Annotated in this window: 91 protein-coding genes (1 of these 91 running past the window's edge); 51 read left to right on the top strand and 40 right to left on the bottom strand. The window is 71.5% G+C overall.

Annotated features, from left to right (window positions below):
• Positions 1-13: 13 nt before the first annotated feature.
• From J2S58_RS10565 to J2S58_RS10510, 12 genes are all read right to left on the bottom strand, one after another.
• A complete protein-coding gene (locus J2S58_RS10565) occupies positions 14-1,003 on the bottom strand; it encodes a trypsin-like serine peptidase (RefSeq protein ID WP_306828090.1) in 990 nt (329 codons plus the stop codon).
• Positions 1,004-1,006: 3 nt separating this feature from the next.
• Positions 1,007-2,692 (bottom strand): S8 family peptidase, encoded by a 1,686-nt coding sequence (locus J2S58_RS10560; RefSeq protein ID WP_306828088.1) that lies wholly within the window; start codon positions 2,690-2,692, stop codon positions 1,007-1,009.
• Positions 2,689-2,979, bottom strand: coding sequence for a hypothetical protein (locus J2S58_RS10555; RefSeq protein ID WP_306828085.1), 291 nt, complete (start codon positions 2,977-2,979; stop codon positions 2,689-2,691). The genes J2S58_RS10560 and J2S58_RS10555 overlap by 4 nt, the downstream gene beginning before the upstream one ends.
• A complete protein-coding gene (locus tag J2S58_RS10550; RefSeq protein ID WP_306828083.1) occupies positions 2,976-3,224 on the bottom strand; it encodes a hypothetical protein in 249 nt (82 codons plus the stop codon). Before J2S58_RS10550 ends, J2S58_RS10555 begins: the two co-directional genes overlap by 4 nt.
• A 9-nt stretch (positions 3,225-3,233) precedes the next feature.
• Positions 3,234-4,214, bottom strand: a complete 981-nt coding sequence (locus J2S58_RS10545) for a hypothetical protein (protein WP_306828082.1) — start codon at positions 4,212-4,214, stop codon at positions 3,234-3,236.
• Positions 4,215-4,323: 109 nt separating this feature from the next.
• Positions 4,324-8,268, bottom strand: coding sequence for a helix-turn-helix transcriptional regulator (locus J2S58_RS10540; protein WP_306828080.1), 3,945 nt, complete (start codon positions 8,266-8,268; stop codon positions 4,324-4,326).
• Between the two features lie 148 nt (positions 8,269-8,416).
• Complete coding sequence (locus J2S58_RS10535; RefSeq protein WP_306828078.1) at positions 8,417-9,763, bottom strand: hypothetical protein; 1,347 nt, start codon at positions 9,761-9,763, stop codon at positions 8,417-8,419.
• A 289-nt stretch (positions 9,764-10,052) separates the two neighbouring features.
• Positions 10,053-10,901, bottom strand: a complete 849-nt coding sequence (locus J2S58_RS10530; RefSeq protein ID WP_306828076.1) for an SDR family oxidoreductase — start codon at positions 10,899-10,901, stop codon at positions 10,053-10,055.
• Positions 10,902-10,933: 32 nt separating this feature from the next.
• The gene (locus J2S58_RS10525; protein ID WP_306828074.1) at positions 10,934-12,406 is read right to left on the bottom strand and encodes a glycosyltransferase family 39 protein; all 1,473 of its coding nucleotides are present in this window, start codon (positions 12,404-12,406) and stop codon (positions 10,934-10,936) included.
• The gene (locus J2S58_RS10520) at positions 12,399-13,121 is read right to left on the bottom strand and encodes a glycosyltransferase family 2 protein (RefSeq protein ID WP_306828072.1); all 723 of its coding nucleotides are present in this window, start codon (positions 13,119-13,121) and stop codon (positions 12,399-12,401) included. The genes J2S58_RS10525 and J2S58_RS10520 overlap by 8 nt, the downstream gene beginning before the upstream one ends.
• 43 nt (positions 13,122-13,164) lie before the next feature.
• Entirely contained in the window at positions 13,165-13,827 is a 663-nt protein-coding gene (locus J2S58_RS10515) for a class I SAM-dependent methyltransferase (RefSeq protein WP_306828070.1), read from the bottom strand.
• A gap of 185 nt (positions 13,828-14,012) precedes the next feature.
• Positions 14,013-15,512 carry an MFS transporter gene (locus J2S58_RS10510; protein ID WP_306828068.1) on the bottom strand — a complete coding sequence of 500 codons (1,500 nt, stop codon included), beginning with the start codon at positions 15,510-15,512 and terminating at the stop codon, positions 14,013-14,015.
• Positions 15,513-15,702: 190 nt separating this feature from the next.
• Between J2S58_RS10510 and J2S58_RS10505 the strand changes: the two genes are divergently transcribed.
• The 5 genes from J2S58_RS10505 to J2S58_RS10485 all read left to right on the top strand — a co-directional run bounded on the left by J2S58_RS10505 (position 15,703) and on the right by J2S58_RS10485 (position 21,901).
• Positions 15,703-17,487, top strand: a complete 1,785-nt coding sequence (locus J2S58_RS10505) for a thioester domain-containing protein (protein ID WP_306829377.1) — start codon at positions 15,703-15,705, stop codon at positions 17,485-17,487.
• Between the two features lie 164 nt (positions 17,488-17,651).
• Positions 17,652-18,569, top strand: coding sequence for a pentapeptide repeat-containing protein (locus J2S58_RS10500; RefSeq protein WP_306828066.1), 918 nt, complete (start codon positions 17,652-17,654; stop codon positions 18,567-18,569).
• Between the two features lie 59 nt (positions 18,570-18,628).
• Positions 18,629-19,078, top strand: a complete 450-nt coding sequence (locus tag J2S58_RS10495) for a helix-turn-helix transcriptional regulator (protein ID WP_306828064.1) — start codon at positions 18,629-18,631, stop codon at positions 19,076-19,078.
• A 5-nt stretch (positions 19,079-19,083) separates the two neighbouring features.
• Positions 19,084-19,494 carry a VOC family protein gene (locus J2S58_RS10490; protein WP_306828063.1) on the top strand — a complete coding sequence of 137 codons (411 nt, stop codon included), beginning with the start codon at positions 19,084-19,086 and terminating at the stop codon, positions 19,492-19,494.
• A gap of 79 nt (positions 19,495-19,573) precedes the next feature.
• Positions 19,574-21,901 (top strand): excinuclease ABC subunit UvrA, encoded by a 2,328-nt coding sequence (locus tag J2S58_RS10485; protein ID WP_344470086.1) that lies wholly within the window; start codon positions 19,574-19,576, stop codon positions 21,899-21,901.
• A gap of 35 nt (positions 21,902-21,936) precedes the next feature.
• Here J2S58_RS10485 and J2S58_RS10480 read toward each other — a convergent pair whose 3' ends face one another.
• Positions 21,937-22,422 carry a hypothetical protein gene (locus J2S58_RS10480; RefSeq protein WP_306828058.1) on the bottom strand — a complete coding sequence of 162 codons (486 nt, stop codon included), beginning with the start codon at positions 22,420-22,422 and terminating at the stop codon, positions 21,937-21,939.
• A gap of 226 nt (positions 22,423-22,648) precedes the next feature.
• Here J2S58_RS10480 and J2S58_RS10475 point away from each other — a divergent pair, with 226 nt between their 5' ends.
• Complete coding sequence (locus tag J2S58_RS10475; protein ID WP_344470084.1) at positions 22,649-23,278, top strand: response regulator transcription factor; 630 nt, start codon at positions 22,649-22,651, stop codon at positions 23,276-23,278.
• Complete coding sequence (locus J2S58_RS10470) at positions 23,275-24,531, top strand: sensor histidine kinase (protein WP_306828055.1); 1,257 nt, start codon at positions 23,275-23,277, stop codon at positions 24,529-24,531. Before J2S58_RS10475 ends, J2S58_RS10470 begins: the two co-directional genes overlap by 4 nt.
• A 15-nt stretch (positions 24,532-24,546) precedes the next feature.
• On the opposite strand, the gene J2S58_RS10465 is transcribed toward J2S58_RS10470, so the two are convergent.
• Positions 24,547-25,779 (bottom strand): alpha/beta hydrolase family protein, encoded by a 1,233-nt coding sequence (locus J2S58_RS10465; RefSeq protein ID WP_306828052.1) that lies wholly within the window; start codon positions 25,777-25,779, stop codon positions 24,547-24,549.
• Positions 25,780-25,805: 26 nt separating this feature from the next.
• Positions 25,806-26,267, bottom strand: coding sequence for a YybH family protein (locus J2S58_RS10460; RefSeq protein ID WP_306828050.1), 462 nt, complete (start codon positions 26,265-26,267; stop codon positions 25,806-25,808).
• Positions 26,268-26,540: 273 nt separating this feature from the next.
• Here J2S58_RS10460 and J2S58_RS10455 point away from each other — a divergent pair, with 273 nt between their 5' ends.
• Positions 26,541-26,726 (top strand): hypothetical protein, encoded by a 186-nt coding sequence (locus J2S58_RS10455; protein ID WP_306828049.1) that lies wholly within the window; start codon positions 26,541-26,543, stop codon positions 26,724-26,726.
• 258 nt (positions 26,727-26,984) lie between these two features.
• On the opposite strand, the gene J2S58_RS10450 is transcribed toward J2S58_RS10455, so the two are convergent.
• The gene (locus tag J2S58_RS10450; RefSeq protein ID WP_306828047.1) at positions 26,985-27,407 is read right to left on the bottom strand and encodes a hypothetical protein; all 423 of its coding nucleotides are present in this window, start codon (positions 27,405-27,407) and stop codon (positions 26,985-26,987) included.
• Positions 27,404-32,512 carry a LamG-like jellyroll fold domain-containing protein gene (locus J2S58_RS10445; RefSeq protein ID WP_306828045.1) on the bottom strand — a complete coding sequence of 1,703 codons (5,109 nt, stop codon included), beginning with the start codon at positions 32,510-32,512 and terminating at the stop codon, positions 27,404-27,406. Before J2S58_RS10445 ends, J2S58_RS10450 begins: the two co-directional genes overlap by 4 nt.
• A 280-nt stretch (positions 32,513-32,792) precedes the next feature.
• Between J2S58_RS10445 and J2S58_RS10440 the strand changes: the two genes are divergently transcribed.
• The 4 genes from J2S58_RS10440 to J2S58_RS10425 all read left to right on the top strand — a co-directional run bounded on the left by J2S58_RS10440 (position 32,793) and on the right by J2S58_RS10425 (position 38,508).
• A complete protein-coding gene (locus J2S58_RS10440; protein WP_306828043.1) occupies positions 32,793-35,633 on the top strand; it encodes an ATP-binding protein in 2,841 nt (946 codons plus the stop codon).
• Between the two features lie 100 nt (positions 35,634-35,733).
• Entirely contained in the window at positions 35,734-36,585 is an 852-nt protein-coding gene (locus J2S58_RS10435; protein ID WP_306828042.1) for a DUF2786 domain-containing protein, read from the top strand.
• Positions 36,582-37,094 carry a TIGR04338 family metallohydrolase gene (locus J2S58_RS10430; RefSeq protein WP_306828040.1) on the top strand — a complete coding sequence of 171 codons (513 nt, stop codon included), beginning with the start codon at positions 36,582-36,584 and terminating at the stop codon, positions 37,092-37,094. The genes J2S58_RS10435 and J2S58_RS10430 overlap by 4 nt, the downstream gene beginning before the upstream one ends.
• A gap of 76 nt (positions 37,095-37,170) precedes the next feature.
• Positions 37,171-38,508 carry an AAA family ATPase gene (locus J2S58_RS10425; RefSeq protein WP_306828037.1) on the top strand — a complete coding sequence of 446 codons (1,338 nt, stop codon included), beginning with the start codon at positions 37,171-37,173 and terminating at the stop codon, positions 38,506-38,508.
• Between the two features lie 25 nt (positions 38,509-38,533).
• Here the strand turns inward: J2S58_RS10425 and J2S58_RS10420 are convergent, their stop codons facing one another.
• A complete protein-coding gene (locus tag J2S58_RS10420; RefSeq protein ID WP_306828035.1) occupies positions 38,534-39,406 on the bottom strand; it encodes a hypothetical protein in 873 nt (290 codons plus the stop codon).
• A gap of 35 nt (positions 39,407-39,441) precedes the next feature.
• On the bottom strand, positions 39,442-40,338 hold the full coding sequence (locus J2S58_RS10415; protein ID WP_306828032.1) for a septum formation family protein: 897 nt from the start codon (positions 40,336-40,338) through the stop codon (positions 39,442-39,444).
• Between the two features lie 100 nt (positions 40,339-40,438).
• Here J2S58_RS10415 and J2S58_RS10410 point away from each other — a divergent pair, with 100 nt between their 5' ends.
• Positions 40,439-42,073 carry an MFS transporter gene (locus J2S58_RS10410; protein WP_306828030.1) on the top strand — a complete coding sequence of 545 codons (1,635 nt, stop codon included), beginning with the start codon at positions 40,439-40,441 and terminating at the stop codon, positions 42,071-42,073.
• On the opposite strand, the gene J2S58_RS10405 is transcribed toward J2S58_RS10410, so the two are convergent.
• Complete coding sequence (locus J2S58_RS10405) at positions 42,040-43,173, bottom strand: GTP-binding protein (protein WP_306828029.1); 1,134 nt, start codon at positions 43,171-43,173, stop codon at positions 42,040-42,042. The two genes, J2S58_RS10410 and J2S58_RS10405, sit on opposite strands and share 34 nt — an antisense overlap.
• A gap of 323 nt (positions 43,174-43,496) precedes the next feature.
• On the opposite strand from J2S58_RS10405, the gene J2S58_RS10400 reads away from it, so the two are divergent.
• The 10 genes from J2S58_RS10400 (at position 43,497) to J2S58_RS10355 (ending at position 54,680) form a co-directional block, all read left to right on the top strand.
• The gene (locus J2S58_RS10400) at positions 43,497-45,290 is read left to right on the top strand and encodes an N-acetylglutaminylglutamine amidotransferase (protein WP_306828027.1); all 1,794 of its coding nucleotides are present in this window, start codon (positions 43,497-43,499) and stop codon (positions 45,288-45,290) included.
• Between the two features lie 56 nt (positions 45,291-45,346).
• Positions 45,347-47,368 carry a S9 family peptidase gene (locus tag J2S58_RS10395; protein WP_306828025.1) on the top strand — a complete coding sequence of 674 codons (2,022 nt, stop codon included), beginning with the start codon at positions 45,347-45,349 and terminating at the stop codon, positions 47,366-47,368.
• Positions 47,365-48,531 carry a carboxylate-amine ligase gene (locus J2S58_RS10390; protein WP_306828022.1) on the top strand — a complete coding sequence of 389 codons (1,167 nt, stop codon included), beginning with the start codon at positions 47,365-47,367 and terminating at the stop codon, positions 48,529-48,531. The genes J2S58_RS10395 and J2S58_RS10390 overlap by 4 nt, the downstream gene beginning before the upstream one ends.
• Positions 48,528-50,081, top strand: coding sequence for a circularly permuted type 2 ATP-grasp protein (locus J2S58_RS10385; RefSeq protein WP_306828020.1), 1,554 nt, complete (start codon positions 48,528-48,530; stop codon positions 50,079-50,081). The genes J2S58_RS10390 and J2S58_RS10385 overlap by 4 nt, the downstream gene beginning before the upstream one ends.
• Positions 50,082-50,156: 75 nt before the next feature.
• The gene (locus J2S58_RS10380) at positions 50,157-50,858 is read left to right on the top strand and encodes a Pr6Pr family membrane protein (protein ID WP_306828018.1); all 702 of its coding nucleotides are present in this window, start codon (positions 50,157-50,159) and stop codon (positions 50,856-50,858) included.
• A 105-nt stretch (positions 50,859-50,963) separates the two neighbouring features.
• On the top strand, positions 50,964-52,361 hold the full coding sequence (locus J2S58_RS10375) for a glycosyl hydrolase family 18 protein (protein WP_306828016.1): 1,398 nt from the start codon (positions 50,964-50,966) through the stop codon (positions 52,359-52,361).
• Between the two features lie 108 nt (positions 52,362-52,469).
• Positions 52,470-52,877, top strand: coding sequence for a PPOX class F420-dependent oxidoreductase (locus J2S58_RS10370; RefSeq protein WP_306828014.1), 408 nt, complete (start codon positions 52,470-52,472; stop codon positions 52,875-52,877).
• A gap of 31 nt (positions 52,878-52,908) precedes the next feature.
• Positions 52,909-53,919 (top strand): aldo/keto reductase family protein, encoded by a 1,011-nt coding sequence (locus tag J2S58_RS10365; protein ID WP_306828012.1) that lies wholly within the window; start codon positions 52,909-52,911, stop codon positions 53,917-53,919.
• A gap of 117 nt (positions 53,920-54,036) precedes the next feature.
• Entirely contained in the window at positions 54,037-54,453 is a 417-nt protein-coding gene (locus J2S58_RS10360; RefSeq protein WP_306828010.1) for a hypothetical protein, read from the top strand.
• Positions 54,450-54,680: a helix-turn-helix transcriptional regulator gene (locus J2S58_RS10355; RefSeq protein ID WP_306828008.1), complete on the top strand. Its 231-nt coding sequence runs from the start codon at positions 54,450-54,452 to the stop codon at positions 54,678-54,680. Before J2S58_RS10360 ends, J2S58_RS10355 begins: the two co-directional genes overlap by 4 nt.
• Before the next feature lie 22 nt (positions 54,681-54,702).
• Here the strand turns inward: J2S58_RS10355 and J2S58_RS10350 are convergent, their stop codons facing one another.
• Positions 54,703-55,395 (bottom strand): aspartate/glutamate racemase family protein, encoded by a 693-nt coding sequence (locus tag J2S58_RS10350; protein ID WP_306828006.1) that lies wholly within the window; start codon positions 55,393-55,395, stop codon positions 54,703-54,705.
• A gap of 141 nt (positions 55,396-55,536) precedes the next feature.
• On the opposite strand from J2S58_RS10350, the gene J2S58_RS10345 reads away from it, so the two are divergent.
• From J2S58_RS10345 to J2S58_RS10335, 3 genes are all read left to right on the top strand, one after another.
• On the top strand, positions 55,537-55,812 hold the full coding sequence (locus J2S58_RS10345; RefSeq protein ID WP_306828004.1) for a DUF305 domain-containing protein: 276 nt from the start codon (positions 55,537-55,539) through the stop codon (positions 55,810-55,812).
• Between the two features lie 5 nt (positions 55,813-55,817).
• Positions 55,818-56,246: a DUF4142 domain-containing protein gene (locus tag J2S58_RS10340; RefSeq protein WP_306828002.1), complete on the top strand. Its 429-nt coding sequence runs from the start codon at positions 55,818-55,820 to the stop codon at positions 56,244-56,246.
• Between the two features lie 112 nt (positions 56,247-56,358).
• The gene (locus J2S58_RS10335; RefSeq protein ID WP_306828000.1) at positions 56,359-57,078 is read left to right on the top strand and encodes a class F sortase; all 720 of its coding nucleotides are present in this window, start codon (positions 56,359-56,361) and stop codon (positions 57,076-57,078) included.
• Between the two features lie 9 nt (positions 57,079-57,087).
• On the opposite strand, the gene J2S58_RS10330 is transcribed toward J2S58_RS10335, so the two are convergent.
• The gene (locus tag J2S58_RS10330; protein WP_306827998.1) at positions 57,088-57,480 is read right to left on the bottom strand and encodes a phosphomannose isomerase type II C-terminal cupin domain; all 393 of its coding nucleotides are present in this window, start codon (positions 57,478-57,480) and stop codon (positions 57,088-57,090) included.
• A gap of 256 nt (positions 57,481-57,736) precedes the next feature.
• On the opposite strand from J2S58_RS10330, the gene J2S58_RS10325 reads away from it, so the two are divergent.
• From J2S58_RS10325 to J2S58_RS10310, 4 genes are all read left to right on the top strand, one after another.
• On the top strand, positions 57,737-58,732 hold the full coding sequence (locus J2S58_RS10325) for a zinc-dependent alcohol dehydrogenase family protein (protein WP_306827996.1): 996 nt from the start codon (positions 57,737-57,739) through the stop codon (positions 58,730-58,732).
• A 46-nt stretch (positions 58,733-58,778) separates the two neighbouring features.
• Complete coding sequence (locus J2S58_RS10320) at positions 58,779-59,321, top strand: class I SAM-dependent methyltransferase (RefSeq protein WP_306827994.1); 543 nt, start codon at positions 58,779-58,781, stop codon at positions 59,319-59,321.
• A gap of 184 nt (positions 59,322-59,505) precedes the next feature.
• Positions 59,506-60,372: a DNA-3-methyladenine glycosylase family protein gene (locus J2S58_RS10315; protein ID WP_370881867.1), complete on the top strand. Its 867-nt coding sequence runs from the start codon at positions 59,506-59,508 to the stop codon at positions 60,370-60,372.
• Between the two features lie 53 nt (positions 60,373-60,425).
• Entirely contained in the window at positions 60,426-61,091 is a 666-nt protein-coding gene (locus J2S58_RS10310) for an NADPH-dependent F420 reductase (protein WP_306827990.1), read from the top strand.
• 105 nt (positions 61,092-61,196) lie between these two features.
• Here J2S58_RS10310 and J2S58_RS10305 read toward each other — a convergent pair whose 3' ends face one another.
• Positions 61,197-65,063, bottom strand: coding sequence for an OmpL47-type beta-barrel domain-containing protein (locus tag J2S58_RS10305; RefSeq protein WP_306827988.1), 3,867 nt, complete (start codon positions 65,061-65,063; stop codon positions 61,197-61,199).
• Positions 65,064-65,837: 774 nt separating this feature from the next.
• Here J2S58_RS10305 and J2S58_RS10300 point away from each other — a divergent pair.
• A complete protein-coding gene (locus J2S58_RS10300; RefSeq protein WP_306827987.1) occupies positions 65,838-69,737 on the top strand; it encodes a family 43 glycosylhydrolase in 3,900 nt (1,299 codons plus the stop codon).
• A 157-nt stretch (positions 69,738-69,894) separates the two neighbouring features.
• Here J2S58_RS10300 and J2S58_RS10295 read toward each other — a convergent pair whose 3' ends face one another.
• The 5 genes from J2S58_RS10295 to J2S58_RS10275 all read right to left on the bottom strand — a co-directional run bounded on the left by J2S58_RS10295 (position 69,895) and on the right by J2S58_RS10275 (position 75,947).
• On the bottom strand, positions 69,895-70,491 hold the full coding sequence (locus J2S58_RS10295) for a CGNR zinc finger domain-containing protein (protein WP_306827985.1): 597 nt from the start codon (positions 70,489-70,491) through the stop codon (positions 69,895-69,897).
• 175 nt (positions 70,492-70,666) lie between these two features.
• Positions 70,667-71,719 carry an ABC transporter permease subunit gene (locus J2S58_RS10290; RefSeq protein ID WP_306827983.1) on the bottom strand — a complete coding sequence of 351 codons (1,053 nt, stop codon included), beginning with the start codon at positions 71,717-71,719 and terminating at the stop codon, positions 70,667-70,669.
• Entirely contained in the window at positions 71,716-72,861 is a 1,146-nt protein-coding gene (locus J2S58_RS10285; RefSeq protein WP_306827981.1) for an ABC transporter permease, read from the bottom strand. The genes J2S58_RS10290 and J2S58_RS10285 overlap by 4 nt, the downstream gene beginning before the upstream one ends.
• Positions 72,858-74,432: a sugar ABC transporter ATP-binding protein gene (locus J2S58_RS10280; RefSeq protein ID WP_344470082.1), complete on the bottom strand. Its 1,575-nt coding sequence runs from the start codon at positions 74,430-74,432 to the stop codon at positions 72,858-72,860. The genes J2S58_RS10285 and J2S58_RS10280 overlap by 4 nt, the downstream gene beginning before the upstream one ends.
• A 396-nt stretch (positions 74,433-74,828) precedes the next feature.
• Positions 74,829-75,947: an ABC transporter substrate-binding protein gene (locus J2S58_RS10275; protein WP_306827977.1), complete on the bottom strand. Its 1,119-nt coding sequence runs from the start codon at positions 75,945-75,947 to the stop codon at positions 74,829-74,831.
• A 640-nt stretch (positions 75,948-76,587) separates the two neighbouring features.
• Between J2S58_RS10275 and J2S58_RS10270 the strand changes: the two genes are divergently transcribed.
• The 8 genes from J2S58_RS10270 to J2S58_RS10235 all read left to right on the top strand — a co-directional run bounded on the left by J2S58_RS10270 (position 76,588) and on the right by J2S58_RS10235 (position 87,074).
• A complete protein-coding gene (locus tag J2S58_RS10270) occupies positions 76,588-77,616 on the top strand; it encodes a LacI family DNA-binding transcriptional regulator (RefSeq protein WP_344469986.1) in 1,029 nt (342 codons plus the stop codon).
• A gap of 121 nt (positions 77,617-77,737) precedes the next feature.
• Positions 77,738-79,417 carry a ribulokinase gene (gene araB, locus J2S58_RS10265; protein WP_306827974.1) on the top strand — a complete coding sequence of 560 codons (1,680 nt, stop codon included), beginning with the start codon at positions 77,738-77,740 and terminating at the stop codon, positions 79,415-79,417.
• Positions 79,418-79,446: 29 nt separating this feature from the next.
• Positions 79,447-80,121 (top strand): L-ribulose-5-phosphate 4-epimerase, encoded by a 675-nt coding sequence (locus J2S58_RS10260; protein WP_370881866.1) that lies wholly within the window; start codon positions 79,447-79,449, stop codon positions 80,119-80,121.
• 99 nt (positions 80,122-80,220) lie between these two features.
• The gene (gene araA, locus J2S58_RS10255) at positions 80,221-81,729 is read left to right on the top strand and encodes an L-arabinose isomerase (RefSeq protein ID WP_306827970.1); all 1,509 of its coding nucleotides are present in this window, start codon (positions 80,221-80,223) and stop codon (positions 81,727-81,729) included.
• 186 nt (positions 81,730-81,915) lie between these two features.
• Positions 81,916-82,509 carry a 2Fe-2S iron-sulfur cluster-binding protein gene (locus J2S58_RS10250; RefSeq protein ID WP_344470080.1) on the top strand — a complete coding sequence of 198 codons (594 nt, stop codon included), beginning with the start codon at positions 81,916-81,918 and terminating at the stop codon, positions 82,507-82,509.
• Complete coding sequence (locus J2S58_RS10245; protein WP_306827966.1) at positions 82,506-83,510, top strand: FAD binding domain-containing protein; 1,005 nt, start codon at positions 82,506-82,508, stop codon at positions 83,508-83,510. The genes J2S58_RS10250 and J2S58_RS10245 overlap by 4 nt, the downstream gene beginning before the upstream one ends.
• Complete coding sequence (locus J2S58_RS10240; RefSeq protein WP_306827965.1) at positions 83,507-85,657, top strand: xanthine dehydrogenase family protein molybdopterin-binding subunit; 2,151 nt, start codon at positions 83,507-83,509, stop codon at positions 85,655-85,657. The genes J2S58_RS10245 and J2S58_RS10240 overlap by 4 nt, the downstream gene beginning before the upstream one ends.
• A 91-nt stretch (positions 85,658-85,748) precedes the next feature.
• Positions 85,749-87,074 (top strand): CapA family protein, encoded by a 1,326-nt coding sequence (locus tag J2S58_RS10235; protein WP_306827963.1) that lies wholly within the window; start codon positions 85,749-85,751, stop codon positions 87,072-87,074.
• Positions 87,075-87,126: 52 nt separating this feature from the next.
• On the opposite strand, the gene J2S58_RS10230 is transcribed toward J2S58_RS10235, so the two are convergent.
• From J2S58_RS10230 to J2S58_RS10195, 8 genes are all read right to left on the bottom strand, one after another.
• On the bottom strand, positions 87,127-88,182 hold the full coding sequence (locus J2S58_RS10230) for a glutathione S-transferase family protein (protein ID WP_306827961.1): 1,056 nt from the start codon (positions 88,180-88,182) through the stop codon (positions 87,127-87,129).
• Positions 88,183-88,249: 67 nt separating this feature from the next.
• On the bottom strand, positions 88,250-89,113 hold the full coding sequence (locus tag J2S58_RS10225; protein WP_205257994.1) for an NAD-dependent epimerase/dehydratase family protein: 864 nt from the start codon (positions 89,111-89,113) through the stop codon (positions 88,250-88,252).
• 57 nt (positions 89,114-89,170) lie between these two features.
• A complete protein-coding gene (locus J2S58_RS10220; protein ID WP_205257995.1) occupies positions 89,171-90,148 on the bottom strand; it encodes an aldo/keto reductase in 978 nt (325 codons plus the stop codon).
• Positions 90,149-90,310: 162 nt separating this feature from the next.
• Complete coding sequence (locus J2S58_RS10215; protein WP_205257996.1) at positions 90,311-91,168, bottom strand: MBL fold metallo-hydrolase; 858 nt, start codon at positions 91,166-91,168, stop codon at positions 90,311-90,313.
• Positions 91,165-92,037 (bottom strand): carbohydrate ABC transporter permease, encoded by an 873-nt coding sequence (locus tag J2S58_RS10210; protein WP_205257997.1) that lies wholly within the window; start codon positions 92,035-92,037, stop codon positions 91,165-91,167. Before J2S58_RS10210 ends, J2S58_RS10215 begins: the two co-directional genes overlap by 4 nt.
• A complete protein-coding gene (locus J2S58_RS10205) occupies positions 92,034-92,969 on the bottom strand; it encodes a carbohydrate ABC transporter permease (protein ID WP_205257998.1) in 936 nt (311 codons plus the stop codon). The genes J2S58_RS10210 and J2S58_RS10205 overlap by 4 nt, the downstream gene beginning before the upstream one ends.
• Before the next feature lie 7 nt (positions 92,970-92,976).
• A complete protein-coding gene (locus J2S58_RS10200; RefSeq protein WP_205257999.1) occupies positions 92,977-94,329 on the bottom strand; it encodes an ABC transporter substrate-binding protein in 1,353 nt (450 codons plus the stop codon).
• 454 nt (positions 94,330-94,783) lie between these two features.
• Positions 94,784-95,509, bottom strand: a complete 726-nt coding sequence (locus J2S58_RS10195) for a FadR/GntR family transcriptional regulator (protein WP_205258000.1) — start codon at positions 95,507-95,509, stop codon at positions 94,784-94,786.
• An 86-nt stretch (positions 95,510-95,595) separates the two neighbouring features.
• Between J2S58_RS10195 and J2S58_RS10190 the strand changes: the two genes are divergently transcribed.
• From J2S58_RS10190 to J2S58_RS10150, 9 genes are all read left to right on the top strand, one after another.
• Positions 95,596-96,927, top strand: coding sequence for a 2-oxo acid dehydrogenase subunit E2 (locus tag J2S58_RS10190; RefSeq protein ID WP_205258001.1), 1,332 nt, complete (start codon positions 95,596-95,598; stop codon positions 96,925-96,927).
• Complete coding sequence (locus tag J2S58_RS10185; RefSeq protein WP_205258002.1) at positions 96,924-97,943, top strand: thiamine pyrophosphate-dependent dehydrogenase E1 component subunit alpha; 1,020 nt, start codon at positions 96,924-96,926, stop codon at positions 97,941-97,943. The genes J2S58_RS10190 and J2S58_RS10185 overlap by 4 nt, the downstream gene beginning before the upstream one ends.
• Positions 97,874-98,977, top strand: a complete 1,104-nt coding sequence (locus J2S58_RS10180) for an alpha-ketoacid dehydrogenase subunit beta (protein WP_205258003.1) — start codon at positions 97,874-97,876, stop codon at positions 98,975-98,977. The genes J2S58_RS10185 and J2S58_RS10180 overlap by 70 nt, the downstream gene beginning before the upstream one ends.
• 5 nt (positions 98,978-98,982) lie before the next feature.
• Positions 98,983-99,801, top strand: coding sequence for an SDR family NAD(P)-dependent oxidoreductase (locus J2S58_RS10175; RefSeq protein WP_240189324.1), 819 nt, complete (start codon positions 98,983-98,985; stop codon positions 99,799-99,801).
• A gap of 56 nt (positions 99,802-99,857) precedes the next feature.
• On the top strand, positions 99,858-100,886 hold the full coding sequence (locus tag J2S58_RS10170; protein WP_205258005.1) for an Ldh family oxidoreductase: 1,029 nt from the start codon (positions 99,858-99,860) through the stop codon (positions 100,884-100,886).
• Positions 100,887-101,232: 346 nt separating this feature from the next.
• Complete coding sequence (locus tag J2S58_RS10165) at positions 101,233-102,399, top strand: ABC transporter substrate-binding protein (RefSeq protein ID WP_205258006.1); 1,167 nt, start codon at positions 101,233-101,235, stop codon at positions 102,397-102,399.
• A gap of 10 nt (positions 102,400-102,409) precedes the next feature.
• Positions 102,410-104,290, top strand: coding sequence for an ABC transporter permease (locus J2S58_RS10160; protein ID WP_205258007.1), 1,881 nt, complete (start codon positions 102,410-102,412; stop codon positions 104,288-104,290).
• Between the two features lie 45 nt (positions 104,291-104,335).
• The gene (locus J2S58_RS10155) at positions 104,336-105,394 is read left to right on the top strand and encodes a C-terminal binding protein (RefSeq protein ID WP_205258008.1); all 1,059 of its coding nucleotides are present in this window, start codon (positions 104,336-104,338) and stop codon (positions 105,392-105,394) included.
• Positions 105,391-106,020 (top strand): bifunctional 4-hydroxy-2-oxoglutarate aldolase/2-dehydro-3-deoxy-phosphogluconate aldolase, encoded by a 630-nt coding sequence (locus J2S58_RS10150; protein WP_205258009.1) that lies wholly within the window; start codon positions 105,391-105,393, stop codon positions 106,018-106,020. The genes J2S58_RS10155 and J2S58_RS10150 overlap by 4 nt, the downstream gene beginning before the upstream one ends.
• An 82-nt stretch (positions 106,021-106,102) precedes the next feature.
• Here J2S58_RS10150 and J2S58_RS10145 read toward each other — a convergent pair whose 3' ends face one another.
• Positions 106,103-106,810, bottom strand: coding sequence for an SDR family NAD(P)-dependent oxidoreductase (locus J2S58_RS10145; RefSeq protein ID WP_306829375.1), 708 nt, complete (start codon positions 106,808-106,810; stop codon positions 106,103-106,105).
• A 53-nt stretch (positions 106,811-106,863) separates the two neighbouring features.
• On the bottom strand, positions 106,864-107,574 hold the full coding sequence (locus tag J2S58_RS10140; protein WP_205258011.1) for a GntR family transcriptional regulator: 711 nt from the start codon (positions 107,572-107,574) through the stop codon (positions 106,864-106,866).
• Positions 107,575-107,772: 198 nt separating this feature from the next.
• On the opposite strand from J2S58_RS10140, the gene J2S58_RS10135 reads away from it, so the two are divergent.
• The 3 genes from J2S58_RS10135 (at position 107,773) to J2S58_RS10125 (ending at position 112,946) form a co-directional block, all read left to right on the top strand.
• Positions 107,773-108,426, top strand: a complete 654-nt coding sequence (locus J2S58_RS10135) for a fumarylacetoacetate hydrolase family protein (RefSeq protein WP_205258012.1) — start codon at positions 107,773-107,775, stop codon at positions 108,424-108,426.
• 39 nt (positions 108,427-108,465) lie between these two features.
• Positions 108,466-109,398, top strand: a complete 933-nt coding sequence (locus J2S58_RS10130) for a PfkB family carbohydrate kinase (RefSeq protein ID WP_205258013.1) — start codon at positions 108,466-108,468, stop codon at positions 109,396-109,398.
• Between the two features lie 263 nt (positions 109,399-109,661).
• Positions 109,662-112,946 (top strand): alpha-galactosidase, encoded by a 3,285-nt coding sequence (locus J2S58_RS10125; RefSeq protein ID WP_205258014.1) that lies wholly within the window; start codon positions 109,662-109,664, stop codon positions 112,944-112,946.
• A 103-nt stretch (positions 112,947-113,049) separates the two neighbouring features.
• On the opposite strand, the gene J2S58_RS10120 is transcribed toward J2S58_RS10125, so the two are convergent.
• On the bottom strand, positions 113,050-113,724 hold the full coding sequence (locus J2S58_RS10120) for a response regulator (protein WP_205258015.1): 675 nt from the start codon (positions 113,722-113,724) through the stop codon (positions 113,050-113,052).
• Positions 113,721-115,343 carry the 3' portion of a sensor histidine kinase gene (locus J2S58_RS10115; protein WP_205258016.1) on the bottom strand. 111 nt of this gene lie beyond the right edge of the window, so the window shows 1,623 of its 1,734 coding nt (coding positions 112-1,734); its start codon lies off the right edge, out of view; it ends in the stop codon at positions 113,721-113,723. Before J2S58_RS10115 ends, J2S58_RS10120 begins: the two co-directional genes overlap by 4 nt.

Below are 115,343 nucleotides of genomic sequence, written 5' to 3'. Positions count from 1 at the left end.
GGATGCGGGTGGGTCAGGACGGATCGAGCAGGGCGCGGACCAGACGGCGGTGGTCGGCGGGGAGGTCGCCGGCGAGCGCGCGCAGGCTGCGCAGGATGCGGCTGACCCGGGCACCCTCGTTGCCGAGGTAGTCCAGCGCGTCCTCGCCGAGTTCGGGGGTCCATCGCTGTCCGGTGCGGGCCAGCGGATGACCGTCGGTGTCGGTGCGAGGGACACCGCCGTGGTGCAGGGCGACCATCTCCCACTGGTCGTTGAACACCGGCGCCCCGGACGATCCGGCACGGGTGTCGCTCTCGTAGCGGAGCCACAGGTCGTCCTCGGCGACCATCCGGTTGTCCCGGATGCTGAAGCTCTGCCGATCGCCGCCGGGGTGATGCACGACGTTGAGATGCTCGCCGTTGACCGCCTTTCCGGTCTGCTCGACGAGGGTCAGATGGCCCCAGCGCGCCCCGGCGCGGCGGGTGCCGCGGTCGGCGACGGCGATCAGGGTCCAGTCCAGGTCCGCGTCCGTGAGGAAGAACGCGTCCGGTCGGCACGCCCGCCGGTCCGGGGCCGGTTCTCCGCCCTCCCCGTCGTAGGCGAAGCCGAACTCGACGGCCAGCTCGGCGGCCGTGTCGGTGTCAGGGCAGACGTGGTTGTTGGTGAGCACCAGGCTCGGGGTGACCAGGGCCGCCGTCCCCACCGGGCGCACCGGCTGACCCCGGCGGGCGTGCACCACCCGTCCGACCGAGCGGGCGGCGGTCAATCCGGCCACCAGGAACGGGGAGAACACCGAGTCGTCCCGGTCGACCAGGCCCTCCAGTCGCAGGCCACGATCGGCGAGTCGACCCCGGCGGCGGGCCAGGTCGGCCGGGGCGTTCGCCATGGTCAGGTCGCGGGCGGCGACGGCCCGGGCCGTGGCGGCCCGCTGCTCGGCGCTGCCGTGCCAGCGGCCCAGGATGCCCGCGGTGACCGAGGAGGCCAGGTCGGGTGCCGGACCGACGGGGGCGGCGATCGGTGCCACGGCTCAGCCCAGCCCGGCCAGGACGAGACCAGCACGGATGCGATCGAGCAGCTCGTCGACCTCGGTGCGCAGGACGGTGCCGGCGGCCGGCCGGTCCGGGCCCAGCCCCAGCGCCCGGGGCGCGTCCGGCACACCCGCTCCGGTCCGTCGTCCGTCCCCGACGTCGAGCGGGACGGCACTGCCGAGGATCAGCTCGCGGACCCGGTCGACCCGGGCCGCGTTCCGCGGCGCACCCTGCAGATCGGGGTGATGGGCCAGGACCAGGGCGGCCAGGCCCGCGACATGCGGTGCCGCCATGGAGGTCCCGTCCCAGCAGGCGTAGCCGTCGGCGGGGACCGAGGACAGCACGGCGACCCCCGGCGCGCACACGTCGACCTCCGGCCCGTGGCAGGAGAACTCGGCGGAGAACAGTCCGCCGACCACCGGGCCGCCGGACCAGGGCAGGCGGGCGTGGTACGAACTCTCGGGATACTCGCCGGTCTTGCCCATGGCCGCGACCGTGATCACGTCCGGTGAGGTGCCGGGGAACGAGACCGGGCCACCGCTGTTCCCGGCGGCCACCACGCACACGATGCCGGCGTCGCGGGCCTCCCGCAGCTTGGCCAGGGCCAGTGCGGAGCTGCCCCCGCCGCCGAGACTCATGTTGACGACGTCGATCCCGTTGTCCAGGCAGTGGTCGAGGGCGTCGAGCAGGCTGCTGAGCCGCCCCCCGGGGAAGACCCGCAGCTCGTGCAGGGTGGCGGCCGGTGCGAAGCCCCGGATGCCACCGGCCGCGTCCGCCCCGGCGATGACTCCCGAACAGTGCGAACCGTGGGCGATGAGGTCGTCCTGCCAGCCGTCCGCCGTCGGGGGAGTGACCGTGAGGTCCTGCCCGTGGGTGACGTGGAGGAGATCGGGATGGGTCAGCGCCGCGGCGCCGGAATCGACGACCGCGACGTGCACCCCGGCGCCGTCGAAGCCCGCGGGCAGCAGATCCATCCGCATCAGGCGCTGGCCCCAACCGATGCTCTGGCGGGTGGGGAAGTCGGGGAGCCGGCTGGAGAGCGGTTGGACGGTCAGCCGGTTGTCCCGGCCGGGCAGCAGATCGGGCCCGTCCAGCCACAGGTTCCAGTAGCCCGATCGCGGGTTCACGAAGACCGAGCGCACGGTGGCGTCGTTCTCCGTCGTCAGGGAGACGGTGACCGACCCGCGCTCGTCGGTCGTCCCCTGCACCGGGGAGCCGCTGCCGTACACGTAGACCGCGGCGCCCACCACGGGTTCACCGGCCGGTCCCACCACGGTGATCGACCAGCTGCTGTCCAGCCCGAACGGGCTGAGCTGCATCGGGTCGACGGTCGGCAGCGGATCCAGCACGGGGTGCAGCAGCTCGTCCTCCTCGATCATCACCTGCGGATGACGGGCCAGTTGCGCGGCCGTCTCCGCGGACATCGTGGCCACGACGATCCCCTCGTCCCCGCCGTCGCCGCCAAGCCCGGCGGCCAGCACGCCGAGTCGGGGACGCAGCGTCCGGACGACCTCCACCGCGGGATCGGCGGTCAGCACCTGCAACAGGGTCCCGGCGTCCAGCGGGGTCATGCCCAGCGGCACCAGGCCATCTCGTCGGGCGACGAGATACTGGCGAGGTCGGGAGGTCTCGGCATCCAGGGTGTGGACGGTGGGGCCCGACGCGGGGGTCAGCGGGGTGGTCATGGTCGGGCCTCTCGGGGAACCGCGGGAGCGGGGGGGACGAGGTCGTCGTCGGGTTCGACGGTGACGGCGGTGTCGGCACGCAGGGCGCGGACGGTGCGGTCGGCCATCCGGGCGACCAGTCGGCGGGGCCGGCCCGCCGGCCCGGCCACCGCGAGGAGCTCGACGGCCGGGTCGGCGGACAGATCCGGGATCAACGCGGTCAGCACGGCCGGGGCGGCACTGACGATGTACCGCCGGCGCACCCCGGCCGGGCCGTCCGGGGGAAGTCCCCCGGTGGCGCCGCTCATGGTTGTGGCAGGGACGGATCGACCTGGCAGACCGCCAGGATCTGCCGGTACACCTGCACGGCCGCGGCGCCGGCCGCAGCGCCCCGGCCGTACAGGTCGACCGCCTCGGCCAGTCCCCGCAGGGCCGGCAGCAGGGCGGGACGCCCCCCGGCATGGACGGACAGGTGGGCGAACAGCCTGCGCAGCAGTTCCCCCGTCCGGTCGACGGTCACCGGGTTGCCGTTGGCACCGATCGTAGCGGTCATGGCCGTGACTCAGGCGGACGGCGGGACGACGGTGAAGGGGACGAAGCCGCCGGCGACACCTCCGACGACCTTGCCGATCGTCTCGCCGAGGTCCCTGTCGCCGAGCAGGTCGCCGACCCACCCGCCGGCCAGCGAGCCACCCAGACCGCCGAGGATGGAGCCGAAGATGCCCGCGGGGACCAGCACCAGATCCTGATCCGGCCCCTGCACGCTCGGCTGACCGGGCACCGCGCTCTGCGGGGTGACCCCGGCGGGGATCACCGACCAGGGCAGCATCTTCAGGAACGGCGAGGCGGCGTCACCGATCTGCTGGCCCAGGCCGGCATCGCCGACGAGGCCGCCCACGCCCTTGCCGACGATGCCGGCCAGCCCGCCCAGGATGTCGCCGAGGAACCCGGCCGGCACGAACACCATGTCCTGGGCCGGTCCGGTCGGCGCCTGGCCCGGGGTCGCGTCCTGCGGGGTGACCGCGGCCGGGACGACGGAGAACGGCAGCATCTTCAGGAACGGCGCGGCGGCCTTGCCGATCTGCTCGGAGATGTCGCGACGCCCGGTGATCCCGCCGTTGCTGCAGATGACGTCGGCCAGACCGCCGAGCAGGCTGCCGAAGAGCCCCGCGGGGACGAACACCAGGTCCTCGGTGGGCCCGGTGGGCTGTCCGGGAGTGGCGGACTGCGGGGCCACGCCGGCCGGCACCACCGACCAGGGCAGCATCTTCAACACCGGGGCCACGACGTGGCCGACGGACTCACCGGCGGACCTGTTCCCGAACAGGCCGCCGATCCCGCCGCCGATGGCACCGGCGAAGCCACCCAGCAGGTCGCCGAAGAGCCCGGCCGGCATCAGCACCATCTTCTCGCCCGCATCCGGGGTGGTGGGCGCCGTGGGCCTGGCCGTGGCGGCGTCGATCTGGCCGACCAGGTCGGCGGTGCTGGACGTCAGTGCGGCCACCGAGGTCGGCTGGTACGCGGAAGTCGTTGCTGCGGTCATGATCTCACCCCTCCTCTCCGATGGCCGCGCCCCCCTTGGCCGCGTCGCTCCATCGGATGAGGTCTTCACCGTGGCCCGTGGCCCGGGCGGTGTCGTGAGTACCGGGTACTCAACTCCGGCCGCGCGCGGCGGTGACCGGTACCCGGGTGGCGGGCATCGCGGGACGGACGCCGGTCCCGGACCGTTCCGGACGGTCGACGGGCCCGGGCCGGGCGGCCGGGTCCGCGGGTCGACCGAGCGCCGCGGCCAGTTCCTGTCGACTGCCCACCCCGCACTTGGTGTAGCAGTGCTGCAGGTGGTTCTCCACCGTGCGGACGGAGAGGTGCAGTGCGGCAGCGGTTTCCGCGGCCGTGACACCGGCGATGGCCAGTGCCGCCACCTCGCTCTCCCGCGCCGTGAGTCCGCCGACGCGAGCGGTGGGCCAGCCGGTGGGTCGGACGATGCCGGTCGCGGTGAGGGTCGTGGCAACCAGATGACCGGCCCGTGCCGCGGCGGCCGTGTCACCCACGGAACGGAGCAGCGGCTCGGCGCGGGCGGCGGTGTCCCCGGCGAGCAACGTCGAACCGGACGCGGCCCAGGCCAGCGCGAGGTCGAGCAGCGCGGCGCCGTCCCGGGTGTGCAACGCCTCCACCAGGCGACGGAGCGGTGGGTCGCCCGGGTCTGCCGCTGCGGGCGGTTGGCCACCGGGGTCGGCCCGGGCCAGGACGACCGCGGCGTCGAGCGCGACGTCGGGAGCGGTGGCCGACGCGGCGACCCGCCGGGCCCGTCGGGCGGCCCCGTGCGCGTCGCCGAGCAGCAGGTCCATCTCGGCCAGACGGACGGCCGCCCGCCCACTGGACGACCGCAGGCGCCCCTCCGCCTCGGCCGCCAGTGCGCGCGCCGTCGATCCGGCCGATCGCCAGGCTGCGCACACCGCGGCCAGAGCCAGAACCTCCCCCAGCAACGGGTCGGTGGGCACGTCCATCTCGAGCAGGCAGAGCGCCTGGTGTGCAGCGGTTTCCGCGGCGTCCGGCCCACCCCGCTCCAGGTGGGCCTCGGCCAGCAGGGCCGCGCCGACCGCGGTCGCCCGGTGGCACCGTGCCGCGATGCCGGCGCCGTGCAGGCGGGTGGCGAGGTCGACGGCGGTGACGGGATGCCCCGCACGCAGGGCGGACCGCACGGCGAAGGTGTGGTCGGCGACGACCGGCGGCGCGACCGACACCATCAGGTCCCGGGCCCGCTCGGTCAGCCCGACGACAGTCGTCGCGTCGACCACGGCGGTCTGCAGCAGGCCGTCGGCCAGCAGATCGGCGAGATCGGTCGGATCGGCCAGGGCATCGGCCGCGGCCCGGGTCAGCGGCCCGTCCACTGCGGCGGCGAGCACGGCCCGGACCGTCGCAGGACGCGCATGGACCAGACAGGAGTCCGGACCGCTCAGCTCGGGCGGCAGGACGAGGTCCCCGCCACCGATCAGCCCACGGCGCAGCTGCAGCGATCCGTGGTGCAGATTGTGTTCGACGACGGCCACGAGGGGCCCCGGCCGGCCCTCGCTCAGGTCGAGCAGTCGGCGCAGGGTCAGGGGTTCGACCGGGACGCCGAACCGTCCCACGCACAGCCGTTGCACCTGCTCGCCCGTCAGCGGCGGCACCGGCACGACCTGCAGGTGGCGGAGCGCGTGGCGGGACGCGCCCAGACGCGCCGCGGTCCGGCTGCGGGCGGTGGCCAGGATCGGGATCCGGCCGGCGGCACTCGCGTCGGCGATCTCCGCGGCCTCGTCGTCGGTGAGGTCCTCGAGGCCGTCGACGCACAGCAGGGCACCGGGAGGCAGGTCCTGGACCAGCGCATGCAGCTCGGTCCACGGCTGGGATGCGCCGGCCCCCGGACCGGTGGGCCGGAGGCGACGGTTCCGCAACACGAGGCCGGAGTGCCGCCGCGACAGGAGGTCCAGCAGGACGGATGCCCCGGCACCGGGCGGCCCGCTCACGGCGATACCCGGGCATCCCGGAGGTCGGGTCGCCAGTCGCTGCTCGAGGTCGACCACCAGCCGCGAACGGGCCAGGATCGGCCACCGGTGCGGGCCAGCAGCATCCATCCAGGACGCACCTCCCCCGCATCGCTGCCGTGCCGATCCCGTGCTGTGCTCGCGCGGCTTCTGCAGGAGCGGAGGACGGGCCCGCCGGATCGATACCTGTGGGAGGCACGGATCCGCGTGGCGCCGGCTCGGGGCACGCACACCGAGGTGCCGCGCACCCACCCGGAGGCGGATGCGCGGCACCACGGGCGCCGGGGTCAGGCGATGCGCGGCCGCCGCCGCACGGTCAGCGCCAGGCCCAGCAGGATCAGCACCAGGGCGGCCGGGACGGCGCCCCCGAGGCCGAAGCCGGTGGAGGCCAGCGCCCCCTGCGCCCTGGTCGGCATCGTGCCGGCCGACGCGGCCGGGGTGTTCACCGGTGCGAGGGCGGGAGCCGGACCGGCCACTACCCGCAGGATGCCCCCGCTGAGGCCGGGACCACCGTCGCGCACGAGGACCGGCAGGGCGGGCGCGATGCGCTGGGGCGTGGCCGTCTCGACGACCGGCGTGTCGGTGGGGTCGGCCGGAGCCGGATCCGTGGACTCCGTCGGGGTGGTCGGGGTGGTCGGGGTGGTCGGGGTGGTCGGGGTGGTCGGGGTGGTCGGGGTGGTCGGGGTGGTCGGGGTGGTCGGGGTGGTCGGGGTGGTCGGGGTGGTCGGGGGTGGTCGGGGTGGTCGGGGTGGTCGGGGTGGTCGGGGTGGTGCAGGTGCCGTCGGCGTCGCCGAGCAGCCCGATGCCGATTCCGCAGACGGTCACCGGGACGTCGACGACCGGGGTGCCGGGGTTGCCGGTGCCGGTTCCGCCCGGCGTGGTGCAGGTGGTGTCGGCATCGCCGAGAACCCCGGCACCGATCCCGCAGACCGTCACCGGGACGTCGACGATCGAACCGCCGCCGTTGTCGGCGGACGCGGTGCAGCCGCCGTCGGCGTCACCGAGGACGCCCGCACCGATCCCGCAGACCGTCACCGGGACGTCGACGATCGAACCGCCGCCGTTGTCGGCGGACGCGGTGCAGCCGCCGTCGGCGTCACCGAGGACGCCCGCACCGATCCCGCAGACCGTCACCGGGACGTCGACGACCGGGTTGCTGCCGGAGGCGCCGGGTGTGGTGCCGGCGGGGCTGGTGCAGGTGCCGTCGGCGTCGCCCAGGACGCCAACGCCCACTCCGCAGACCGTGACCGGGATGTCGACGAGCGTTCCACCGCCGTTGTCGGCCGGGGCGCTGCAGGTGCCGGTGGCGTCGTCGAGCACGCCGATCCCGATGCCGCACACGGTGACCGGGACGGTCACCACTGCGGGCTCGTCGTCCGCCGCGGGGGCAGGAGCGGGTGCGGGGGCGGGGGCAGGACTGTCGTCCTGGCCACCGGTGAGGACGTCGATGTCGACATCGGTCACGGTGACCGGCACGTCGATCAGCGCCGGCGCATCAGGGGCCGGGGCCGGGGCGGGCGCCTCGTCCCGGTCGTCGGTCAGGACGTCGATGTCGAGATCGGAGACGGTGACCGGCACGTCGACGACAGCCGGAGCGGGGTCGGGGGTAGGTGCGGGAGTGGGAGCGTCGTGTCCGTCGTCGGTGAGGACGTCCACGTCCACGTCGGTGACCGTGATCGGCACGTCGACCGGGGCCGGCGGTTCCGCTGCGGGCAGCGGCTCCGGTGCCGCGGCGTCGTCCTCGCCGTCAGTGAGTACGTCGATGTCGATGTCGGACACGTCGACCGGGACGCTCAGCACCCCGGGTTCGGCGCGGTGGTCGGACGGAGCCGGCGCGCCGGCCCGGGTGTCGATCGCGGCCTCGACGGAGGCGACGAGCAGGCCGCCGTCGTGGCTCAGGACGGAGACGTCTGCGGAGACTGCGACATCGGCCGACAGGTCGATCGGGGTGTCGGTGGCCGAGGCCAGGCCGGCGCCGAGGAAGAGCAGGCCGCCGGTGAGGGCGGTGAGGTGCAGGGTGCGGGTCAGGGCGGCGCGGTGCGCGCCGAACGGGGACGAGCGGAACGGTGACATGAGGGAACTCCCGTGGAGGGTGCGGATGGGTGACACGGGGTGCCGTCCACGACACGGGGGCGTGTGGGGTGCGGCGGCCCGTCCATGACCGACCGGCGCGGACCCCGTGACGATGGGGTGGGGGCGCGGTCGGGCTCCGGGGAGTGGGTCAGTCGGGGGAGAACGAGGGGCGGTACGCGCGGGCGGTGTCGCGCCGGTGGTCGGTGTGCGCGGCCAGCGAGGTGCCGGTCGGGGCGTGCAGGTCGGCGTCGGCGGTGACGACCGGGACGGAACCCGCCGCCGATCCCCCGGACACGGCGCCGGTGGCACACCCGCCCAGGGCCGTTGCGGCGGGGCTTCCCGCGGGGGCGGGCCGGCCGGGCAGGTCGGTGGTCGCTGCGGCCACCGGAGCGGGCGCGGTCGCAGCGACCGGGGGGACGGACGCCGGAGACGGCACGGCGCTCTCGTCGAGGGATCGGGCGGCGGCACGGAGGTCGCCGGTCGACCGGGGCGCACCCAGGGACCATGCCGCGGCGGCCACGGCCCGATCGGTGCTGGGCACGATCACCGGGACGGTGGGGGCCGACACCGCGGCGGCAGCCACAGCACCACCGGCGGCGGCGGTGTCGGTGGCGGTGTCGATGACCGGAACGGTGGCATCGAGCAGGGGGGCGACAGGAGCTGTCGGCACGATGATGCCGGCAGTCGGCAGAACGGGAGCCACCACCTCAGCGACCGGATCCACCGCGGGATCCACGATCGCGGGGACGGCTCCGGTGGCCGGGACGATGACCGGAGCGATGACCTCCGCGGCGGGCTCGAGCACCGGGGTGACGACCTCGACGACCGGCTCCACGACGGGGGTGACGACCTCGACCACCGGGGCGACCGCGTCGGTGAGCGGCTGGACCACGGGCACGACCGCATCGACCACAGGAGTTGCGGCCTCGACGACCGGAACGACCGCGTCCGTCACCGGACGTACCACCGGGGCGACCGCGTCGGTCACGGACTGGACCACGGGGACGGCATCGGCGACCGGGGCGGTCACGGGGGCGGCGGTCCGGGCGACCTCACGGACCGCCGGAGCGACCTGGTCGACGACCGGTGCCACCGGTGCGGCGACCTGCTCGACCACAGGAGCCACCGGTGCGACCGCACGCTCCACGACGGGCGCGGCCTGTCGGGCGACCGGGGCCACCGCCTGGGCGACCGGGGCGGCCACCTGTTCCACCACCGGGGTCGCCTGCCGGACCACGGGAGCGACGGCCTCGGCGACGGGAACGACCGCGTCAGCGGCCACCTCGCCCAGCTCGCCCACCAGGGACGAATCGGGTGCGGCCGACACGGTCGCCGGGGGAGCGCCGGCGCTCGCCTCCGATTCGGCCAACAGCGCGCCGAGCACCAGGGCGATCAGAGTCAGCCCGGTGACCATGAGTGCCCGGGTCAGCACATGCATCCAGGGCAGGCGGTTCCCCGTGTCGGACGGGGAGGTGGCCAGACAGAACTTCGTCACGGTCCACCCCCTTTCGTCGTCGGCGGGCATCGAGCCCTGTGATCGACGGTAGGTCGGCCGGGGGGAGCTGGTCATCGCCCGTCGTGATGGGAGTCACACACACGAGGCGTGACGAAGGCGTCCGATCGGGGGCCGGCGACCCCCGAGAGAGTGAACCGAACGGGCGATCTCGCACGATTCGGGGGCTTTACTGAACCGAGGCGACGATTCGGGTCATCGACGATCGGCACAGTGACCATTCGGCTCATCCCCGTGAGATCACCGCTCGATCAGCTTCGCTGGGTTCCGCTCAGCCCCGGGGAAGGCGCAGGAGGTCCCGCAGCGAGGTGGCCGGTCGACCCAGCAGCGCAGGGACAGCGTCACTCACCGTCGCCTGTTCGCCGGCAGCGATCGCGGTGTACGTCGACACCCACCCGTCGAGCATCCAGCGCGGGGCGGCACCGGCCCGGGAGGCGTAGGCCTCGTCGATCGTCTCCGGTCGGTAGCTCACCGACCGGCCCGTCGCCTCGGTCACCACGGTGGCCACCTCGTGGAGGGTCAGCGCGTCGGGCCCGGTGAGGTCGTAGGTCCGTCCGGCATGGGCGGCGGGGTCCTGCAGGACGGTGGCGGCCACGGCGGCGATGTCGTCGCGCGCCACCACCGAGACCCGCCCGTCGCCGGCCGGCCCCCGGATCACGCCGTCCGGCCCGGCCAGGTCCGGCATGAAGTCCGCGTAGAAGTTGTCGCGCAGGAAGGTGAACGCCGGGCCCGCGTCGCGGATGTGCTGCTCGGTGCCCCAGTGGTCCCGGCCGAAGGTGAAGGTGCAGTCCGCCGCAGCCCCGACGAACGACGTGTAGACGATGTGCTCGACGCCGGCGTCGGCGGCGGCATCGACGACCTTGCGCTGCAGAGCGAGCCGGTCGGGGTCCTCCCCCGCGGAGACCAGGAACAGGACGCCGACCCCGCCGAAGGCCGCGGTCAGTCCGGTCGGGTCGGCGAAGTCGCCGTGCACGGCCACCGCTCCGGGGAGGTCCGGTACCCGGGACGGATCGCGGGCGATCATCCGCTGGGCCAGCCCGGCGGCGGCCAGCCGGCGGGCGACGGCGCCGCCCAGCTGTCCGGTCACCCCGGTGACGGCAAGGGTCGGGGTGTCGGTCATGGTGGCCTCCGGTCGGGGCAGATCGGCGCCGGTCATCGCACGCCGGGCGGCAGGTACAGGTCGTAGCCGCCCACGCTCAAGATCTCGTAGTCGGCCGCGGGCAGCAGCAGCGACGGCTCCGCGCCGGCCCCGTAGACCAGCGCCACCTCGGCCGGGTCGGCGGCCTCCACGTCGGCGGCCGGACCCAGCAGGCGGATCGGGAAGTCGGGGCGCACGACCAGGGAGCCGTCGGCGAGATAGTCCATCAGGTAGATCGCCCAGTAGTCGCCCCGCAGGAAGGTGACGCCGCGGTCCTCCAGGGCGCGGACGGCGGCGATCGGGGCGCGGTCCGGGTTCTCCGGGGCCCACCCGGCCTGCCGGACCAGGATCGGCACGCAGAACAGCAGCACCCAGGCGGTGGGGACGACCGTCACCGACCACGCGGAGCTCCCCCACCGCTGCGGCAGCACGGCCAGCCACCCGCCGAGGCCGACGAGGAGCATGGGCAGGAACGGCAGTGCGTACCGGGCGTCGTCCACGAACTCGAGCTGGCCGAAGGTGGCGAGCACCGGGAAGGCGGCGACCCCGGCGAACACCACCGGCGCCGCGGCGGAACCGCAGCGCCGGAGCAGCACGATCCAGCCGGTCACGGCGGCCACGACGATCACGCCGGCGACGACGGGGGTCACCGCCTCCCCCCACAGCCACTCACCGCGGGGCAGTCGCAGCCCGAACGCGCGGGGGAGCAGAGCGACGAAGAATCCGACCAACCGGTCCAGGTAGGTGGTGTCCCCCGAACTGCGGGCCGCGGCCGGCAGGCCGCGCTGCTGGATGTACACCAGCCACGGGCTCACCCCGACGACGGCGCCGATGGCGCCGGGCAGGGCCCAACCCAGCAGCCGTCGCCAGTGCCGCAGGGTCGGGGGGAGCAGGGCGAGCACGCACACCACCCCGAACATCGGGTGGCTCCAGACCGCGAACCCGGTGGCCAACCCGGCGAGGCCGGCGATCCAGGGGAGCCGGCTGTCGTCGTGCATCGCCCGACCGGCCAGCGCGAGCACGCCGACCATCGCGATCATGCCGGTGGGGTAGCCCATGTACGGGCGGGAGGTGACGACCAGGATCGCCCCGGAGACGCTGAGGGCGATCACGCCGACCACCGCGGCCGCGGCCGGGCCGATCAGTGGGCGGGCCGTGCGGTACAGCAGGAACGCGACCACCGCCCAGAGCAGCCCGGCCAGGAGACGCAGCGGCCAGGCGCCGCCGCCCGCGAGCAGGAACGGGATCAGCAGGTAGGACTCCGTCGTCGACCCGTAGTCGTTGCCCGCGACCATCAGGTAGAAGGTGCCGTCCATCGCCTCGCGCGCCTGCAGGCCGACGAGCGTCTCGTCGCTGTTCAGGGCGAGCAGCGAGGTGTGGGCGACCCAGATGCGGACGAGCAGGGCCAGCACGATCGGAGGGATCGCGGCCAGCAGCAGGGCCCGCCCGGTGACCTCGGCCCGCGTCCGGGTGTCGACGTCAGCCACGGAGGGCGTTGCGCCGCAGGCGCATCCGGGCGGACAGGACGGCCATCCGGACGCCGAGGGCGATGGTGCGGTGCAGGTGCCCGGTGACCGAGGACTCGCCGACCCGGGCGTGGTAGTTCACCGGCACCTGCACGATCCGGTACTGCCGGATGATCGCCAGCAGCAGCATCTCCAGGCCGAACGCCGAACCGGCGTGGGTGGCGCGCTGCACCAGGTCCGCGGCGCACGCCCGGGAGACCACCCGGAAGGTGCAGCCCACGTCGGACAGGTAGACGGTGTTGTAGGTGGCCTCGATGCCCTTGGCCAGCGCCCAGTTCCCCCACCGCAGGTGCCAGCCCATGTTGGCGCCGTCCCAGATGAACGTCTGCACGGTGCGGGATCCGACGACCAGGTCGCACTCGCCGGTGAACGGCAGCAGCTTGTCCAGGTCGGCCGGCCGGAAGGTGCCGTCCGGTTCGCAGACGCAGATCAGGTCGGCGTCGACCTCGCGCAGGCCGCGTTGGATGGCGGCGCCGTAGCCCTGCCGCGGCTCGTGGATCTCCCGGGCGGTCGTCGTCGCCACCTCGTCGGAGGTGCCGGCGGCGGCGTTGTTGTTGATCACCAGGATGTCGTCGACGTAGCCGAGCTTCTCGAAGCCCTGGATGGTCTCGGCGATGCTGTCGCGCTCGTTGTACGTCGGCAGGATCACCGCGACGCTCCGGCCGTTCCAGACCATGCCCGTCCTCTCCTGGTCGATCGGTGGTGCCGGCGTGGTGGGGTCAGCGGGCCGGGGTGGCCACGAACAGCATCTGGCCGGCCAGCGGCTTGATCGGCGACCGCAGGTACCAGGGCACCAGGAAGGACAGCGCGGACGCCTTGGACTTCATCGTCAGCGGCAGGAAGCGGGCCATCGCGACCTGGACGCGCCAGCCTTCGGACGCCAGGTAGTCGCGCAGCGACCGGTCGGTGTAGATCGCGACGTGGGTGTAGTCGTCGAAGTACCCGCCCGGGTTCAGCCGGAAGTTCGGCTGCATGAGGATGAGGTGGCCACCGGGGCGGACGACGCGCGCGGCTTCGTCGAGCAGTCGGGTCGCGTCCTCCCGCGGCAGGTGCTCGAGCAGGTTGGACGCGAACACCACGTCGAACTCGCCGGGCGCGAAGCGGGACAGATCGGTGCAGTCGCCGACGACGGCCTCGACGTGGTCGTCCGCCGCGCGGACCACGACCTCGTCCATGTCCATCGCCACGACCCGGCGGGCGGTGACCTGGTTGGCGAAGTCGCACCAGCCGGCGCCGAGTTCCAGCACCGCACCGTCGGTGGGGATCCACCGCTGGAGGTAGTCGCAGATGTGGCGCCAGGTGCCCGCCCGGTGCGGGTTGGCGGCCAGCCGGGTCTGGAAATAGCCCAGCTTCCCGGCGGCGGAGTCCGGTGCGGTCGTCATCTCGTCCCCTGTTCGTCGTGGTCCGTGCGGGCGGTCGGGGGCGGGTGGAGGCTGCGTGTCGCCCTGGAACCTACCTGGCCCGACCCGCTGGACAGCCCCGACGAGGGCGCCCGGCGGAGTCCCGGGGCGATGTCACAACAGCACCGGTGACCCCACGTCACGGTCCGTTCACGCAGGTGGGAGGGTCAGGGCGACGCCGTGCGGGACTCGACGAGGGCCGGCCCCTGGACGGGGCAGCACACGCGCTCGGCGGGTGCGTCCGGATCGGCGACGGCCGAAGGCGCGGGTCGGCCCGGCATGGCCGTCGCGGACACGACTGCGCCGACGACGAGCAGGCCGGCGGCGATGGACAGGGCGATGCCGAAACCGCGGTCGAAGGCGACGGGGTCGTCGTAGCTCTGCCCGCCGAGCCCGCCCAGGACCGGGAACGCCGCCACGGCGACGAGGCCGGCGGCTCGGGCGACCGCGTTGTTGATGCCGGACGCCACCCCGGCCTGCTCGGCCGGAGCCGCGCCCAGCACGGTGGCGGTCAGCGGGGCGACCAGCAGGGAGAGGCCCAACCCCAGGACGGCCACGGCCGGGAGCACCTCGGTCAGGTAGTGCGCGCCGGGACCGATGCGCAGCATCAGCAGGACGGCCACCGTGCACAGCGACGTCCCCGCCGTCATCGGCAGGCGCGGCCCGATCCGGGTGGCCAGCTGACCGAACCGGGCGGACAGCGCCAGCATGAGCACGGTAACCGGCAGCATCGCCGTGCCCGCGGCGAGCGGGCTGAACCCGGAGACGACCTGCAGCTGGACGGCGAGCAGGAAGAAGGCGCCACCAAAGGCCCCGTAGACCAGGAAGGTCACCACGTTCGCGGCGGTGAAGGTCCGGTTCCGGAAGACGGCGGGCGGCACCATCGGGTGGGGCAGGCGCCGCTCGACCACGACGAACGCGGCCAGGGCGCAGAGGCCGATGGCGGTGGCGGGCAGCACCAGACCGCCGGCCCCGTTCTCCGGGACGGCGATGATCGCGTAGGTCAGCCCGGCCAGGGCCAGGATGCTCAGCCCCGCGCCGAGCACGTCGATGCCCTTGGCGGCGTGCGGGTCCCGGGTCTCCGGGACGTGTCGGACCGCGAGCACCACCACCGCCACGGCCAGCGGGACGTTGATCAGGAAGATCCAGCGCCAGCCCACCGACTCCAGCAGCCAGCCGCCGAGGAACGGGCCGATGGCGGTGGCCACGCCGCCGAATCCGGACCACACGCCGATGGCGCGGGCCCGGTCGTCGGGGTGGAACGACGCCTGGATCATGGCCAGGCTGCCGGGTGTCAGCAGCGCCCCGCCGACCCCCTGCAGGGCCCGGGCCGCCACCAGCGCCTCCGGCCCGGGGGCGAGTCCGCAGAGCAGCGAGGCGACCGCGAACCAGACCACGCCGATGAGGAAGACCCGGCGGCGGCCGAACCGGTCACCCAGGGAGCCGCCGAGCAGGATGAGCGAGGCCAGGGTCAGCGTGTAGGCGGTGATCGTCCACTGCAGGGCGGCGAACCCGGTGCCGAGGTCCGCGCCGATGGCCGGCAGGGCGATGTTGACCACCGTGGCGTCGATCCCCGCGATCCCCGAGCCCATGATCGAGGCGAGCAGCACCCATCGGCCGCTGCCCGAACCGACACGCAGCCCGCCGTCCACCACCGGTCCCGACATGGGCCCACCCCCTGGCCAGAGTGTGCGCCTCGCCGGAAGCCCCTCCCGGCCCGGGAGCGTCGCACTCACCCCCGGCTCACTCGTTATCACTGACAGTGGTCGTGCGTGCATCGAGGACGCGGGGCGGGGTGGGGACATGCGACGGGTCGGTCGACGTGGGGGACGAGCTGTCCTGGTTGTTCTGGTGGCGATGCTGATCGTGCTGGGTGCGCCCACGGCGGGCGCCGTCCCCGGCGATCCGCCGACCAACCCGCCGCCCGCCGGTGCGGATGCCGAGTTGGTGCTCTCCGGCCTCGGGCCGGCGACGTCGCTCCCCGGGCGCATCGCCCCGCTGGGCAGCGGCTTCTCCCCGACCCTGGGCTACCCGTCCGCACCCGACCCGACCTGGCAGGTGCTCGACACCGAGGGCCGGCGGATCCTGGCCACGGCCGACCCGTCCGAGGACGGCGCCATCCTCGTCTACTGCATCGATCTGCGGACCGCGACGACGATCGGCTTCGGATACCGGCAGGGGAGTTGGGACGCGGCGAACGTCCCGCTGGTCGGGTACGTCGCGCGGATCCTGGAGCTGTACTACCCGAACACCGCCCTGCCCGCGGGGCTGACCGACGACCAGCGCGCCGCCGCCGTCCAGGCCGCCATCTGGTTCTTCACGGACAAGTTCGTCCTGGACCAGCGGGCCGCGCTGCGCCCCGCCGTCGCCGACATCGTGCAGGCCGTGATCGCCGCCGGCCCGGTGGTGCAGCCCGCCAGCGGCCTGGAGATCACCGCCCCCAGCGGGGACTTCCCGGCCGGATCCCTGGCCGGGCCGTTCGTCGCCACGGCCACCGCCGGGGACATCACGGTCAGCTCGACCGACGCCACGATGTACGCCGACGCGGCCGGGACGCAGGTCGTCGGCGACGGCACGACGGTGCCGACCGGGACCTCGCTGTGGTTGCGGCCGGACGACGTACTCGATCTGTCCGTCACCCTCGACGCGAGCGCGGTCGTGTCCGTCCCGAGCGGGAACGTCTACCTCTACGACGGCAACGACCCGAACGTCCCCACCGCGCAGAAGCTCATCCTGGCCAGTACCGGGTCGGTGCGCAGCACCGCCAGTGCGTCGGCCGCGTTCTTCGCCGCCGGCGTGCTCCAGGTCCGGAAGGTCATCGCCGGGCCCGCGGCCGGGGAGCAGGGCTCCGTCACCGTCGCCGTCAGCTGTGACGGCGAGGTGCTGCCGGCACTCGTCGTCCCGGCCGGATCCACCACGGGCGGCGTGCAGGTCTACACCGGTCTGCGGGGCGGCGCGGCGTGCACGGTGACCGAGCCGGTCGACGGTGCGGTGGGCGGCCTCGGGGTGGCCACCGCGCTCCCCGACCCGGTGACCGTGATCGCCGAGACCACCGTCACCGCGGAGGTCACCAACACCTACTCCGCCGTCGCCCCGCCGACCACGACCGTCACCGTGCCGACCACGGTGACGGTTCCGACCACGGTGTCGGTGCCGACCACGGTGACGGTGCCGACCACGGTGTCGGTGCCGACCACGGTGACCGTCCCGACCACGGTGACGGTGCCGACCACGGTGACCACCACGGACACCGAATCGACGACGGCGACCACCACGGTCACCGTCTCCCCGACATCGACCACGCCCACCGACCCCACGACGCCGACCGATCCGACCACGCCCACCAGCACGATGACCGTGGACCCGACATCCACCGGCACCGACCCGACGACGCCCACCGACCCCACGACGTCGCCGACCGCGTCAACTACGACGGCGACCACCGTGGTCACGGCGACAGCCACGGCCGCCGTACCGGTCACCGTCTCGCCGACCGACGGGGGCGGCATCACCCCACGACATGCGGCCGAACTCGCCGCCACGGGCGTCCACGTCCGGGCCGCCGCCGTGGCCGGGCTGTGTCTGCTGCTGACGGGCGGGGCGCTCTGCCTGGTGCTGCGCCGGCGGGGTCGGTCGACCTGAGCCACGGCGGGCAGGGCCCGACCGGTGTCGGGCCGGGCCGGGGGCCAGCCGTCACCGACGAACGACAGGGGCCCCGACGGGGCGCTGTGGTTCACCGAGCCCGCCACCGACATGCTGGGCCGCATCGTGGGCGACTGACGGCCGAACGAGAGGAGGGGGAAGAGTTGGTGCGGAACGACTGGACAACCCGCTGGGAGCAGAGCCTCCCGACGCAGGCCGCGGTCCGCGCCTGGCTGTCCGGCCACGCGCCCCGGCCCGACGGCCTCGGCACCGTGGGTGGGCGCATCGACCTCCGCGGCATCGAGTTGACCGGCGCACCGCTCACCCTCGGGAGCAATGACGATCCGACCGCAGGGATCACCTGGGAGTCTCTCGACCTGTCCTGCGCTCGCATGGATGCGCTCCGGCTCTTCGGTGCCCGAATCCACGACTGCGTGTTCGACGGCGCCGGCCTGGTCGACCTGCGGGTGTGGGGGGCGACGGTCACCGAATGCTCGTTCCGCCGGGCCGACCTCCGCCACGCCATTCTCGGCGCGGGGGAGTGGCACGGGCTGCGTTCCACCTGGACGGACATCTCGTTCGAGCGGGCGAAGATGGCCCGGGCGGTCTTCACCGGAAGCGTCCTGCGGCGATGCCGCTTCGACACCCCTGGCCGGTTCCTCCAGATGCAGGACTGCGTCGTCGACGAATGCGCGTTCATCGGGGTTCTGGACACCCTGGTCGTCGACGGGCGCGGCCACCGACATCCGTTGTCCACGAGCGCCTTCGTCGCCGACCTCGGTGGGGCGACCTTCCGCGGCACCCACGTGACCGGCTACCGGCTCGACCGAGCGACCTTGCCCGACCAGGCCGACCTCCTGGTGGTGCACCGGTACGTCGAGGTGTTCACGGCGGCAGCGGACCGGCTCGAGCTGCCCAGCGGCTCGGAGGCCGACCACCGGGCGGCACAGCTGCTGCGTCGGTTGGCGGCCGCTCCCGGTCCGGACCTCGACGCGGACATCTGCCTCGACCTGGACGGGCTGGGGGACGCCGCGCAGGCCGATGCGATCCGGCAGGCACTCCGGCCACCGCCCGCGGCCTGACCGGTGGGGCGCCCTGTCGGGGTCTGGTCAGCGTCCGCCCCGGGTGCCACCATGCAGCGGTGACCAGCAGGCCCATCCCGGAGCAGCGGCTACGGGATCTCGCGCGACTGCGGCGGGTCCGTGACCGCATCGACCGGGAGTACGCGCAGCCGCTGGACGTGGAGGCCCTGGCCCGCGGCGCCCACATGTCCGCGGGGCATCTGAGCCGGGAGTTCCGGGCCGCGTACGGGGAATCGCCCTACGGGTACCTGATGACGCGGCGGATCGAGCGGGCCATGGCGCTGCTGCGGCGGGGTGACCTGACCGTCACGGAGGTCTGCTTCGCGGTGGGGTGTCAGTCGCTCGGCACGTTCAGCACCCGGTTCACCGAACTGGTCGGCGTGCCGCCCGGGGTCTACCGCCGGCGCGAGGGGCGGGCGGCGTTCGGCATGCCGCCGTGCCTGGCCAAGCAGGTGATGCGACCGGTCAGGAATCGAGAAGTGCGGGCCGGCGCTCCGGACCTAGCCTGACCGCCATGTCCATCTTCCTGCACTCGAGCTTCCTGCCCCAGAACGATCCCGACGCCGCCGTCGCCTTCTACCGCGACACCCTCGGCCTCGAGGTGCGCAACGATGTGGAGAACGGCGGGATGCGGTGGATCACCGTGGGGCCCGCCGATCAGCCGGACGTCTCCGTGGTGCTCTACCCGCCCGAGGGGGACCCGGGCATCACCTCCGACGAACGACGCACCATCGCCGAGATGATGGCCAAGGGCACCTTCGCGCGGATGCTGCTGGCGGCCGACGATCTCGACGCCACCTTCGACCGGGTGCAGGCCACCGACGCCGAGATCGTCCAGGAGCCCACCGAGCAGTTCTGGGGCGTGCGGGACTTCGCCGTCCGCGACCCCGCGGGCAACCTGCTGCGCATCCAGGAGCGCCGTTGAGGACCGTGCGTCCAGGATCGTCGACACCAGGGAGACACCCGTGAGCACCACCCCGCAGGTTGCCGCCGACCGGCACGACATGATCCGGGTGACCGGTGCCCGGGTGAACAACCTCAAGGACGTCAGCGTCGAGATCCCCAAACGGCGGCTGACCGTGTTCACCGGGGTGTCCGGCTCGGGCAAGAGCTCGCTGGTGTTCGGCACCATCGCCGCGGAGTCGCAGCGGCTGATCAACGAGACCTACAGCACCTTCGTGCAGGGGTTCCTGCCCACGCAGGCCCGTCCCGACGTCGACGTGCTGGACGGCATCACCACGGCGATCATCGTCGACCAGGAGCGGATGGGTGCCAACCCGCGGTCCACGGTGGGCACCGCGACGGACGCGAACGCCATGCTGCGCATCCTGTTCAGCCGGCTCGGAGCGCCCCATGTCGGGTCACCGCAGGCGTTCTCGTTCAACGTCGCCTCGATCAGCGGCGCCGGCGCGGTGACCTTCGAGCGGGCCGGTCAGCAGGTCAAGGAGCGTCGGGACTTCTCCATCACCGGCGGCATGTGTCCGCGCTGCGAGGGCATGGGCAAGGTGACCGACTTCGATCTGACCGCGCTCTACGACGACACCAAGTCCCTGAACGAGGGGGCGCTGATCATCCCCGGTTACAGCATGGACGGTTGGTACGGGCGCATCTTCCGTGGCGCCGGCTTCTTCGACGCCGACAAGCCGATCGCGAAGTTCACGAAGAAGGAACTGAACGACCTGTTGTACAAGGAGCCCACCAAGATCAAGGTCGAGGGCATCAACCTGACGTACTCCGGCGTCATCCCGCAGATCCAGAAGTCCTTCCTGTCCAAGGACGTGGAATCCCTGCAGCCGCACATCCGCGCCTTCGTGGACCGCGTCATCACATTCACGGTGTGCCCGGAGTGCCACGGCACCCGGCTCAACGAGGGGGCGAGGTCGTCGAAGATCAGGGGTCTGAGCATCGCCGACGTCTGCGCGATGCAGATCAGCGACCTGGCCGCCTGGGTCCGGGAGCTGGACGACCCCTCGATGGCCCCGCTGCTCGCCTCGCTCCGCGGGACCCTCGACTCGTTCGTCGAGATCGGCCTGGGGTACCTGTCCCTGGAACGACCGTCCGGCACGCTATCCGGCGGGGAGTCCCAGCGCACCAAGATGATCCGGCATCTCGGGTCGTCCCTCACCGATGTCACCTATGTCTTCGACGAACCCACCATCGGCCTGCATCCACACGACATCGCGCGGATGAACGCCCTGCTGCTGCAGCTGCGCGACAAGGGCAACACCGTGCTGGTCGTGGAGCACAAGCCGGAGGCCATCGTCATCGGTGACCACGTCGTCGACATCGGGCCGGGTGCCGGCACCGCGGGCGGGGAGATCGTCTACCAGGGCACGGTGGAGGGGCTGCGGACCAGTGACACGCTCACCGGCCGTCACCTGGACGACCGGGCCCGGCTCAAGGACTCGGTGCGCACCTCCGCCGGCGTGCTGGAGATCCGGGGCGCGTCGGCCAACAACCTGACCGGCGTCGACGTGGACATCCCGACCGGGGTGCTGGTCGTTGTGACCGGCGTCGCCGGGTCCGGGAAGAGCTCGCTGATCCACGGATCCGTGGTCGGGCGCGAAGGTGTCGTCTCGGTCGACCAGGGCGCGATCAAGGGCTCGCGGCGCAGCAACCCGGCCACCTACACCGGTCTGCTCGAACCCATCCGCAAGGCCTTCGCCAAGGCCAACGGGGTCAAGCCCGCCCTGTTCAGCGCCAACTCCGAGGGCGCCTGCCCGAACTGCAAGGGGGCCGGCGTCATCTACAGCGACCTGGCCATCATGGCCGGGGTCGCCACCCCCTGCGAGGTGTGCGAGGGGAAGCGGTTCCTGGCCGAGGTGCTGGAGTACACCTTCGGCGGCAAGGACATCAGCCAGGTGCTGACCATGTCGGTGGCGCAGGCGGAGGAGTTCTTCGCCGCAGGAGAGGCGAAACTGCCGGCCGCACACAAGATCCTGGCCGCGCTGGCCGATGTCGGCCTGGGCTACCTCACCCTCGGCCAACCGTTGACCACTCTGTCCGGCGGCGAGCGGCAGCGGATCAAGCTGGCCACGCACATGGGGGAGAGGGGTGGGGTCTACGTCCTGGACGAACCCACCACGGGTCTGCACCTGGCCGATGTGGAGAACCTGCTGAGCCTGCTCGACCGGCTGGTCGACGCCGGTAAGTCCGTCATCGTCATCGAGCACCACCAGGCCGTGATGGCCCACGCCGACTGGATCATCGACCTGGGCCCCGGCGCCGGACACGACGGCGGCCGCATCGTCTTCCAGGGCACGCCGGCCGAGCTCGTCGCCGACGCGTCGACGCTGACCGGGCAGCATCTGGCGGACTACGTCGCGGGGTGAGCGTCCCGGGGACATGCCCCGGGACGGCCCACGGATCAGGCGGCGGCGACGGTGAACTCGTCGGTGGGGTGCCAGCCGGTACCGGCCTGCAGGGTGGTGGCGGTGAGCGCGGGATCCAGGGAGGTCGCGGTGGCACTGTTCGACCCGGCGAGCGGGACGGTGGCGTAGAAGTCCACGGTTCCGCCGTTGGGCGTCGAGTACGTGACGTCCAGCTGGGCGCCTTCCCCGGAGTCGCTGTAGTCGCTCACGGTGGTCGAGGTGTGCGCACGCAGGACCTGCGCCGGCCGGTCCTGGAGGTGTCCGTAGGGGTTGCTCACCCCGTCCAGCGTCAGGTCCGTCCCGCTGGTGTTGTCGATGATCATCGTGATCCCGGTGCTGCCGTGGGACTGGATCGGCGACACCGACAGCTGAGCGACCGGTGCGGCCGGGGTGGCCGCACTCGCCATCCCGGCGCCCAGGCCGCACAGGGCTCCGGACAGGACGAGGGCGGCGGTGATGCGGCGGGCGGTGGTGGTGATCATGGCTGGCTCCTTGGGCCTGGTGCCCGGGGCCGTTCCCCGGGGCGATGAGAAGAACTCTGCCGCCGGGTGTGCGTCCGCACCGTCGGTCGGACTGATGACGCGGGTGATGAACCCGCTGTCCTCCTTCTGTCGGACAACCCGACCCGGGCGTGAGTCGGCCGTGAGGGGGCTCGGTCACCATGGCGGGTCGGACACGGGATCGGAGGCGGCGGTGCGACAGGGGGTCATGGTCACGGTGGTCGTCGCGGACGACCATCCGATGGTGCGGGACGGGGTGGTGCGGGCTCTGCAGTCCAGTGGTCGCATCCAGGTGGTCGCCGAGGCGGGTGACGGGCGGGCGGCACTGGCCGAGATCGACCGCCACACACCTGATGTGGCGGTGCTGGACTACCGGATGGGGGAACTGGACGGCGCGGAGGTGGCCGCGGCGCTCCGCCGCGACGGGGCGCGGACCCGGGTGCTGCTGCTGTCCGCGCACACCGAGAGCGCCATCGTGTTCCACGGGTTGGAGCAGGGCGCGGCGGGGTTCCTGTCCAAGGACGCCGACCGGGGCGAGATCGTGCGGGCCGTGCTCGACTGTGCAGCCGGCCGTCCGGTGCTGCCGCCGGACCTCGCGGCCGGCCTGGTCGGGGAGATCCAGCTCCGGCGAACCGATCCCGCTCCGGTGCTCTCCGGTCGGGAACGGGAGGTGCTGGCCGGGATGGCCGCGGGGAAGTCCGTCCCGGTGCTGGCGGCGGAGCTGTTCCTCGCCCCGTCCACGGTGAAGACCCACGTGCAGCGCCTGTACGACAAGCTGGGCGTCTCCGACCGCGGTTCGGCGGTGGCCGTGGGCATGCGGCACCACCTGCTGGAGTGAGCGCGAGCGTGGTCGTGCCGGAGACGCTCGGGGTGGATCAGGGTGGATCGCTGGTGCGCGTCACGGCCGTCCTGCGCCTGCCGCTGATCGCCCTGCTGTCCCTGCTGGCCGGCCCGGTCCCGGACGCGCAGGTGGAGCGCCCCTGGTACCTGGGGACGCTGGGGGTGTACCTGCTCGCGGATCTGGGCTGGCTCGCGCTGTGCCGGAACCCGGGAAACGCCCGGTGGCTGCCGTGGGTGTCGACCGCGGTGGACGTGCTGGCCCTGGTGGCGCTCGCGGCATCGTCCGGCGGCCCGACATCCCTGGTCCAGCCGGTGTTCTTCATGCTCCCCGTGGCGGTGTCCTTCCACGCCCTGCCCTGGCTGACCTCCGCGCTGGGTGGTGCCACGGCCGTCGGCTACCTCGCCGTCTGGCTGGCCCGGCCCGGGCAGGACGGTGGCCCGAACCTGCCGCCGGTGGTCTTCCTGCACGCCGGGTTCCTGGTGTGGCTGGCCGCGGCCACGACCTGGCTGTCGGTGGTGCTGCTGCGCCGTCGGCGGGCCGTGGAGCAGTTGCTCCGGGTCCGCCGCATGCTGGTCGCCCAGACCCTGCAGCTGGAGGAGCGGGAACGCACCGACCTGGCCGAGCGGCTGCACGACGGCCCCCTGCAGGTCCTGGTGGCCGCCCGGATGCGTCTGGAGGAGGTGCGGGACGAGTCGCCGTGGTCCGGTCCGACCGGCGGTGACCCCCGCCGAGACCCACTGACCGCCGTGCTCACCCAGCTGCGGACCTGCGCCGGTCAGATCCGTTCCGTGGTCACCGTCCTGCATCCGCAGGTGCTCGGGCAGCTGGGTCTCGCGGCGGGGCTGGCCGAACTCGCCCGCGACCACACCGCGCGCACCGGTCAGCCGGTGGACACCCGGATCGACGACGTCGGGCACCCCGAGGTGCAGGCCCTGGTGTACGCCGCGGCCCGGGAACTGCTCGCCAACGTCGCCCGGCACGCCCAGGCCTCCCGGGTGTCGATGGGGCTGACCCGGGAGGTGGACGCACTCGTCCTCCGGGTCGCCGACGACGGGATCGGGTTCGACCCGCAGATCATCGACGAGCGCATCGCCGCCGGCCACATCGGCCTGGGCTCGCACATGGCCAGGGTGGCCGCGGTCGGCGGAAGCCTGCGCATCCGCCCCGATGCGACGTCCGGCACCGAGGTCACCGTGTCCGTCCCGGCGCCGGAAGGGACGTCGCCGGAGGGTCGGCCGGTGCGACCGTGAACGGGTGACCGCGGGTCATCCCGCCGGGCGAGCGGGGACGGCGGGCCCGCGATGCTCCAGCACCGTGTCGAGCCAGTCGTACACCCGACGGTGGAAGAGAGCCCGTCCGGTCATCTCGCAGTGTCCGCTCACCTGGTCGCCCGCGCCGAACCGGACGAACTCCGTCGGGCAGCGCAGGGCGGCGGCGAAGGTGCCGGCGGCGGCGCTGAGATCATCGCCCTCGGTGCACGACACGAAGGTGGGGCAGGTGATCAGCTGCCCCCGGCCCTGGAGGGTGTACTCGGCGGCCAGGGTGAAGTAGGCGAGCGGGTCGGTCAGGCCGTGCACCCACATGTTGCGGCGCAGGGCCCATCCGGCCGACGGCTTCCTGAGCACACCGGTCAGCACGGTGCGCAGGACCGACAGCGCGACGCGGTTGCCGCTGCGCACCTGGCGGGCCAGCGGTCCGGGCAGCCGGGCGATGCTGGCGTCGAACAGGTCGTAGGGGCCGCAGTCCGACACGCACGCGGCCAGGCGGTGCTCCACGGTCGCTGCACGCGGAGCGAGATAGCCGCCGAAGCTCCACCCGTGCAGCACGAGTCGGTCGCCGTCGACCTCCGGCAGGGTCAGGGCGTGGTCGACGACGGGGCCGACGACGTTCTCCCAGTCCGGCCGGAACGGCAGTCCCTGATCCAGGACGACCGAGCCCTGGCCAGGCCCGTCGAAGGCGAGCACGTTGTACCCGCGGGCCAGGGCGGCCACCGCGTTGGCGAAGTACAGCTCCTCGACGGTGCCGTCGTACCCGTCGACGAGGATGACGGTCGGCCGGGTCGCCCCGTCGTCGGCCGCGCGGAAGAAGTATCCGGGCAGAGTGGTTCCCTCGTAGGGAATCTCGAGGATGTCCGGCGGGAGGTCGAGCAGGGCTGCCCCGGCGCGGAAGCAGCGCGTCTGTTCTCCGGACGCAGTGCGGAACCGGGGGTCGACCGGAGCGCCCATGAGGAACAGACCGGCGGTGCGATGGTAGTTGGACGCACGGAACCAGGCCCCCCGTGCGCTCACCCGGTGACCGTCCGCCGCGCTCTCCGCCGCCTGCGCCTCAACCCGTTCGGCCGTGGCGCTCCACTCGGTGAACCAGCGGTCCGGATCGGCCTTGCCGATCCGACGTGCTGTGGCGAAGCACTCGCCGATCTCCGCACCGCCCTGCGCGGTGTACGCCAGGGCCCGCAGGAACTGCGCGTCGAACAGGTCGTCGGTGAAGACCACCGTCATGGCCGGCTCCCCTCTCGCTCGTCAGGTCAGGAGTGCGCCGCGTAACTCTGCTCGCGGTTGGCGTCCATGTACATCTCGGACACGATCGACCATCGCCCGTCGGTCCCGCGGTGCAGGACGCGCACCGAGAAGTTGTCCCGCATCGGCATGCGCGAGCCGTCCAGCAGGAGTTGGCCGGTGATCTGCAGATGGGCCGAGACGACGACCACGGTGCCCTCGACCACGCGCATCGAGCTCTCCGGTGGGCTGACCAGGGTGCCGGCGTCGAAGTTGCCGTCCGCGAAGAGGCCGGTCAGGTAGGCGACGATCTCCGCCCGCCCCTTCTTCACACTGCCGAAGGCGTTCACCCAGTCCGCGTCGTCGGCGTAGACCTCCTCGAGCAGGGTGGCGTCCCGCTCGGCGAAGGCCCGCTGCAGCAGGCCCAGGGTGCGGCCGATCGCGGCCTGGTCGGGCGCGGGGAGGGGGGCATCGTGAGGGGAAGCAGTCACGGGGAGCTCTCTCTGTGTCGGGGCGCGACCTTTGGGCCGGCCGGAATGAACGTGCCTGCGCAGACGCTGGAGTCCGGCAGTGCGGTCTACCGGTGCAGCCGCCGCCGACCGCGGGTCCACAGCACGGCCCCCGCCGCCAGGAGCGCGGCGCCCGTCAGCACCATCGCGAGCAGTGGGCCGGCGCCCGTCCAGGCCAGCGGCCCGCCACGGGATGGTGTGGCGGCCGCCGTGTCGTCGTGGGTGCCGCCGCCCGGTGATCGAGGTCCACGACTCGTGGCGACGGAGGGCGCCGCGGAGGCCGACCCCGCCGCGGCGGACGTCGTGCCGATGGACGGGGAGCTCGTTGCGGACGCCGTCGTGGTGGGGGGCACGGTCGTGGGACCCGTCGGATCGTCCGGGGTCGGACCGGCCGGTGTGGTGGTGCCCGACGGGTCCGGGGTCGGGGTGCTGCAGTCGTAGGGACTCACCAGCTCGAAGACGGCAGGGTCGGTCGAGTTCGGGGTGAGACTCCAGGAAGGCCTGGTCGTCTCGCCTCCGGGTGCCTGGGCCGACGCGGCCCGGCAGGGTGCGGCTGCCACGGGTGTCGGTGCGATGAGCATGGCGAGCATGGCCGTGGTGGCGGCCGCCCCGAAGGCTGCCATGCGGGGAGGGATGGGTCGGTCGTTCGCAGCGTCGCAGACGCGGGCAGTCCTGGGCGGGGTGGGCTCTGGGCGGGGGTCACGCGTCATGGAAGATCACCATCAGCATCTGTCGGGAGCCGCCGGGGTGCCCCCATCGGGCGGCGTGGGCCTTGCTGCCCGGCGGGAAGGAACACAGTCGGTCCGCCCGCCAGGTCCGTCGGGAGCGGTCGTAGGCCATCATGACGCCGTCGGTGTCGAGGGCCCAGACCTGCCCCTCCGCTGCCCTGGCCACGTCACTGGGGGTCCCGAACAGGACGTCGAGCCGGTTCAGATCAATGGTCACCTCGGTGGGAGTGGACAGGCCTGCAGCCGAGAACCCGACGGCTGCCCGGGTGTCGGTGGGCAGGACGACGGCGACGGCCAGGGCGGCGGTGACACCTGCCCCCCAGGAGAGGAACTGCCGGCGGCCGATCCGGAGGTGATCGTCCTCGGGACCGGCGGCCGCACCGTGCGCCCTCATCCCTGGTCCACGTAGTTCAGGATGGGTGGGAGCCACCCGAAGAGCACCTTGCCCAGCTGTACCACCAGGTCACCCTCGGGTCCGGCAGCATGACCCACTTCGATGGCCAGTCCCAGAGCGCTGCACAGGTTCTCGACCAGGAGGAGACCGGGAATGTTCGCACTCAGGTACCCGTTCGGCCACTGGTCCGCCCACACCGCCGACGCGATGAGGAGCAGCACTCCCCACAGGGTGTCGCGGGCGATGGCGGCCGGGACGGAGTTCGCGGTGAACACACCGTCGAAGTTCGACCCGGGAAACAGATAGACGAAGTTCACCAGGTTGGGTACCAGGCGGAACAGCCAGAACACCCAGTCCTGCGCGCTCCAACCACTCTGCCACACCGGGCTGACGACCAGGGTGAACGCCCAGAGGAAGCTGTCCAGGGCGACCGAGACCATGGTCAGCACGGTCACCGTGCCGCCGGTGTCGACGGCTTCCGTCCAGGCGAACAGGTCGATCGTGGTGCTGATGAGCCCGAGGAGATCAGCGACCACGACTGCCCCGACGTTCGCCGCCCCACCCAGCAGGTCGGGGCCGGCCTGAGTCGGATCGGTGAGCAGGGGGCTGCCGGTGAGCACGTTGACGAGGATGGTCGCCGGGACGGCCACCACCAGGGCGACCAGGTCCAGGATGCTGAGGTCGGAGCCCGTCACACTCCGGTAGAGCGGGCCGATGAAGGGGATGTCGATCGTCTGCCCCATCCAGGCGGCGAGATCACCCAGGACGGCGGCGACCATCGTGGCGAGATCCTCGGCGATGGACACCCCGATGGAGACGGCATCGTCGGCGATGATGGTCAAAATGCCCAGGATCTCGGTGAAGCCAGCTCCCAGTACTGATTTCGGGTCGGCCAGTGTGCCGCGGAGTGCGGTGGTCTGCTGCTGCAGTTGGGCAGGGAAGTTCTCGGCCTTGCCGCGCACGGCATCTCCCACCGCGGAGGTGAAGGCCTGCCACGCTCCGAGGGTGATGCTCGGATCGAAGGACCCCACGGCCGCAGCCACCGCCGGCGCGGTCGCCCCCCCGGCGTTCTCCTGAAGCTTCTGCGTCATCCATTGGCATTGGCCGGCGTTGCTTCCGCCGCCGCTGTTGTACACAACGTTGGGATCATTGGCCGAGCCCTGGAATGTCTGGACGGTGCCCGACTGCTTCTGGCCCGTCCTGGTGACGCTGGTGCCACCGGTGACCGTACTCAGGACGGAGGCGATGTCGTTGCCGGCGTTGCCGGCGTTGCCGGTGGTGCCGGTGGTGCCGGCGTTGCCGGCGAGCCAGCGGCCGAGGGTATTGACGCCGGGTGAAGCAGTCGGCGCGGTCAGGGCGTTCCGCACGACCTGGCTGATGAGTGTGTGGTTCGCGATGATGTTGCCCCAGTCGAAGAGTCGACTCAGCCACTGGACCAGTTGTCGGGCGTCGTTCACCACGGCCTTGAAGAAGCCGATGCAGGCGGTGACCGCGTCCTCCAGGCAGCCGATGGTCAACGTGTAGACCGCTTTCGCCGCATTGACGGTGGCGTACACGATGGCCTGGGCCGCGGTGGCCACGTCGTCGGCGACCGTGACGGCGACCTTCTCGACCACCCCCGCCCCCTTCACCACGTCTTGGACGAAGTCGTGCCAGAGCGACCCCAGGCCGGCGTCGGGTCTCGCCCCGGTGAAGCCCCGCGGCGGCGCGGTGTCAGCCGTTGCGCTGAACGCCGGGACGTTCCCGGACAGATCGAAGGTGAAGGAGCTCAGCGCATTCCACTGACGGGTGGGACTGGCGGTGACGTCCGGACAGTGCACCGCTCCGGGGGTTCCGACCGGGTCGGTCAGGTACCGCCCGGGGGTGGTGCTCCGCAAGCCGAGCGGAGCGGGTGCACCCACCCGGCCGATGGTGTGCTGCACCGTGTTGGCGATGGCGTCGAGGGCGGTGGTGTTGACGGTGCCGTCTGTATTGAGCAGGTATCGCGACTGGATCATGGACGACAGGTCGTACCCGGTCGCCCCGCTCAGGTACAGCGTTCCCGGGGGGTCCGCCACTTGCCCGGCGGGCGGTGTGCCCTGGACCGTCGCCAACGTGGTCAGGTGGTCGTGGTCGGGATAGACGGCGATGGCCTCCTGGGGAGCCATGAAGCTGGCCCATGCGTACAGCGGCGGGCACGACAGGTTCGGGGCGGCGGGACTGCCGGACCCGCCACCGCCGCCGCCGGGAGTGCCGTCGTCATAGGCGCTCAGGGCCAGGACCAGTGTGCCGGTGCTGTCGGTCTGCAGCCAGGTGGGCGTGCCCAGGTCGATCATGCTGCGCACACCCGACCCGCCGGTCGCATTGACGAGATAGAGGTGCGGAGGTTCGACCGGGCTTCCATCCGAACTGGGCAGTTGGGGGCTCCAGACCTTGACCGCCTGCCCGGCTCTCGGTACGCCGAACTGGTCGACCAGGCGCAGGGTCACCCGGTACGAGGTGTCCGTACCGGTGGGTGACTGTCCCTGCGTCACCGCCGTGGTGGTGTCGTAGTCCTCCACGACAAGGGTGATGTCGACCGCGAACTGGTGGACGACCGCGTTCATGTTCACCGCGTACAGGTTCTGCTCGCCGTAGAAGTAGACGACGCCGTTGGCCAGACCCTCGGCGGCCAGCACGGTGTCGGCTCCGGGGACCGGGTAGGTCAGCACGTCCAGGCCACCACCGGCGGTGTCCACGGAGACGAACGACGGGGGGACGTCGATACCGTCGCCCTGGTTGGCGAAGGTGAGGACGGCGTCGTCGGCAAGCAGATCGGTGATGATCGGCGACCCGGTGTCCACCTGCCACAGAACTGTTCCGTTGCCGCCGTCCAGGGCGTAGAGGGTGCCGTCCCCACCCCCGACGTACAGGGTGGTCCCGATCAGCACGGGGGCGGCGGTGATGTCGTCCGTCTCGAAGGAGTGGTTCCACGCGAGCGCGCCCGTCGCGGCGTCGAAGGCGCTGACGTTGCCCGACTGCCCGCACGCGTACAGCAGTCCATTGCCGGTCACCAGCGAGTGCACCTCGAACGTCACGTCCTGCAACCACGACGTGCCCGCCGGGGAGGTGCCCGGCACCCCCATCGGTTCGGCGCCGATCACACTCTGGCCGGGCCATCCTGCGGACCAGTACACGGTCGAGTCCGCGACGACGGGGTCCGCCAGCAGGATCTGGACATCCTGCGGCAGTGGGGGCACGTTGAGGCTGCCCAGCACGGTCCCCGTCGCGGACTCCACGACGACGAACCCGACCGCCTGACCGTCCCCGGTGGGTCCCGTGAGGCCGACCACGACCAGGCCCGTCGGGGCGATCGGACGAGTGCCGAAGCCCTGCCCGGGGAGAGCGGCCGGCTGGTCCCAGACAGCAGCACCGGACGTGATGTCGACGGCGTGCAACAGTGGGCCGCCGTCCGCACCCTGTGCTCCGACGTAGGCGACCCCGGCGCCCAGCCCCAGTGTCGTGATCGAAGCCGGGGCTCCGGACGGGGCGGTTCCGGGTAGCGGGTAGCTCCACAGAATCTGCTGCGACTGGATGTCCAGGCAGGACAGGGAGTTTCCGGCGGCGTCGTTCTGCGCGAACAGCAGACCCTGCGGTGTGAGGACGGGACCGGCGGGCGCGACCCCGGGAACGGGGACCGTCCACACGGTCGTCGGCAGGGGTTCCACCGGCAGGTCGGTGACCTCGATGGCGGCCCTGCCCGAGAGCACCCCGACGGAGTTGTTGACCAAGTTCTGCGCGACCATCGTCGACGGGCGGGCCGGGTCGCATCCGGCGAAGGTGCACAGGGCCAGCAGATCGGGTTCGTCACCCTGCAGCTGGACCCAGCGAAAGCTCTCGATCTCGGCCAACGACCGCGCCACTCCCCAGACCCGGGCGTCGTAGATCCAGCCGTCGAACGCCTGGTAATCGCCCAGTGCGGCGCCGATCTGGAAGTTCGGACCGGAGCCCCGTGGTGTGTACGGGGCCGGCATGGTCAGGTTCTCCGGGGTCGGCACCCCGTCCTTGTAGAGGGTGACCTGGCCCCGGTCGAAGACCGCCGCGATGTGGTGCCATTCTCCGTCGGACACCGGGGTGGTGTCGGCCGAGTTCGCCGCAGGGCCGTCCCAGTCGGTGCCGATGGTCTCGTTCCCGCCGTAGCCGACCAGCGGGGTGTCGGAGGTCCCGGGGCCGTTCACCAGCAGCAGGGTTCGGCTGGTCGCCACACCGGCGGCGGGGTCCATCCTCATCCAGCACTCCAGGGTGGCCGCGTCGGAGCTGAAGGGGGCCAGGCTGCCGGCGTCCAGGTAGTTCGCGGGATCCCCGGTGAACCGGGCGGCGCAGCGGGGCGGCGTGGGGAGGTCGGTCCACACCGGTGTCACCCCGGCCATCGGCCCGACCGACCCGTCGACCTGGTTGCGGACGGTGTCGTCGGAGCGGTCGAAAGCGGTGAGCACCAGCAGCCCCGGTTCGTCACCGGTGAGGGTGGCGTACCGGGCGGCGGCGATGTCGTCGGCGGCGCGGGCCACCGACCACACCCTGACGCCGGTCAGGTCACCGACGAAGCCGGTGGTCGCGCCCAGACCTGCCCCCAACTGCAGGGCGCCGGCGGCGGACTGGGCGGATCCCATGATCGGCACGTCACCCGCGCCCGTCCAGACTCCGTCCTTGTAGAAGGAGATCACACCCTGGTCGAACACCACGGCGATGTGGTGCCAGGCCCCGTCGGTCACGGGAGTGGCGTCCTCGGACGACCACTCCGGTGCATCCCCGCCGGGGTTCCAGAAGACGGTGAGCCGGTCGGACCCCAGCGAGATGCGCGGGCTCGCCCCGCCCGTGGGGACGCTGCCCAGCAGGATCGTCTGCGGGACGGTCTGCTCCGTCCTGATCCATGCCTCGAAGGTGGCCGCCGTCGAAGACAGCACGCCGGTGAAGGGCGAGTTCACCGTGGCGTACTGGTCTCCGACGGTGAACCGGAGGCAGTTGCCGGACGGGGCGTTCACCGGCGAGGCGGGACTGTTGCCCACTCCGGTGGTCACCGGGCTGCGCCGGGGGGCCTTTGGCAGGAAGGCGGTCGCGGACGTGCGCGGGGTCGCGGTGGTGCTCACAGGTCGGTTCTCCCCAGGGACGGTGACGGTGGCAGTGCTGGTTCGACCCAGCCGGGGTGACCGCGCGGGCGCCCCAGGACGACGGCGGTGTCCCGGCGGCCGATCGGGGCACCGCAGAAACATTCGCGGCGCCCCGGCCCCCCCGACCACCCCGACCACCCGGACGGCGGGACCGTAGACCGCCCGACTCTCGTCGGACTCACGCGGCGCCGTGGCTGTCCTCGGGCCCGCCTCGTCACCCTGGACGGGGCGGAGTCGGACGGCCACCTAGGGTGGACGGGTGCACGTCGCCGACCTCGGTCCGTTGGCAGTCAGCGACGGTGAGGTCACCCGGGCGATCCCTGGTCTGCGCACTCAGACCCTGCTGGGTCGTCTGCTGGTGGAGGCGCCGCGATGGGTGTCCGCGTCCGCCCTCATCGAGGCCGTCTGGGCGGAACGGGCCGGCACCGACCGGCGCCCCGCCCTGGACACCCTGCTGTGGCGGGTGCGCGGGCACCTCGCCGGGATGTCCGGGCAGGGGAGCCTGGTCTCCACGGATGGGCACTACCGGCTCGACCTCACCGACGACCAGGTCGATTCCGCGCGACTGCTCGCCGCGGTCCCCGAGACCGGGCGGCTGCTGGACGCAGGTCGTCCCGCGGCCGCCGCCGAACTGGCCGCGAGTGTGCTGGCGCTCTGGCGGGGGGACTTTCTCGGCTCGCTCGGGGACCAGACCTGGGCCGAGGCTCGCGGCCGGGCGTTGGACGAGGCGACCGAGCGCCTGCACCACCTGCGGTGGGCGGCCCTGCTGCAGACCGGTGACCTGGCCGCGGTGCTCGCCGAGACCGCCGACTGGACGGTGCGTCACCCGTTGTCGGAGGCGGCGTGGGCGCTGCGCATCCGCGCCCAGCTGGCGGCCGGCCGCATCCCCGACGCCCTCGCGTCCTACCGCGCGGTGCGGACGCATCTGGTCACCGAGCTGGGGACGGAGCCGGGTGAGGAACTGCGCCGGCTCCACCGGGCCGTCCTGCAGGGGGACGCTCCCCCACCCGCCACGACCGACCCGCGGCCGGAGGTGGTGGCCGTCGCCGGCCCGGAACCCGTGCTGCCGTGGACGGATCCGCTCTTCCTCGGCCGGGACGTGGAGACGGCCCGCGTGCTGGATCTGCTCGACGGACACCGCCTCGTCACCGTCGCGGGCAGCGGGGGCGCGGGGAAGACGACGCTGGCGGTCCAGGTGGCGCGCCGGTGGGCGGAGACCGCAGTGGGCGTGGTCCGTTTCGCCGACCTGTCCTTCGTCGGTCCCGGGTCGGTGCCCGACGGACCGGCGCTGGCCTCGGTGATCGTCTCCACGCTCGGGCTGTCGACGGCCGGGACCGGGCTCGATCCGCTGCTGCGGGCCGTGGAACGCCACCGGACGCTGCTGGTCCTGGACAACTGCGAGCAGGTGGCCGCGACCTGCGCGCATCTGCTGGCCGCCCTGCTCTCCCGGGCGCCCACCGTGCGGGTGCTCCTGACCAGCCGGGTGCCGCTGGAGGTCCCCGGCGAGGCGCTGTGTCGGCTGGCCCCCCTGGGGGATGCCGATGCCGCCGTGCTCCTGCGACGGCGGCTCGAGCTGGCCGGCGTCCCCCGGAAGCACGGCGACGAGGCGGCCGTCGGGGCCATCTGTGCCGCCGTGGACAACCTGCCGCTGGGCCTCGACCTCGCGGCGGCCCGGGCCCGCACGTTCGATCTCATCGAGGTGGCGCGGTCGTTGACGGTCGAGCCCGAGCGGGTGGTGCGCGCTGGTCCCGGCCCGTACCGGCACCGGTCCCTGATCTCCGCCGTGGACTGGAGCGTTCGCGGGCTGACGAGCGTGCAGCGGATCCTGCTGGGACGGCTGTCCGCGTTCGATTCGCCGTTCGATCTCCCTGCGGCCGAACAGGTCTGCACCGGGGGCGCCGTCCGGGGCGGGGACGTGGCGAATCTCCTGGCCGAGTTGGTGCGGCAGTCCCTGGTCGTCCCTGCCGGCCCCCCTGGGCCCGGCAGGTCCTGGTTCCGGTTGCTGGTCCCGGTACGGGCCGTGGCCCGGCGGGAGTTGCGGCGCTCCGGCGACCTGGCCGTCACCACGCACCGGCTGGACGCCACGCTGTCCGCCGTGCTCTCCGCCCGGCCGCGCGCGGTGGCCGACGGCGGGTGGTTGGACCGGTTCGACCTCCTGTGGCCGACGGTCCGGGCCGCGCTGCCCCGGTTGACGGATGACCGGCCGACCCGGGGTGCCCTGGCCACCGCCGTCTGCCTGCTGGGGGTGCTGCGGCACCGGTCCGCGGAGGCGCTCGCCGTCCTCGACGGGATCGTGGCGTCGCCGGCCGGGGCGGGTGACCCCGTGGTCGCGGCCGCCACGGAGGTGGTCCGCACCTACCGGGCGGACAAGTGGACGGTCGGCGGGGCGCCGGCGGCCGTGTCCGCCGCCCGCATCCTGGTCGACGCCGTTCCCGGGCCCGGACACGACCAGGCGTTCGACGCCGCCGAGATGGCGGTGCTGCTGGCCGTGGCGGCGTGGCGGTGCGATGCCTACAGCGACGCGGACCGCGTCCTGGAGGTCACCGCGCCGTTGATCACGGCGGTGGGCGATCCGGCCCTGGAACTCGCCCACCGGGGCATCGGGCATCTGAACCACCTGCCGGCCGACGACCCGGAGCTCTTCGCGACGTCCCTGGCCGGAGCACGGGCCGACCATCCCCGGGCGGTGGCGTGCGGGGCCGAGCTCGCCGCGTTCCTGGCCGAGGTCACCCGGGCGGTGGCCGCGACGATCCAGGGGCGGCCGGCGGAGGCGCTGGCCGCCACCGGTGGACAACTGGGTCATTTTCTGGCCTGGGGCAACCGCGACCTGGGTGATCAGCTCGAGCAGCGCGCGGTGCTGCTGGCCCAGACGGGGCGGTTCGCGCCGGCCGCCCGGTTCTTCGGGGCGGCCGCCGCCGAGCGTGCCCGATCCGGCCTCGGGGGCGAGAGCCTGGGTCGGTACAGTGATCTCGCCCAGGACGCCGCCCGGTCGACGCTGGGCGACGGTTTCGCGGCCGAGTGGTCAGCCGGTCGGAGCCGCGGGGCAGCCCTGTTGACCGACCCCGATCCGGCCGACTCACCGGTGGCCCCGGCCTCCTGAGCCGCGCCCGGCCCCACGTCCCCGGAGAGGTGTCGGTGCGCCGTGCCATCCTCGACAGGACGAGAAGAACCACGAGGACGAACGGCACGGGTGACGAGCAGTGAGTGACGACAGGGACCTGAGCCGGATCGCGGCCCTGCTCCGCAAGGCGGAGAGCACGGACAACGAGCACGAGGCCGAGGCGTACCTGGTCGCCGCGCAGCGCCTGGCCACGAAGGCGTCGGTGGATCTGGCCGTGGCCCGTGCGCACACCGCCGGGCGGGAGCGTCGGGCCGCACCGGTGCAGCGGGTGGTCGCCATCGGTGAGCCGGGCAAGCGGGGGCTGCGCACCTTCGTCCAGCTGTTCCTGGCCATCGGCCGGGCCAACAATCTGACCTGCGACGTGGCCCGCGACTCCACCCGGGTGCACGCCTACGGGTTCGAGTCCGATCTCGACGCGGTGGAGGCGATCTACGCCTCGCTGGTCGTGCAGATGGTCCGGGCCTGCGACGCCTTCCTGAAGTCCGGTGAGCATGCGGAGGAGACGGTCCGCCGTCGGGTCCGGGTGCCGGGATCGGGTCGGGTCAACCGCCGGACCCGCGAGCTGGAGTACGACTTCACCGTGGTGGAGCGGCCGGTGCACACCACGACGGCCCGGATCACCTTCCAGGAGGCGTTCGCGGTGCGGATCGGTACCCGGCTGCAGGAGGCCCGGGTGCAGGCCGAACAGCAGTGGCTGGACGAGGCGCCGGAGCAGGAGCGCACCGGTGCGGCGGTGGTGCTGCGGGCCCGGGAGGTCGAGCTGGCCGAGCACTACCGGGCGCACTCCACCGCCCGCGGCACCTGGGCCGGCAACCGGATCACCGTGGGCGCGGCCGAGAGGTCGCGGCGGGCGGGTGACCGGGCCGGCCGACGGGCCCGGTTGGGCGGGGAGACCGAGATCGGCGGTGCCCGGCGGGGTATCGGCGCGTGAACGCCGCCCGGGACACCCAGCGCTCCCGGGTCTACGAGGCCGAGCAGCTGGTGCGGACCATGTTCGACCGGGCGGCCGACGGCGCCCCGGCGGTGCAGATCGCCGGGTCCACGCTCACCCTGCCGGTGGAGCGTCGGTTCGCGTCCCTGGAGTCGGTGCGGACCTACCTGAGCGCCGTGCAGGCTCTCGGCTGGGTGCGGGAGACCTGGCCCCGGGCAACGGTTCCCGTGTCCGTCCGGGAGCGGGCCGGAGCGCAGCGGGCACACTACGAACGGGCCGGCGCCGTCATCGCGCTACCCACCCACCGCGGCAACCGGGCCTGGGCGCTGCGCGAACTGGTCCTGCTGCACGAGCTCGCCCACCATCTGGCCCCGGCCGACGACGAGGAGGCGCACGGACCGGCCTTCGTCGACCGCATGCTCACCCTGGTCGACGGTGTCGTCGGACCGGAGGCCGCCCTGGTCCTGCGGATCACGTACGTCGAGAACGGGGTCCGCTCCGCCCCGTGACCCGCCGGCCGGCCCCCGGGGTGCGTCGGCCGAAATCGATTGCCCGATCCGGGTCCGTCCCGCAAGATCCTCACCCGTGTCCGTTTCTTCGCTCCCCGGGTGGTCCCCCTCCGCACCCCCCGCGCCGCTGGCGCCCGTCGGCGACCTGAGTTCGGCGGAGCCGCACGTCCGGGACGCATTGACCGCCCTCGGGCGGCTGCTCGGCGCCGCCCTCGTCCCGCCCCGCCGCGTCCTCGGGACGTTCGTGTGCGAGCACCTCGGCGCGCCGGTGACCGACCTGACCGCCGTGACGGCTGCGCTGGAGGGCGTTGACGCGGCCCTGGTGCACGTCGCGGTGGGCCGCCTGCTGCAGGACGCGGACGGTGCCGTGCTGGCCGACGATCTCGGCACCGGCGCCCCGGGGTACGGGCTGGTGTCCGTCGCCGTGGACACCCAGGTCGCCGCCCCGGACGATCTGGCCGCGTACCTCCCGGCGGGGCAGGCCTTCGACTTCCCCGCGGTCGTCCTGCTGACGTGGGCGAACGGTCGACGCCTCATCTCCCTGCGGGTGCGGCGCACCGACGGCGACGCCGCCCGTGAGGCGCTGGCCGACCTGATGCGGAACGCGCGCGGCCCGGCCAACTTCTACCGCGGCCAGACGCTGCGGGCCGTCGCCGACGACAGCTCGGTCAGCCTCGAGCCGGTGCGGCCGAGCCGGGCGTCCCGGGACGAGATCATCCATGCCCGACGGGTCTGGGACGAGATCGACGTCACCGTCGGGGGTCTGACCCGCCACGGGCATCTGCTGGCCGAGGCCGGCCTGGGGTGTTCGCGCGGTGTCCTCATCGTCGGGCCGCCCGGGGTCGGCAAGACCGCGCTCTGCCGGGTGATCGCCGCCGAGCTCCCGGCCGGGACGACGATCGTCCTGGCCGACGGCACGTCGACCCCCCGCGGACTCGGACTGCTCTACGAGTCCCTCGGCCGACTCGCCCCGGCGGCCGTCGTCCTGGACGACCTGGACCTGCTCGCCGGGGATCGCCGCAGCGGGACCGGCGCACCGGCTCTCCGGGAGTTCCTCACCCACCTCGACGGTTTCGCCCCCAACCACGCGGTGGTCACCATCGCCACCACCAACGACATGAGCGCCGTCGATCCGGCGCTCGTGCGACCGGGCCGGTTCGACTCGGTCATCCAGATCGGCCTCCCCGACGGCAGGGCGCGCGCACTCATCCTCGGCCGGTTCCTGCAGCGGTTCGGGACGTTCGACCTCGACCGGATCGCGGGGGCGACCGACGGCGCCTCCGGTGCCGACCTGCGTGAGATCGTCACCCGGGCCGTCCTGGAGCACGGACCGGACCTGGACACCGCGCACGTCCTGGACGTGGTTCGCACCGGACGGTGGCAGCCGACCCTGCCCACCGGGCAGTACCTCTGACGCCGGCCGTTCCCGCCCGCAACGCTCACCGCAGCGGCAGGTCGGCGTCCCCGAGACCGAGCAGTGAGGCGGTCAGCACGGCGGCGGGATCGGTGGGGGTGGCCAGACACGCGGCGCGGGTGGGGGGTCCCACCCTTCCGGCGGCCGGGGCCTCGTCCCGCACGGCGGACACGGTGAGTCGCCCGCCCGCCGTGGGATCGGACAGCAGGGCGGCGGCCGTCGCGAAATCCCGGCAGGAGGCGTCGAGCTCGTCCGGCGACTCGACCTGCGTCCACGTCTCTGCGAGCACCTCGGTGCGGTGCGGCCGCGAACAGTCCACCCCCGTGTAGCTCGCCGGGGCATAGTCGTCGGTGCAGCGGGCGGCGGCGCTGAACACCGGGTTCCGGGGCCACCCGCCGGCCACGGTCGTGGTCCAGGGGGCTCCGGCGCCGTACGGGTCGGTGCCGATCGCGCAGGCCGTCCAGTCCTGGCCGGCGGCCGCCTGCCGTCGGGTCGGCAGCACCAGCTCGATCGTCGGTCGGAAGAACGGTTGCCAGGCCACGCCGCCCGTCGCCTCCGGCAGCCCCACGTACCGCAGGGCGGCGCCGAAGCAGTCCACGTAGGCGTCCTCGGCACCAGCGGCAGTCTCGTCGTAGACCTCGACCACCTCGCCGTACCAGGACCCCGTGCACGCGCCCGGCCCGGTGCGCAGCCGCACCCCGGGGCGCCCGCCGGAGGCGGCCGGATCGGTGGCCAACTCGGGCGGGAACGCGGTGGGGAAGCAGGCACCCACCGCCGGCGGCGGCGGGACCGGCACCGCGAACGCCTCACCGGACACCGTGGAGCGGGCCCCGGCCGAGACGGCCAGGGTGACCAGGGCGGCGACGAGCAGGATCGCTCCGCTCAGCCGCCGGTCCATCCGCCCTCCATCGTGCGGACCCTGGCCGCGCCGGCTCACCCGAGCGGGAGGTCGGCGTCTCCCCAACCCACCAGCGAGCTGGTCAGCCGGGTGTCCGGGTCGGTGGTCCGCAGGACGCAGCCGGCGATCCGGGCCGTGTAGGTGGCGGCCGGGTCGGGGTCGCCGGTGGACGAGGAGTACGTGCGGATGCGCTGCACGGAGGCGGTCGCCACCAGCCGTCCGCCGGCGGAGACGTCGGGCAGCAGGGTCACCCGGGCCGCGAACGCCCGACACGAGGCGTCCAGCTCGGCCTGGTCGGCATCCCCGGCCGGTGCGAAGCCCAGGGTCTCCACCCGGTGCGGTTCCCGGCAGTCCACGGCTCCACGGCCCTGCGCCTCGACGGCGTCGGCGCACTGCGTGAGATCCCGGAACAGGGGGTGGTCCGGCCAGGTGCCGCGGACGCTGGTGGTCCAGCCGACGATCGGTTCCCGGGCGGGTGCCCGGACCACGCAGGCCACCCAGCTCTGCCCCGCCCCGAGCTGCTGGCGGGTCGGCTCCAGCAGGGCGACGGGCACGATCACCGGGACCGCCCAGTCTCCGGTGGCCCGGTCGACGACGGCCCGGGGCAGCCCGAGGTAGTCGGTGGTGTCGGCGGTGCACCGGGTGTAGAGGTCGGCCATGCCGGCCGAGGTGGGTGCGGAGCCGTAGCGAGCGACCACCTCGCCGAACCAGCGATCGGTGCAGTCACCGACCGGCACCGAGGTGAGGGAGAGGCCGCCCTCGGCCAGGGCCTGTGCGGTGAGCGGACGCGGGAGGCACTGCCCGACCGACGGCGGCGGGGCGGGCGGGGCCGCCACCGGGCTGCCGGGAACCGTGGGCCGCAGGGCCGAGACCACCGCCACGGCCGCGAGCACGGCCACCAGGACGGCTGCCCCGACGACCCGGCGATCCATGCTCCGACGATAGGCGCGCCCGGCGCGGGCGCCGTCCGCTCACCCGCAGCAGACCGCGGACCTGCGACGGTGACCCGGCAGGCGGACCGGGGGGTAGGGGATGAGCGTGAACACGGGGGTGTCACCAGGACGCCCGTCGGAACCACCCGGGGAGCCGGCGGGCGAGCCGTCGGCGGCCCCACCCCGGCAGGGCCTGGTGCTGACGGCGCTGATCCTGGCGGCCGCGGTGGCCAACCTCAACATGGAGGTCGCGAACGTCGCGCTACCCGCGATCGGGCAGGCGTTCGACGCCAGCCAGGCCGCCCTGAACCTGGTCGCCGTGGGCTTCTCGCTCGGCCTGGCCGCCTCGGTGATCTATCTCGGCGCGGTGGGCGACCGGTACGGCCGCAAGATGATGCTGATGCTCGGCATGGCCTGCAGCATCCCGGCCGGCCTGCTCGCCGCGTTCGCCCCGTCGGTGGAGGTCCTGCTGATCGCCCGGGTCGCCGGGGGCATCGCGGCCGGCATGGCCTACCCGACGACGCTGGCCATGATCACCGCGTTGTGGCGGGGCGCGGCGCGCACCCGGGCCATCGCGCTGTGGTCGGCCCTGGGCGGGGCGCTGTCCGCGCTGGGTCCGCTGGCCTCCGGGGCGCTGCTGGAGTCCCAACCCTGGCGGACGGTGTTCCTGCTCACCATCCCCATCGCGGTCGTCACCCTGCTCCTGGTGGCCAGGCTCGTCCCGGCCAAGGTGCACGAGACCACCGAGCCGGTCGACCATCTCGGCGGGACCCTGTCCATCGTGTTCGTCGGCGCTCTGGTGCTGATGATCAACTTCCTGCCCGTGCCGGGCGGCGGAACGCTGTCCCTGGTGCTGGGCGTGATCACCCTGGTCACCGGGGCCGCCTTCGTGGTGCGGCAGCGGAGGGCGGCGGTGCCCGTCTACGACCTCGCGCTCGCCGCCCGCCGGCCCTTCTGGGTGGCCGCCGTCGCCGGGATCATCGTGTTCGGCGCGCTGATGGGCGCGGTGTACGTCGGGCAGCTGTTCCTGCAGAACGTGCTGGGCTACAGCGCGTTGCAGGCCGGGGCGGCGATCCTGCCCGCGGTGGCCCTGCTCGTCGCCGCGGCGCCGGTGTCCACCTGGCTGGTCAACCGGTACGGCTCCCGACTCCCGCTGCTGATCGGATTCGGATTCTGCCTCGCCGGATTCGCCGCGATGCTGGCCCTCTGGGACGTGGGCGTGGGCTACGGGGCGGTGTTCGCCGGCTACGGCCTGATCGGCATCGGGGTGGGCATCGCCGGCACCCCGGCCTCGCAGGCCTTGACCGACTCGGTTCCGGTGCACCGGGCCGGGATGGCGTCGGGCACCGCCGACCTGCAGCGCGACCTGGGCGGGGCCATCATGCAGTCGATCCTCGGCGCGCTCCTGGCCGCCGGGTACGCCTCGGCCGTGGGCGCCGCTCTCGCCCAGGCCCCCGCCGACGTCCGCGCGCAGGTCACCGACGACATCCGGGCCCAGCTGCAGCAGTCCTACGCCGGGGCGGTCAGCATCGCCGACCAGGCCCCGCAGTACCGCGACGCGATCGTCGCAGCCGCCCGGGAGTCGTTCCTGCAGGGGGCGCAGGCGGCCTACCTGACCGGGCTGATCGCGACCGGCCTGGGTGCGTTGATCGTCGCGGTCTTCTACCCGGGCCGGGCCCGGGAGATCGAGATGGTCGCGGGTTACGCCCGGGAGGATCGGGACGCGTCGGCCTGATCGCGCTGGGCTCCGTCCCGGACCCGGTCGCCCAACCACGGGTCCAGCCCGTCGTCCATCGGGCCCCAGGCGGCGGCCGGCAGGGCCAGCTCGGCGTCGGTCAGCAGCGCGCTCTCGAACGCCCGGGCGATGTCCGTGCGCCGACCCTGCATGCCGGTGAACTGCAGCCGGGTGGCGGCCGCCCAGGAGGCGCCGTCCTGGACGGGCAGGTCACGGATGAGCAGCTGACCACCCGCGGCGTCCCAGCCGGCGACCCGACCGGGTCGGGTGGGCAGGGCGAACGCGCCGCGGCTCCGCACGGGCGCACTGTCCAGGCTCTCGGCGATCGCGCGCCAGCGGTGCGGGTGCAGGGGGCGGGTGGAGGTCAGGGTGAGGGTCCACACGCCGTTGCTCTCCGGGCGCTCGGGCACGGTGAGCCGGCGCGGGTCGAGCCGGCGTTCGGCCAGCACCGGGTTGTGCCGGGCGGCGAACCATCCGCCCGCCGGGGTGTCGGTCAGCTCCCCGCGGGCCGACCCGGCCCCCCGCAGGTGGTCGACCAGGACCGAACCCGCCGCACCGGAACCCCGGGTCAGGACGAGATCGGCCGGCTGCAGCTGAGCGGACAGCGCATGGGCCACCGACCGGGCGTCGGCGGCGCACAGGGCGAGGCCGCGGTCGCGGACGCCGATCTCGCCCAGCAGGTCCGGCACCGCGGTGTCGAGGTCGACCGTGGAGACGACGGCGGCCAGGTGCACGTCGAGATCGGCGGCCGTGCTGCCGGGCACCAGCTGACGGGCCAACGGGGTGGCCGCGACGCCGGCCGGCAGGGTCAGCACGACGGCGCCCGGGCGGCCACCGCGCCGCGAGCCGTGCATGAGCCCGTGCAGCTGGGCGAGCACCTGCTGCTGCAGGCTGCACCCGGCGCAGCCGCCGACCATCTCGACGGTCTCGTCGGACTCCACGCCCCAGGCGGTGGAGGTGGTGAGGCGGACGGCTGTCGCGTCGCCGGTCAGCGCGGCGCGCAGGACGACCGCGTCCGGGGTGTCGGTGGCCGCGGAGAACGTGGCCACGTCCAGCAGGATCGGGTCGATGCCGGACACGACGACGACGGGAACGCTCACGGGTGGTCCTGACGTTCGGGGCGGCGACCGGCTGCGACCGCTGACGGATGGGGTGAGGTAGGTAAGCCTAACTTTCATCCGACGCCGGCGCCAGGATCGGTGACCGCCGTCTCCCGGTCCGGTTGTGCGGTGGCGGCGGGCGGGGGACGGTGGTGATCCGTGTTCCCCCGATCGGGCGGGGGAGCTCCCTGGGGAAACGTCGCGGACACACTGCGTGGTTAGCGTGGCCGGGCTCGCCCAGCGAGGATGTCGGCACCGACCGGGACGTCCGCCGGTCCGATGGTCCCGCCGGCAGGTGTTTCGCCGATCGGGAGGGGAACAGCATGTGCGGTCTGACGGGGGAGATCCGTTTCGACGGCGCGCCCGCCGACGTCGGTGCGGTCAGTGCGATGTCCTGCCGGATGGAGGCCCGCGGCCCCGACGGCGAGGGCATCTGGCAGGACGGCCGGTTCGCTCTGGGGCACCGGCGGCTGGCCATCATCGACCTGTCCGACGCGGGCGCGCAGCCCATGGTCGACTCCGCGCTGGGCCTGGCCATCGCGTTCAACGGCTGCATCTACAACTACCAGGAGCTCCGCGAGGAACTCCGCGGCCACGGCTACACGTTCTTCTCCACCTCCGACACCGAGGTCGTCGGCAAGGCCTACCACCACTGGGGCCTGGACTGCGTCCAGCACTTCTTCGGGATGTTCGCGTTCGCCATCGTGGAGCGCACCACCGGGCGGGTGATCCTGGGCCGTGACCGGCTGGGCATCAAGCCGCTGTACGTCTCCCGGAAGGGGGCCCGGCTGCGCTTCGCCTCCAGCCTGCCGGCGATCCTGGCCGCCGGGGACGTGGACACCTCCATCGACGTCACCGCCCTGCACCATTACATGAGCTTCCACGCCGTCGTCCCGCCGCCGCTGACCATCCTGGCCGGGGTGCGCAAGCTGCCGCCCGCCACCGTCCGGGTGTACGAACCGGACGGCACCAGTACCGACACCCGTTACTGGGACCCCGCGCACGCCCGCGCCGAGCGCTTCGCCGGGTTCAGCGAGAACGACTGGCAGGACGCCGTCCTGGACAGCCTGCGCACCGCGGTGAAGCGCCGGATGGTCGCCGACGTGCCGGTCGGGGTGCTGCTCTCCGGGGGCATCGACTCGTCGATCATCGTGTCGCTGCTCGCCGGCGAGGGGCAGCGCGATCTGCAGACCTTCAGCATCGGGTTCGAGGCGGTCGGCGACCGGGAGGGCGACGAGTTCTTCTACTCCGACCTCATCGCCCGGGAGTTCGGGACCGACCACCACCAGATCATGGTGCCCACGGCCGATCTGTTCACCGGCATCGACGGGATGCTCGGTGCGATGAACGAACCGATGGTCAGCCACGACTGCATCGCGTTCTACCTGCTCAGCAAGTACGTCTCGCAGCACGTCCGGGTCGTGCAGTCCGGACAGGGCGCGGACGAGATCCTGGCCGGCTACGACTGGTACCCGCCGCTCGCCGGGGTGGCCGACGACGACCCGGAGGCGGCGCTGGCCGTCTACTCGGCCCGCTTCTTCGACCGCACCCACGGCGAGATGGCCGCGATCCTGGACCCGGCGTGGATGGCCCCGACCGACGTCAGCCGGGCCCTGGCGGCCGAGTGGTTCGGCCGGCCCGGCGCGGACACCGCCCTGGACCGGGCCCTGCGGCTGGACTCCCGGATCATGCTGGTCGACGACCCGGTCAAGCGGGTCGACAACATGACGATGGCCTGGGGGCTGGAGGGACGCACCCCGTTCCTGGACCACGAGTTCGTCGAGCTGTGCGGAGCCGTCCCGCCCGCCCTCAAGCTCGCCCACGGCGGCAAGGGCGTGCTCAAGGAGGCGTCCCGCAAGGTGCTGCCCGCCGCGGTGATCGACCGGAGGAAGGGCCACTTCCCGGTCCCGGCGATCATCGATCTGCAGGGTCCCTACCTGGAGCGGGTCCGGGACGCGCTGCACGCCCCGGCGGCGAAGGACCGAGGGCTGTTCCGTCCCGAGTACGTCGACCGGCTGCTGGCCGACCCGAACCGGCTGCGGACGAATCTGGGGTCCAACCAGCTGTGGCAGATCGGCCTGCTGGAGATGTGGTTGCAGAACCACGGGATCGCATGACGCAGGCCCTGCGGTCCGGTGTCCGGCCGGCTCCGCGGACCCGTCAGGATGGCCGGGTGTCCCGCCTCCCCGAGCTCGCCGCGGCCCTGTCCGAGGCGACCACCCACGACGTCACCGCGATCGCCGCGGTCCCCGGCGGCTGGTGCCCGTCGCTGTCCCCCGACGGCACCCGGGTCGCCTACATCACCGACCGGTCCGGGACTCCCCGGATCGAGGTGGCGCCCCTGGACGGCGGAGCCGACGACTGGCGGGTGGTCTCCCCGCTGGGCCACGAGGCCATCTCGGTGGCCTGGTCGCCGGACGGCGGCCACCTGGCCTACCTGGTCTCGCCCGCCGGTTCCATCCGGGCCGAGCTGCACCTGCTGCGCCCGGACGGCACCGGTCACCGACTGCTGGCCGGCGGCGGCCCGGACGAGACCGTGTTCGCCGGCGGCTGGATCAGCCCCACCTGCTACTCCTTCTCCCTGGCCGACGGGCGTTCGCCGCACGCGGTGGTCCACCTGGTCGACATCACCACCGGGGCGGTGGCCCCGGTCCCGTCCACCGGCGGTCGAGGCTTCTTCGTGGTCACCTCGGTGAGCTGGGACGGCCGCCGGGTACTGGCCCGCCGCGGGCCCCGCGGGCACCGGCATCTCGTCCTGGCCGAGGTGGACGCCCCGGCCGATCAGGACCCGATCCGGCTGCTGGCCGCCGACTTCCCGCACATCGCCGACGATCTCGGCGAGGACGGGCGGTTCACCCCGGACGGTCGGGTGTTCCTGCGGACGAACGCCGGCCGCGACCGGATGGTGCTGGCCTCGGTGCCGCTGGACGCCGACGGGCACCCGGGCCGGCTGACGGTGCACGCCGAGCGGGACGACGCCGACCTCGAGGGTTATGCGCTGGGCGGGGACGGGCACACCGCGATCCTCGTGTGGAACGTCGGCGGGTCCTCGGAGCTGGAGGTCACCGATCTCGGCGAACCCGGTTCGGGCTGGACGGTCCCGTTGCCCGAGCAGGTGCTGCCCGGCTGGTCGTTGCAGAGCGACGGTCGCGGCATGGTGCTCGAACTGACCGGGCCGTGCTCACCCCGCAGCCTCTACCGGGTGGACCTGCCGGGCTGGGATGCCGGGTTCGCGGCGGTGTCCGGGGTGGACGGCGGCGCCGTCTACGCCGCCGGGGGGATCTCCGGGGGGTCGGGCAAGGACGGGGCCTCCGCGCCACCCGTCCACCCGCCCGCCCTGGTGACCGGCGAGGCTCCGGCCGGGCTCCGGTTCGGGTCCGCGCACCGGCTGGCCGCCATGCCGTCCACCGCCGATCTCCCCGAGCTGGTCGTCCCGACCCGTCAGCGGTACCGGGCGCCGGACGGCACGCCCCTGGAGGGCTGGCTCTACCGGCCGCGCAACGCGCACGGGCCCGAGCCGACGGTCATCTCCTTCCACGGCGGCCCGGAGAGCCAGGAACGGCCCGCGTACGGGCTGCTCATCCAGTCGATGGTGCGGTCCGGGATGACGGTGTTCGCGCCGAACGTGCGCGGGTCCTCCGGGTACGGCCGGGCGTTCATGGAGTCCGACGACAACGCCGCGCGGCCGGACTCCTTCCAGGACATCCCGGCCACGGTGGACTTCCTCGTCGACTCGGGCCTGGCCCGGCCCGGGGCGATCGGTGTCCAGGGCTGGTCCTACGGCGGGTACCTGGTGCTCACCGCGCTGTCCCGCTGGCCCGAGTTGTTCGCCGCCGGGGCGACCCACGCCGGGATGTCGGACCTGTTGTCGTTCTTCGCCGAGACGGAGCCGTGGATGGCGGCCGCCTCGGTGACCGAGTACGGGGATCCGGCCGGTCAGGCCGATCTCCTGCGCGCCCTGTCCCCCCTCACCCACCTGGACCGGGTTCGCGCTCCGGTGCTGCTGGTGCACGGCGATCAGGACACCAACGTGCCGGTCAACGAATCGATCCGCGCCCATGCGGCGCTGCGGACGGCGGGGGTCCCCACCGATCTCGTCCTGCTCCCCGGGGAGGGACACACCATCGTCGGGGCCGAGCAACGCACCGAGCTGGCCCTGGCCGTCACCCGGTGGTTCAGCCGGTGGATGTCATGACCGCCCTCGCCCCGGTCGACGCCGCACCCGGCCCGATCGCGGCACGACACAGCCGGCTCGGGGTGGAGGAGGAGTTCCACCTCGTCGATCCGGAGACCGGTGAGGTCCGCCCGGGGTCGGAGGAGGTGCTGGCCGCCCTGCCCGCGGGGGAGCGGTACAAGGCCGAGCTGATGGCCTCGGCGGTGGAGACCAACTCGGCCGTCGCGGAGACCCTGGCCGATCTGCGGGCCGACGTGGCCGCGTCCCGGGCCGAGCTGGTGGACATCGCGGACCGGTGCGGATACGGCGTCATCGCCGCCGGAGCCGCCCCGCTGACCGGCGCCGTGCCCATCCCCATCATGGACGGCAAGCGGTACTCGATCATGCAGCAGGACTACCGGATGCTCGCCGACGAGCAGCTGATCTGCGGTCTGCAGGTGCACGTCGACTGCCCGGACCGGGATCTCGGGATCCGGGCGATGAACCGGCTGCAGCCCTGGCTGCCGCTGTTGCTGGCCCTGTCGGCGAGCTCGCCGTACTGGCAGGGCCGGGACACCGGCTACGCCAGCTACCGCAGTCTGCTGTGGAGTCGCTGGCCCACCACCGGCCCGGCGCCGCAGGTGTCCGGCGCGGCCGCGTACGACGCCCTGGTCGAGCTGCTGGTGGACAGCGGCGTGGCGCACGACCCCGGGATGATCTATTTCGACAGCCGGGCCGCGATCAACTACCCGACGATCGAGATCCGCATCGCCGACTCCGTGCCGCTCGTCGACGATCTCGTCCTGGTCGCCGGGCTCGGTCGGGCCCTGGTCCGCCGGTGCATCGCCGATGTGGAACGCGGTGCGGCGGAGGAGATCCCGCCCGTGGAGGTGCTGAACGTGGCCCGCTGGCGTGCCGCCCGCTCGGGGCTGACCGGGCCCCTGCTGGACCCGCGGACGTTCCGCCCGGTGGCGCCGCAGGAGGCGATGCTGGCCCTGCTCGAGCACGTCCGGGAGTTCTCCGACGCCGAGGGCGACACCGCAGAACTGACCGAGCTGACCGCGGCCACCCTGGCCGACGGCGGCAGCGCGGCCCGGCAACGCCGGGCCGTCGCGGAGACCGGGGACGTGCGCTCGGCGGTGGCCGTGCTGCGCCGGGAGACCGCAGCGGCCGGACGCGGATCGCTGGTCGGGGACGAGCGATGAGCACGAGCGGAACGAGCGAGATGACCGGTGGGATGACGGACGAAACCGCAGGTTCCGCCCCCGGGGTGCTGGCCGGGTACGGCACCCAGCCGCTGGACGAGGCGGTGGACCCGGCGGGCGGGGTCAGGCCGGCCTACGGGTCGGTGATGGAGGTGCTCGACGGGATGGGCGCGCCCGAGGTGGAACGACGCCGGCTGCGGCTCGGCCAGGACCGGCTCGAGCAGGGCATCGTCTTCACCGCGCAGGTGAACGGCCGGCCCGAGCGTCGGCCGTTCCCGCTGGACCCGATCCCGCGCATCGTCGGCTCGGCCTCGTGGGCCCATCTGAGCAGCGGGGCGATCCAGCGGGCACGGGCACTCAACGCGTTCCTGGACGACGTCTACACCGACGCCCGGATCGTGGCCGACGGCATCGTGCCGGACGCGTTCGTCCGCCGCAGCCCCGGTTACCTCGCCGGGGCGCGGGATCTCGCCCCGGGCGGCCGGCCGCGGGCCACCGTGTGCGGGCTCGACCTGCTCACCGAGGAGTCCGGCCGGTGGGTGGTGCTGGAGGACAACCTCCGGGTGCCGTCCGGTCTGGCCTACTCCGCGGCGAACCGGCGGAGCTCTCGGGCCGCGTTGCCCGAGCTGCACGATCCGCAGCAGGTCAGCCCGCAGCCGTTGTCCGCCGACGGCGTCGGTGACGTGCTGCTGACCGCCCTGCTGGACGCGGCCCCGCCGCACTGCCCTCGCTCGACCCCGCAGGTGGCGGTGCTGTCGGAGGGGAAGGCCAACTCCGCCTGGTACGAGCACCGCCGGCTGGCCGAGGCGATGGGTGTGCCCATCGTCACCCCGGCCGACCTGGTCCCCGATGGCGACGGCGTGGCCGCGATGGTCGACGGCGAGCGGATCGGCCTGGACGTCGTCTACCGGCGGCTCGGCGAGGACGAACTGGTGGAGAACGAGGAGGCCGGATCGGGGTCGCCCAGCCAGGCCGCCGCCACCGCCACCCACTTCCCGCAGGCCGCCGAACTGCTGATCTCCGCGGCGCGGGCCGGCCGGCTGTCCATCGCGAACGCCCCGGGCAACGGCGTGGGCGACGACAAGGCCATCTACGCGTTCGTCGGCCCCATGATCCGGTACTACCTGTCCGAGGAGCCGATCCTGGCCGACGTCGGCACCTGGGTGCTGGCCGACCCCAACCAGTACGCGGCGGTGAAGGGCCGGATGGGCGATCTCGTGGTCAAACCCATCGACGGGTCGGGCGGCGCCGGGGTGATGATCGGCCCCGAGCTGACCCGCGGGCAGGTGGAGCGGCTGGAGGCGGTCGTCGCCGCCGCGCCGCACCGGTACATCGCCCAGGAGGTCATCCACTTCTCCACCCACCCGACGTTCCTGGACGGACGCCTGCAGCCCCGGCACGTCGATCTACGGGTGTTCGTGATCTCCGGGAAGGACACGGTGGTCGCCCCGGTGGGACTCTCCCGGGTGGCGCTGGCCTCGGAAGGGCTGCTGGTCAACTCCTCCCAGGGTGGCGGGTCGAAGGACACCTGGTTGATGGGCCCGGGCTGACGGCTCGGCGGGCGGCACGGTCGGCCCGACCCGGATAGGTTCGGCATCTCACCGTTCGGGTCCGGCCGGTGCCACGTGCAGGTCGTCCAGCCCCGGGGGTTCGAGATGGTCACCGTCCACGACGCACAGCCGGCCGGTGCCGATCCGACCGCCGGTCGGCGCCGGGTGACCGTCGTGGCCAAGGTGCTGTTCGCGCTCCTCGGGTTCAGTGCGCTGGTCACCGAGGTGGCCACCCTCGTGGCCCGGAACCGCTTCGTCCCGGGGGACTTCTTCAGCTACTTCACCGTCGAGTCGAACGCTCTCGCGGTGGCGAGCCTGCTCGTCAGCGGCTTCGCGCTCGCGCAGGGGCGGTCCTCCCACGGCCTGGACCTCTTCCGCGGCGCGGTCACGTTCTGCATGACGACGACGCTGCTGATCTTCATCGTGCTGCTCTCGGGATACCCCGCGTCCACGCTCACCGCAGTGCCCTGGGACAACACGGTGCTGCACTACCTCATGCCGATCGCCGTCATCGCCGACTGGCTGTTCGCGAGCCGGGTCGGTGCGATCCCGCTGCGGCGGGCCCTGCTGTGGCTGCTGCTGCCGCTGCTGTACCTGGTCTACAGCCTGATCCGGGGCCCGATCGTCGACTGGTACCCGTACCCGTTCATGGACCCGTCCGTCCGTGGCTACTCCGGCGTGGCGATCACCTCGGTCGTGCTGGCCGTCGTGCTCGCGCTCGTCGCCGTCGCCGTGGCGTTCGTGGCCAGGTGGACCCCGGTCGGCACGCGCCGATGACCAGGCACGGTCAGCCGGACTTCACCGTGATCGTTCCGCCCGGTCCGCATGCTCGGCGTTGCCCCACCCGGGGCCCTGTCGGCCACGGATGCGAGGACCCCGCCGGTGAGATCCGCAGTGATCGCGGCGACTGCCGCCCTGACCCTTCTGGTACCGGTGGCGGCGGTAGGAGCACCCGATGCCCCGCCACCCGGGTCGGCCGCCTCCGGCGTTCGTGACTCGCACCGGGTCGTCGTCTACTACCAGAAGCACTTCCAGGACGATCGGACCCGGACGGGTTACATCTCCGCGCTCCCGCTGCTCACCGAGGGCACCGGGGTGGACGTGGTGAACCTGGCCGCCATCCACATGAACGCCGACGTCCTCCACCTGAACGACGATCCGCCGTCGGACCCCATGTACGACCGGATGTGGGCGGAACTGCACACCATGCAGGCGCAGGGCATCGCCGTGGTCGGGATGATCGGTGGCGCGCAGAACGACACCTGGCCGAGTCTCCAGGCCGACTTCGCCACCCAGTACGCCCGGCTGCGCGACTTCGTCACCACCTACGGTCTGGACGGCGTCGACCTGGACATCGAACTGGACGAGGCCCAACTGCAGCAGGGACTCTCGGTCGACGTCGGGACCGTGGTCGACGTCATCGACGCCCTGCGCGCCGACTTCGGCCCCGACTTCCTCATCACGTACTCGCCGGTCGCCGACGAGTTCGTCTCGCCGGACCCGGAGGACCCCGACGCCGATCCCGACCCGGACGGCCGATACGGGGTCGACATGAACGAGCTGTACCGGCAACGGGGCGAGGAGATCGACTGGTTCAACCTGCAGGCCTATTGCGGCCACGGCGATCCCACCCCCGAGCAGTACGACGAGATCGTCCGCTACCAGCACCTCCGCGGGGCGGACATCCCGGCCCGGAAGCTGGTCATCGCCGCCATCACCGCCGAGGAGAACTGCACCACGGGCGGGTGGATCCCGATCGAGGAGCTCACCGACGGACTCCGGCAGCTCGCCGCGACCCACCCGGATCTCGGCGGGGTCGCGGGGTGGGAGTACTTCAACTCCCAGCCCGGCGGGACGGCGCGCCCCTGGGAGTGGGCCGCCCGGATGCGGGACGCGCTCGACGGTGGTCAGGCCCCGCCGACCACCGAGCCGAGCACCACGGTGCCGGGCACCACCGAGCCCGGTACCACCGAGCCGGGTACCACCGAGCCGGGCACCACGGAGCCCGGCACCACCGACTTCCCGACGACCGGGACCACGAGCTCACCGCCGAGCAGCACCCGGTCGGACATCAGCACCGTGTCACCGGCGCCCGTCGCCGCGGTGGCGCTCACCAGCACCCCGCGATCGGCGACCTCCCGGGCGGGTGCCACTGCCCAGCCCCAGCAGCTGGCGGCGACCGGGGCGGGTGTACTGCCGCTCGCCGCTGCCGGCGGAGTCGGGATCCTGGTGGGCGTCGCCGGACTGATGGCCGCTCGCCGGTCCCGTCGAGCGGGCTGACGCGGCCGGAGGACCGTCGCCGCGACGCGCGACCCGGCTGGACCACCACCCACCGTCGAGGCGCGGCGGCCGTTGACCCACCCGCCGGCCGGGGACAGGATGAGCCCCATGCCCGAGCTCCCCCTCCCCCCGGCCGTCCGCGAGATGCTCAGCAAGCCCAACCCGGCCGTCATCACCACGCTGCAGAAGAGCGGACAGCCGGTGTCGGTGGCCACCTGGTACCTGCTCGACGGCGACCGGATCGTGGTGAACATGGACGAGTCGCGGGTGCGGCTCAAGCACCTCCGGAACGATCCGCGGGTCAGCCTGACCGCGACCGATGCGGACAACTGGTACACCCACGTGAGCATCGTCGGGCACGTGGTCGACATCCGGCCGGACGAGGACCTGTCCGGCATCGACGCCCAATCCATCCACTACGGAGGCAAGCCCTACCCGACCCGCGACTCGCCCCGCTGGGACGCCTGGATCGAGATCGACCGCTGGCACGCCTGGGGTGCGTTGAAGGACGCGTGAGCAATGCCGGGAGCGGGGTTACGGTGAGGTCATGGAATTCCGCTACCTGGGCAACTCAGGGCTCAAGATCTCCGAGATCACCTACGGCAACTGGCTGACGCACGGTTCTCAGGTCGAGAACGACGTCGCCGCGCAGTGTGTGCGTGCTGCGCTGGACGTCGGTATCACCACCTTCGACACCGCCGACGTCTACGCCAACACGCAGGCCGAGACCGTGCTGGGCGACGCCCTGACCGGCGAGCGGCGCGAGTCGCTGGAGATCTTCACCAAGGTGTACTGGCCGACCGGCCCCAAGGGGCACAACGACGTCGGGCTCTCCCGCAAGCACATCATGGAGTCCGTCAACGGTTCCCTGCAGCGGCTGCGCACCGACTACGTCGACCTCTACCAGGCGCACCGGTTCGACACCGAGACCCCGCTCGAGGAGACGATGCAGGCGTTCGCCGACGTCGTGCGCCAGGGCAAGGCCCTGTACATCGGCGTCAGCGAGTGGACGGCCGAGCAGATCCGCGCCGGCGTCGCGCTGTCCAAGGAGCTCGGCTTCCAGTTGATCTCCAGCCAGCCCCAGTACTCGATGCTGTGGCGCGTCATCGAGGCCGAGGTCGTCCCCACCAGCCGCGAGCTGGGCGTCAGCCAGATCGTCTGGTCGCCCATCGCCCAGGGCGTGCTGACCGGTAAGTACAAGCCGGGTCAGGCCCCGCCGGAGGGCTCCCGCGCCACCGACACCAAGGGTGGCTCGTCGAGCATCAAGGGCTTCATGACCGACGACATCCTCACCCGCGTCCAGGGTCTCGCGCCCATCGCCGACGAGCTCGGACTCACCCAGGCGCAGCTCGCCGTGGCCTGGGTGCTGCAGAACGACAACGTCGCCGCAGCCCTGGTCGGCGCGTCCCGGCCCGAGCAGGTGCAGGAGAACGTCAAGGCCAGTGGCGTGACGATCCCGGCCGAGCTGCTCACCCGCATCGACGACGTTCTCGGTGACGGCGTGGTGACCGACCCCGGTCAGACGACCGCTCGGGCCCCGCAGACCCGCCCGGTCTGACCGACCGATCCCGCGGCCCCCGTCCGATCCGGACGGGGGCCGTCGTCGTCCGTGCCCCGCATCATTGGAGTCAAAGACCCTTGACAGACCCCGGGGGGAGTCAAGGATGGTTGACACATGACAACCGACCTTGACAGCAGTGTTCGCAGTCGCGGCGACCGGGATCGGGCGAGGGCCTACCTGCGGGAGTTCCTCCCGCCCATGCTCGCGTACGTGGTGGTCATGCCGCTGGTGACGGTGTTCGGGGGCCTGGACGGCACGTCCGGATGGCGGTTCGTCTGGGCTCTGTTGCCGGTCGTCCCGCTCCTCTGGGCGGCCGTGGCTGTCGTCCGGCACCTCCGGCGGGTCGACGAACTGCAACACCGTCTGCTCCTGGGTGGTCTGGCCTGGGGATTCGCGGCGGCGATGGGCGCTGCGGTGATCCTCGGGCTGCTCCGCTTCGCCGGCGTCGACATCGTCTTCGACACCTGGCTGGTGTTCGCCGCCGGGATGATGGGGTGGGTCGCCGCGGCGGCGGCCTCGGCCCGCGGGTGAGGAACCACCTGCGCGCCCTCCGGGAGGCCCGGGAGTGGACGCAGGCCGGGCTCGCCGATCGGTTGGGTGTCTCCCGGCAGACCGTCAACGCCCTCGAGACCGGAAAGTACGACCCGAGTCTCCCGTTGGCGTTCCGCATCGCGCGATTGTTCGACGCCCCCATCGAGAGCATCTTCGAGCCGGAGGAGGAGGCCAGGACGGATGCCGGGGTCCGCCCGGGGCGTTGACCGCGGGAAGTCGTCGGGCGGGTCATTCCCGCAGGGCCACCTCCACCGCCGCCCGCACGTGCAGGGCGGTGGTGGGGAAGACGGGGACGGGGCTGTCGGCCGCGCCGACGAGCAGTTCGATCTCGGTGCAGCCCAGCACGATCCCCTCCGCACCCCGGTCCACCAGTCGGCCGATGACCTCCCGGTAGATCTGGCGGGACTCCTCCCGCAGCACCCCGAGGCAGAGCTCGTCGTAGATGACCCGGTGCACCTCGGCCCGGTCGGCCGGCTCCGGCACCAGGACGTCCAGGTCGTGGCCGGCCAGGCGGTCGAGGAGAAACGGCTGCTCCATGGTGAAGGCCGTGCCCAGCAGCCCGATCCGCCGCAGGCCGGCGTCGAGCACGGCGCGCGCGGTGACGTCACCGATGTGCAGCAACGGAACGTCCACCGCCGCCTGCACCTGATCGGCCACGAGATGCATCGTGTTGGTGCACAGCAGGATCAGATCGGCGCCGCCGGCCTGCAGGCTGCGGGCGGCCGTGGCCAGCTCGGCCCCGGCGTCGTCCCAGCGGCCCTGCACCTGCATCTCCTCGATGACGGCGAAGTCCACCGAGTGCAGCAGACACCGCGCGGAGTGCAGACCGCCCAGGCGTTCCCGCACGAACTCGTTCGCCAATCGGTAGTACTCGGCGCTGCTCTCCCAGCTCATTCCGCCCAGCAGGCCGATCATCCGCATGTCGGGAGGGTAACCAGCGCTCATCCGGCACGGAACGGGTTGACCGACGGAGGGTCTGGGAACTGAGGGATCACGACATGTTCGGCCGGGACACCCCGTGCCGGCCCGACGATCGAAGACGAACGTCCCCCGGAGGCTCGTATGTCCTTGCTCTCTCCCGCGTCCCTTCCCACCGTCCTGCGCCGCGGCGCAGCCGTGGCCGCTCTCGCCGTCCTGGTCACCGTCGGCGGTGCGTCCGTCGCCGGCGCCGCCGCCGCGCCGAGCGATCAGGACCTCGCCTACATCACCAGCAACGGTCAGACCAACCTGGCCGAGATCACCATCGGTGCCATCGCTCTCGACCGGGGCAGCAACGCCGAGACCCTGGAGCTGGCCACCATGACGGTGGCCGACCACACCGCGGCGCTGGCCAGCTGACCACCGTGGCCGGTGACCTCGGGGTCGACCTGCCCGACGCCCCGAACGCCGAGCAGCAGGCGCAGGCGGCGACGCTGAAGTCGGTCTCGGATTCCGCCTTCGACGCGACCTACGCGCAGATCCAGGTGGCCGGTCACCAGAAGAGCGTGGCCAGCACGGAGAAGGAGATCGCCGAGGGCACCGACGCGACCGTCGTCGCCTACGCCACCGGCTACCTCCCCGTCGCGCAGCACCACCTGATGATGGCCGAGGAGGCCCTCGCCGCCGCCGGGGGTGCGCCGGCCGCCGTGCCTGCGGGCTCCGGCGGTTTGATGGGGACCGCCGACGGTTCCGGGCAGTCCCTCGCCTGGGCCGTCGGAGTCGCCGGCCTCGCGCTGGTCGGCGGAGGCGTCGTGGCGCTCCGCCGCCGGGAGCGGGCGGACACCCACGCGTGACGCTGTGACCCGGCCCGGCACCGACGGGCCGGCGGGACGACCCGCCGCGCCTCCCGGTCCCTCCGCATCCACCCGAACCGGTGGTCGGAGCCGCACCGTCCCGGTGGTCCTCGTGACCACCGGGGCGGTGTTGCTGGCTGTCTGCCTCCTGCTCCTCACCGGCCAACGGCAACTCCCCGCCGCGTTCGGGGCACTGCCCGCGGCCGCACCGGCCGGATCGTCCGCGATGACAGCGGTACCGCCGTCGACCGCGGGGTCGACGGCCGAGCGGTCCGTGGTCGGCGCCGGCCCGACCCCGGCGGCGGCCGCCCGCGTCGGCCCCCCGTCCACCGGGATCTCGCCGTCCACCGAGATCCCCGTGCCCACCGCGACGCCCGCACCGACTCCCTCACCGGCCGCACCCCTGACGGTGTCACTGCCCGGTCCCGGAGTGTCGGCTCCGGTGGTCGAGCTCCTGGCCGCGGACGGCGTCCTGCACCCACCCGAGGACCCGGCGGTCGTGGGCTGGTGGGCGGCCAGCGCGCTGGTCGGGGCGACGAGCGGAAGTACCGTCCTCGTCGGCCACGTCGACTCCGCGCAGGCCGGCCTCGGCGCGCTGGCCGGACTCTCCGAGCTGACGGCGGGCAGCCCGGTGGAGGTGACGACGGAGTCGGGGACCACCGGTTACACCGTCACGGCGCTGCTCGTCCTGGACAAGGGGGCCGGTCTGCCGGCGGACCTCTTCACCCGCACGGGGCCGCCACGCCTGGTGCTGATCACCTGTGGTGGTCCGTTCGACGAGGCCACGCTGTCCTATCGGGACAACGTCGTGGTGATCGCCGATCCCGCCTGAACCGGCTGCTCAGCGGCCGTAGTCGTCCTCGAGGCGTTCGATGTCCAGCTCGTCGAACCGGCCGAAGCAGACCTCGAGGAAGCGGCCGAGGCCCGGCCCGGGGTTGCCGACCCGGTGCGGCACGCCGACGGCGATCTCCACCAGTTCGCCGGCCTGCATCAGGCGCTCGTTCTCGCCCACCTGGACGAGCAGCGGCCCGTCCAGCACCTGCCACAGCTCGGCGCGTTCGGCGTGCCGCTGCAGGCTCACCCGCCGTCCCGGTTGCACGGTGATGCACTTGACCGTGCAGGGCCGGTTCAGCGCCAGCTGGCGGGTGTGACCCCAGGGTCGGTCGATGTCCACCACGTCCGCCGTGAGGGACGGTGAACGATCGGCCTCGCGGGTATCTGGCGTGTCGGACATGCATCGCTCCTGGTCGCAGGGCCGGGCCGGGTCGCCCGGATCGGCGTGGCGGGTGGTCGGGCATGATGGCCCCGGTCGCCGGCTGCCGGGGCGTCAGGTCGACGGCAGCCGAGCGTATCGGCGCGGTGGTGCTCCGGCCCCGCGCGCCCCACGGTCGGGACGATCCCCGGCCGTCGCCATCGTGAGGAGACATCGTGGTCCGGTCCGCACCGTTCCCGGCGTGCAGCGTGCGCCCCGCCGCCCGGGGTGGGATCCGATGAAGGCGGTCCTGTTCACCGCCCCCGAGCAGATCGAGATCGGCACGATCGACGACCCCACCCCCGGTCCCGGCCAGGTGGTGGTGGCGCCCGCCGCGGCCGGCATCTGCGGCACCGACATCCACATCCTGGAGGGCGACTACGCCCGCCAGTGGCCCACGATCCCGGGTCACGAGTTCGCCGGCGAGGTGGTCGCGGTCGGGTCGGACGCGATGGGCATCGCCGTCGGTGACCGGGTCGCGGTCGACCCGTCCCTGTACTGCGGGCTCTGCCACTACTGCCGGCGCGCCCGCGGGAACCAGTGCGAGCGTTGGGGTTCTCTCGGGGTGACGGCCCCCGGAGCGGCGGCCGAGCTGGTCGCCGCGCCCGCCGCGAACTGCGTGGTGCTGCCCGAGCACATCGCCACCCGGGACGCCCCGCTCATCGAGCCGCTGGCCTGCGCGGTCCGCGGCTACGACGTCCTGCGGCTGGCCATGGCCGACCACGTGCTCATCTACGGCGCCGGGACGATGGGCCTGATGATGCTGCAGCTGGCCAAGAAGGCCGGCGCCGCCACGGTGACGGTGGTGGACCTGAACGCCGAGCGGCTGGCGGCGGCCCGGGCGCTAGGCTGCACCGCCGCCGTCGGATCCCCCGACGAGGCGCTGCGCGCGCGGGGGTGGGACGCCGTCATCGACTGCACCGGGGTGGTCGCCGCGATCGAGGACGGCATCTCCCGCGTCGGCCGCGGCGGGACGTACCTGCAGTTCGGGGTGAGCCAGACCGACGCCGTGGCCCGGATCAACCCGTACCGGATCTTCAACCAGGAGATCACCATCGCCGGTTCGATGGCCGTGCTGCACAGCTTCGAGCGCGCGGCCGACCTGTTCGCCGAGGGGGTCATCCGCGCCGAGGACTTCATCACCCACCGCTACGCGTTGGAGGACTACGCCGAGGCCGTCCGCACCTTCCGGGCCGGCACCGGCCGCAAGGTGCAGGTACTGCTCGCAGGGTGACCCGATGGCGGGGACGACCGGGTGCAGCACGGGGGAGGATGGACCCATGACCGACCCCCGCGCCCTGGCCCAGCACGATCGGGCGTCCGCCGGCCCGCCCGTCCACCCGCTGGACCGGGCGGCCGCCGCGGTCGCCGACGGACTCGGTCTGACCTCGCAGGACGTCGTGCTGCACCTGGGCTGCGGTGAGGGTGAGCTGACCCTGGCGCTGGCCGGCACGGTCCAGGGCGTCATCGCCATGGACGCCTCCGCCGACGTGCTGGCCCGGGCCCGCGCGACCGGCGACGCGGCGGGCATCGACACCGTCACCTGGATCCGGGGCACGCACACCGACGTCCCGGTGCTCAGTCGCATGCTGGACGGCGATCCCCTCGGCGGGGTGCTGGTCAGCGGCGGCGTGCCGATGTCCGACGTGCCGCGGTTGCTCGCCGCGGTCACCGGGCTGCTGCGTCCCCGGGGTGGGGTGGCCTTCACCGGAGCCGCCGCACGCGACCCGCGCAGGTCGGCGGAACTGTTGGCCGTCAACGGGTTCGACACCGTGCCCGTACCGGACGACGTCGACGGGGTCGTGGTCGGGGTCCTGCGGTGACGTCCCGGGCCCACCCGCGGCCGTGACGTCCGCCCCGCCCCTCGGTGGTCCCGGCGACGACCGGGCCGCCGAGCACGCCGACCGTCCGGTCGACGACAGCCGCGCCCGGGTGGAGGTCCAGGACGAGGGGCCGACGCCCGTCGTCCGGTCGACGTGGTCCCCGGCCCGGCCGCCGAACCTGCTGATGACGCTCGCGCCGCTGCGGCGGGGGTCGCTCGACCCGACGTTCCGCCGCGACGAGCAGGGCATCTGGCGGACCTGCCGCACCCCGGAGGGGCCGGCGACCATCCTGCTGCGACAACGGGCGTCCGGGGCCGTGGAGACCACCGGGTGGGGACCGGGCGCGGAATGGGCGGTCGGCCAGGTCCCGGAGCTGGCCGGGGCCCAGGACGACTGGGCCGGGTTCGACTCGTCCACGCACCCGCTGCTGCGGGAGACCCGGCACCGGGCCGTCGGGCTGCGGCTGCCCCGCACCGCGCTGGTCTTCGAGGTGGTGGTGCCCTCCGTCCTGGAGCAGCGGGTGATCGGCACCGACGCCCGGCGGGGCTGGCGCTACCTGGTCACCAAGTTCGGGGATCCGGCCCCGGGTCCGGCGCCCGAGGGGATGCGGGTCATCCCCGGCCCGGAGACGTGGCGTCTCATCCCGTCCTGGGAGTGGCACGCCGGCAACATCGACCCCGGCCGGGGGCGCACGGTGCTGCGTGCCGCGCGGGTGGCCGACGGACTGGAGCGCACGGTGGCCCGCGGTTGGACCGCGGCCGAGGTGGTCACCGCTCTCCGGTCGCTGCCCGGGATCGGGGTGTGGACGGCGGCCGAGGTGGTGCAGCGTTCGCACGGCGACCCGGACACCGTCAGCGTCGGCGATTACCACCTGGCCGCCCTCGTCGGGTGGGCGTTGATCGGCAAGCCGGTCGACGACGACGGGATGCTCGAGCTGCTCGAACCCTGGCGCGGCCACCGGCAGCGGGTCGTCCGGCTCATCGAGGTCAGCGGATTCCGCAAGCCCCGGTTCGGTCCGCGGCTGGACATCCAGGACTACCGCAGCCTCTGATCCGCCGGTCACGTCCGGGAACACCCGGGGCCGGGGCGCGGTTGCCCACTGGCATGACCACACTCGGATTGATCGGCAGCGGACTCATCGGATCGGCCCTCGCGCGTCTGGCGGTGAAGGCCGGCTACGACGTCGTCGTGAGCAACTCCCGCGGCCCGGAGACCCTCGCCGACCTGGTCGCCGAGCTCGGCCCGAAGGCCAGTGCCGGCACCGCGCGGGAGGCGGCCGAACGCGCCGACCTGGCCGTGGTGACCGTCCCGCTCAAGGCCTACCGCGAGGTGCCGGTGGCCGAGCTGGCCGGCAAGGTCGTCATCGACACCAACAACTACTACCCGCAGCGTGACGGGGTCATGCCCGAGCTGGAGGACGGCTCCGTCACCTCCGCCGAGCTGCTGCAGGCCCACCTGCCCGACTCGCACGTGGTCAAGGGCTTCAACCACATCCAGTTCGACCACCTCCCCGAGCAGGGACAGCCCTCCGGCACCGATGGTCGGCGGGCCCTGGTGATCGCCGGCGACGACGCGGCGGCCAAGGCCACCGTGGCGGCGTTCATGGACGCCATCGGATACGACGCGGTCGACATCGGTCCGCTGAGCGAGAGCTGGCGCATCCAGCCCGGCACCCCCGGGTACGGCCCGCGCCTGACCCGGTCGGAGATGACCGAGGCGGTGGCCGCGGCCCAGCCCGCCACCGCGCACGCCGGCGGCTTCGTGGAGTGAGCCCCACGCCCCGCCCGCCCTCAGCCGGGCGGCGGGGCCGAGCAGACCAGGGGCCGGGGAGCTGATGCTCCCCGGCCTCTGGTCGGTGCGGGTGGATCGGCCGGATCAGCCGGTGATGCGCAGGGTGGTGCTCGCCGTGGTGCCGTCCGTCCCCGTGGTGGTGAGGACGTACGTCCCGGCCGTCGTGGCCGGCGGGATCTGGACGGTGTTGCGGGCGCCGCCGGCGGCGTCGCTCCCGACGCTGCCCAGGGCGATCTCGGCCCCGTTCAGGGTCAGCACGCTGGTCAGGCTGTCGTACCGCAGGTAGCCGGCCAGCACGAGGGTGGCGTAGCCGCCCGCGGCGACCGTCCGCGCGGTGGTCCTCACGCTGGTGACCGTGTTCGCGTTGATCACCACCGTCAGCGTCCGGATGGAGCTGAGGTTGCCGGCGGTGTCCCGGCTGCGGTAGCCCAGGAGATGGGTGCCGACGGAGTTCACCGTCACCGGCCCGCTCACCGGGGTCCAACCGCCGCCGTTGTCCTGGTACTCGAGTCCGGCGATCCCCGAACCGATGTCGGTGCCGGCGAAGGTCACCGTGATCGGGTTGCGCGGCGTCCCGGTGCCCGAGGACGGGGTGCGGGTGGCGGTCGCGGAGGGGGTGCGGCGGTCGACCCGGACGGGCGTACTGGTCTGCGAACCGGCGACGATCACGTTGCTGCGCAACAACCGGGTCTCCAGGGTGTTCGCACCGGTGGTGCTGACGGTGAACGCCCTGCTGTACGTGCTCCAGGTGGCCGCGCCGTTGAGCCGGAACTGCGCCTTGGTGCCCGCGGGGACGGTCAGGGAGACCAGGACGGTCTGGGTGTACCAGCCCGCCGCCGTGGGGGAGGCGTTGGAGGTCAGGGTGACCGTGGCCCGCTCACCGGTCCCGGCGGCCGGGACGGTGACCGCGGTGACCGCGGAGACCAGGCCGGCCCGGTCCGTGGCCCGCAGGGACACCACATGGGCCTGGTCGTCCACCGCGACCGGTGCGGTCCAGGCCGTCCAGGCCCCACCGTCGAGCTGGTACTCCACCGTCGCCACACCGGAGGTCAGGTCGGCCGCGGTGGCCGAGACCGACCGGCCCGCCAGGGATCCGGACACCGACGGTGCCGTGGCGTCCCGCTGCACGGACGTGGTGCCCACCGCCGAGACGTTGCCGGAGACGTCGGTGGCCCGATGGCTGTAGGTGGTGGTGCCCTCGGGCACGGTGATCGGGCCGGTGTAGGCGGTCCAGGGGCCGTCCCCGACGCGGTACTCGGTGCCGGCCACGCCGGAGCCGGTGTCCGTCGCCGCCAGGGTCAGCGTGGTCGCCGACCGGCGCCATCCGTTCGCCCCGTCGGCGACCGCCGGATCCAGGGTGGCGGTGACGACCGGTGCGGCGGTGTCCGCCGACCCGTCGCCCGGCGCCATCCTGATGAAGGTGACCGAGTTCGCCGGGACGGTGCGCGTGAAGGACGCCGAGATCCCGGTGATCGTGGAGGTGACCGGTCTGACCGGCAGCGCCGTGCGGCTGTTGACCGCGGCCGGATCACCGCTGATCACAGTCATCGTGGCGGTCGGGGCGACGGCGGCCCCACCCAGGTCGACCCGGGTGACGGCCGGGGTGTTCTGGGCGTTGACGACCTTGAGGATCAGGTCACCGGTGGCGTCGTCCTTCGTCAGGACCTGGGCGAAGGGTTCCGCCACCTTCTCGGTGAAGGAGCCCTGCCGGACGCCGTCCAGGAACAGGGTGACCTGGCTGCCCCGGACCTGGATGTCCACGTCGTAGGCGCGGTCGGTGACGATCGGGGTGTGCGGCCCCTCGAAGACGGTCTGCTTGCCGCCGTTGGTGGCCTTCTCGACCAGGCTCCGGGTGTTGTTGAAGCCGCCCAGGTTCCACCAGTAGTAGTTGCCGGAATCCTTGACGCCGAAGCCGACGAGGAAGCCCTCGGCGCCGGCCGTCTTGGTGGCCTTCACGCTGAGGTCGTAGTCGGTGGCGGTGATGGCGCCACCCTTGACCAGGGTGTCGTTGGCCCGCACGTCGGACTGGGTGTAGCTGCCGTCCGCTGCCGACCAGGTGCCCCGGCCCGCCAGGTTCGTCCAGCCGTCGGCGTTGCCGTCGTCGAAGTTGTCGGCGAACAGGGAGGCGCCGTCCGTACCGGTGACCGTCACGTCGTCGTACTTCGCCGTGGTCGACCAGGTGGACAGGCCCACGCTGCCGGTGATCGGTGTCGCCCGGGCGACCTTGCCGGAGGCGGTGGTCGGGACCACCCGGTCACCGACGTTGTTCATGAACAGCTTCTGGACCTCGTAGTTGGCCGAGCCCCAGGTCTCGTCGTTGTCGAACCAGATCATGTCGGGCGTCCACTGCACGTTGTCCACGTTGGCCAGCAGCGGCGCGTAGGAGGCCATCTTGACCACGTCGGCGTTGCGTTCCAGGCCGGTCATGTAGGCGGCCTCGGACAGTCCGTTGAACAGTCGGTTGTCCTGCGAGGCGTACTCGCCGATCCACACCTTCGGTCCGTTGCGGTCGTAGGTGTCGTACCGCCTGTTGTTCTGCAGGAACCATTCCGGGGAGTTGTAGTAGTGCTCGTCGACCATCTCGACGTTCTCCGCGCGGTTCTGGGCCCAGTGCTTGTCGAAGGTGCCGCCCTCGTCGTCGGGTCCGGAGTTGGAGATCAGCAGCATGTCCGGGTACTTCGCCTTGATGGCGTCGCGGAACTTCACGAAGTTGCCGATGAAGGCCTCGGGGTAGTTCTCCTCGTTCCCGATCTCCATGCGCGTGAGGCCGAACGACGCGGGGTGGCCCATGTCGGCGCGCAGCTTGCCCCAGGTGGAGGTGACGGGGCCGTTGGCGAACTCGATGAGGTCCAGGGTGTCCTGGATGTGCCGCTGGATCAGGGCCTCGCTGTTCCACTCCCCGTCCCGCAGCTGCTGGCCGCAGCCGTTGATCAGGGCGGGGACGTCGGGAACGGGCATGGCGCCGATGTCCTCGGCGAACTGGAAGTACTCGTAGTAGCCCAGGCCGTAGGTCTGGTTGTAGCCCCAGAAGTTGGCGTTCGTCGCGCGGGTCTCGACCGGGCCGACGGAGTCCTTCCACTGGTAGGACCGGGCCCGCTCGTAGTTCGAGGCGGCGTCGTAGCCCTGGTGGCTGTTGACGTTGACGATGCACCCGCCCGGGAAGCGGATGAAGCCGGGGTGCAGATCGGCGATCTTCTGGGCCAGATCCTTGCGCAGGCCGTTCTTCCGGCCCTTGAACGTGTCCTGCGGGAACAGCGAGACCTCGTCCAGCCGAAGGGTTCCCGTGCCGCCGGCCTGTACCGACAGCCGGGCCGAGTCGGTGGTCAGGGACGCGGTGAGCGTCCCGGAGTACTTCACCCAGCCGTCACCGGCCGCGGTCAGGCTCAGCGTGTCGGACACCGGTGAACCGGCGGTGGACTGCAGGCGCACGGTCAGCGGAGTGCCGGCGGCCGCCGTCGTCCGGGCGAAGACCGAGAAGTCGTACCTCCCGCCCTGCACGACCGGGACCCCGGCGTTGAAGCCGTCGTTGCGGACTCCGAAGGTCCCGCCGGTCGGGTTGGCCAGGTCGACCTTCAGGTAGGTCCGGTTGCGCTCGTTCATCCGGGCGGCGTCGTTCACCGTGTTCGTCGTACCGGCGCCGCCGCCGACGGAGACGGGCGCCCAGGCGGTCATCCCGGTGTACGAACGGTTGTCGACGGGCAGGAACTCGAAGGACCGGTTGCGGACGAGCTCGGCGTACAGGCCGCCGTCGGCGGCCCAGTTGATGTCCTCGAAGAACACTCCGTACATGGCGTCGTCGATGGTGGCGCCCTGTCCGGCCGGGTCCGCCGTGATGGTGTAGTCGGCGGCCGGGTCGTCGGCGGCTGCCGCGGTGCCCACTGTTCCGGTCAGGGATCCCGTCGTGAGGGCGGCGACGAGCAGCCCCCCGAGCAATCCACGCTTTCTCGACATTCATGTCCTCCTCGACATGGCGGGTGTGCACGGGAGCGCGGTCCACCACGGCGCACCGGCCGAGACATCGGACGGTGGAACGGAACCCGTCGTGACGGGGGCCGCTGGAGGCGGACAACTGTGTTAGCGCTCACAAGCGAAGCTAGGGGGCTGTGCGGACGATGTCAACACCCTGTGTGACGGCTGAGCTGCAGGAAGGCGTGGGTTGTCGGCCGCGGTCGACGCGACCCCGGTCCAGCGGTGGGCATCGAACCGATCACCCGGCCGAGCCTCGGAGTAGTCACGCCAGGTCACAAGCCCTTCACAGATGGCTGTGTGCACGCTAACATCGGCCCACACGAGTGCCGCGCCGAGACCCAATGCCGGGAGGCCAGCCGTATGTCGTTCCCCGTTCCGTTCCCCGTCCTGCTGCGCGATGCGCTCGGACCGTGCGCCCCTGGGGACACCACCCGGTCACCGTCACCCTGACCCCTGCCTGGTCGGCGGGCGGCTTCCGCCGGGTCCCGCTGCGGCCCCGGGCGGTCGTTCCGGTGCCGACCGGGTCAGGGACGGGACACCCGCGCAGACCCGCTGAACCCCGCGGGGCCCGTTCAGATCCGCTGTCCTGCTCGGGCTTTGGTCGTCGACGGCCGATCCGGCCGATCCGGCCGATCCGGGCGGTCCGCCGCTGTCCGCCACGACGACCGTTCCCTGCTGCCCCCCCCAGATCGGGCTCCTGCTCCGATCCCCGTCGATCCGGGCTCACCCATCCGGAGCTCGAAGAGGAGTGCGTACGTGACCTCGACCCTCCGGTCGCCGCGGCGACCGATCGCGGCGCTGGCCGTGCTGGTGACCGCCCTGGGGTTGGCCACCGTGCCGACCTCGGTAGCCGCCGCCGCCCCGCCCGCCAGTGCCCTGGTGGCCCGCTACGACTTCTCCGCCGTGTCCGGCACCACCGTTCCCGACGCCTCGGGCAACGGCCGGACCGCCACCCTGGTCGGTTCCGGGGCCACCGTGTCCGGGAAGGAGTTGACCCTCCCGGGCGGCGGGAACGGTAGCGGGGGAGCGTATGTGCAGCTGCCCACCGGTCTGTTCGACGGTCGCGACACGCTCACCGTCTCGGCCTGGTTGAAGAACGGGACCGGGTCGGGCAACTACGCCGCCCTCTTCTTCGGTACCACCGAGAACCTGCCCGCCCAGTACTGGCTGCTCAACCCGGCCGACCCGGCCGGCCGGTTCAAGTCGGTGATCACCGGCGACCTGAACGCCGCGCAGCCCTATCTGACCGAAACCGGTATCTCCCCGACCACCCCCGCGCGCGGGGTGCCCGGTCCACTCACCGATGCCGCCTGGGGGCTGTACACCACGGTCATCACCCCGACGACGATCACCGGGTACTACAACGGCAGGAAGATCGGCACGGTCAGCACGTCCCGCACGGTCAGCCAGTTCGGCAGCAACCTGGTGGGGTACATCGGCCGGTCGTCCTACCCGGACATGCTGTACCGCGGCGGTGTCCGCGACGTCTCCGTCTGGTCGACCGCGTTCACCGAGACGGACGCGGCGGCGGCCTACTACGCCGGCCTCGGCGACGACGCCGCCGTGGACGCGGCTCTGGCCGCGGACGCCGCGGGGATCACCGTGCCGACGCGGACCGCCGCCGACCTCACCCTGCCCACCGCCGGGGGCAACGGTTCGACCGTCACCTGGGCGAGTTCCGACCCGAGCCGCCTGACGGCGGACGGCCGCGTCGTGCGTGGCCAGGAGGACGTGGCGGTGACCCTGACCGCGACGCTCGAGCTGGCCGGGCGCACCGTCACCCGCGCCTTCCCGGTGACCGTGCTGGCCGACAGCCCGCAGCGCAACCTGCAGATCACCGCGGAAGGCTTCGATCTCGCCATCGCCGTGGTGACCGCGGACATCACCCTGCCCACCTCCGTGGGCGATGCTGCGGTGGCCTGGTCGTCGTCGAACCCGGCCGTGCTCGGCGCCACCGGCACGGTCACCCGCCCGGCGGCCGACACCCCGGTCACCCTCACCGCGGTGTTCTCGGCGAACGGGCTGACCGAGGCGCGCACCTACCCGGTCACCGTGCTCGCGGCGGACGCCGGTCGGTTGGCCTCGTACATCCGTCCCGGTGACACCGAGCGCACCGACGCCCTCCACCTGGCTGCGTCGACCGGTGCCGGCACGTTCACCGCGCTCAACAACGGCCGCCCCGTGCTGTTCCCCGGCCAGGGGGTGGCGAAGATGGGGGCGCCCACCGTGTTCCGCAAGCCCGACGGGTCGTTCGGCGTGGTCGCCACGGTCGACGGGTCGAACGATGTGTATGTCTACGACTCCGCCGACCTCATCACCTTCACCGGTGAGCGCCAGGTCCGCTTCAACGGCCAGGGCCTGTCCACCACCTCCCTCTCGGTGGCCTACGACAACGGGATCGCCGCGTATCGCCTGAACTTCGTGGCCACCGTCGACGGACGCACGTACCAGGTCACCACGAAGGATTTCCGCACCTTCGGCCCCGCGGTCCTCGCACCGGCCTTCCCGGCCGTCACCGGTACGTTCCCGGACGGCGCCCTGGAGGTCTCGACGATCGGACTGACGAAGGTCGAGATCGATCGGGTGCTCGCCCGCTACGCGCGCGTCGTCAACACCGGGGTGAAGCCGTTCGACGACGTCACCGTGCAGCAGGGGCGGCCGGCGGCACTGCCCACCACCGCGGAGGTGCAGTACTCCAGTGGCGACACCACCGCCATGGGGGTCACCTGGGACCCGGCCGACGTGGCCGCGTTGAGCAGTGCCGCGCCGGGCACGTACACCGTCGACGGCACCGTCCAGCCGCTGACCTACCCGGACATCCTGGTCTCCCAGCGGGCCGACCCCGACGTGGTGAAGGGCAGTGACGGTTTCTACTACTTCACCGCGTCCTATCCGATGATCGGCAGCAGCGACCCCGAGGGGTACGACCGCGTGACGATCCGGAAGTCGGCCACCATCACCGGTCTGGCCACCGCACCGGAGATCACCATCTGGGACGAGAAGGACTCCCCGGCCCTGAACCGGTACATCTGGGCTCCGGAACTCCACCAGGTCGACGGCACCTGGTACGTCTTCTTCACCGGCAGCATCGACAACGGCCCGTTCAGCATCCGGCCTGCCCTGCTGAAACTGAACGGGACGGATCCGACCGATCCGAGCAAGTGGGTGGAGGTCGGCCGGATGAAGGCGGCCCCGGGGGACACCGCGGCCTTCGCCGGGTTCTCCCTGGACATGACCTACTTCGAGAACGCCGGCAGGCACTACGTGATCTGGGCCGAGAAGCCGAATGCCTCGACCCTGCGGATGGCCACCGTCGACCCGGCGAACCCGGCCCAGCTGACCAGCCGGTCCATCCTGCTGTCCACCCCCACCGTGGCCTGGGAGCGCAACGCCGGGCAGAACATCAACGAGGGCCCGGCCGTCATCAAGCGGAACGGCAAGGTGTACGTCTCGTTCTCCGGATCGACCGTGGACGCCAACTACGCGGTGGGTCTGCTCTCCGCCGACGAGGGCGCGGATCTGATGGACCCGGCGGTCTGGACGAAGAACCCGTACCCGGTCCTGCAATCGGCCGATCTCCCCGGCCAGGTCGGCCCCGGTCACAACTCGTTCACCGTCGACCAGTACGGCAACCCGGTGATCGTGTTCCACTCCCGCACCGCGGGCGAGGTGTCCGGCCCCGGTGACCAGGGCGACGGTGGCCTCTTCGATCCGGGTCGCCACGCCCGGGCGAAGACGGTGCACTTCCGTGCCGACGGATTCCCCGTCCTGAACATGACCCCGGCCGAGGAACTGGCCGAGCAGTACCGCGCCGTGCAGGTGAGGGTGGTCGTCGCGGGCGAGGTCGATCCCGGTGTGCCGCAGGCGGTGCTGAACCTGACCACGTCGGGGGCGGCCTCGGCCGACGGGTGGTACCGGACGGCCGTGGTGGCCGCGGTCGCGCTGCCCGCCGGTGCCATCGCGGCGGACGGGTACCGGACGCAGCTGAGCATCGACGGCGGCGCCTGGCGGACCTCGCCGGCCCCGACGACGATCTCGGCGAACGGGGAGCACACGCTCCGGACCCGGCTCATCCGGAACAGCGTGCTGGTGGAGGGGTCCACGGCGGAGCGGACCGTCCGGATCGACCGGTCGGCCCCGACGGCGACGGCCACCCGCACCCCTGCTTCGTCGGGCACACCGCGCAACCCGGTGGACGTGGTCATCACGGGGAAGGATCCGGTGTCGGGGATCGCCGCGGTGGAGTACCAGCTCGACGGCGGCGCGTGGAACGCGGTCACCGGACCGGTGCGGGTCGCCGCGGTGGGCAACCACCTGGTCTCCCACCGGGCCACCGACCGGGCCGGGAACCTCTCCACGGTGCGGTCCGTCGCGGTGATCATCTCCGCCGACGTGCCGACCGCCCTGGTCGCCTCGTCCGGCGGACGGGTGGCCGCCGGCGCCCCGGTCACCTTCACCCTGCGCGGGTTCCTCCGGTACGACCGGGTGACGGTCCGGACCGGGACCGCAACCTGGGCCACGGTTCTCACCGACGCCACCGGAGCCGCCCGGGTCACGGTGACCGTTCCGGCCGATCAGCCGAAGGGGGCGCTCGTCGTCACCGCAATGGGGTCCGACGCGGCGGTCGCCGCCACGGCCTCCCTCACGATCCGCTGATCCTCCCCGGGGTCGGGCCGTCACCACGGTCCGATCCCGGGGTCCACCCGAGGCTGTCTCCGTGCGGATGTGCGTCCGCGCCGGAGGCAGCCTCGTGGCATTCCCGGGGGAGCCGCGGCGGTGACCTCGGTGCGGGGTGTCCGGGATCCGGGGGGTCTCAGGGGGACGGCGGCGTCGCTTCGTCGGCCGACGGAGCGGCGGCCCCCCGGTGGGTACGAACCTTGGCCAGGTTGCCGCACCGCTCCATGGAGCACCACCGGCGGGTTCCCGGCCGGGAGGCGTCGACGAACATCAGCCGGCAGTCGTCCGCGGCGCATCCGCGGACCCGGTCGGCGAGCGGCCCGGTGAACAGATCGATGGCGTCCCGGGCGACGGCCGAGAGTGCTGCCGCGGCCGGGGTTTCCGCCGTGGTGGCCGTGCCGTCGGCGGTCAGCCGGGGGACGGGTGGGGCCGTGGCCGCGACGGTGTTGAGGATCCGGACGTCCTCCGTGGCGAACGGACGGCCGTGGATGCGGGCCTGGGCCAGGTTCCAGAGGGTGTCGCGCAGCCGACGGGCCGGCGCGAGATCGGCCGGTCGCGCCTGGATTCCACGCAGGCCCAGCACGTGGCCGAGCCAGCGTTCCAGGCTCTGCTGGTCGACGACCAGTTCGGGCTCCACCCACTCTTCGCGACCGGCGGTGTGCGCGAAGTCCAGGCAGGCCCGCCCGGAACGGAAGCGTTTGGCCAGGGCGGGGCCCATCGCAGGCGCGGTCATCACCCCACTGTAGCTCCACCCGACACCGGTCTGACCGGTGCTGCGGGCTGCTCGGCACCCGGGTCGCCCGCTCCGGCCCGGCACAGCGCGATGCCCCGCCGGACCGTGGTCCGGCGGGGCATCGGGTGGATCGCCAGGGGTGGCCGGGCGCCGGGGGTGGGTGCCGGCCGACCGGTCAGCGTCTGCGCCGGATGAGGATCCGCTGCAGCACGATGAAGAACAGCACCAGCACACCGATCATCACGCGGGTCCACCCGGTGTTGAGGTCGCCGTCGAACTCCTTGTAGGCGTAGATGACCCCGAGGGTCAGCACCCCGAGCAGCGAACCCAGGACGTATCCGGACCCACCGGCCAGCAGGGTGCCGCCGATGACCACGGCGGCGATGGCGTTCAGCTCGTACCCGATACCCGCGACCGGGTCACCGGACGCGGTGTAGAAGGAGAACAGGATGCCGGCCAGGCCGGCGCACAACCCGCTGATCGTGTAGACCGCGATCTTGGTCCGGGCCACCGACAACCCCATCAGGTTGGTCGATGCCTCGCCCCCGCCCAGGGCGTACACGGTGCGGCCGAAGCGCGTGTAGTGCAGCACCACGAACGCGATGACCAGGACGGCCAGCGCGATGAGAACGGCCGGGGTGGTGTAGATCTCGCTCACCCGGGTACGGCCGCGGGCGTTCGTCGTCGTGGTCTCCCACAGATCGATGTGCGCCAGGTTCATCGACTGGAAGAAGCTGTTGTCGATGGCGATCGACCGGTCGGTGATGACGAGGCACAGACCGCGGGCCAGGAACATCGCGGCCAGGGTCGCGATGAACGGTTGGATCTTGAAGTGGTGGATCATCAGCCCGACCAGGAAGCCCAGCCCGCCGCCGACCAGCAGCACCACCGGGATGACGACCGGGGCCGGCCAGCCCTCCCGGAGCAGCGTGGCCGCGACCACGGTGCCCAGGGCCATCACCGCCCCCACCGACAGGTCGATGCCGCCGGTGAGGATCACGAACGTCATGCCGATGGCCAGCACGATGAGGAACGAGTTCTTGCTGAACAGGTCGAGGACGGCCTGCCCGGAGGTGAAGTTGGGATACAGCACCGAACCGACCACCAGCATGATCACCAGCAGCACCACGGTGGCGCCGATCTGGCTGTACTGCTGGAACCGGGTCAGCGGGCGGCGCTTGTTCGTCGGCGTCGGCGCCGGCTTGTCCTGGGCTACGGCGGTGGTCATGAGGTCCTCGTCCCGGTGGAGCGGGTCAGGGTGGGGGTGGCGCCGACGGCCGCGGCGGGTTGCCCCGCGGTGGCCGGGGGCGGCGTGGTGCCGGCGGCGGTGCCCGGATCGGCGGTGGCGCCGGGGGTCGGTCCGCCGCCCTTGCCGCGCCGGAACAGCGCCGAGATCTTCTCCCGCGCCTGGGGCGACTGCAGGATGCAGACCACGATGACCACGCAGGCCTTGAACACGTCGGTCGTGCGCGGGGACACCGCGATGACGATGAAATTGTCCATCGTCTCGATGATGAAGGCGCCGATGAGGGTGCCGGCCAGCGAGAACCGGCCGCCCGCCAACGACGTCCCGCCGATGACCACGGCCAGGATCGCGTCCAGCTCGATGAACAGGCCGATGGAGTTCGGGTCGGCCGACGTCGAGTTGGACGTCAGCATCAGGCCGGCCAGGCCGGCGCACAACCCGGCGAAGATGTAGACGATCCAGATGATCGACCGGGACCGGATGCCGGCCAGCCTGCTCGCCTCGGGGTTCACGCCGACCGACTCGATCAGCGTGCCCAGGGCGGTGCGCCGGGTGAGCAGTGCGGTGCCGGCGAAGATCAGCCCGGCGATGATGATCGAGAACGGGACGGAGAGCCAGTAGCCGCCGCCGATGAGCTTGTAGGCGGGGGAGTTGTCCGGGTAGAGGATCTTCTCCCCGGTGATCACCTGGGCCAGTCCGCGGCCGGCGGTCATCAGCACCAGGGTGGCCACGATGGGTTGGATGCCGAGGACGGAGACCAGGAAACCGTTCCAGGCCCCGGCGACCAGCGCCATGAGCAGGGCGACGCCGACGGCGGTGAGGACGACCCGGACCGACCCGCGGTCACCGGAGTCGATGATGTACATCGACGCCCACGACCCGGAGATGGCGGCCACCGCGCCGACCGACAGGTCGATGCCGCGGGTGGCGATGACCAGGGTCATCCCCAGGGCCACCAGGATGATCGGGGCGGCGCGGCGCAGGATGTCGATCGGTGCGCCGAAGAGGTTGCCGTCCAGGATGGACACCTGGAAGAACGTCGGGTTGGCGACCACGTTCGCGACGAGCAGGGCGACGAGCACCAGGGCCGGCCACACCAGCCGGTTGGACGTGAGGGCCTTCATGCCTTCACCTGCGCGGTGGGTCCGGACGGGGTACCCGCGTGCTGATCGGGGGCGCCGGAGGTGTCCGGCGACGCTGCCGCCTCCCCGGTCCGGGCGATCAGCTCCATGATGTCGTTGACGGTGACTCCCTGGTTGACGATGTCGGCGATCTTGACGCGGTCACGCATGACGCCGATGCGGTGGGACAGGCGCAGCACCTCCTCCATCTCCGCGGAGATGTAGACGACGGCCATGCCGTCGTCGGAGAGGGTCGCGACGAGCTTCTGGATCTGGGCCTTGGCGCCGACGTCGATGCCGCGGGTCGGCTCGTCCAGGATGAGCAGCTTGGGCTCGGTGATCAGCCACCGGGCCAGCAGCACCTTCTGCTGGTTGCCGCCGGACAGGTTGCGGACGAGGGCATCGGGGTTGGCGGGGCGGATGTCCAGGGCCTTGATGTACTTGTCGGCGAGCTCGTCCTGCTGCCGCCGGGGGATCTGGCGGAGCCAGCCGCGGGCGGACTGCATGGCCAGCACGATGTTGGCCCGGACGGTGAGGTCACCGATCAGGCCCTCGGACTTCCGGTTCTCCGAGGCGAAGGCGATCTTCTGGTCCAGCGCGACCCGCGGGCTCTTCAGCTTCACCGGCTGACCGCCGATGGTGAGCGAGCCGGTGTCGTTCCGGTCGGCGCCGTAGAGCAGCCGGGCCACCTCGGTGCGACCGGAACCCAGAAGACCGGCCAGGCCGAACACCTCACCGGGGTGGATCTCCACGTCGAACGGCTGCACCGAGCCGGTGCGCCCGACGCCGTCCGCGGCCAGGAAGGCACCGCCCTCGACGCGGTCCCGGGCATCGCGCTTGGTGCCCGCCTCGAGCTCCTCCAGGGCGGCGAAGTCCTTGCCGATCATCTTGGAGATCAGCGAGATGCGGGGGAGCTCGGCCACGGGGTACTCGCCGACGAGCTCGCCGTTGCGCAGCACCGTGATCCGGTCGGAGATCTCGTAGATCTGGTCCAGGAAGTGGCTGACGAAGAGCACGGCCACCCCGCTGTCGCGGACGCTCCGGATGATCGCGAAGAGTTCGGCGACCTCGCGGGCGTCCAGCGACGAGGTGGGCTCGTCGAGAACCAGCACGGAGGCGTTGATGTCGACCGCCCGGGCGATCGCCACCAGCTGCTGGACGGCGATGGAGTGCGAGGCGAGCAGCGAGCCCGGGTCGATGTCCAGGTTCAGCGAGGTGAGGACCTGACGGGCCCGCTTGCGCATCGCCCGCCAGTCGATGAGGCCGAACCTCCGCGGCTCGCGGCCGAGCATGATGTTCTCGGCGACGGTGAGATTGGTGACCAGGTTGACCTCCTGGTAGACCGTCGCGATCCCGGCGGCCTGGGCCTGGGCGGGTCCGCTGAACGCGACGTCCCGGCCCGCGACCGAGATGGTGCCCGAGTCGATGGTGTAGACGCCGGTCAGCGCCTTGATCAGGGTCGACTTCCCGGCGCCGTTCTCCCCCATCAGCGAGTGGACCTCGCCGGGGAACAGCCGGAACGCGACGTCCTGCAGCGCCTTGACGCCCGGGAACGAGATGCTGATGTCGCGCATGGAGACGATGGGGGAGTCGGTGGTCCCGGGTGCGGGTCGGGAGCCGGCGGTGCTGGTCGGCGTCACTACGGGCCTTCCTGGAGTGAACTTCGTCCTGACGGGGATGTCGCTTCCGGGGCACGGCCACCGGGGTGGCGTCCGACCGGCGCTGGCGCGTGACATGCGGTGCGGGACAGGCGGTGGACGACCTGTGAGGGTGACCGGGCGCCAGTCTGGCGCAGATCCGGGGCGGCGGCTCGGCGCCGGCCGGGTCGTGACGACCCGGGCCGGCGTCCCCGCCGGGTCCCCGGACAGCACTGCCCAGGTGGGATGGAGGCCCCGACCTGGGCAGCTGTCTGCTGGTTCCGGCGGTGGGCCCGTTCGGGACGTCCGGGCGGGCCCACCACCGGGTGGGGATCAGTACTGGCGGGTCGGCAGCGCGGCCTCGGCCTGCGCCTGGTCGAACTCGCCCTCGATGGTGACGATGCGGGCGGGGATCTCCTCGCCCTTCAGGACGGCGCTGGTGGCCTGGAACAGCTGGTCGCCCAGCAGCGGGGAACACTCGACGATGTAGTTGATCTCGCCGGCCGCGAGGGCTTCCATGCCGGCCTTGACGGCGTCGATGGTGACGATCTTGATGTCCTTGCCGGGGACCTTGCCGGCGGCCTTGATGGCCTCGATGGCGCCCAGGCCCATGTCGTCGTTGTGCGCATAGACCAGGTCGATGTCCGGGTTGCTGGCCAGGAAGCCCTCCATGACCTTCTTGCCGCCGTCACGGGTGAAATCGCCCGTCTGCGAGGCCAGGGTCTTGAACTTGGGGTCCGAGCCCAGGACGTTCTCCCAGCCGGTGGCGCGGTCGTTGGCCGGGGCGGAACCGGTGGTGCCCTCCAGGACGACGACGTTGACGTTGTCGGCGTCGGCGAACTCGGTCTTGGCCCAGGTCGCGGCCTTCTCGCCCTCGGCGATGAAGTCGGAACCGATGAAGGTCTTGTACAGGCTCGGGTCCGAGTCGACCGCGCGGTCGGTCAGGATGACCGGGATGTCGGCGGCCTTGGCCTCCTGCAGGACGGCGTCCCAGCCGGTCTCGACCACGGGGGAGAAGGCGATGACGTCGACGCCCTGGGTGATGAAGGTCTTGATCGAGGCGATCTGCTTGGCCTGGTCGCCCTCGGCGGAGGTGAACTGCAGGTCGACGCCGTTGGCCTCGGCCGCGGCCTTGATGTTGTCGGTGTTGGCGCTGCGCCAGCCGGACTCCGAGCCCACCTGGGCGAAGCCGACGACGGCACCGTCGAGCACGGCCGGGTCGACGGGCGGGAGTTCCGCCGCGCCGCTGCCGGCCGCGGAGGAGGCCGCGGCGGTGGAACCGGCGGACGACGAGGCGGCGGAGGACGCCGCCGACGAGGCCGCGGACGAGGCGGCGGAGGTGGCTGCGGCCGAGGTGGTGCCGGTCGCGGCGGTGCTGCCGCCGCCACAGGCGGCGAGGACGACGGCCGCCGCCGCTGCAGCCGCAGCGATCGCGAAGTTCTTCTTGAACACTCTTGGTTCCTCCAACGCTGGTGGACCTCGACGGAATGCACTGCGGTAGACGGCGGATCGGGCCCGGTGCCGAGCCCCGGCACGGCCCCTCAGCGGGACCCGGCGACGACGTCCGGGGAGGACGCGCGACCGTTGCGCTGGGAGGGGCCGAGGACGGGGCTCCGGCCGGAACGACCGACCCCACAACTTCAGACAACCCACGAGGACCGGACGTGTGACCGGCATCGCAAGTGTTAGCGTTCACAGCATCGGTGTCAAGACCCCGTTATCCGCCCGTTAGATCCGGGCCCGGACGGGAGGGAGGAACCGGGGCCGCCGAGGAGCCGCGCCACAGCCCGGGACCCCCCGGTGGTGATCTCCACGGTGGTGCGGGGACGATCACCGGCCGGCCGCGCCGCAGCACCCTCGACCCCGGTGGCCAGGCATGACCCGGTGGCGGCTCGGGGCGGGCCTTCCGGCACCTTCACCGGCGGGGACCCTAGGATCACCGGCGGGACCCCGGACTCGCTCGGCCGCCGTCCCGATCGAGCCCGGTGCTCCGCAGCGCACTCGTGCCGGACCGTTCCGCCCGACAGTTCCGCCAGACAGCTTCTTCGGACAGTTCCGCCAGACATCGCCAGACAGTTCCGCCAGAGAAAGGATGAGCGTGAGCCCGACATCCGCCCGCCCGCCCGGCATGCACGACGTGGCGCGGCAGGTCGGTGTCTCCCACCAGACGGTCTCCCGGGTGGTCAACGGTCATCCCAACGTCCGGCCGGAGACCCGCGAACGGGTCATGGCCGCCATCTCCGAGCTCGGCTACCGGCGGAACACCGCGGCCCGCGCGCTGGTGACGCGCCGGTCCGGCGTGGTCGGCATCGTGACCACCGGATCGGGTCTCTTCGGGCCGGCCAGCACCCTGCTCGCGGTGGAGAGCGCGGCCCGCGACGCCGGCTACTTCGTCAGCGTGAGCAGTCTGCGGGCCGCCGACGCGTCCGACATCGCCGTCAACCTGGAGCACTTCCTGGACCAGGGCGCCGAGGGTGTCGTGGTCATCGCCCCGTGGGACGAGGTGGCCGAGGCCGCCGGCGGCTTCGCCGTGCAACTGCCGGTGGTGCTGGTGGCCGCGGACGCCCCGGTGATGCCCGGCTTCCACTCGCTGTCGGTCGACCAGGAGGCCGGCGCCCGGATGGCGGTGCAGCACCTCCTCGGCCTGGGGCACCGCCGCATCCTGCACGTCAGCGGTCCGGCCGACTGGTTCGACGCCCGTGCCCGGACCCGGGGGTACACCCGGGAACTGCTGGACGCCGGCCTGGAACCGATGGAGGTCGTCGCCGGGGACTGGAGCGCGGAGAGCGGCTACGCCATCGGCCGGAAGCTCAAGCGCTCCGCCCTGCCCGACGCGGTGTTCCTGGCCAACGACATGATGGCGCTGGGATTCCTGCGCGCGATGCGGGAGAAGAAGATCGACGTCCCGGGCGACATCTCGGTCGTGGGCTTCGACGACGTGCTCGGTTCGGCGTTCTTCGACCCGCCGCTGACCACCATCCGCCAGGACTTCGAGCGGCTGGGCCAGGAGTGCCTGGCCGTGCTGGGCCGCGTGCTGAACGGCAGCCCGGACCCCGACTCCGACCCGCTCCCGCCGGAGCTCGTCGTCCGCGCCAGCACCGGTCCGGTCCGCGGGCGTTGACCCCGGGCCGGCTCCGCGGCCGGTCGTGGGAAGACTTGACGCCCGGAGTGTGAACGATAACACTGCACGAATCAGCGGATCCGCTCAGTGGCGTCGGATCCTGGCGACGAGGAAGGCACCGATGACGGTGGATCCGCACGACGGATATGTGGTCGGCATCGACTACGGGACTCTCTCCGGGCGGGCGGTGATCATCCGCGTGCGCGACGGCGCCGAGATGGGGTCCGCCGTGCACGACTACCCGCACGCGGTGCTGGACCGGGCCCTGCCCTCCGGCACCCCGCTGCCGCCGAACTGGGCGTTGCAGGTGCCGGCCGACTACGTCGAGGTGCTCAAGATCGCCGTGCCGGCCGCCGTCCGCGACGCCGGGGTCGACCCTGCCGAGATCGTCGGCGTGTCCACCGATTTCACCGCGAGCACCCCGCTGCCGGTGCTCGCCGACGGCACCCCGCTCAGCGAGCTGCCGGAGTACGCCGACCGTCCGCACGCCTACGTCAAGCTGTGGAAGCACCACGCGGCCCAGGGGCACGCCGACCGGATCAACGAGCTGGCCCGCGACCGCAACGAGGCCTGGCTGCCCCGCTACGGCGGGCTCATCTCCTCCGAGTGGCAGTTCGCCAAGGGACTCCAACTCCTCGAGGAGGATCCGGAGATCTACCACGCCGCGGCACATTTCACCGAGGCCGGCGACTGGATCGTCTGGCAGCTCACCGGTGAGCACGTGCGTAGCGCCGGTATCGCCGGGTACAAGGGCATCCGGCAGGACGGCCACTACCCGAGCCGGGACTTCCTCGCCGCCCTCAACCCCGAGTTCGTCGGCTTCGTCGACGATCTCCTCTCCGCCCCCATCGGTCAGCTCGGCGACGTCGCCGGTCGGTTGAGTGCGCAGGCCGCGCAGTGGACGGGCCTGCCGGAGGGCATCGCGGTCGCCGTGGGCAACGCCGACGCGCACGCCGCGGCCGCCGCCGGCAACGCGCTCAAGCCGGGTCAGCTGGTCGCCATCATGGGCACCTCGACCTGCCACGTCATGAACGGCGCCGAGCTGCGCGAGGTCCCCGGCATGTGCGGTGTCGTCGAGGGCGGCATCTCCGCCGGCCGGTGGGGCTACGAGGCGGGACAGAGCGGGGTCGGCGACATCTTCGGCCACTTCGTCAAGACCTCGGTGCCGCCGGAGTACCACGAGCGCGCGGCGCAGGCCGGGATCGGCGTCCACGAGCTGCTGACCGAGCTGTCCCAGGGTCAGCAGGTCGGTGAGCACGGGCTGGTCGCGTTGGACTGGCACAGCGGCAACCGCTCGGTGCTGGTCGATCACGACCTGTCCGGGCTGATCGTCGGGCTGACCCTGCAGACCAAGCCGGAGGACGTCTACCGCGCCCTCATCGAGGCCACCGCGTTCGGTGCCCGCACCATCGTCGAGGCGTTCAGCGGGTCGGGGGTGCCGGTCAACGAGCTGGTCATCTCCGGCGGTCTGGTGAAGAACCGGATGCTCATGCAGATCTACGCCGACGTCACCCGGCTCCCGCTCTCGGTGATCACCGCCTCGCACGGCCCGGCGCTCGGTGCCGCGATCCACGCGGCCGTCGCCGCCGGTGCCTACCCGGACGTCGTCGCGGCTGCGGCGGCGATGGGCAAGGTGCAGCGGTCGGTCTTCTCGCCGATCGCCGCGAACGCCGACGCCTACGACGCCCTCTTCGCCGAGTACACCGCCCTGCACGATCATTTCGGGCGCGGCGAGTCCAAGGTCATGCACCGGCTCAAGGCCCTGCAGCGGGACGCCTGGCGCGCGAAGGCGCAGGCATGAGCGCGCCGTCCGGGAGTGTTTCCGTGGGTGTGATCGACGCCGAGATCCGGTCCACCATCGCGACCCTGCAGCGTGAGGTATCCGAGCTGCACCGCGAGCTGCCCCGCAACGAGTTGATCATCTGGACGGCCGGGAACGTCTCCGCCCGGGTGCCCGGCCGCGAGCTGCTCGTCATCAAGCCGTCGGGGGTCTCCTACGACGACCTGACCCCGGAGTCGATGGTGGTCACCGACTTCGAGGGCCGGCTGGTCGAAGGGGAGCGGTCGCCGTCCTCGGACACCGCCGCGCACGCCTACGTCTACAAGCACATGGACCACGTCGGCGGCGTCGTGCACACGCACTCCCGGTACGCCACGGCGTGGGCCAGCATCGGCGAGCCCATCCCGTGCGTGCTGACGATGATCGCGGACGAGTTCGGCGGGGACATCCCCGTCGGTCCGTTCGCCCTGATCGGCGACGACTCCATCGGTCGGGGCATCGTGGAGACGCTGACCGGCAGTCGCTCGCGGGCCGTGCTCATGCGCAGCCACGGCCCGTTCACCATCGGTCGCGACGCCAAGGACGCGGTGAAGGCCGCGGTCATGTGCGAGGACGTGGCCCGCACGGTGTTCCTCGCCCGTCAGCTCGGCACTCCGCTCCCCATCGCGCAGGACGACATCGACTCGCTCTACGCCCGCTACCAGAACGTCTACGGACAGGCCTGACGGACCGGGCACCGCCCGCATCCACCCCGCCCCGCCCCATCCCGCTCCACCACCCTCCGCGCCCCGCGCGGCCCCGTTGTTCTTGAGAGGACACCTCCGATGACGCAGCGTCCGACCCAGCTGGAGTGCTGGTTCCTGACCGGAAGCCAGGGTCTGTACGGCCAGGACACGCTCGACCAGGTCGCCGACCAGTCGCGGGCCATCGCCGATCAGCTCGGCGCCTCCCCGGACATGGAGGTGGCCGTCGTCTGGAAGCCGGTGCTCACCGACTCCTCCGACATCCGGCAGATGATGCTGGACGCCAACAACTCTCCGACGTGCGTCGGCGTGATCACCTGGATGCACACCTTCTCGCCCGCGAAGATGTGGATCCGCGGGCTGGACGCGCTGCGCAAGCCGATGCTGCACCTGCACACGCAGGCCAACGCCGAGCTGCCGTGGGCGACCATCGACATGGACTTCATGAACCTGAACCAGGCCGCCCACGGCGACCGGGAGTTCGGCTACATCCAGACCCGGCTCGGCGTCCCGCGCAAGACCGTCGCCGGGCACGTGTCGAACCCGGACGTGACCGCCCGGATCGGTGCCTGGCAACGGGCGGCCAGCGGCTGGCTGGCCGTGCGCTCGCTCAAGCTGGCGCGCTTCGGTGACAACATGCGCGACGTCGCCGTCACCGAGGGCGACAAGGTCCAGGCCGAGATCACGTTCGGCGTCTCGGTCAACACCTACGGCGTCAACGACCTGGTCGACGCGGTGGAGTCGGCCGAGCAGTCCACGGTGGACGCGCTGGTCGCCGAGTACGACGACGCCTACGACATGGCCCCGGAGATGCGCGCGGGCGGGGACCGGCGTTCGTCCCTGGTCGACGCGGCCCGCATCGAGGCCGGGTTGCGGGGTTTCCTGGTCGCCGGCGGGTTCGGCGCCTTCACCACCAACTTCGAGGACCTGGGCGGGTTGAAGCAGCTGCCGGGCATCGCCTGTCAGCGGTTGATGGCCGACGGGTACGGCTTCGGCGGCGAGGGTGACTGGAAGACCTCCGTCATGCTGCACGCGGTGAAGGCGATGGCCGGGTCCCGTCCGGGCGGGACGTCCTTCATGGAGGACTACACCTACGACTTCACCCTGAACGGCGGCACCATCCTGGGCTCGCACATGCTCGAGGTGTGCCCGACGATCGCCGAGAAGCGCCCCACCTGCGAGATCCACCCGCTGGGCATCGGTGACCGGGAAGACCCGGTCCGCCTCGTCTTCGACGCGGCCGCCGGTCCCGCCCGGATCCTGGGCATCAACGACATGGGCGACCGGTTCCGGCTCGTGGTCAACGAGGTCGACGTGGTTCCGCCGGCCCATCCGCTGCCCAAGCTGCCGGTGGCCCGGGCGGTCTGGGAGCCGCGCCCGGACTTCACCACCTCGGTGGAGTCCTGGTTGACGGCCGGCGGGCCGCACCACACCGTGCTGACGCGCGCGGTGGGCACCGAGGAGCTGCTGGACTTCGCGGCGATGGCCCGCACCGAGATGGTGGTCATCGACGCGGACACCACGACCCGCTCCTTCCAGAACGAGCTGCGCTGGAACTCCGCCTACTACCGCCTGGCCCAGGGGCTGTAGCCCCGGCGCGATCGTGCGCCCGTGACCACCGGGCCGGGGGACCACTCCGCTGGATCCAGCGCCCCCGGCCCGGTGTCGGACCACGCGTGGCCGGGCACGCCTCGTCCGTCCTGGTGATATGGGAGGTATGTCCGCCCTTACTGGCGGACCCGGCTCGCCGGCGCCTACCGTCGTCGGGTGACGCCGATCTCCGCGGCCGCTGCCGCTCACACCAGTCAGATCTCCCTGAACATCAACGGCCGTACCCACGACGTCGGCCTGGACAACCGCACGACCCTGCTCGACACCCTCCGTGAGCACCTCGATCTCACCGGGGCGAAGAAGGGGTGCGACCACGGCCAGTGCGGCGCGTGCACCGTGCTGATGGACGGCCGCCGGGTGAACAGCTGCCTGGTCCTCGCCGTCACCGCCCAGGGCACCGAGATCACCACCATCGAGGGCCTGGAGGGACCGGACGGGGCGCTGCACCCGGTGCAGACCGCCTTCCTCGAGCGGGACGCCTACCAGTGCGGCTACTGCACCCCCGGGCAGATCTGCTCCGCGGTGGCCGTCCTGGACGAGGCGGCCGCCGGGTGGCCCAGCGCGGTCAGTGATCCCGACGTCGGCACCGACGGCGGGGCGGTCGAGCTGACCGCCGCGGAGGTCCGGGAGCGGATGGCCGGCAACCTGTGCCGGTGCGGCGCCTACGTCAACATCGTCCCGGCCGTGCAGGACGCCGCCGCGGCCACCACCGTTCACGAGCACGCTGCTCCGACGGGCTCCGCGGCGGTGGCCCGATGAGGGAGTTCGCCTACGAGCGGTCCACCTCCGCGCAGGACGCGGTCGAGCGGCTTGCCGCCGACCCGGACGCGCAGTTCCTGGGCGGCGGGACCAACCTCGTCGATCTGATGAAGCTGGGGGTGGCCCGGCCCGGTCGCCTGGTCGACGTGACCGGCCTGCCGGCCACCATCGAGCAGAACGAGGACGGTGCATTGCGCATCGGAGCCGCGGTCCGCAACAGCGACCTGGCCGTCGACGCCCGCATCCGGCGGGACCACCCTGCCCTGTCGGAGGCCCTGCTGGCCGGTGCGTCCGGGCAGCTGCGCAACATGGCCACGGTCGGCGGGAACCTCCTGCAGCGCACGCGCTGCCTGTACTTCACCGACGTGAGCAAGCCGTGCAACAAGCGGGAGCCCGGCAGCGGGTGTCCGGCCCGCGAGGGCATCCACCGCGACCTGGGCATCCTCGGCACGAGCGAGGCGTGCGTGGCCACCCATCCCTCGGACATGGCCGTCGCCCTGGCCGCTCTGGACGCCACCGTGGTGGTGCAGGGCCGGTCCGCCCAGCGCCGGCTGCCGCTGTCGGCGTTCTACCGACTGCCCGGGGACGATCCGACCCGGGACACCACGCTCGAGCACGGAGACCTGATCACCGCCGTCGAGCTGCCGGCACCGACGGAGCTGAGCCGGTCGTCGACCTACCGCAAGGCCCGCGACCGCGCGTCGTACGCCTTCGCCGTCGGATCGGTAGCCGCGGCCCTGGTCGTCGCCGACGGAGTGGTCACCCAGGTGCGGCTGGCCTTCGGTGCCGTGGCGCCGATGCCCTGGCGGGCCCGGGTGGCCGAACAGGCCATCCTCGGTGGCCCGGCCACCGAGCACGCCTTCGCCGCCGCGATGGACCTGGAGCTGTCGGCGGCACAGCCGTTGCCCGACAACGCCTTCAAGGTGGACCTCACCCGCAGCCTGGGCGTGTCCACCCTCGCCCGGCTGGCCGGGATCGACGAGCAGGGAGCCCAGCAGTGACCCGGACCGTGACCCCGACCACCACGTCGACGGCGACCCTCGCCCCGGACCTGACGCCGCCGCAGCCACTCCCGGCGGCCCTCGGTCCCGCGCACCGGGTCGAGGGCCGCGACAAGGTGACCGGGCGGGCCACCTACGCCGCCGAGTACGGCGCCCCCGACGGCGCCGAACTCACCTACGGCTGGCCCGTGCAGTCGACCATCGCCTCCGGGCGGATCACCGCGGTGGACGTCGACGCGGTCGCCGGCATGCCCGGCGTGGTCGGCGTGCTGTGGCACGGCAACGCTCCCCGACTCGTCCCGGCCGACAGTCAGATGATCAACCAGCTGCAGTCCACGGACATCCACTTCCGTGGTGAGGTCGTCGCGCTGGTGCTGGCCACCAGCCCGGAGGCCGCACGGGAGGCCGCGGCGCAGCTCCCGGTCACCACCGTCGCCCGCGACGCCCACAGCGTGCTGACGCAGGACGACCCGGGCATGTACGAGCCCGAGACGGTCAACCCGTCCTTCCCCGGGGTCAGCGAGAGGGGTGACGCCGCAGCTGCTTTCGCCACCAGCCCGCTCCAGGTCGACGCTGTGTACCGGACGCCCGGGCTGCACAACAACGCGATGGAGCCGCACGCCACGACCGCGGTGTTCGGCGACGGGAAGCTCACCGTCCACGACTCCAACCAGGGCGGGGCCGGGGTGCAGGAAGCGCTGGCCACGGCGCTGCGGCTGCCGCCGGAGAACGTCCGGGTGATCACCACCCACATCGGCGGCGGGTTCGGATCCAAGGGCACCGCGCGGCCGGTGGTGGTGCTGGCCGCGATGGCCGCCATGCAGTTCGAGCGCCCGGTTCGCGTGGTCTTCACCCGCCAGCACATGTTCGCCCTGGTCGGCTACCGCACCCCGACCATCCAACACCTGCGACTGGGGGCCGGGGCGGACGGTCGGCTCACCTCGATCAGCCACGAGTCGATCACCCAGACCGCCCGGCACGAGGAGTTCGCCGAGCAGGTCGCGGTGGCCACCCGGGTGATGTACGGCGGGGAGAACCGCTCGACCCGGCACCACCTGACCCCACTGGACGTCCCCATCCCGTCCTGGATGCGGGCGCCGGGGGAGTGCCCGGGGATGTTCGCGCTGGAGTCCGCGATGGACGAGCTCGCGATCGCCGCCGGCCTGGACCCGGTGGAGTTGCGGATCCGGAACGAACCGGCCCGCGACCCCGAGCTGGACGTCGCGTTCAGCAGCCGCCATCTGGTCGACTGCCTGCGTCGTGGTGCCGAGCTCTTCGGCTGGGCCGAGCGCGATCCCACGCCGCGGGCCCGTCGGGACGGGCGGTGGTGGGTCGGGACCGGGATGGCCGCCGCGACGTATCCGGCCATGGTCAATCCCGCCCAGGCATCGGTGACAGCGGGGCCGGACGGTCGGTTCGAGGTGTCCATCAACGCCACGGACATCGGCACCGGTGCCCGCACCACCCTGCTGATCCTGGCCGCCGAGGCACTGGACGTGGCCACCGACCGGGTGCGGATCCGGATCGGCGACACCTCCCTCCCGCCGGCCGGCGTCGCCGGTGGTTCCGCGGGCACGTCGTCCTGGGGCTGGGCGGTGGCCAAGGCGTGTCGTGAGCTGCGGACCCGGTTGGCCGGTCGGACGCCGGAGGAGGACGTGACGGTCACCGCGGACACCGAACAGGACATCGAGGCGCAGGAGGAGCTGTCCCGGCACGCGTTCGGGGCGCACTTCGTGGAGGTCCGGGTGGACGGGGACACCGGCGAGGTCCGGGTGTCCCGCGCGCTCGGGGTGTTCGCCGCGGGCCGCATCGTCAACCCGGTCACCGCGCGGTCCCAGTTCCTGGGCGGGATGACCATGGGTCTGTCCATGGCCCTGCACGAGGAGGGCCTGATGGACCCGGAGTTCGGGGACTACGCGAACCACGACCTGGCCACCTATCACGTGGCCTCGATCGCCGACGTGCCGGACATCCAGGTCGAGTGGCTGCCGGAGGACGACAGCGAGGTCAACCTGTTGGGCACCAAGGGGATCGGTGAGATCGGCATCGTCGGCGTCGCCGCCGCCGTCGCCAACGCCGTCCACCACGCGGTCGGCGTGCGGGTCCGCGAACTCCCGGTGCACCTGGAGGACCTGCTGCCGCGCTGACGGACATCCGCGCGGCGCCGCCGACTCGTCGGCGCCGGGCGGACGTCGTGCCCCGGTGGCCGGGGCGCCCACCTGGGCCTACGGTCGTGCGATGGCTGTCGGGGGACGTCCGGGGTACCGCCTCTCGTCGACCCCGGGCCGCCGACGCCGGCGCAACCACGGCCTCGTGCTCGCGGCCGGGATCGTCCTGGTGGCCGGGTGCGCGGCCGGACCGGTGGACCGGTCCGGCGCGGGCGGGCCGGTCGAGGTCACGGTGACCGCGACCACCACCGTGCCCGCTCCGGTGGTCATCGCGCCGACGTCGTCCGCGGCACCGCGGACCGCGCCGGCGGCGCCCGCCGGTCCGCCGCTCCCGGCTGCTCCCGCCGCGCCCACCGACGCCGGCGCGGCCACCGGCAACGGGTCCGGGCCGGCGTGCCCGGGAGTGCGGTGCGTGAGTCTGGTGATCACCGGCGACGTGCTGCTGCACCCCGATCTCGTGGACCAGGCCCGGGTGGACGGCGGTGGCACCCCGGACTTCTTCCCGCTGCTGGCCGCCCAGCAGCCGTACGTGGCCGGCGCCGATCTCGCCGTGTGCCATCTGGAGACCCCGCTGGCTCCGGCGGAGGGGCCGTTCCACGGGTACCCGTCGTTCTCCGTCCCGCCGCAGGTGCTGCCCGCGCTGGTGCGGACCGGGTACGACGCGTGCTCGACGGCCAGCAACCACACCCTGGACCGCGGCACGGAGGGGCTGGACCGCACCCTGGACGCGCTCGATGCCGCGGGTCTGGCCCACGACGGGTCGTACCGCACGGCGGCCGACGCGGTGACCCCCGTCGTCCTGGACGGCTCGACCGGCCGGGTGGGGCTGATCTCGGTGACGTACGGCCTCAACGGTCACGAGCCCGAGGAACCGTGGCGGGTCGGCAGGATCGACACCGACGCGATCGTCGCCGGGGCCGCGCGGGCGCGGGCGGCGGGCGCGGATCTGGTGGTGGTGGCCGTGCACGCCGGCACGGAGTACGAGCCGACACCGAACCCGGAGCAGGAGCAGCTCGCCCGGGAGCTCCTCGCCGACCCCGGCATCGACCTGGTCTACGGACACCACGCCCACGTGGTGCAACCGATGGAACGCATCGGCGGCAAGTGGGCGATCCACGGCCTCGGGAACGCGGTGGCCGCCCAGTCCTCCGGGGCGGACGGCATCCAGGAGGGTCTGCTGGTCCGGGTGCAGTTCAGCCAGGCCGCCGACGGGACCTGGTCGACCAGCGACGTGGCCTGGGTGGCATCCCACCAGAGTCGCCGGGCCCCCTACCGGTGGTGCGCGTTGAGCCCGACCGACACCTGCGGCACCGATGACCCCGGGTTGCTGGCGGGCACCACGGACACGGTGAACAGCAGGGGTGCGGACACCCACGGAGCGCGCCGGCTGAACTGACCGCCCCGGTGGCCGGGGCGCGACGCGCCCCGGCCGCACTTCGTCACGGCGGTCAGGACCGCGGTGCGGTGTGCTCCTCGGGCACCTGCTCGCCGTCGGCCACCGGCCCGGGCGGGGTGCCGTCGCCGAACGGGCGGCCGCCCAGCTCCTCGCGGTGGTGTGCGGTCCACCAGTTGTGCAGATCCGGTCCCTTGGGGACGATCTCGGTCGGATTGATGTCCGTCTGCACGATGTAGTAGTGCTGCTTGATCTGCACGAAGTCGGTGGTGTCACCGAAACCGGGCGTCTGGAACAGGTCTCGGGCGTACGCCCACAGCACCGGCATCTCCGACAGCTTGCTGCGGTTGGCCTTGAAGTGGCTGTGGTAGACGGGATCGAAGCGCGCGAGGGTGGTGAACAGGAAGACGTCGGCCTGGGTGATGGTGTCCCCGACCAGGTACCGCTGGTTCGACAACCGCTCGGTGAGCCAGTCGAGTCGGGTGAACAGCCGGTCGTAGGCGCTGTCGTAGCTCTCCTGGGATCCGGCGAATCCGCAGCGGTAGACGCCGTTGTTGACCTCGGTGTAGTTGCGGTGGGCGACCTCGTCGATCTCCGCGCGCAGGTGCTCGGGGTACATGTCGGGCGCACCCTCGCGATGGAACTCGGTCCACTGGGTGGAGAAGTCCAGGGTCATCTGCCGGTAGTCGTTGGTGACGACCTTGCCGCTCTCGATCTCCACCATGGCCGGCACGGTGATGCCGCGGGGGTACTCCGGGTCGCGGGCGAAGTAGGCCTGCTGCAGCCGCTCGATGCCCAGGACGGGGTCGACCCCGCCCGGATCCAGGTCGAAGGTCCAGCTGCGCTTGTCGTGGGTCGGGCCGGTCAGGCCCATCGAGATGGCCGACTCCAGCCCGAGCAGCCGCCGCACGATGATGGCGCGGTTGGCCCACGGGCAGGCCCGCGCGGCGATCAGCCGGTAGCGACCGGCCTCGACCGGGTAGCCGTCGGCGCCGTCCCGGGTGATGCGGGTCTGGATGTAGTTGGTGTCCCGGCTGAACTCCTTGCCGCCGGACACGTACGCGCCCCTGGTGCTGTTGTCCGCCGTGCTCGAATCCGTGCTGGTGCTCATGCCGCTCCGCTCCCGCGGGCCGGCGCCCGCCATCGTCCAGGGTAGGCGGGCGCCGCGGCGGGGGGGATCAGATCTCGTTCCGCCAGCTGTGCTGCGGGTCGAAACCGAGGATGCGTCGGGCCTTGTCGATGCTGAGCAGGGTCTCGTGCTGCCCGAGGTCGCGGCGGCGCAGCGGCACGTCGGGGAAGACCTCCTCGGCCAGCGACAGGCTGCTGCGGCTCATCACCGTGTCGGCGTTGGCGATGACGAACACCTGCATGCCGGTGGCGTCCAGCTCCACCGCCTTGCGTACGGCCTGGGCGCCGTCCCGGGCGTCGATGTAGCCCCACATGTTCCAGACCCGGGTGGCCGGGTCGGCGTCGAAGCTCGGGAACTCCCGGTAGTCCTCGGGGTACATGACGTTGGAGAATCGCAGCCCGATCATCTTCAGCGCCGGGTCCCAGCGGCAGAACTGCAGGGCCATCTCCTCCTCGAGGGTCTTGGCCAGCGAGTACGACGAGTTGGGCTGCGGGTGGTACTCCTCGTCGACGGGGATGTACGGCGGCGGGTTCTCCGGGCCCAGCGGCAGGCCGAGGACGGTCTCGCTGGACGCCCAGACCACGTTCCTGATGCCGGCCGACTTGGCCGCGGCGAAGACGTTGTGGGTGGAGCGGATGTTGTTGTCGAAGGTGGCGCTGTTGGTCGTCAGGCCCGGCCGCGGGATGGCCCCCAGGTGGACCACCGCGTCGATGCCGTCGTAGACGTCCTCGGTGGACCGCAACGCCTCGTGCACCTGGCCGGGATCGGTGAGGTCGATCTGGATGTACGGAGCCAGGGCGTCCGGGGATGGGGTGCGGTCCAGGTTGTAGACCTGGTGACCCTCCTCGACCAGATGGCGGACGACCGCCCGTCCGAGCTTGCCGCTGCCTCCGGTCACTGCGATACGCGTCATGCCCCCATCCTCTCCCGGCGTCACCCCGTCCCCGCACCACCGTGCGGGGCGGCCGACTCAGCCGAAGCCGGCCACCTCGTGCGGGGTGTACGGCTCGGTGAGCAGGGTGATCTCCTCCGCGCTCAGCGTGATGTCCAGGGCGGCCACGGCGTCGGTCAGATGGGCGGGTCTGCCCACCCCCACGATCGGCGCGGTGACGACGGGGTTGGCCAGCACCCAGGCCAGGGCGATCTGGGCCCGGGACACCCCGCGCTGCTCGGCGACCTGGGCGACCCGGTCGACGATCGTCCGGTCGGAGGCGGCGGTGTCGTAGAGGGTGCGACCGAACTCGTCCGTCTCCGAGCGGGTGGTGCTCTCGCCCCACGGCCGGGTCAGCTTCCCGCGGGCCAGCGGGCTCCACGGCAGCACGCCGACGCCCTGGTCGGCGCACAGCGGCAGCATCTCCCGTTCCTCCTCGCGGTTGAGCAGGTTGTAGTGGTCCTGCATGGTGACGAAGCGGGTCCAGCCGTTCAGATCGGCCAGGTACAGCGCCTGGGAGAACTGCCACGCCCACATCGAGGACGCGCCGATGTAGCGGGCCTTGCCCGCCTTCACCACGTCGTGCAGCGCCTCGAGGGTCTCCTCGATCGGCGTCGCCGGATCCCAGCGGTGGATCTGGTACAGGTCGACGTAGTCGGTGCCCAGCCGCCGCAGGCTGTGGTCGATCTCGGTCATGATCGCCCGCCGGGACAGGCCCGCACCGTTGGGCCCGGGCCGCATCCGGCCGTGCACCTTGGTGGCCAGCACGACCTCCTCGCGGGAGCTGAAGTCGCGGACCGCCCGCCCCACGATCTCCTCGGAGGTGCCGTCGGAGTAGACGTTGGCGGTGTCCAGGAAGGTGATCCCGGCCTCCAGGGCAGCGCGGATGAGCGGGCGGCTCTGCTCTTCGGTGAGCGTCCACGCGTGGTTGCCGCGGTCGGGTTCGCCGTACGTCATGCACCCCAGGGCGAGGCGGGAGACGTCCAGGCCGGTACTGCCGAGCTTCGTGTACTCCATGACCCCATCCTGTACCTGTCCGGCCGATCGCGGTTGACCCGGTGCGGGGTGGGCTCGACGGACGGGGGCCGGAGGCGGGTGCCAACTACCCCTGGGCTCAGACGGTCCCGGTGTCGCGGCACCGACGCGGCCGTCGTCCGGTGAATCGCAGAACTGCAGGGCTCAGGCGTGGCGGTCGGGGGGCCGATAAGCCCGGTCAGGAGGCCAACCAACCGTCGTGGAGGAGACCGAGAGGGGGAAATCGATGGCTGCGTCGATACGCGGGATCAGCACCGGAGCGCCTGGCGACAGGCGTCGGTAGACCGAGACAAACTGTTCCGGGTCGAGAGTTGCGCCGGGGCCGTAGTCCCGGTCGTGCCACAGGCCGAAGTGCATGGGTACGGCCACGGCCGGCCGCTGCCGCCAGGCCAGGAGCGCGGCCTCGTCGGCGTCCATGTTGCCGGCGGTGCCGTTCATGCAGATCAGGCTGATGTCCACCCGGTCCTCGGTGTCGTCCACTATCCGGGCGTCGTACTCGGTGTCGCCGGAGTGATAGATCCGCACGCTCCCGGCGGTGATCAGGTAGCCGATCGCGTCGGGTGTGGGTTCCTCGTCGAACATGTGGCGGGCCATCACTGCCTCGATGTGGATGTCCCCGATCTCCACGGATTCACCGCGGCGGAGGCCGTTCGTGCGGACGGCTGGGAACCCGGCAGCTCTGGCCATCTTGACGGTCGACGGTGGCCCGACGAAATGCGTTCGCGGGTGAGCGGCGAAGGAGGTGACACAGTCTGGGTCCAGATGATCGTCGTGCGGGTGGGTGGCCAGCAGTGCGTCGAACTCCGCCTCGGCGGCGGACAGGGGTGCCGTCACCGCCCGGGGAATCCCGTAGGAGGCCATCACCGAGTCCGAGAGGTATGGATCGATGGCCACCGTGGTGCCGCCGGGGCTCTTCACGACGAACCCCGCCTGGTAGAGCCACCAGATGCGGACATGTCCGACCTCGACGGGGGTGTCGCGGATCTCAGGCCACAGATTCACCCCTTCACCGCCCCGGCCGTCAGCCCCGCGACGATGTGCCGCTGGACGAGGACGAACAGCACCACCGGCGGCAGTGCGTAGACCAGGCCACCGGCCAGGAGCTGCTGCACCGGGGTGTCCAGTTGCCCGATGAGCGTAGCCAGACCGACCGAGGCCGGGTATTTGTCGGAATCGGAGATCATCGTCACGGCGAACAGGTACTCGCCCCAGCTGGCGAAGAAGGCGACGATGCCGACGGCAATCACGGCCGGCACCGTGAGCGGCAGGACGATGCGACGAAGCACGGACACGTGCCCGCACCCGTCGATCAGGGCAGCTTCACGAACCTCGGCCGGTACGCCGTCCATCGCCGAGCGCAGGATCCAGACCCCGACGGGCAGTACGAACGCCGCGTGTAGGAACGCCAGCGCGATCAGGCTCTGCACCAGGTGCAGATCGTTGTAGAGCTGGAAGACCGGGATGATGACGACGGCTTCGGGCATCATCTGGGTGACCAGTAGGAGCAGGCCGAACAACGCCTTGCCGGGCCAGTACAGCGCCGACAGAACGTACCCGCCCAACACCGACAGCACCACGGTGATGACCGTGGTCACCACGGCCAGCACCGCGGAGTTGCTCAACCACCGCAGGATCGGGAGGTTGGCGAAGACGTCGCGGAAGCCGGACAGGTCGAAGCTGGTCGGCACCAGGGACGGCGGGTAGCGCAACGTCGACGCGGTCGGTTGCACCGCCGCGACGGCCATCCAGTAGATCGGGAATACCACGACCAGGCACACCACCACGATGAGCAATGTTCGCAGCGCAGTGCGGGCCCAGCGTGCGCTGGTCCCCGCCGTCGCCGGACGGCGCATCCCGACCGCCGCGGTCACCGCCGGCCGTCCAGCCGCCGCTGCACCGCGAGGAACCCGAGCGTCACCACGAGCGTGATGATCAGGCTGCCCACTCCCAGGGTGGCCCCGTAGGAGCGGTCGAAGAACCGGAACGCGGTGTTGTAGATGGCCACCACCAGCGTCTCGGTGTCCCGGCCCGGCCCCCCGCCGGTGGTCAGCCAGATAAGGGTGAACTGGCGGAAGGCGAAGATGAACGCCAGCAGGGCCAGCAGGACCAGATCCGGGCGGATCGCCGGCAGCGTGACGTGCCAGAAGCGCTGGAGCGCGGTGGCGCCGTCCACCTTCGCGGCTTCCTGAAGCTGTTCTGGCACATTCTGCAGCGACGCCAGCAGCACGATGCTGTAGAAGGGGAACGTCTTCCACGTGGCGATGAGCACGATCGAGAACATGGCCAGCGGATTGGAGGTCAGCCAGCCATCACCACTGTCCTGCCACGGGGTGAGGAGCCTGACGACCCCGAAGGTCGGATTGAGGACCCAGATGAAGATCAGCACGGTGGCGATCTCGGGGAACGCCCACGGCGCCATGAGCAGTCCGCGGACCAGGCCGCGACCACGCATCTTCCGGTTCACCAGCAGAGCCGTAAGCAGCCCACAGCCGACCGCCACGACGACCACCCCGAGCGCGTAGGTCAAGGTGGTGGTGACGTTCTTGATGAAGTTTGGATCCGACAGCAGCCGGTCGTAGTTGTCCAGGCCAACTGAGGTGGTCTGCTGCGCTCCGAGTTTCGCGTCGGTGAAGCTGAGCTGCACACCCTGCACGATCGGGTACAGGACAAAGATGCTTTCGTAGGCCAGGATCGGCAGCGCGAGCGCGTAGGCGATCCAGTGGACGCGACGGCGTCTGGAGCCGCGACGCCGGGGCGCTGGGGCTTCGGAGGCGGGTGCCGGCGGCGCAGTCGTGACGCTCACGCGGAGGTCACGTCAGTCTGGAGGCAAGCGCCTCGAGCTGCGTCTGCGCCTGACCCATCGACTCGGCCACGGGAACGCCACCGGACAGAGACTGCTGGAAGCTCGTCAGGACGATGTTCCCGAACTCGTCGCTGGCCGTGATGAAGTCGCCCATGAGGTCCATCGGTGTCACCGGCGTGACGTCCTGGTACCCGGGCAACCAAGGTAGGTCCTTCAAGTAAGCCTGGAAGGCGGGGACCTGCTCGAGTTCCGGGTAGGGCGGGATGGCGTCCAACGAGCGCATCGTCAGGTCGGCCATATTCTCGGGCTTCAGCAGCCAGGTGAGGAACTCGGTGGCCGCTTCCTGCTTATTACTCCCCGAGTAGAGCGAGATGGGGTGGACGCGATTGGTCGCCTTCTTGCCCGCCCACGGTGGCGCGACGCTCCGCATGAGGGGGTAGACGTCGGGACTGCCGCTCTTGAGGACATTCACCGTTGCTGACACAAGCACGCCCATGGCGGCGCGCCCGTCGCCCATCAGCGCCATGCTCTGGGCGTCGTTGAGCCCCTTGGGCATGGAGGAGTCGTAGAGGGTCTTGAACAGCTCGAGCGACTTGATGACTGGGTCGCTGGTGACCAGCGGTGTCCTGCCCTGCGCCCACAGCCCGTCGTACGCGTTCACCGTGTTCTGCAGGTTGAACCAGAAATTGCCGGCTTCGGCCATGTTGTTGGCCTGCAGCACACCGAACCGGTCGGGTTGCACGGTGAGCTGCTGTCCCTGCGCAACCCATTCCTCCGGCGTGGTCGGTGGCTGTAGACCTGCCTCTTCCAGGACCTTCTCGTTGTAGAGGAGGCCGAATCCGACGGTCACCGTGCTCACGCCGTAGAATTGGCCCTCCTTGATGACGAAGGAATGGAGCTTCTCGTCAGGGTGGACGCCGGCGGCGTCGATGGCCTGGGTCGCAGGTAAGAATTGGTTCAACGAGAACAGCCGAGCCGCGAGGTCCGGTGGTGCGGTGATGAGGTCGGCGTCCAAACCGCCGGCCTGGACCTGGGTGAGGACCTGATTGGCGTACTGCGCGAAGGGCCAGCCGACCAAGACGGCTTCGGCGGTTCGGCTCTGGGCATTGAAAGCGTCCAGGACGGCCGCCCATGCTTCCTTGCGGCCCGGCTCGAACTGCATCCATGAGGCGATCTTGACCTGCGTCTTGCCGCCGGCCGACGTGTTCGTGGAACCGGCGGATGTCACGCCGTCCGAGGCCCCGCAAGCGCCGAGCAAGGGGGTGCTGAGGGCGGCGGCGCCGACCAGGCTTGCGCTCTTCAGCAACGATCGCCGACTCAATCGGTGTCCGCTCGGGCCAGAGATGAGTGGTTCGATCACGGAACGCCCTCCACATCGTTGAGACGAGCGCCTGCTCATTGTTGACAATCAGCAGTCAGCGCATAGCTTCGATGGGACCGATGGCGTTGTCAAGAGCCTGAGTGCAGGCGGGACGTCGGCGTCGACGCCCTGGTCATGGCGGTCATCTACCCGGATGATCCGGCTGACCGGCGGCTCGGCAACGGGCCGGGAAATACCGCGAGGGCCTCAGGTGGCCCGGCCGCGAGACGTACGCCTGTCGGACCCGGCGGCGCGGCATGACTCGACGACTGACTGGACGCGTGCCAAGCCCATGTCGGTCGCCGAGCCAGGCTCTTCCGCTCTCGTCGACATGGGCGGGTGCGCCCGCATCGTTCTCGTACCGACGTCCGGCCAGATCAGGGCGGGTCTCTGGGCGCGACGCGCCACCACTCTCGGATGGCGTGTGTCGAGGTGTAAGGCGCAGATCGAAGCCTTACGCCGGGTCCCGTTCGGCATCAGCGAGACTTCCCTCGATCCATTCATGGGTCCCACGGAAGTGTTCGGTCATCGCCGCCCGCGCTCCCTCGGCGTCCCCGGCCTTGACTCGGTCCAGAATGGCGCGATGGTGTGCGGCATCTGCCCCGGGGTCGGAGGTGCCGCTGGGAAGCTGGGGCCGGACAGCGTCCAGGACATCCCAGAATGCCTGAACCAGCTGCAGGACCAAGGTGTTACCCAGTTGTGAGTACAACTGTTCATGGAACCGCCGGTCGGCATGTTGGATCGGGCGTCCCTGCTGTACGGCTGCCTCCATCTCGTCAACCGTCGCTTCCAGTGCTGCCAGCAGTCTGGGCTCGGCCATTGTCGCCACCCGAGTGATCAATGCTGATTCAAGGATCTCCCGCACGTCCACCAGTTCCGCAGCAGTACTGAGATCGTTGCGGTGCTGGTCCAGCCGGCCGTGGAAGCTCAGGCCGTCGACGAGTGAATCCAGGGACATGCGGCCGACGAACATGCCGCGGCCGTGCTGGACCTCGACGATGCCCCGAGCCTGCAGTCCTTTCAGTGCCTCGCGGACCGTCGTCCGGCTGACGCCAAGCTCGGCCATCAATTCGGTCTCGGTGGGGATTGGGGCTCCAGCTGAGGATCTGCGCCGCAGGATGACCTGCTTGATCTCCTCCTGCGGATCGAACTGCTGCCGCCGGTTTCCTTGCCCAGGCATGTTGACCCCTTCCCGTTGCGAGGTTAACCTGCCTCCTCAGACGTACGACGTCTGACGTCCGAACCATCCAACGAAGGAGGGTGACCGTGCAGGAAATCTTCATTCCGGTCATGGGCATGGCCCCGGATGACGTTGTGCTGACCAACTGGGCCAAAGCCGTCGGAGACCCGGTACAAGCCGGCGACGTGGTCGTCATCGTCGAGACGTCCAAGGCAGAGTTGGAGATCACGGCCGAGGTCAGCGGAGTACTCGGCCGCCATCTGTTTGCAGACGGCGACACCGTGGCTCCCGGAACGATCATCGGGGCGGTTCTCCAACCCGGTGAGCAATCAGGAGAGCAGGTGGGCGCACCCAGCGGTGATGCGCCGGTCACGGCGGTGGTTGACGGGGCGGTCGGTTCCGCCCCGATATCCCCTCCCCCAGCGCCGCTCACCTTCGACGGTGGCGCTGGCGTCGGGGGGCCGGCACGCCCCTTCCCGGTCACCGCGGTCGCCGATGGTGCTCACGGCCCGGTCGGACGGGCGACGGCCGCTGACGGCGAGAGCCGACCGCGGCACACTGTCAGCCCGCGCGCGCGACGACTGGCAAGCGAGGCGGCACGGTCGGGCGTCGTGCCCGCCGCTCCCCGCACCTCCGCAGCGCCGCCACCTCCACCACCGCCGGTCCGGCGCCTCCCCAGGTCAACCGCCGAGGACTCCCTGCAGGACACGACATCCGACGCGGTCTTGGACGCCCGATCAGACTCCGGTTCTCCTCATGACCGGTACCGGGCAGCGATCAGTGCCGCGGTTCTTCGATCCTGGCGCGACATTCCGCACTTCGCAGTCACCCGCGAACTTCGGGTCGGGCCGGTGAGGGAAGCGGTCGAACGCTGGCGCATCATTCTGCCCGGGCTCACCCTGACCGACCTGCTTCTCCGGGCGCTGGCCCTGGCGATGTTGGAGCGGGAGCGGCGCACCGAAATGGCCATCGGCCTGGCTGTGGCCACCGATCGAGGCGTGGCCATCCCCGTGCTGCGCGACGTCCTCGGGCTGGGCATGGTCGAACTTGTCGACGCCCGCCGTGCAGCCGTGTCGCGGGCCAGGGACGGTCGGCTGCATCCGGACGACTCCCTCGTTCCGGCAACCACCCTGTCGAACCTCGGTGCCATCGGTGTCGATCAGTTCACCGGTGTCATCCCCTTTGGGCAGACGAGCATGCTCACCGTCGGTCGGGCCGTTGACCGCCCAGTCGTCGACGACGGTGCTCTGGCTGTGGCCTGCACGATGCAGGCGACGCTCAATGCCGACCACCGGTCCTGGGACGGGATGCACGCGGGCCAGGCGCTCGACCGGTTGGCCCGGCTGCTGGCTGACCCCGGACCTCTGCTCATCCCGTCGACCCCAGGACGTCAGCCGTCCGAGGAGGAGTCCGCATGACCGCCACCAGCACCACGCTGCCCTTACCCGACGTCGCTTCCGCCGACCTGCGGGAATGGCTGTCCACAATGGTCCTCGTCCGCACCTTTGAAGAGGCGGCCGACGGACTCGCCCTGCGCGGCAAAATTCCTGGCGGCATGCACCCAGCCATCGGGCAGGAAGCGGTCGCCGTCGGTGCCGCCCGCGCTCTTCGCTCGGGCGACATCGTCACGGGGACCCACCGCTCTCATCACCACGCTCTGGCCAAAGGTATGTCCCCGGCCGGGGTGTTGGCGGAGCTCTACGGCAAGGCGGGCGGTAGCAACGGCGGCCGCGGCGGATCCATGCACCTGGCCGATTTCGACCTGGGTCTCTGGGGAAGCAACGGCATCGTGGGAGGCGGTCTGGGGATCGCTCTGGGTGCTGCACTCGGAGCCGAAGTGCTTGGGAGTGAACAGATTTCGCTCGGATTCTTCGGTGACGGCGGCGCGAACACCGGTCGGGTCTGGGAATTCACTAATCTGGCCGCGATCTGGTCGCTCCCGCTCGTCATCGTGTGTGAGAACAACCTCTACGCCGTCGAGACCATCTCCGAGCGGGTCACCGGAGGTGGGGACATCACCGCCCGGGCTGCAGGATTCGGATTGCCCGCCCACCAGATCGACGGCCAGGACGTTGTGGCCGTCCATCGGGCAGTACGCGATGCCGCAGAGCAGGCCCGTTCCGGGGGCGGCCCGACCTTCCTGGAAGTCCGCACCTACCGCTACAAAGGGCACGACAGCGGCCAAGTCATCCGCTACCGCACCGAGGACGAGGTGCAGAGATGGCGAACCTCGCGTGATCCCATCGAGAATTTCACCGCCCGCCTCACCGACGCCGGGGTCCTGACTGCCGACGAGATGTCCACCATCGTCGAGCAGGCCCGCCGCATGGTGGACGCCGCTGTCGCCTTCGCCGAGGAGTCACCATGGCCGGACCCCTGCAGCGCCGCCGAGAACGTGAGCGCCTGGAACGCCTCGCCCGGGACTTCGCGGTGAACGCGCCGAACTCCGCGACGGCCGGGACAGGTGCCGAGCCCGAGGCCCAGGCGACCTACTCCACCGCATACCAGGCAGGCATGCGCGAGGAGATGATTCGGGACGCGACCATCTTCGTGCTCGGCACTGACCTGTACGACCGGGGTGGGCACTTCTCGCAGGTGAAGGGGCTTGGCCCCGAGTTCGGCGCGGACCGTGTTCGGGACACTCCGATCTCCGAGGCCGCCATGGTGGCGGCCGGGGTGGGGGCCGCGATGAACGGGACGCGTCCGGTCGTGGATCTCAATTTCATCGACTTCTCCTACGGGGCGATGGACGAGCTGGTGAACCAGGCAGCCAAGGTGCGGTACATGTGGAACCGGCCGGTACCTCTGGTCGTTCGGGCCACCGCCGGGGTAGCCCAGGGCGGGGCGCAGCACAACAACAGCCTGCAGAGCTGGTTCATGGGCACCCCTGGACTTGCCGTGGTCTTCCCGTCCCGGCCGTGGGACGTCAAGGGCCTGCTCAAGTCGGCCCTGCGTGGTCACGACCCGGTTGTCTTCCTGATGCACAAGCTGCTCACCGGCGCCCGTGGGCCGGTCGGCGGGGAGGACGACGTCGTGCCCATCGGGTCGGCCCGCATCGTGCGGCCGGGTCGGGACGTCACGCTGGCGACCTACGGCTATGGGGTGGTTCTGGCCGAGAAGGCTGCAGCTGCCGTGTCCGGGGAGGGCATCGACGTGGAGGTGATCGACCTGCGCACCCTGGCACCACTCGACGTGGACACCGTGGCTGCGTCCGTGCGCCGCACCGGCCGAGCGTTGGTCCTGGACGAGGCGCCGGCGGTGGCCGGCCCGGCCGCTGAGATCGCCGCAGCGATCTCTGACGCCGCCTTCTGGTACTTGGACCAACCGGTGACCCGCCTCACCGGGCGGCACAGTCCTATCCCGCACAGCCCAGCCCTGATCGCCGGACTGCTCCCCGACGAGGCCGCCACCGTCGATGCGCTGCGCCGACTCGCTCGCGCCTCGGGCCCAGAGGTGGCAGCGTCGTGAGCGCGATGTCAACCACCATCGTGGATTCGAGCCCGGGCGGCACCCCAGCCGCAGCTTCGGTCGCCCAGACGCCGGCACCGGCCGACCTTATCGGTCGCGTCGCGGTCGTCACCGGAGCCGCTCAAGGCATCGGCCTGGCCGTTGCGCAGCGGCTGCGAGCCGCAGGCGCCCAGGTCGTCGGCTTTGACCTGGCCGGTGCCGACGTCACTTGCGACGTGGGCGACTCCGCTGCGTTCGAGCACTGCCTGCAGGAGACCGCCGCACAATACGGTCGGCTCGACATCCTCGTGAACAACGCCGGGCTGGGAACCCACACGCTGCCCCATGAACTGTCCGACGAGGAGTTCACCCGGGTGCTCCGGGTCAACGTCGGCGGGTGTTTCTTCGGCGCGCGAGCCGCGTTCGCCGCGATGCGGGGTCGCGGCGGGAGCATCGTCAACATCTCTTCGATCGCCGGGTCGACCGCGCTGGGGCGTGGGAACTTCGTCTACAGCATCAGCAAGGCTGCGATCGGACAACTCACCCGCGAGTTGGCCGTGGAGTGGGCCACCGCCGGCATCCGGGTCAACGCGGTGGCGCCCTGCCAGGTCCGCACTCCCGGGTTTGCCCCACTGCTGCAGGACCAACGTCTGGACGCGGGTCATGTCGGTCCGCGCATGCTGGGTGGCATCCCCCTCGGCCGACTCGCTGAGGCCGAGGAGATCGCCGCCGGGGTCCACTTCCTGGCATCGGACGCCGCCTCCTTCATCACCGGCGTGGTCCTTCCGGTCGACGGCGGCAACCTGGCGCTCAACGCCGGCGGCACCGTGGGGACCTTGCGGTGAGCAGCCGACAGCCCCAAGCCGGACACCGGCCGGTAGACGCAGAGCGGAGCAGCATCATGATCGAGCGCACGCTGAGCCTCGAGCAGGCCACCGAGGTCGGACGGCGCATCCTGAGCGCGCTGGGTACTCCGGCGGCGGCCGCGGACCTGGTCGCCCGCTCATTGGCCGAAGCCAACCTGTGCGGGCACGACTCGCACGGCATCATCCGCCTGCCCTGGTACGCATCCTTCGTCCCGGACGGCCGCGCCGTACCGGACGCCGAACCGATGATCGTCTCCCAGACGCCCGCGGTGGCGGTGATCGACGGACGACGCTGCTGGGGGCAGGTTGCCGCCCATCTGGCCATCGACGTGGCGATGGACAAGGCCAGGTCGGTGGGCATCGGAGCGGTCACCGTGCGGTCGGCGAATCATGTCGGTCGCCTCGGTGAGTATGTCGAGGTGGTCGCCGAGTCCGGTCTGGTGGCGTTGATGTGGTGCAACGCCGACCCGTCGGTCGCACCCTTCGGCGGTCGCTCCCGGATGCTGGGCACCAACCCGTTCGCCGTCGGCATACCCGCCGACGGTGACACCCCCCCTGTCATCGTCGATTTCGCCACCGCCGCGGTGGCCGAGGGCAAGCTCCGCTTGGACCGGGTCGCCGGTCGGTCCGTCGCGCCCGGCCTGATCCAGGACGTGCAGGGCCGTCCGAGCACAGATCCGGAGGATTTCTACGCCGGCGGGTCCCTCCTTCCTTTCGGCGGCCACAAAGGGTTCGGCGTGGCCATCACCGTCGAACTGCTCGGCGGAGCCCTGTCCGGCAATCATGTCGGGTTCCTCCCCGAGTACAGGTGGGGTAATGGGGTGGTTCTGGTCGTGCTGGACCCGGCGGCCTTCACCGACGCTTCTGCCTTCGCCGATGAGATCGTCCGAGCGAGCCGGGCGGTACGCGACTCGCCACCAGCCGACGGAGTCGATCACGTGATGCTCCCCGGGGACCTCGAGCGCGCTACTCGCACGGAGCGGCTCAACTCGGGCATTCCCGTGCCCGACGGTGTCTGGAGCCAGCTGGAGGCCACTGCTCAGGAGGTGGGCGTCAGGCTGTGATCGATCGGAGGCGAACACGTTGACACGTGTCCCACCGGACGGCCAAGATGCCGTCATTGTTCAGAGTAAATTGTCAGCAATCAACAACATCGGCATGGTGGCCGATGTCGCCCGAGGAGGCAACAGCATGGATCGGTCCACCGAAGTGCCGTCCCCCCGCACGCTGGATCGGCGTGGATTCCTCAAAGGTCTGGGTGCTGCAAGCGCCCTGGCCGCCAGCGTGCCGCTGCTGAACGCCTGCGGTGCGACAGCCAGTCCAGCAGATCAGAGCGCCAGCTCCGCTGCCGGGTCACCCGCCGGTTCTGCCAGCGGAAGCGGCGCCGCGGGCAGTACGACGCTGACCCTAATGCTGGCTTCTTGGGTCGACCAGGGCTTCATCACCGATGTCATGCAGAACTCAGCAGCCGCATCCATCGGAGCCACGCTCAAGATCGTGACTGTCGACGACGGCACGTACCCCGCCCAGGCCTCTGCGGCGCAGAAAGCCGGTCAAGCGCCGGATCTCATTTTCTGGACCGCGCAAGGCGCAACCGCTCTCCTGGCCAGCGGAGTGAACCTGGCTCCGCTGGACCAGTACGTGGCGTCCGAGGACAAGGCGGCGTTCTACGAGCAGGACTACCAGGCCAACACGATCGACGGAAAGATCATGGGACTGGGCTTTCGCTGCAATTGCCGCGGCATCGTCTACCACGGTGACTACGCCAAGGCCGCCGGGCTGACCGTCCCGACGACCTGGAGCTTCGACGAGTTCGGCCAGTTCGCCAAGGCGCTCAACGTCGATGACCACATCGGCTTCGGGTTCGAGGCCAAGACCGGCGACGGTCGCTCTTCATCCAACTTCCTGCCCTTGATCTGGTCGACCGGCGCTTCCCTGGTGAAGGGCGCCCCTGGATCCTGGGAAGTCGGATTCACCCAGGACCAGATGGCCCAGGTGATGCAGTTCTACTACGACTCGGTCCACACCTGGCAGAGCACACCGGCCGAGGTCGGCACGTGGGGGTACGAGCAGACGGACGGGAACTTCGCCAAGGGGCTCCTCGCGTCCTATTCGGCCGGTCCGTTCGTCTACCCGCAGTCCAAGAGCTACCCGCAGACCCTGGAGAACCTCGCCCTGGCGCCGTTGCCCAACGCCGGCACCCCGGCGACGTTCTGGGAGGAACACACCCTGTTCATCCAGGGCGAGGGCAAGCAGCAGGACCTGGCCTGGAAGTTCATCGAAGCCATGCGGAGCGAAGAGACGCAGGAGCTCATCGCCAACCGCACCGGAGATGCTCAGCTCGCCGTCCGCAAGGCATCGAACTCCTCCATCACCGATCCGTTCATCAAGGGCTTCGGCGACCTCCTGCCGACCGCCGTGGTGCCCGAGCCGGTGGCGATCGCACCGATCATGAACAACGCGGTCCTGCCCGCGATCCAGGCGGTCACGCTGTCCGACACGCCCCCGGCCGATGCGGCGGCGGCGCTCATCACGGCGATGCAGGGCGAACTCCAGACCATCAACTCAGCCGGATGACGGGAGGGCAATGAGCACGACCACCGACCGCCCGGCCCCTGCCGCCCCGTCTCCGTCGACCACGGAGTTCAGGACGGTAGGTCGTCGGCGGCGCTGGAACCACCAGTCCTGGACCTATGCAGTGCTGATGGTCCCGGCCCTGGTGATGCTGATGGGCCTGGTCCTGTATCCGATCGTGATGAGCGTCGTGACCAGCTTCAAGGCGGGGAACTCGGCGAACTTTATCGGGTTCGGCAACTACACGCGGTTCTTCGACAATCCGGCGGCGGGTTCGATCATCGCCCATACCTTCACCCGAGGCATCGGCGGTGTTCTGCCCAGCTATCTGCTGGGGGTCGTGGCTGCCGTGTCGTTGCACCAGAAGATCCGGGCTCGGACGGTCTTGCGGGTCCTGGTGCTGGTGCCTTTCGTCATCTCGGCTCCGGTCGGTCTGAACATGTGGCGCCTCTTGCTGGACCCGTTCAGCGGCGTGCCTGCCGCCCTCGGGTGGGACCTGGGTGATCCGTTGGCCAACCCTGACCTGGTGTGGCCCACCCTGCTGATCATCAACGCCTGGGCGTCGTTCCAGTTCTACACGATCGTCTTGTTGGCAGGGTTGAGTCGAATTCCCGACGAACTGTACGAAGCGGCGGAAACCGATGGCGCCACCCGATGGCAGCGGCTTCGCCACATCACGTTGCCGGGGATCGGCGCGGTCGGGGCCGCCGCCTGCGTCGTGCACTTCATGGCCAGCTTCCAGGAGTTCAACCTCATCTGGATCCTCACCGGCGGCGGACCACTCGGCTCCACGCAGACGATGGCGACGTTCGCCTACGCCAAAGCATTCAGTGATTACGACACCGGGTATGCCACAGCAACGACCACCATCAGCATGGTGGTCATGATCCTCACCCTGGCGGCGGGGTTCGTGCTTCTCCGGACGCTGCGGCCACTGTTCATCCGAGCCAAGCAGTCCGGCAGACTCCCCACTCTCCGTCTGCCCGCCCGCGCGAAGAATTCATCGTCGATCTCACGGCGGCGGAGCCAACGGCGTGTCAATCCGGTGCCGGCCTATCTGGGCACCGGCATCGTCCTGGTGATCTCCCTGCTCCCGATCCTGTTCATCATCAGCCGCGCCTTCGATTCAACACCCGGTGGGCTGCAGGCGATCTCGCTGGTGCCGCGGCACTGGTCCCTGGACAATTTCCGCCTCGTGCTGTCGGACCCGGCGCTCTGGGGGTCGGACAGCCTCGTGGTCCCTCCGCTGGCGCGCAACTTCATGAACAGCGTCGTCGTGTCCCTCGCCACGACGCTGCTGGTGCTGGTCGTGGCCATGCTGGGCGGTTACGCGCTGTCGCGCTGGAGATCCCGGTGGGCGCAGGCGGGGCTGGGGCTGCTCGTGCTGCTGCAGTTGGTGCCGGTCATCGTCCTGGTGTTCCCGCTCTACGACCTGTTGGCGAAGATCGGGCTCCTGGGGACTTTGACCGGTCTGGTCCTCGCGACCTCCGGTCTCTTCCTGCCCATCGCCACTTTGCTGTTCAAGGTCTTCTTCGACGGGCTACCCCGCGAGGTCGAGGAGTCGGCGTCCCTCGACGGGGCAAGCACCGTGCGGCTGCTGTTCTCCATCGTCGCGCCGATGTCCCGACCGGTGATCGGAGCAGTGGCCTCCTACACCCTGATCAACACCTGGAACGAGTACCTGCTGTCCACGACGTTGATCAGCGACCTCACCTCCCGCACCTTCCCACCGGCTCTGCAGCAGTACATGTCGTCCTACAGCTTCAAAGCCCAGACCACCCCCGGGATGCAGGCGGTCTACCTGCTTCTGCCCATCGTTGCCGCCGTGCTGCTCCTGACCCTCACCCAGCGGCACCTGGCCACCGCCTACCAGGGCGGTTCAGTCAAGGGCTGAACCGGCCCGACCACCACTATCGCCCCCAGAGCCGCAGGAGCAATCGTGTCCGATCCTTCGCCCGCCCTGCTGGTCGCCGTCGCCGATGGCGCCCTTCCCACCCTCCCCGCCCTGGCTCAACGACATGCTCAGGCCGCTGTCTTCCGCGCCGGTGACGTCGACACACCGCAGGCGCTGTCCCAGACCGCCGCAGGCGCGGATGCGCTCATCGTCACCTTGCACCGCCTCTCGGCCGAGCACATCGCGGCCCTGCCGGACTCGGTGCGCACGATCGGCCGGGCCGGAGTCGGGCTGGACACCATCGACCTGGCCGCCGCCGCCGCCCGGGGAATACAGGTGGTCTACCAACCCGACTACGCCACCAATGAAGTCGCCGACCACGCGGTGGCCATGCTGCTCAGCACCGTCCGCCGCATCTGCCAAGCCAATGAACGGGTCCGCAGTGACGGTTGGACGAGCGCACAGCAACTCGGGCCGGTCCTCGACCTGTCCACCGCGACGGCCGGGGTCATGGGTACCGGTCGCATAGGCCGGGCCACTGCCGCCCGCCTGCGCCCCTTCGTGCAACACCTGATCGGTTTCGACGTCCCCGGGACACCGGCCTTCGACGTTCCGGCGACCGCGTCGTCCAGCACCGTGCAGGTCAGCGATGACCTACCGGCAGTACTGGCCGCCAGCAACGTGGTCAGCCTGCACCTGCCGCTCACCGATGCCACCCGACACGTCATCGGCGCCGCGGAACTGGCCGCGCTCCCCGCCGGCGCCGTGCTGGTCAACGTTTCTCGAGGCGGCTTGGTGGACGAAGCAGCCTTGGTCGAGGCATTGACCGATGGCCACCTGGCCGGGGCTGCCCTGGACGTCTTCGCGGACGAACCGCTGCCGCAGGCTTCACCCTTGCGCTCGGCCCCGAATCTCGTGCTGACCCCCCACATCGCGTGGTATTCCAGCGCTTCCGGACTTCGATTGGCCGATTGGACCGTTGCGGACGTCCTGACCGTCGCGACCGGAGGTGGGCCCACCCATGGTCGGATCGCCGATGCGGGTCCGACGCCGACGCCGGTCGTGGTCGGTACCGGCCACGCCGCCGTGGTGGGTGTCGCGTGAATGTCGCTCTTCCCCGCGGTGTCGTCGGGGTCATTCGGACGACACGACCGGATCACGCGCTCACCGTGGCGCGCGGGTGGATCCGGGCCGGAGTGCCCGGCGTCGAGATCACCCTCACCGTCCCGGACGCCGAGTCCGTCATCGCTCAGGTCGCCGCAGAAGGTGGCGCGCGGGTGGGGGCCGGCACCGTCCTGGATCCGGCGAGGGTAGCCAGTTGCGTCGCCGCCGGCGCGGCCTACATCGTGTCTCCCGACACCTGCGCCGAGGTCGTCGCCGAGGCCGTACGGCTGGGTGTGCCCGTGGTTCCTGGCGCGATGACCCCGTCCGAGATGTCCACCGCAGTGCGGCTCGGAGCCGCTGCTGTCAAGGTGTTCCCCGTTGCGATGCTGGGCGGTCCCGCGTTCCTGCATGCAGTCCTGGAACCCATGCCGCACCTCAGCGTCGTCGCCTCCGGTGGTGTACGCGTCGAACAGGTGGAGGATTACCTGAAGGCGGGCGCGGCGGCGGTATGCCTGAGCAAGGAACTGATCCTCGCCGATGCGGTCGAACGCGGCGACGTCGACGGAGTCGCCGAGTTCGCCGCGTCGGTGCTCGAGAGCACGGGGGTGAGCGCCGTCGACATGTGAACGACACCGTCACGAGAACACCCGGTCTCGGCTGGCCGAGAATCCCCGGGCGCGGGACGATCGCGCGTGGGGCTGACGACCGTCACATGAGCCGGGCGAGCAAACCGCCATCGACCTGGAATGCCGACCCGGTGACGAACGACGCCGACGACGAGACGAGGAAGGCGACGGCGGACGCTATCTCCCCCGGCTGCCCCATGCGGCCCAGCCGACCCGTCGGCCCGGACACCTCGACCCCCTCGGCGAGCATGGCGAGCCCGTGCTTGGTCGACATAGCGGTGTCGACACTGCCGACGACGACGGCGTTCACCCGAATGTCGTCCTCCGCGTACTCGACGGCCATCTGGCGGGACAGCGAGATGATGGCGCCCTTGCTGGCGGCATAAGCCGCCGTCCGCGGCACGGTTGCCTCCGCATGCACCGAGGACAGGTGGACCACAGACGCACCGGAGGCACGACGCAGGTGCGGCAGGCAGGCACGAGACAGCAGGAACGGTCCGGTGAGGTTGACCGCGAGCACCTGGTTCCACACCGCAAGCGGCATGTCGTGGACCGCGCCGGTCTCCAGCACGGCCGCGGCCGTGACCAGAGCATCGATGCGGCCGAACCGATCCACCACCGTCTGCACCGCCCGATCGACGGCGCCCTCGTCGGTGACGTCGAGCGAAACACCGAACACGCCGGGTTCATCAGCCGGGGGTTGGAGGTCGAACGCGCTAACCTGCCAGCCGCGGGCGAGTAGCAGCCGCGTGATCGCGGACCCGATCCCCCCGCCGGCCCCGCTGATCACCGCAACGGGGCCTGAGGAGAAGGGTACGGCGGCAAGCTCGCGGGGCGCAGTGTTCACCGCAACAGGAAAGAGTCGGCAATACTGCGGACATCGTCCTCGAGAGGTTGGTCGGCTGCGTCCTGTACGCGCTCGAGCTGACCAGCAACGATGCGCTCGTATCCCGTCGAAACGTGGAACCGGACGGCCTTGGCCGCACCCTCCTCATCGCTGGCCTGGATCAATTCCAAGATCTGAGCATGACCACCCACGGTGGCCACCTTCCAGTCGGCGTTGGCAATGTTGCGTCGCAGCAGCAGCAGGAACACCTGCATGCGGATCGCCGACCAGCTCTCGTACAAGCGCTCGTGGTGAGCCGCCGCGAAGATGGTGTCGTGGAACTCCACGTCGAGCCGGGCCGCGTCTTGCTCATTGATGCGCCGTCGCAGGCCCGACCGCATGTCGCCCAGTGAGGCCTGCATCGCTGCGATGTCCGCGTCGGTCCGGCGGCGGATGGCCAGGCGCACGGCGAGATCCTCGATGGCCGCACGGAGGCTGTAGACCTCGCCGAGGTCGGTGGCCGACAGGTCCACGACCCGAGCACCGCGGTGACGCATGACCTGGACCAGGCCCTCCCGTTGCAGCACCAGGAACGCATCCCGTACCGGACCGCGGCTCACCTGGAGCATCGCGGAGATCTCCTCCTCGCGCAGATGCTGACCCGGGCGGAGCTCTCCGACAATGATGGAGTCACGGAGTCTGGCCGCGACGACATCGCCGAGAGTCACGCGGGGAGCCGCCGCCTCGAGGCCAGGTGCGCTCAATCCGCGAGGTTGCGACCGGTCGTCGGCTGAGGATGTCGTTCGCACAGGCGCTTCCCTCCCGAAGTGATGCTGGGTGGATCGTACGGGACCGGGAACCCTTGCCGGGTCTGCACTCAACTGATTATTGTTGACAAAACTCATTCCAGCTCGGAAGGACGCTCCATGTCGCTGCCCGTGCGCCGTCCCGGCAAGGTCATTGCCGTCGGTCTGAACTATCGCGACCACGCTGGTGAGTCAGCCGTAGAACCCCCCGTCGCTCCCATCACCTTCGCCAAGTACGTCACCTGTCTGGTGCCCGACGGCGCGTCCATCGTCATCCCGCGGGGCGTCGACGAGGTGGACTGGGAGGCCGAACTGGCGGTTGTCATCGGTCGCCCCGCCCTGAACGTCTCGGTGGACGACGCCTTGGACTTCGTCTCCGGCTACACCTGCATGAACGACGTGAGCGCCCGCCGCATCCAACGCGAGGAAGGCCAGTGGAGCCGGGCCAAGTCCTTCGATACCTTCGGTCCCATCGGACCTCGACTGATACCGGCCTCCGAGATCCCGGACCCGCAGTCCCTGGGCATCGTCTCCCGGGTGAACGGCGAGCGCATGCAGAACGCCGACACCTCCCAGATGATCTTCTCCGTGGCCGAACTGATCTCGCGGCTGTCCCTGGGCACCACACTGGAGGAAGGGGACGTCATCTCCACGGGAACGCCGGCTGGCGTCGGTGCCTTCCGCGCGACACCGGTCTTCTTGACCGACGGTGACGTGGTCGAGGTGGAGATCGACGGCATCGGTGTCCTGCGCAACCCCGTCCGGCAGGCCTGACATGGGTCTGTCCCGATCGTGGGCGGCCCGGGTCGTCCGGTGACCTCGTTCGACGTCATCGTTCTCGGCGAGGTGCTCCTCGAAGTGGCCACCACCGAACCGATGCGCGCCGGCGCCTACGCCCGGCTGGGTGTCTCCGGAGATGCTCTCAATGTGGCGGCCGCGGCTGCGGCAACCGGAGCGCGGGTGGGACTACTGGCCGTCCTGCCCCCTGACTGGCTCGGCGACGCGGTGGAAGCCCGAGTTGCCGAACTTGGGGTGGACACCCGCCTGCTGCGGCGCCGGCCGGGTCAGCAGGGCGTCTACGTCGTCCACAGTGACCCCGACGGGCAACGGGAGTTCTCCTACGCCCGATCACAAAGCGTCGGTTCGACGCTGAGCCCGGCCGACCTCGTCGGCACCGGCCTGGAGACAGCCGGCGCGGTGGTGACCGGCGGTATCGCCGCGGCAATCTCCGAGTCGGCCCGAGCCGCGGTGATCCAGGCGGCCTCGACCGCCCGCCAGTTCGTCTTCGACCCCAATTTCCGACCCGCACTGACCCGACCGGCCGCCGCCGCCGCGGTCCTGGCTGCGGTGGCCCCGCACGCCGCATTGCTCACGCCATCACACCCTCGTGAGACGACGGCGTTGCTCGGGATCGATCGACCGTTCCACGCCGCCCAATACCTGCTAGGTCTCGGCGCGAAGAGGATCGCCGTCACCTGCGGTTCAGCCGGCGCCCTCCTGGCCGAACCCGGGTGGGCTGCCGAACTGGCCCCCTTCTCGGCTCCTGCGGTGGTGGATCAGACCGGAGCGGGCGACAGCTTCGTGGGATCGCTGACCGCACGCCTGGTGGCCGGTGAAGACTTCCTCGGTGCGGCCCGCTACGCCGCGGCGGCAGCCGCTCTGTCAGTGGGCGGACAGGGCGGCACCGGGTACGTACCGAGAGCACAGGACGTGCAGGCAGCCATGAACGCCGCAGCCACGGCTTGAGGTGTTGAACCCTAGCCCGCCCCTCTCGCGTGCCTTTCTGTTACCAGTCAACCCAAAATTGGAGAAAGAGGAGTTCGATGACGCACTCAAGTGATCCGACCACGAGCCCAACGAGCGACGAGACTGACCATCCAAGGCCTGGGCTGAGCCGCCGGAGCATGCTCAGCGCGAGTGCGGCCATCGCCGCTGCTGCCGCGCTCGCCCCGTGGAACCCTCTCCGCGCTGGGACTGCATCTGCCAGTCCCCCGCCCACGATCCTGTCCATGTCAGAGGTGCTACAGAACCCGCCCTTCTCCTTCCGGTACGACGGCGTCCCCTCGTCAACGCTGCTGCCCGCATGGACCAAGACCACCGCGACCGCGAATCAACCCGACGGACGGACTCGACGGACCATCACCTGGACAGCACCCGACGGGCTGGAAGTCCGGTGGATCGGCGACGAGTACCCCGGATTTACCACGTTGTCCTGGACGGTGTATTTCACCCACAAGGGCACAGCTCAGTCCAAGCAATTGTCCGACGTCCTCGCGATGGACGTAAGCGTCACCTCGATGCCCGACACCGACTGGGTTCTGCGCACCGCGCTGGGCAGCTCGCAGACCAAGAACGATTTCACCCCCATCGACCTCCCGCTACCGGTCAGTGCCTACCGGGTGTTCAGCACCGCGGGCGGACGCCCCACCGACGGCCGCTTCATGAAGCCGCCGGCCGCCGGCGACTGGAGCTACCTCACCGGCCCGGCTGGCGCACCCGGATACCTGCAGCAGGACCAGCACTCCACCGCCGCCGCCGGGGCCACCGCTCGATTCATTTTCAGCGGAACTTCAGTCAGCTGGATCGGGCCCAAGAACGTCGACTGCGGCATCGCCGCGGTGTGGATCGACGGAGTCAAGGTGGGCACGGTGGACCTGTACGCCGGCAGTTGGCTCAAGCAACAGACCCTCTTCACCTCAGCACAGCTGCCGGAGGCCACCCACGTCCTCGAGATCGTTGCCACCGGCCGGAAGAACGCCAACGCGACCGGCACCATCATCGCCGTAGACGGGTTCACTTTTCAGGCAACCGGAGGAGTCACCGTCAACGACCCACTCAGCGACATCACCTACAACACCAACGCTCAGGGCAACAGCCTGTGGGAGTTCGCCACCGAGGACGAGCACAGCTCCTTCTTCCAGGACTCCCAGCACTACTACCAGGACAACCAACATCGCAGCACGGTGGCCGGAGCCGAAGCCAGCTGGACCTTCACTGGAAACTCGGTCACCTGGGTCGGTCCCAAGAATCTGGACTGCGGGATCGCCGACGTTTACCTCGACGGCGTCAAGGTCGCCACCGTCGACCTCTACGCCACCACCTGGCTCAAGCAACAAACCCTGTGGACGTCCGGGGCGCTCACGAGCGGACAGCACACCCTCCGGGTCGTCAACACTGGCACGAAGAACGCCAGCGCCATCGGCACCTTCGTGACCATCGACGCGTTCATCTACACCTCGAGCCTGCCCGTCACCGTTGACGACACCGCCGCAGCCATCACCTACGCCGGGGCGTGGAACGCCAACCCCAGCGGTGGATCTCAGGGCTACATCAACAGCACCCAGCACAGCAGTTCCGCGGCCAGCGCCAGCGCCACCCTGACCTTCCAGGGCACCGGCATCACCTGGGTGACGGCCAGGAACGTGGACTGCGGCATCGCCGATGTCTTCCTGGACAACGTCAAGGTCGCCACCGTGGATTTGTACGCCACCACCTGGCTCAAACAGCAGGACGTCTGGACCTCGGCGACCTTGAGCAACACCACCCACACCCTCAAGATCGTCAACACCGGCACCAAGAACGCCGCCGGCAGCGGCACGGTCGTCCCCATCGACGCCTTCCGGTACAGCACCGCCGGCGTGGTCACCACCTACAACGACACCGACGGCGCCATCGAGTACCTCAGCGCGCCCAACTCGCGCACCGCAGTGGCCAACGGTTGGCCGTTCTGGAACCTGGACATGGTGGGCTGCGGCCTCATTTGTGCCTTGGGCTGGCCTGGGCAATGGGGCGCCCAGGTCCAACGCACCAGCCCGACAGAGGTCCGGTGGACCGGCGGCATGGTCAGCAAGGACGGCGACGAGCTCCAGCACGGTCAACAGCTCGCCGCGATGGACCTCGCCGACCTCTGGCTCGCCCCGAACGAGGCCATCCGGACGGCGCTCATCGTCATGCAACCGTGGAACGGCGGCACCGCCGCCGCCGCACAGAATCAGTGGCGGCGTTGGATGCTGCAGTACCACGTACCCCGGGCAGCGAACTCGACAGGACCAGCACAGCCACTTGCGCCCACCCAGGCCAACGACTACTTCCCCGGCCAACACGACACCGCGCAGGACGAAATCGCCTGGATGAATTCTTACGGTAGCCAGCAGACGACCCAGGGCACCGGAGGCGTCCAGGACTGGTGGTGGATCGACGCCGGCTGGTACCAGAACTCACCCAACGCACCCACCGACACCTGGGAATGGACCGGCACCTGGACGCCCGACCCGACCCGCTTTCCCCACGGACTCAAACCAGTCACCGATCGGGCCCGCCAACTCGGTATGAAATCCATCATCTGGTACGAACCCGAGCGGGTCATGCCCGGGACATTCATCCACAACAACTACCTGAGCTACACGCTGGAAGATGTCCCCGATGCTCAGCAAATTCCATACAAGCGACAGTGGGGCGGGGTGGCGCGCCTGTTCAATTTCGGTGACCCCGCCGCCCTGAGCTGGGCGAGCGGCTACTTCAACAACTCCATCAACACCCAGGGAGTCGATCTCTACCGGGAAGATTTCAACATCAACCCACTCCCGTTCTGGAATAAGGCCGACCCGGCGGGGCGCCGTGGCATTACCCAAGCGCGATACGTCGACGGACACCTCGCCTTCTGGACCGCTCTCCAAGCCGCGCACCCGGGCATGCTCATCGACACCTGCGCCAGCGGCGGACGCCGCCTGGACATCCTCACCCTGGGCCAGTCCATCAACCTGCTGCGCAGCGACACCATCCGGCAAGCCACCGCCAACCAAGCCCACCTTGCCGGCCTCACACCCTGGGTCCCCCTGCATGGCGGCGCGGTACGGGCCATCGCTCAGTACGACGACGATTACAACCTGCGGTCGGGCATGGGACCGGTGTTCCACCTGGCGGTCGCTGCGCTCGAACCGACGGTTCCGTGGAACACCGTTCGCGCCTCCCTCGCCGAGTGGGCAGCGATCAAGCAGTACTACCTGCAGGACTTCCATCTTCTGACCCCCCACAGCGTGTCCGATGATCGGTGGATGGTCTGGCAGTTCGGCACAGCCGCAGCCGGCTTCCTCCAAGCATTCCGACGTCCCTCCAGCGGCGCAGCCGCACAGGTAGTCCAGCTGCGCGGACTCACCGGCACTCGGACCTACCGCCTCACCGACACCCGCACCGGGATGGTCTGGACCACCACCGGCAGCGCCCTTGCCGCAGGACTCAGATTGACCCTTCCCAACCCCACACTCGCCTCCACCATCACCTACCAGGGGCTCTGACTCGGTCCAGGGCTCACATGACCGCACTCATGGGGGCCCCCGGGGCTTCGTCGCCGCCGATCACGGCAAGAGCGCCCAGTCTGAGCGCCGGTCTCCTGGTCGGTCAGGCGGGCCGGCTGTATCGGTGCTCGGGGCGGCCGGTGGCTCCGTAGCGCAGCTGCATGCGGATGCGGCCGGACTCCGACAGCTCGGCCAGGTAGCGCTGCGCGGTCGCCCGGGAGACCCCCACCTGCTCGGCGACCTCCGCCGCGGACAGGGCGCGGTCGGCCTCCAGCACGGCCTGGGTGACGGTCTGTTCGGTGAGGGTGGAGTGGCCCTTGGGGCGGTGCTGGGAGCGCGTGTGCAGGGCCCGGACGGCGAGGTCCAGTTCGGACTGGGTGAGGGTGTCGGCGCGGGTGAGGACGGCGCGGTAGCGGGCCCAGGCGGTGAGCCGTTCGATCAGAGCCTCCTGGGCGAACGGCTTGACCAGGTACCCGACGGCGCCGGCTCGCAGGGCCGCCCGGACGGTGCCGCTCTCCGCGGCCGCGGAGAGGACGAGCACGTCGCAGTCCAGCCGACGGACCAGATCCAGGCCCGATCCGTCCGGCAGGTAGAGGTCGACGAGGGCGAGATCGATCCGGCCCGCGGGGTCGGCGGCCCGGTCCGTGACGGCCCGCAGGGCGTCACGGACGTTCGCGACCACCTGGGCCACCTGCATCCCGGGCTGGGCGCCCACCACGTCGGCGTGCAGGCGGGCGACGCGGAAGTCGTCGTCCACGACCAGGATCCGCAGGGTCATGATTCCTCCGTGAGGGTCGTCCCCGGGCTGCGCCGGTCGTCGGATCCGTTCGATCCGGGGGGCGACGCGGGTGCGGCCAGCACCCCGGGAAGCCGGGCGACGAACACCGCGCCTGTCCCGTCCCCGCCGCGATCGGCCAGCCAGACGTCGCCGTCCAGCGCCCGGGCCACCTGCCGGACCAGGGCCAGGCCGAGGCCCCGTCCGCCGACCCCGCGGGTGCTGACGTTCTCGGTGAAGATCGCGTCGACCAGCGGGGCCGGGACCCCGTCGCCGCTGTCGGCCACCGTCACGAACAGGGTGGTGCCGTCGGCGAGCAGTTCGACCTCCACCCAGCCCCCGGCGTCCGACGGCGGGCACCCCGGGACGAGGGCCGCTGCGTCGCAGGCGTTGTCGACCAGATTGCCGAGCACGGTGGTGACCGCGACCGGGTCGGTGATCGTGGCGTCCAGCCAGGTCTCGGGTCCGAGTCGCAGGGTGATCGAGCGTTCGCGGGCGTGGGCGGCCTTGGCCGACAGGAACGCCTGCACGGTGGGGTCGCGGACGGCGTCGATGCCGGCGAGAAGCGTGCCGAGCGGACCGGAGCCGAGCAGGGTGCGCACGTACTCTTGGGCCTCGTCGCGGTCGCCGTGGGCCAGCAGCCCGTGCACCACGTGCAGCCGGTTGGCGAACTCGTGCCGCTGGGCGCGCAGGGCGGTGCTCATCGTCTGCACCGCGTCCAGCTGCCGGGTCAGCAGCTCCAGATCGGTGCGGTCCCGGGCGGTCAGCACCAGACCGAGGTCCCGGCCGTTCCGGCGGACCGTGCGCACGCTGCACACCAGGACCTTCTCCCCGGCCACCACGAGCACCGGTTCGCCGGTCGCCGTGGTCCCGGTCAGCAGGGCGGTCAGTCGCCCGGGCAGCCCCGCGCGCGCGATCGGGATGCCGGGGACGAGATCGAGGGCGAAGAGCCGGCGGGCCTCGCCGTTGGCCACGGTGAGCGTGCCCGCGGGGTCGACGGCCACGACGCCCTCGCCGATGCCGCCCAGCACCGCCTCGTGCTCGGAGGCCATCCCGGCCAGCTCCTCCGGTTCGACCCCGAGGGTCAACCGGCGCAACCGCCGGTTCAGCAGGGCCGAGGCGCCCACCCCGAGGGCGAGGGCGGCGACCGTGAACAGGGCGGCGACCTGCAGGTCCTCGCCGAGGGCGGCGGCGATCTCCTCGGTGTCGATGCCGACGCTGACCGCACCGACGACCGTCCCGGCCGTGGCCGACCCGTCAGGGCCGTAGACCGGCACCTTCGCGCGGGCGGAGTCACCCAAAGTTCCGGTCTGCACGACGACCTCCTCGCCGCCGCCCAGTGCGGTGGACGGGTCGGTCGACACCGGGAGGCCCAGCTCGGCGGGGTCGGGGTGGGCCAGCCGGATACCGCGGTCGTCGGTCACCACCACGAACAGGGCGTCGTTGCGGGTCCGGACGGCCTCGGCCGCGATCTGGACCGGCCCGGCGGCCAGCTCGGCGGACGTCGCGGGACCGGCGGCCGCGGTGGCCGACCAGTCGGCCACCGCGGTGCGGAGGTCGTCGTCCGGGGCGAAGGAGCGGGCGATCGCCAGGGCCCGCTGGCCATACTCCGAGCTGAGCTG

It is taken from the genome of Nakamurella flavida (genome assembly GCF_030811475.1).
Classification (GTDB): domain Bacteria; phylum Actinomycetota; class Actinomycetes; order Mycobacteriales; family Nakamurellaceae; genus Nakamurella; species Nakamurella flavida.
The sequence above is the reverse complement of the archived record's forward strand: the minus strand, read 5'-3'. Positions and strand labels throughout refer to the sequence as shown.

Coding starts and splice junctions, on each gene's coding strand:
- J2S58_RS10365 (WP_306828012.1), top strand. CDS start 52,909: ATGGAATTCCGCTACCTGGGCAACTCAGGGCTCAAGATCTCCGAGATC.
- J2S58_RS10295 (WP_306827985.1), bottom strand. CDS start 70,491: ATGACCGCGCCTGCGATGGGCCCCGCCCTGGCCAAACGCTTCCGTTCC.
- J2S58_RS10515 (WP_306828070.1), bottom strand. CDS start 13,827: ATGACGACCGCACCGGACTCCGCCGCCGGGAAGCTGGGCTATTTCCAG.
- J2S58_RS10480 (WP_306828058.1), bottom strand. CDS start 22,422: ATGATCACCACCACCGCCCGCCGCATCACCGCCGCCCTCGTCCTGTCC.
- J2S58_RS10415 (WP_306828032.1), bottom strand. CDS start 40,338: ATGGATCGCCGGGTCGTCGGGGCAGCCGTCCTGGTGGCCGTGCTCGCG.
- J2S58_RS10195 (WP_205258000.1), bottom strand. CDS start 95,509: ATGCCTGGGCAAGGAAACCGGCGGCAGCAGTTCGATCCGCAGGAGGAG.
- J2S58_RS10450 (WP_306828047.1), bottom strand. CDS start 27,407: ATGAGGGCGCACGGTGCGGCCGCCGGTCCCGAGGACGATCACCTCCGG.
- araB (WP_306827974.1), top strand. CDS start 77,738: ATGACGGTGGATCCGCACGACGGATATGTGGTCGGCATCGACTACGGG.
- J2S58_RS10550 (WP_306828083.1), bottom strand. CDS start 3,224: ATGACCGCTACGATCGGTGCCAACGGCAACCCGGTGACCGTCGACCGG.
- J2S58_RS10465 (WP_306828052.1), bottom strand. CDS start 25,779: ATGACGGTGGTCTTCACCGACGACCTGTTCGACGCGCAGTTCCTGCGG.
- J2S58_RS10475 (WP_344470084.1), top strand. CDS start 22,649: ATGGTCACGGTGGTCGTCGCGGACGACCATCCGATGGTGCGGGACGGG.
- J2S58_RS10330 (WP_306827998.1), bottom strand. CDS start 57,480: ATGTCCGACACGCCAGATACCCGCGAGGCCGATCGTTCACCGTCCCTC.
- J2S58_RS10160 (WP_205258007.1), top strand. CDS start 102,410: ATGAGCACGACCACCGACCGCCCGGCCCCTGCCGCCCCGTCTCCGTCG.
- J2S58_RS10320 (WP_306827994.1), top strand. CDS start 58,779: ATGACCGACCCCCGCGCCCTGGCCCAGCACGATCGGGCGTCCGCCGGC.
- J2S58_RS10510 (WP_306828068.1), bottom strand. CDS start 15,512: ATGTCGGGACCGGTGGTGGACGGCGGGCTGCGTGTCGGTTCGGGCAGC.
- J2S58_RS10345 (WP_306828004.1), top strand. CDS start 55,537: ATGTCCTTGCTCTCTCCCGCGTCCCTTCCCACCGTCCTGCGCCGCGGC.
- J2S58_RS10485 (WP_344470086.1), top strand. CDS start 19,574: ATGATCCGGGTGACCGGTGCCCGGGTGAACAACCTCAAGGACGTCAGC.
- J2S58_RS10385 (WP_306828020.1), top strand. CDS start 48,528: ATGAGCACGAGCGGAACGAGCGAGATGACCGGTGGGATGACGGACGAA.
- J2S58_RS10540 (WP_306828080.1), bottom strand. CDS start 8,268: ATGTCACCGTTCCGCTCGTCCCCGTTCGGCGCGCACCGCGCCGCCCTG.
- J2S58_RS10555 (WP_306828085.1), bottom strand. CDS start 2,979: ATGAGCGGCGCCACCGGGGGACTTCCCCCGGACGGCCCGGCCGGGGTG.
- J2S58_RS10120 (WP_205258015.1), bottom strand. CDS start 113,724: ATGACCCTGCGGATCCTGGTCGTGGACGACGACTTCCGCGTCGCCCGC.
- J2S58_RS10165 (WP_205258006.1), top strand. CDS start 101,233: ATGCTGGCTTCTTGGGTCGACCAGGGCTTCATCACCGATGTCATGCAG.
- J2S58_RS10175 (WP_240189324.1), top strand. CDS start 98,983: ATGTCAACCACCATCGTGGATTCGAGCCCGGGCGGCACCCCAGCCGCA.
- J2S58_RS10170 (WP_205258005.1), top strand. CDS start 99,858: ATGATCGAGCGCACGCTGAGCCTCGAGCAGGCCACCGAGGTCGGACGG.
- J2S58_RS10225 (WP_205257994.1), bottom strand. CDS start 89,113: ATGACGCGTATCGCAGTGACCGGAGGCAGCGGCAAGCTCGGACGGGCG.
- J2S58_RS10125 (WP_205258014.1), top strand. CDS start 109,662: ATGTCAGAGGTGCTACAGAACCCGCCCTTCTCCTTCCGGTACGACGGC.
- J2S58_RS10530 (WP_306828076.1), bottom strand. CDS start 10,901: ATGACCGACACCCCGACCCTTGCCGTCACCGGGGTGACCGGACAGCTG.
- J2S58_RS10280 (WP_344470082.1), bottom strand. CDS start 74,432: ATGCGCGACATCAGCATCTCGTTCCCGGGCGTCAAGGCGCTGCAGGAC.
- J2S58_RS10390 (WP_306828022.1), top strand. CDS start 47,365: ATGACCGCCCTCGCCCCGGTCGACGCCGCACCCGGCCCGATCGCGGCA.
- J2S58_RS10420 (WP_306828035.1), bottom strand. CDS start 39,406: ATGGACCGGCGGCTGAGCGGAGCGATCCTGCTCGTCGCCGCCCTGGTC.
- J2S58_RS10400 (WP_306828027.1), top strand. CDS start 43,497: ATGTGCGGTCTGACGGGGGAGATCCGTTTCGACGGCGCGCCCGCCGAC.
- J2S58_RS10545 (WP_306828082.1), bottom strand. CDS start 4,214: ATGACCGCAGCAACGACTTCCGCGTACCAGCCGACCTCGGTGGCCGCA.
- J2S58_RS10315 (WP_370881867.1), top strand. CDS start 59,506: ATGACGCTCGCGCCGCTGCGGCGGGGGTCGCTCGACCCGACGTTCCGC.
- J2S58_RS10350 (WP_306828006.1), bottom strand. CDS start 55,395: ATGCGGATGATCGGCCTGCTGGGCGGAATGAGCTGGGAGAGCAGCGCC.
- J2S58_RS10360 (WP_306828010.1), top strand. CDS start 54,037: ATGACAACCGACCTTGACAGCAGTGTTCGCAGTCGCGGCGACCGGGAT.
- J2S58_RS10290 (WP_306827983.1), bottom strand. CDS start 71,719: ATGACCACCGCCGTAGCCCAGGACAAGCCGGCGCCGACGCCGACGAAC.
- J2S58_RS10230 (WP_306827961.1), bottom strand. CDS start 88,182: ATGAGCACCAGCACGGATTCGAGCACGGCGGACAACAGCACCAGGGGC.
- J2S58_RS10310 (WP_306827990.1), top strand. CDS start 60,426: ATGACCACACTCGGATTGATCGGCAGCGGACTCATCGGATCGGCCCTC.
- araA (WP_306827970.1), top strand. CDS start 80,221: ATGACGCAGCGTCCGACCCAGCTGGAGTGCTGGTTCCTGACCGGAAGC.
- J2S58_RS10520 (WP_306828072.1), bottom strand. CDS start 13,121: ATGGTCTGGAACGGCCGGAGCGTCGCGGTGATCCTGCCGACGTACAAC.
- J2S58_RS10560 (WP_306828088.1), bottom strand. CDS start 2,692: ATGACCACCCCGCTGACCCCCGCGTCGGGCCCCACCGTCCACACCCTG.
- J2S58_RS10305 (WP_306827988.1), bottom strand. CDS start 65,063: ATGTCGAGAAAGCGTGGATTGCTCGGGGGGCTGCTCGTCGCCGCCCTC.
- J2S58_RS10490 (WP_306828063.1), top strand. CDS start 19,084: ATGTCCATCTTCCTGCACTCGAGCTTCCTGCCCCAGAACGATCCCGAC.
- J2S58_RS10180 (WP_205258003.1), top strand. CDS start 97,874: ATGGCCGGACCCCTGCAGCGCCGCCGAGAACGTGAGCGCCTGGAACGC.
- J2S58_RS10285 (WP_306827981.1), bottom strand. CDS start 72,861: ATGAAGGCCCTCACGTCCAACCGGCTGGTGTGGCCGGCCCTGGTGCTC.
- J2S58_RS10270 (WP_344469986.1), top strand. CDS start 76,588: ATGAGCGTGAGCCCGACATCCGCCCGCCCGCCCGGCATGCACGACGTG.
- J2S58_RS10505 (WP_306829377.1), top strand. CDS start 15,703: ATGCTGATCGTGCTGGGTGCGCCCACGGCGGGCGCCGTCCCCGGCGAT.
- J2S58_RS10410 (WP_306828030.1), top strand. CDS start 40,439: ATGAGCGTGAACACGGGGGTGTCACCAGGACGCCCGTCGGAACCACCC.
- J2S58_RS10185 (WP_205258002.1), top strand. CDS start 96,924: ATGACCGCCACCAGCACCACGCTGCCCTTACCCGACGTCGCTTCCGCC.
- J2S58_RS10220 (WP_205257995.1), bottom strand. CDS start 90,148: ATGGAGTACACGAAGCTCGGCAGTACCGGCCTGGACGTCTCCCGCCTC.
- J2S58_RS10325 (WP_306827996.1), top strand. CDS start 57,737: ATGAAGGCGGTCCTGTTCACCGCCCCCGAGCAGATCGAGATCGGCACG.
- J2S58_RS10235 (WP_306827963.1), top strand. CDS start 85,749: ATGGCTGTCGGGGGACGTCCGGGGTACCGCCTCTCGTCGACCCCGGGC.
- J2S58_RS10135 (WP_205258012.1), top strand. CDS start 107,773: ATGTCGCTGCCCGTGCGCCGTCCCGGCAAGGTCATTGCCGTCGGTCTG.
- J2S58_RS10245 (WP_306827966.1), top strand. CDS start 82,506: ATGAGGGAGTTCGCCTACGAGCGGTCCACCTCCGCGCAGGACGCGGTC.
- J2S58_RS10370 (WP_306828014.1), top strand. CDS start 52,470: ATGCCCGAGCTCCCCCTCCCCCCGGCCGTCCGCGAGATGCTCAGCAAG.